Raw genomic sequence first — 93,403 nt, forward strand, 5'->3', positions numbered from 1 at the left:
CGGAACACATCCAGCATGCTCATGCCGTGGTCCGTGTGGGCCGCACAACCCGATGCCACCATGCGCGCGAAGTTCCGCGCCGCGATGGTGTCGATGGTGGCCCCGCACACCCCCACCTTGGCGTAGGGATCCTTGGCGTTCAAACGGCACGGGCCCATGGCGCAGTGCTTACAGCAGGCCGAATCCGCCCCGATGGGGCACGCCTTCATCTCGGCCGCGCGCTGAAAGGCCGTCTCCACCCCGTCCGCCGCCGCCTTCTGCAGCATCTGGACGGTGGCGTCGCAAATGGAAAAATCTTTGAAATTGTACTCTTTTTTCTTCTTCTCGTCGGCCATGACTCTCCTCCCTTGTGCGCTCGTAGTAGGACGGGTTCTCAATAGGGCAATAAGTGTGCCGGAGTGGGCATCCACCGCGGCCTACGGGATTTGGGATTGGGGGTGCGGGGCCGGGACGAGGTGAAAAGGGCTTAATATCCAGGACTTAAGAAGGCGCTCGGCGCGTTGCCCCCTGCCCCTGGACCTTTCACCTTTGGCCTTGCCCCTGGTTCCATGCCCCTTTCACGACTCCCTTTTGGAAGGGTTCAGGGTCGGAGGATTCCATTTTGGAAGGGTTCGTCCGGAAGGAGGATTCGGAAGGTGGTTTGAACTTGGGGAAGACTGGAGACGGAGATCCTCCCGCCATGGGCCTCCACGATGTCCTTGCAGACGGCCAGGCCCAGGCCCGTGCCTTCCGGTCGCGTGGAAAAGAAGGGCTTGAAAAGATCGCCCAGGTGCTGGGAGGCGATGCCGGGCCCGTCGTCTCGCACCAGGATTTCCAGATGGTGCGCCGTACGCCGGGCTTCCAGCTCCAGGGTTCCCGAGCCTTTGAGGGCCTGGAGCGCGTTCTGTCCCAGGTTCAGCAGAACCTGCTTGAACTGGTCCCGGTCCAGCGGGAATTCACCCACATCGTCGGCCACCCGGACCTGGATCCGGGCCGCTCCCACCCGGTCCGCGTCGGCTTCCAACACGGCGCGCACCTCCTCCAGCAGGGCTCCCACGGGCGTAGGGCGACGTTCCGGCAGCCGTCCCCGGGCGTATTCCAAAAATTCCGAAAGCTTCCTTTCCAGCCGCGTTGTTTCCTTTTTCATCAGTTCAAAGAGCATGACCTTGCGGTCCGGATCGGTCGGTTCCCTTTCCAACAGCTTGATCCCCGTCAGGATCGCCCCCAGGGGCGTTCGGAGCTCGTGGGCCAGACCAGCGGCGATCTCTCCCAGCAGTGAAAGCCTTTCTTTGCGGAAAAGTTCCTGGGCCTGACGGCGCACCGTGTCGGCCAAGGACCGGGACTGCTCCTGGAGCTTTCGTTCCAGGGCCTTGCGTTCCGTGATGTCGCGCATGATGTGGAGCCGGGAGATGCTGCCGTCCGGGCCGTGAAGGGGCGAAACGGACACCTCATAGACCCGACCGTTGGCCGGCGAGGTCCATTCCCGGCGCCGCTCCGGCTCGAAGGAGCTCATGCCGTGCTGGCACTCTTGGCACTGGGCCGGGTCGTGGCCGAAGAATTCATAGCACAGCACTCCCCGCCCATCGCCCATCTCCCTTCGAAGCGAGGCATTCAGAAACCGGATTCGGTAATCGCGTCCCACCACATAGATCCGGTCCTCCATGCTGTCCAGGATGTTCATCAAGCTTTCCGCATCCATCCCACCTTCCCCGCTCACGACTCTCGCTGATACTTCTTGAGCTTCCGCCACAAGGTGTTGGTGCCGATCCCCAGCACGGCGGCGGCCCGCGTCTTGTTGTGGCCGCACCGGGCCAAGACCCGCAGGATGTGGCGCCTTTCCACTTCCTTCAGCGGTACGTTCCAGTCGTCTTCCTCGCAGCCAGGAGCCGTCCCGGAAGTCTGCAGGTGCAGATCCTCGGCGTCGATCCGATCCTTCTTGGTGAAGATGAGGACCCGCTCCAAAGTGTTTTCCAGCTCCCGCACATTGCCCGGCCACGGATAATGCGATAGGCGCCGGCGCGCCGCTTCCGTGAGTCGAGGGGCCTTCCGGCCCATGCGGCGGCTCAACCTTTCCAAAATGGAATCCGCCAGGGGCTCCACATCTTCCGGACGCTCCCGCAGCGGCGGCAGGTGGATGGGCACCACGTTGATGCGATAGTAGAGATCTTTTCGGAAGCGGCCTTCCCGGACCAGGGCTTCGATATCCTGGTTGCTGGCGGCGATGATGCGAACGTCCACCTGGATTTCCTTGACCGATCCAACCCGCCGCAGCGTGCCTTCCTGGAGGGTGCGAAGGAGCTTCACCTGGAAGGCCGGCGGGATTTCTCCCACCTCATCCAGAAAGAGGGTGCCGCCGTCGGCGGCCTCCCACAGCCCTCTTTTGTTCTGATGCGCCCCGGTGAAGGCGCCGCGCACATGGCCGAAGAGCTCCGTTTCCAGCAGGTTTTCCGGCACGGCCCCGCAGTTGAGGGCCACGAAGGGACCGGCGGCGCGCCTGCTGCGTTCGTGGATCCATTTGGCCATGAGTTCCTTGCCCGTGCCGCTCTCCCCTTGGATCAGCACCGGGGCCTCGCTTGCCGCCACATCTTCCATGCGTTCCATGAGGCGGCGCATGACCGGGCTTTGGGCCACGATCCGGTTGAGTCCCGCTTCTTCGGCAAATCGCCGGGCCAGATGATCCACCTGGCGGCGCAACCGGCGGCGCTCCAACGCCTTTCGCAGCACCCGCACCAGATCCTCCGGATCCACGGGCTTGGTGAGATAATCGTAGGCACCGCGCTTCATGGCCTCCACGGCGCTTTCCACCGATCCGTAACCCGTGATCACGATGGTTTCCGCCTCCGGCCGCACTTCCCGCACGTCCGCAAGGACCTCCAGTCCATCGCCGTCGCCCAGACGCAGATCGGTCACCACCGCATCGAAGGCGGCGTCTTCCAGCATCCGACGCGCCTCCCGGCGGCCGGCGGCGGGCACCACTCCAAAGCCTTCCTGCTCCAGGTACAGGCTCTGAGTCAGTCGCAGGGAAGCATCGTCTTCCACAAAAAGTATTCGGGCAGCCCGCATGGCCAGGGGTCCTCTCGCAAAGGCACAAAAGGTAAGGTTGGTAGGAGTCCTTTCCGTCTTTCGTATCTTTTCTCTTGGCGGCTTGGCGGCTTGGCGTGAGATTTTTTCGCTCACGCGAAGGGGCACAATATCCGGGTTGGGGTACGTTCCCGGGTCGGGCGATTTGGAATCTTTCCTGACCCAACCCTTGGCTTGGCGTGAGATTTCTTTTTCTCACGCAAAGACGCTAAGACGCTAAGATTTGAAAATTTTCCTCCTTCCTTTTCACTTGGAGCCGTGGCGTGAGCTCCTTTTCCCTTTGCGACTTGGCGGCTTGGCGTGAGATTTTTTCGCTCACGCAAAGGGCCACAATATCCGGGTTGCGGTACGCTCCCGGGTCGGGCGCTTTGGAATCTTTTCTGACCCGTCCCTTGGCTTGGCGTGAGGTTTCTTTTTCTCACGCAAAGACGCTAAGACGCTAAGACTTGAAAATTCTCCTCCTTGTTTTTCACTTGGAGCCGTGGCGTGAGCTCCTTTTCCCTTTGCGGCTTGGCGGCTTGGCGTGAGATTTTTTCCCCTCACGCAAAGGGGCACAATATCCGGGTTGGGGTATGTTCCCGGGTCGGGCGCTTTGGAATCTTTTCTGACCCAACCCTTGGCTTGGCGTGAGACTTCTTTTTCTCACGCAAAGACGCAAAGACGCTAAGATTTGAAAATTTTCCTCCTTGCTTTTCACTTGGAGCCGCGGCGTGAGGTCTTTTCCCCTCACGCGATTGTTCCTGTGGCATAGAGGAAGGGTGCGGGCCTGTCAAGGTGGGATGGAAACGGCGGGAGGGACCGAGGAAGCGGGCGCATGGCCCGCTCCCCCAACCCATTATTGTTCGTCTTTTTCCTTGCTCTGCTGGATGGCCGAAATCTCCTGGCGGATCTCTTCAAGAGCCCGTTCCAGGTTGGCGGCATAGCCCTGGAGGTATTCCACTTCCTCCTGCGGGCTGAGGGGCTGCCATCCCGGTCGTCCCCAACCGGGTCCGAACCCTCTCCGCCCCAAACCTCTTGGAGCGCCCCACCAACACCGGGCTCCACGCCCGCGGCCCGGCCATCCCCAGCCGCCAGAGCCCCAAGCCTGCGCGCGGGGCGCGGCGCCACGCGGCGTCCCACAAAGTCCCAAACCTCTTCCCGTCCGGGGTCCAGCACCCCAGGGTCCGGTTCGATCTAGTCCTGGCATGGCGAATCCTCCTTTTTTCTCTCGTACTCATGTGGTCTCTTGCCTGCATAGTAAAGAGGCAAAAAAGGTGCCGAACCCCGGAGACGATTTCTTTCGCAGCTCCAGTGGGCGTCGCTCCTTAAACAATGCCAGCTTCGAGCGGCTTTCAAAGGATGGTGCCTGCACGTTTTCCCCGATCCCCTTGAACCATGGGTGCAAAACACACCTTCAGAGGACCGGCGCGGGTGCCAAATCCCCCCTTTCGTCGAGACGCCCCGCCACGGACGATTCACGCTCGCACCAGGCCTTTGTTGAGATCCCGGTGGGAGACCACGGCCCAGGCCTGACCACCGTAGTGGCGGGCCAAAAACGCCTTGGCCCGCTCCCGACTGCGTGCCGCCACGAGCCGCACGGTCACCTTCGTGTCGCTTCGTCCACCCTCGGCGCGAAAATCATCCAGATTGAACGCATAGAAAATCTTTTCCTTCATGACGCTTCCTCCCCATGCCCTTAGAGGCGGTTCCGGTAATGGCGCAAAAGCCCCACCACCACGCCCACGATCTCCACCCGGCCCGCCGGAATCACCATGGGTTCCATGGCGCTGTTGGCCGGCCGAAGCTCCACGTCCGCACCCCGCAGGTAGAATTTTTTCACCGTGGCCTCCCCGTCCACCAAAGCCACCACCGTCTGGCCGTTTTCCGCCCGGGGCTGTTTTTTCACGATCAGGATATCCCCCTCCCGAATGCCCTCTTCGATCATGGAGTCGCCGCGAACCCGCAGGGCAAAATGTTCGCCTCCGGCCAGAAAGCTTTCGGGAACCTCCACCGTTTCCGGCACCTCCACCGCCTCGATGGGGGTGCCGGCGGCCACCACACCCAGAAAGGGGATGGACGCCGCACCGGGGCTCACGTCCACAAGCTCCAGCGCCCGCTTTTTGTTCTTGCCCAGACTCCGCACATAGCCCCGCTCTTCCAACTGGCGGATGTGCTTGTAGACGGCGTTCAGGGAACGAAACCCCAGGTGCCTTCGGATTTCGTCGTAGGACGGGGCATGACCATGGAGGGTTATGTAGGTTTGCAAAAAGTCATAGACCCGCTTTTGGGCCGGCGTCAGGTGCATGGCGCGCCTCCTTGGGAGCCGGTGCTGTTCCATTGAAAGGAGTTCAAGGACACCCTAAGGTGAATATCAGGTGAAAGTCAAGGTCTTTTTGCGGCCATGTCCTAAAAAAGGCACCGGGGGCGTCAATCCCCTTGATCTTGCCGCAAACCCTGGCATCCTAGGCGCTGCCGAGAACGAAACGCTTGCCAAGGGAAAGGATACGAAAGATGCCCGTGATTCATCCTTCCAGCTATCGACCGCCCCGACTGCTGGCCAATCCCCATGTGCAGATGATCCTGGCCAACCAGCTCCGCTTCCTGCCGCCCGCGGTCCTGCAAAGAGAGCGGATCCACACGCCCGACGGCGATTTTTTGGATCTGGACTGGTCCTGTACGGGTGCCCGACGGGCGGCGGTGATCTGCCACGGTCTGGAAGGACATTCCCGAAGGCCCTACGTGCGGGGGATGACCCGGGCTCTCAACCGAGCCGGCTGGGATGTGTGCGCCATGAATTATCGGGGATGCAGTGGGGAACCCAACCGCAAGCCGCAACTCTACCACAGCGGCGCCACGGAAGACCTGGACACCGTGGTACGCCACGTGCGGGCCGCGGGGACCTACGAGACGTTGGCTCTGGTGGGCTTCAGCCTGGGGGGCAACCTGGTGCTCAAGTACCTGGGAGAGCAGGGATCCCACGCCCGGGGCTGGATCCGGGGCGCCGTGGCCTTTTCGGCGCCGTGCGACCTCACGGCCTCCGCCCGGGCCATCTCCCGGCCGGAAAACCGCCTTTACCTCCAACGCTTTCTGAAGATGCTCCGCCGAAAGATCGAGGCCAAGGAGCGGCTCTACCCGGGACTCATCAGCTCCGACGGCTACGACACCATCCGATCCTTCCAGGACTTCGACAACCGCTACACGGCACCGCTCCACGGATTTCGGGACGCCTGGGACTACTACCGCCGGGCCAGCTCCAAGCCCCTCCTGGAGCGGATCGCCGTTCCCACGCTCATCGTCAACGCGCAAGACGATCCATTCCTGGCCCCAGACTGCTTTCCCTTCCGGGAAGCCGGCCGCAATCCCCACCTCTTCCTGGAAGCCCCGGAACGGGGAAGCCACGTGGGCTTTTTCGACGCCAACGGCGGCGGCATCATCTGGTCGGAACGGCGGGCCGTGGCCTTTTTGAGCGAGCCGTGAGGAGTCCGGACTCCCGACGACCGCCCCCTCACGCACCCCGTCCATAGATGGCGCAGGCCGTGGCCACCCGGGCGGCTTCCTGCAGCGCCTCGGAAAAGGTGGGGTGCCCGTGCATGATCCGGCCCAGATCCTGCGCCGTGGCGCCGCATTCCACGGCCAACACCGCCTCGGCGATCATGTCCGAGGCCCGCGGCCCGATGATGTGCACTCCCAGCACTCGGCCCGATCCGGCATGGGAAAGAACCTTCACGAACCCGTCCGTTTCCCCCATGCAGCGGGCGCGGCCGGCCCCCGCGAAGGGATAGGTCCCGATGCAATAGGGCACCTGGAGCTCTTTCAGTTCCTCTTCGGTCTTTCCCACGGACGCCACTTCCGGCCAGGTGTAGATGATGGACGGCACGGCATCGTAGTTCACTTCGCTTTCCAGCCCCGCGATCCCTTCCACGCAGGCGATGGCCTCGGCCGACGCCTTGTGGGCCAGCATGGGCCCGGCCACCAGATCCCCGATGGCGTAGACGCCCGGAACCGTCGTTTGGTAGCGGACATCCACCCGGATGTGTCCCGACTTGGGATCCGTCTCCACCCCCAGTGCCTCCAGGCCCAGTCCACGGGTGAGGGGACGGCGGCCCACGGCCACCAACAGCCGGTCGAAGCCCCGTTCCTCTTCCCCGTTGGGGGTCTTGATGCACACTCGGACCGCATCGCCTTCCACCACCGCTTCTTCCACCCGGCTTTCCAGCAGGAACTGGAAGCCTTGGCGCCGAAGCAACCGTTCCAGGGTTCGGGAGACCTGGGCATCCAGGAGGCTCGCAACGCGCGGCAGCATCTCGATCACGGTCACTTGGGAACCCACCCGGTTCCACACCGATCCCAGTTCCAGGCCGATGTAGCCGCCGCCCACGATGCCCAGGCGTTCCGGCACACGCTCGAAGCCCAAGGCCTGGGTGGATGAGACGATGAAACGGCCGTCAAAGGGCATGGAGGGCACCTGGACAGGTTCGCTTCCGGTGGCGAGAATCACAGCCCGCGCCTGAAGTTCCACGGGAGGTGCGTCCGCCGATTCCACCCGGACCTTTCCCGGACCCGCCATCCGAGCCGTTCCGGCCAGGATCTGCACCTTGTGGCGCTCCAGGAGCTTTCGGACGTTTTCGGTCAGTTCCCCCACCACCCGGTCCTTCCGGGCCATCATGGCCGCCAGGTCCAGCTCCACCGCATCCACCCGCACGCCGTGTTCGGCCAGCCGGTGGCGCGCCGTGGCGTAATGTTCGCTGGAATCCAGCAACGCCTTGCTGGGAATGCAGCCCACATTGAGGCACACACCGCCCAGCCGGGCGTATCTTTCCACGCACGCCACCCGAAGGCCCAATTGGGCGGCGCGCACACAGGCCACATATCCTCCGGGTCCGGAACCGATGACCACCAGATCGTAGCGGTTTTCTTCCGTCATGGTCTGCTCCATCCAAGCTCAGGCCACCCTCATGACGGCCTATGACAACCAAGAAAGCAACCTTCCGACAGCCCGAAACCCCAAAGCCAATCACCCGCAACCCTTCCGGGCGGCCTTTTCTCAGCCGCGCTCTACACACCCACCAGCAGGCGCTCGGGATCCTCCACGCACTCCTTCACGTGCTTAAGAAAGGTCACGGCTTCCCGGCCGTCGATGATGCGATGGTCGTAGCTCAAGGCCACGTACATCATGGGACGGATCGTCACCTGCCCGTCCAGTGCCACCGGACGGTCTTCGATCTTGTGCAGGCCCAGGATGGCGCTTTGCGGCGGATTGACAATGGGGGTACTCAGAAGCGACCCGTACACCCCGCCGTTGCTGATGGTAAAGGTCCCACCCTCCAGATCGCTCAACTGCAGGCGATTTTCCCGGACCTTTTTCACATAGTCCACGATGGCCTGTTCGATCCCGGCAAAATCCAACCGATCCGCATAGCGGATCACCGGGACCACCAGGCCCCGTTCCGCTCCGATGGCCACCCCCATGTGCACATGGTTGTTGTAGACGATGTGGTCCCCGTCGATGCGGGCGTTCACTTCCGGGATTTCCTGGAGCGCCGCCACGCAGGCCTTGACGAAGAAGCTCATGATCCCCAAGGACACTTCGTACCGTTCCCGGAACAAGTCCTTGAACCGACGCCGAAAATCCATCACCCGGCCCATGTCCACCTCATTGAAGGTGGTGAGCATGGCCATGCTCTGCTTGGCGTGGACCAGTCTTTCGGCGATCCGCTTGCGGATGCGGCTCATGGGCTTTCGGATCGTTTCAGGCGCCTGCTCGCTGGAAGCCTCCTCCCGGGGCGCCTGGGCAGGGGCCCCAAGGGGCGTGGACACGGCCCCGGAAGCCGCGGCCTCCTTCGCAGCGGCTTCCTCCCCTTGGGATTCCAGAAAGAGGAGAAGATCGCCCCGGGTCACGCGGCCGTAGGGACCTGTTCCCACCACCCGATGGAGATCCACCCCCTTTTCGGCGGCCAGGCGGGCCACGGACGGAAACGCCTCCGGCGTCGGCTCCGCTGCAGCGGGGCTCGGGAGGCCCTCGGTTTCCAATGGCGGCGACGGCGCCCCCTCCCGGGGGACTTCGGGTATGTGCGCCGGGGCCGGTCTTTCAGAGGACGGGACCGGTCCTTCTTCTTCGGGCTCCTTTTCGCCCCGACGATCGGCTGGGGAAACCTCGGTCGCTTCTTCCCTTTCCGGTCCGGGAGCGGCCTGGGTATCGATTCGCCCCACCACGGTTCCCACGGTGACCGTCTCGCCTGCTTCCACCAGGACCTCCACCACTCCGTCCGCCTCCGCGGCCACCTCCAAGGTCACCTTGTCCGTTTCCAACACAAAAAGAACCGTCCCCTTGGTCACCCGCTCTCCCGGTTGGACGAACCATTCCGCCAACAGGGCTTCCTGGACCGATTCGCCCACATCGGGAATGACGATGTCTTGTTTCATGCGCTGCCCCCTGTCCCATCGGCTTTCGCCAAGCCGTGTTCCGTGGAAGGTGATGCGTCTGGAGTGCGAAAGGATCGGAATCCCACAAACCGGTCCCCCAAGGGGTTCCGGGATGGAAAAGCACCTGCGAACACCATCTGATAGGGACGGTCTGCCGGGTCATGCCACCGAGCGGAAAGCCTGTTCACTTTCAGGCCGGCAGGACGCGTCGTCATGGCAGTCCCTAACCACCCGTCCGCACAGGCAGAAAACAACTTGTTCATTTTCGGACAGGATCTTAGTCAGTTAGCACTTGGCACTCACACCTCAAGACGGTCGCCCTACGGCCAAAACTTGAGGATTCCCATGAGGACGGTGAGAAAGGAGAAACCAAGGCCTATGGTCCACTGCAGACTGGTGAAACGCTTATCCACAGCCTGGAAGCGAGCATCCATCGCCCGCAGAAGGGCTTCAAAGCGTTGGTCCGCGGCGTCGAACCGCGCGCTCACCTCTTGATGCAGTGCTTCCAGATGCTTTTCCGTAGCTTGCGAACGAACATCAATCTCCCGGTGAAGGGCTTCAAAGCGTTGGTCCGCAGCGTCGAACCGCGCGCTCACCTCTTGATGCAGTGCTTCCAGATGCTTTTCCGTGGCTTGAGAACGAACATCAATCTCCCGGTGAAGGGCTTCCAGCAGCTTTTCAGTGGCTTGCGATCGGTCACCCACTTCGTGCTGGAGGGCTTCGAAGCGCCTTTCCATGGCTTCGAACCGGGCGCTTTCCATCTCCCGAAGTGCCTTGAGTTCTCCTTCGACGCGGACGACCCGTTCCATCAAGGACAACTCTTTGGCGCGCAGTTCATTTTGATGCACGAATTCGGCAACCTTCTCCACCACCCATTTTTCCAGATCCGGCTGTAGGGCGGCCCGCAACGCGGCGAGGACCTTTTCGTCCAGTTCTGGGTTGCCGGAAACGCCTGTCATGACCATGTTGCCCTCAAGTCCATGGGTTACATCGACCTTAACTGAGCGATTGCGGGAGGCAATCAAGGGGTGGGGAGGGCCTGCCGGACTCTTACCCCCTCACCCTAACCCTCTTCTATCCAAAGAGGATAACGAAAGTATAAATCGCCCCACTGAGGATCGAAACTAGGATCATCCTATCACCGGCCGAAATTCGCAGCAAGGAGACCGCCCCCTTGGTCACCCATCACGACCCATCACCGCCTGGGCCACGATCCGTTCCTGTTCCGCCTTGTGGCGATGGTGGAACCCGGTGGCGGGGCTGGCCGATTCGGGCCGGCCCACATAGGCGGGATCCTGGCCCAACAGATCCCGAAGGCGCGGCCGCAGGTAAGTCCAAGCCCCCATGTTGGCGGGCTCCTCCTGGACCCAGGTCCAGCGGGAGACGGAACCGTACCGGGCCAACGCACGGTCCAGATCGGATCGGGGAAAGGGATAGAGCTCTTCCAGACGAACGATCACCAAATCGTCTCTTCCCGTCTTGTCCCGTTGGGCCTTCAGATCGTAGTAGATCTTTCCCGTACACAAGATCCCCCGGACCGCCGTCTCCGCAAGCCCGTCCTCATCCAGGACCGGGCGAAAGGCCCCTCGGCTGAATTCTTCCAGTGGGGAAACGGCCTCGGGATGCCGCAAGAGGCTCTTGGGGGCCATGACCACCAGGGGCTTCTTTTCCGGAGCCAGGGCCTGGCGGCGCAGCAGGTGAAAGAGTTGGGACGGCGTGGTGGGATAGCAGACCCGCAGGTTTTCTTGGGCGCACAGTTGCAGGAACCTTTCCAGACGGGCGCTGGAATGTTCCGGCCCCATGCCTTCATAGCCGTGGGGGAGCAGCAGAACCAAGCCGCTCGCCACTTCCCATTTGGCCTGGGCCGAACTGACGTACTGGTCGATGATGACCTGGGCGTTGTTGGCGAAATCACCGAACTGGGCTTCCCAGATGACCAGAGCCCGGGGATTGGGCAGGGAATAGCCGTACTCAAAGCCCAATACGGCGTATTCGGAAAGGCTGCTGTTGTAAACCGCCAGGTGGGCCTGGTCCGGGGCCAGGTGATTGAGGGGAACGAAGGTTGCCTCCGTCTTCACATCGTAGAGGATGGCATGGCGGTGGCTGAAGGTTCCCCGTCCGCAGTCCTGGCCGCTGAGGCGTACCGGGTGCCCGTCCAGTAAGAGGGATCCCAAAGCCAGCAGTTCCCCCGTGGACCAGTCCAGCCCTTCCCCCTTTTCCACGCGGTCCTGGCGCCGTTTCAAGATCTTTTCCAATTTGGGATTGACGTGAAACCCTTCCGGATAGGTGTGGGCCGAACGGACGATGGCTCGAAGACGATCTTCGGAAACCGCCGTTCGCACCCCTTCCCCGTTCGCCTCGGGCGGAGGCGGGGCCGGGCCCAGCGAAAAGCCCTCCGGGAAGACGCATCCTTCGCTTCTCGCCGCCGCCAGGGCCTTTTCCAGTTCGTCTTGGATCTCCTTTTCCAGCCGCTCCACGTCCTCTGGGGACGTCACGCCCTGTTGCTGCAGTCGCGCGCCGTAGACCTCGTTCACAGGAGGCCGTTCCCGGATGCGTTCCACCATCCTGGGCTGGGTGTAGTAGGGCTCGTCGCCCTCGTTGTGTCCGTAGCGCCGGTAGCAGATGAGATCGATCACCACGTCCTTGCCGGTATGATAGCGGTATTCACAGGCCAGTTGGATCACGTGCAGGGCCGCGTCCGGGTCTTCCCCGTGCACGTGGAAGATGGGAGCCGGAAGCATCTTGGCCACATCCGTGGCGTAACGAGTGGAGCGGGCCTCTGCGGCCACCGTGGTGAAACCGATCTGGTTGTTGATGACCAGGTGGAGGGTACCTCCCGTTCCATAGCCGGGAAGCTGGGACAAGTTGAGGGTCTCATACACCACGCCCTGCCCCGCAAAGGCGGAATCCCCGTGAATAAGGACCGGAAGAACTTTTTCCGATCCACCGTCTCCGCTTGTGTCTTGCAGCGCTCGGGCCAATCCTTCCACCACGGGATCCACGGATTCCAGATGGCTGGGGTTGGGCACCAGGATCGTGCGCACCCGTCGCCCGTCGCCCGCGTCCACGCTGCCCTGGAAGCCCTTGTGGTACTTCACATCCCCACTTCCGGCTTGTGCTTCCGTGTCGCAGCTTTCCTCGAACTCGGCAAAGACGGCCTCAAAAGGCTTTCCCAGCACGTTCACCTGCACGTTGAGTCGTCCCCGGTGAGCCATACCCAACACCAGGGTTTCACAGCCCAGGGCGGCGGCCCTGCGGATGAGCCCATCCAACATGGGCACCACCGTCTCGGCTCCTTCCAGGCTGAAGCGCTTCTGGCCCAGATAGGTCCGGTGCAGGAACTGCTCGAACCGGTTGGCGCGCCAGAGCTTTTCCAGCATGTGTCGGCGGGTCTGGGGAGGAAGGTCCGGGAGGTTTCGCACCGCTTCCATACGGTCCCGGAGCCACTGGCGTTCCTGGGGATCGGCCAGGTGCATGAATTCCGCGCCCACGGATCGGCAGTAGGTTTCCTTGAGCAGAGTCACCACGTCGCCAAGGGGCGCCTCCTCCCACAACGCGATACTGGGCGTGGGAACGACTCGATCCAGATCCTCACTGGAAAGGCCGCATGACTCCAGGCTCAACAGAGGATGCTCCCACGGGCAGGGCTCCAGTGGATCGAGACACGACAGCAGGTGCCCCCACTCCCGATAGCGGCGGATCAGCTCTTCCACCCGTGCTTGTCGCAACGCGTCTTCCCGGGATGGAACACCAATAGCAGGTTCCCCGGCTTCCGTTGCCAGGTCAAAACCCTGAAAGAACCAACGCCAGTCGTCCGGGACGCTTTCCGGATCCGCCTTCCAGCGTTGGTACTGTTCTTCCAGGTAGTCGGGATTGATCGTCACGGGAAAGTTTTTCATAAGCCTTATCCGTCATAAACATCATTCAATCTCGGCCTTCGATGCACGCTTCAACGCCGCAAGCAGAAGTTCTTCCGGCGGCACCTTGGAAAACCGACCGTTTTCCGTGCGGTAGGTGCGTCATCCCAGACCGTAGTGAAAGGCGTGTTCTCCTTCCGGTTCGATGTCCCGCCCATTGACCCGGACGGTGGGTGATCCCGGAAAGCGCAAGGCCACCGCCTGATTGCCATCGTCCACCACAACCACGCGAATCTCAGCGGACAGTTTCAGGCGTTGGAGGATTGAACCCACCAGCTCTTCCGTGGGTTCCTTGGCCGAACATCCCGGAGCGAACAGCAGATCGATCTTCAGTGGTGCCATCTGGATCTCCCCTGGAGTGGTTGGACACCAGGCGTCCGTTATGGGGCGTAACTGCCTGGGATCGGTCTTATGTTCACCCCTCACCTTTCCCGCATGGAGCTGAACGGCGAAAGCCGGCCATGTGAAATTTTTTCCTAATGCGAACCGCTCTTTGTGCCGATAGAGTTCCTGGGAAATTTTTTGTCGTTTGTGCTTCATTATGATCCCAAACCAACCGGCAGACAAGGAGGGGTTCATGCATCTGCTGCTTCAGTGTGTCCTGGTCATCGTCTTCGCTCTCGCCTCAGTCTACACCAACGCTCTCGTCTTCTATCTCCTTTACGGAAAAACGCGGCCCACCAGGCTCCTCATTCCCTTCACCCCCATGCTCCTTACCTTCATGGTGTCCATGTACCTCATCGGAACGCGGGGCTTTTCCGACCTGCCTTTCGTGGGGCTGGTCTTTGCGGCCAATGTGGTGCTGGGCTTTTTCAACTGCCTGCTGGTCGCCAAAAAACTCACCCTGCCCATGGGAACATTGACCCAGCAGCTCACCGACGGCGGCCATCGCCTCCTCCAGTCGGCCCATCAGGTCCAGGAAGCCAGCCAGGAAATGGCCGAAGGATCCGCGAGGCAGGCGGCCGGGCTGGAAGAGTCGTCGGCATCCCTGGAAGAGATATCTTCCATGACCCGACAGAACACGGAACGGGCCGCCCAGGGCCAGGACATCCTCCGGGAGGCCACGCGCCTCTTTTCCGACGCCTCGTCGGACATGGAATCCCTGGCCCAGGCCATGGCATCCATCCAGCAATCGACGCAAAAAACGGTGAACATCGTCAAGACCATCGAAGAGATCGCCTTTCAGACGAATCTGCTGGCTCTGAACGCGGCCGTGGAAGCCGCCCGGGCGGGGGAGGCGGGCGCCGGATTCGCCGTTGTGGCCGATGAAGTGCGAAATCTGGCCATAAAGGCATCCGAAGCGGCCCGCATGACGGGAACGCTCATCGGCGAGACGCGTGATTCCGTGGAGATGGGCACGGAACTGGCCCAGAAGTCCCAGCAGGGCTTCGCCGGAAGCATGAAAATCGTCGATAAGATCAACCACATCATGCAGGAGATCGTGGAAGCCAGTCGGGAACAAACGGACGGAATCCAGCAAATCAGCGCCGCCGTCTCAGAAATCGATCAGGTGACTCAGCAGGCGGCCATGAAGGCGGACGCTCTCGCTCGAACGGCCCAGGAAGCGGACGATCTGGCCACGATGGTGGAAGAGACCGTTCAGCGGCTGGTCCATCTTTTCGGGCTGGCCGACCAGAATGGCAACGGCCACGGAAAGGAGCTTGATGACGCCAAAGGGCACCCTGTGGGCCCAGGAGAAGCATCGTTTCCGGCCATGGACCCACCCCATGCGGTGTCCCAGCTCCCTGCGGCCGCAAAGGATCCGGTTCGCCGACTCACCGCCGATGCCGGCGCGGATTTCTGAGGAGAAAAGAAGCCTCACGCCAAGCCGCCAAGCCGCTAAGGGAAATGACACAAAATATGCAGACAGTCCCAAGCCCTTCTTTGCGCCTTTGCGTCTTTGCGTGAGAAAAAGAAACCTTACCCCCACCCCATGGGCTGGTTAGGAGGAATTCAAAAGAACCCGGCCCAGAAATGTGTCCCAAACCGAAAATTGTGTCCCTTGGCGTGAGGAGAAAAAAAACTCACGCCAAGCCGCCAAGCCGCTAAGGAAAAAGACACAAAATATGCAGACAATCCCAAGCCCTTCTTTGCCCCTTTGCGTCTTTGCGTGAGAAAAAGAAACCTTACGCACACCCCATGGGCTGGTCAGGAAGGATTCCAAAGAACCCGGCACAGAAACCTGTCCCAAACCGAAATTTGTGTCCCTTGGCGTGAGGAGAAAAAAAACTCACGCCAAGCCGCCAAGCCGCTAAGGAAAAAGACACAAAATATGCAGACAGTCCCAGGCTCTTCTTTGTCCCTTGGCGTGAGGAGAAAAAACCTCACGCCAAGGGGCCAACTAGCTACGCCGCTTCGCGATCTTCCGGGTTGGTATGGGTCACCACCAGTTGCCCGTCTTGTACGTCCACGTGGATGACCGCCCCTTCCAGGATGTCCCCGGCGATGAGAGTGCGCCCGATCCGGGTTTCCAGCTCCCGCTGCAGGAACCTCTTGAGGGGCCGGGCCCCATAGACCGGGTCGTAGCCGGTTCGGGCGATGAATTCTCGAGCCGTATCGGTCATCTCCAGCGTGATGCGACGATCCTTGAGGCGTCGTTCCAGATCCCGGGTGAGCAGCACCACGATCTCCTTCACTTCCTCCAGAGTGAGCGGCTTGAAGAGCACGATGTCGTCCACTCGGTTCAGGAATTCGGGGCGGAAGTGTCGGCGCAGCTCCGCCATGACCTGATCCCGAGCGCTTTCTTGGATCACCCCTCGGTCCGTCACCCCCTCCAGCAGGAAGTGGGACCCGATGTTGCTCGTCATGATGATGACCGTATTCTTGAAGTCCACCGTCCGGCCCTGGGCATCGGTCACGCGCCCGTCGTCCAGGATCTGGAGTAGCACGTTGAACACATCGTGATGGGCCTTTTCGATCTCATCGAAAAGGATCACGCTGTAGGGCTTGCGCCGGACGGCCTCCGTCAGCTGGCCACCTTCCTCATAGCCCACGTATCCCGGCGGCGCTCCGATAAGCCGGGAGACGGTGTGCTTTTCCATGTATTCGCTCATGTCGATCCGGACCATGTTGTCTTCCGAATCGAAAAGGGCCTCGGCCAGCGTCTTGGCCAGCTCCGTTTTGCCCACGCCCGTGGGCCCCAGGAAGATGAAGGATCCGATGGGGCGGCGCGGGTCCTTGATTCCGGACCGGGCCCGGATGACCGCATCGGCCACCAGTTGCACGGCCTCGTCCTGGCCCACCACCCGCTGGTGGAGCACCTGGTCCAGCTTGAGGAGCTTTTCCCGTTCGCCTTCCACCAGCCGGCTGACGGGAATGCCGGTCCAGCGGGACACGATCTCGGCGATCTCCTCTTCGGTCACCTCCTCGCGCAGCAGGCGATCGCCGCCCTGCTCGGCGCCCAGCCGCTCTTCCTCCTGGCGAAGCTGACGCTCCAGTTCCGGAAGGCGGCCGTGTTTCAGTTCCGCGGCCCGGTTGAGATCGTACTGGCGTTCGGCGATGTCGATCTCGTGGCGCACTTTTTCGATCTCTTCGCGAAGGGCCTGCACCTTCTTGATGGCTTCCTTTTCCGCCTCCCACTGGGCCCTCATGGCGTCCGCCTTGGCGCGCAGATCCGCCAGTTCCTTTCGCAGATTCTCCAGCCTGTCCTGACTGGCCTTGTCCCGCTCTTTCTTGAGGGCCGCTTCCTCGATTTCCAGCTGCATCACCCGCCGGGTCACTTCATCCAGCTCCGCCGGCATGGAATCGATCTCGGTGCGGATCATGGCACACGCCTCGTCCACCAGGTCGATGGCCTTGTCCGGCAGGAAGCGGTCGGTGATGTAGCGGTTGGAAAGCACGGCCGCCGCCACCAAAGCGCTGTCCTGGATCTTCACGCCGTGGTGCACTTCGAACCGTTCCTTGAGGCCGCGAAGGATCGAGATGGTATCCTCCGCCGACGGCTGATCCACCAGAACCGGTTGGAACCGGCGTTCCAGGGCCGCGTCCTTTTCGATGTACTTGCGGTACTCGTCCAGCGTGGTGGCCCCGATACAGTGGAGCTCTCCGCGGGCCAGCATGGGTTTGAGCATGTTGCCGGCGTCCATAGACCCTTCGGCCTTGCCGGCTCCCACGATGTTGTGGAGCTCATCGATGAAGAGCAGAATGCGGCCTTCCGATTCCTTAATTTCCTGCAAAACCGCCTTCAGACGCTCCTCGAATTCCCCCCGATACTTGGCCCCGGCCACCAGAGCGCCCATGTCCAGGGCGAAGAGGGTCTTGTCCTTGAGTCCCTCGGGCACGTCGCCGCGCACGATGCGATGGGCCAGCCCCTCCACGATGGCGGTCTTTCCCACGCCGGGCTCGCCGATGAGAACCGGGTTGTTCTTGGTCTTGCGGCTGAGGATGCGGATGACCCGCCGGATTTCACTGTCCCGTCCGATCACCGGGTCCAGCTTGCCGCTTCGGGCTTCCTGCACCAGATCCCGACCGTATTTTTGCAACGCCTCATAGGTGGATTCCGGGGATGCGGACGTGACCCGCTGGTGGCCCCGCACGGCGGTGAGCGCCTTCAGGACACCGTCCCGGGTGACGCCCTGTTCCTGAAGGATTCTTCCCGCAGGCGTGGCGGGCCCCTCCTCCACGAAGGCGATCAGCAGATGCTCCACGGACACGTACTCATCCTTGAGACGGCCGGCCTCTTCCTGGGCCTTCACGAGAAGCTTGTTGAGACGCTGGGTGATGTAGACCTTGCCGGGTTCGGCCCCCGGTCCGCTCACCCGCGGCTTCCTTTCCAGTTCCCGCACGACCGCCTCCGTCACCGCGTCCACGGAAACGTCCATGCGCTTGAGGATCCTGGGAACCAGCCCGTCGGATTGTTCCAGCAGGGCCAGAAGCAGATGCTCTCCGTCCACTTCCACATGCCCGTATTTGACGGCCTTGGTCTGGGCCGCCTGCAGGGCCTCCTGCGATTTGATGGTGAATTTATTGAGATCCATAGGAATGTCCTCCTTTTATATGTGTCCTATCGGTATTCTTCTTCCGTAATCTGTGATGCGGGGTTCGGGGTCCGTGCGTCAGGGACCGGGGTGCCTTCCGTTCAGCCCCAAAGCTGCCGTTCCAGCTGCCGCACGCGGGCCTCCAGCTGCTCCACCCGATGCATGAGTTCCAGCACCACACCGATCCCCGCGTAGTTGATCCCCAGGTCCCGGCGGAGCCGGAGGATCTTGCGCACCACATGGACGGCGGAGGGCTCGAAAAAGAGCTCTTCTCGGTGCGCCTCGTCCAGAGGATCCACCAGTCCCAGGTGCACGAATCGGCGAATGAGTTCCGGATGCACTCCCGTTTCACCGGCCAGATCCATTAGGCTCAAGGCACCACCGTATCGCGGCACGTCCGTTATCCGGATCATGTAAAAACGGCTCTCCTGCATGGCGTCCTCCTCCTTGGGCTGCTGGAGCCTGTCCGAGAGGGGGTCTACGGCCCTTCATGGCTTTCTGACCAGTTGAAATCTCACCGGCCCCGTGGTGCTTTCTGAATTCTCAGACAGCCTTCTCGGGAAGGGTTCAGAGCCCGTCCCCACTGGCAAAACGCCAGGCCGGCGGCACGGCCCCGGCCGGCAGCCCCAAGCTTCCGTCCGGCTGCATCCGCACACCCGGGCCGATCTAACCGCGCGGATCGAACCGCGACACCTGGGCGAGTCGGCGGAAGAGATCCTTTTCTTCCTTGGTCAGACGCTTGGGCACCACGATTTTCAACACGGCGTAGAGATCTCCCGGGGCGCCCTTGGGGTTGGGCATGCCTTTTCCCCGAAGCCTCAGCTTCTGCCCCGACTGGCTGCCAGCGGGCACCTTGAGCGAGTAGGTCCCGGTCGGGGCCTTGACCGGCACTTCGGCCCCCAGGGCCGCTTCCCACGGCGTGATGGGAAGATCCATGTACAGGTCCCTCCCCTCCAGCCGATAGACCGGATGCGGCTCCAGTTCCACCTTCAGGTAGAGATCCCCCGGACGTGCGCCTCCCATGCCTTCCTGCCCTTGTCCGGCCAGGCGGATCTTTTGACCGGGAAGGATTCCCTTGGGGATTTTCACTTCCAGCGTCTTTCCGGAACGCGTTGGAGCGCCCGGCCCGGAAAACTCAGGTGGCAGCGTCACGGTCTTCACGGCGCCGTGATAGGCATCTTCCAGGGAGATCCTCAGAACCGCTTCCCGGTCCGCCCCCGGCTGGCGCCACATGCCGCCGGGCTGGGCTCCGGCACCGCCCCGCGGACAGCCGAACCCGGAACGGCCGAAAAGCATCTCGAAAAAGTCGCTGAAGTCTCCACTGCCGGACCAGAAGAAATTTTCCTGACCGGTTCCGCCGCCGAAATCGAAGTGCACGTCCCAGCCCGGTGGCGGCCTGAAATCCTGGCCCGCCTGCCAATGGCTGCCCAGCTGATCGTACTTGGCGCGCTTTTCCGGGTCCTTGAGCACCTCGTAGGCTTCGTTGACTTCCTTGAACTTTTCTTCGGCGCCCGGGTCTTTGTTCACGTCCGGGTGGTACTTTCGAGCCAGCTTCCGATAGGCCCGCTGGATCTCATCCTGGGTGGCCTTCCTGGAGACACCTAGAATGTCGTAGTAATCCTTAAATTTTACCGCCATTCGCTTCCACCTCTAGCTCCGTATTCCGCGATCCGATGGGCATCTTTTGCGGGCGATGCCCCCAGCCCTTCACAAGACGGGGCGCACGTGGGTGCGCCCCGTGGAAGTCGGACGGCCCCCCGGCCGAGAGCACCTTGTGGAGGTCGCAGGGTCGTCGGCCTTACTTTTCAGTATACTCGGCGTCGATCACGTCGTCACCGCCGCCGGCCGCCCCCGACGCGCTCTGCTCCTCCCCGCCGGTCGTGCCTGCCTGCTGCTGGTAAGCGGCGGCGGCCACTCCGTGCAGTGCCTGCTGCAGGTCGCCGGCCAATTGCTGGTAGCGCTCCTTAGTGGCCGTTTCGTCCGCCACGGCCTTTCGGGCCTCCTCGACCAGCTGTTCGCAACGGGCCTTTTCATGGATCGGCACCTTGTCGCCCAGATCCTTCAGGGTCCGCTCCAGCTGGTACGCCAGCGAATCCACCTGGTTGCGGGCATCCACCGTTTCGCGCCGCCGCTTGTCCTCTTCGGCGTGTTGCTGAGCGTCGCGAACCATCCGTTCCACTTCCGTCTGATCCAGGTTGGTGGAATCGGAAATGGTCACCTTCTGTTCCTTGCCCGTCTCTTCGTCGCGGGCCGTCACGTTCAGGATGCCGTTGGCGTCGATGTCGAAGGTCACCTTGATCTGGGGCACGCCCCGAGGCGCCGGCCGGATGCCTTCCAGCCGGAAACGGCCGAGCACCCGGTTGTCCTTGGCCATCTCGCGCTCACCCTGGAGCACCACGATGTCCACGGCCGTCTGGTTGTCTTCCGCGGTGGAAAAGATCTCCTCCCGGCGGCACGGGATGGTGGTGTTGCGTTCGATGAGCTTGGTCATGACGCCGCCCAGGGTTTCCACGCCCAGGGAAAGAGGCGTCACATCCAAAAGCAGCACGTCGTCCACATCCCCCTTGATGATTCCGGCCTGGATGGCGGCTCCCACCGCCACCACCTCATCGGGATTGACACTCATGTTGGGTTGCTTTCCGCCGGTGAGCCTCTTGACCAACGCCTGGACAGCCGGAATGCGCGTCGAACCGCCCACCAGGATGACCTCATCGATATCGTCGGCCGTGAGCTTGGCATCCGCCAGGGCTTGCTTCACCGGCCCCATGCACCGCTCCACCAGATCCTGGGTCAGGGCTTCGAACTTGGCCCGGGTGAGCTTCATGACCAGGTGCTTGGGACCCGTGGCGTCCGCCGTGATGAACGGCAGGTTGATTTCCGTTTCCGAGGTGCTCGAAAGCTCGCACTTGGCCTTTTCGGCCGCCTCGTAAAGGCGCTGCAGGGCCTGGCGGTCTTTTCTCAGGTCGATTCCCGTATCCTTTTGGAACTCCTGGGCCAGCCAATCCACGATCCGCTTATCGAAGTCATCGCCTCCCAGATGGGTGTCGCCCGCCGTGGCGCGCACCTCGCAAACCCCGTCGCCCACGTCCAGGATGGACACGTCGAAGGTGCCCCCACCCAGATCGAAGACCAAGATGGTTTCGTTCTTCTTCTTTTCCAGTCCGTAGGCCAACGCGGCCGCCGTGGGCTCATTGATGATACGGAGCACCTTGAGGCCGGCGATCTCGCCTGCTTGCTTGGTGGCCTGTCGCTGCGCGTCGTTGAAGTAGGCCGGCACCGTGATCACGGCCTCCGTCACCTTTTCTCCCAGGTACTTGGAAGCGTCTTCGGCCAGCTTGCGTAGCACCTGGGCCGACACTTCTTCCGGAGCGATGAGTTTTCCGCGGATGTCGAAGCGCACCGCGTCGCTGGGTCCCTTCACCACCTTGTAGGAGACGATCTTGGATTCCTCTTCCACCTCATTCCAGCGCCGCCCGATGAAGCGCTTGGCCGACGCCACCGTGGCCTGGGGATTCAAGATGGCCTGGCGCCGGGCCACCTGGCCCACCAGCCTCTGGCCGTCTTCCATGTAGGCCACCACCGAAGGGGTGGTGCGGGATCCTTCCGCATTGGCGATGACGGTCGCCTTGCCGTTTTCATACACAGCCACCACCGAGTTGGTGGTACCCAAATCGATACCCACTGCCTTGGCCATGGTTTTCACCTCCATATATGATTTACTCAAACGATTTCATCGTGTTGCGTTCAGCCAAAAGTTAATCACCTTTCCCGTTCGGTCCAGACCCGTGAGACATTTTTGTATCTTTTGGCCGATGCGCCCCTCCGGCGTGGGGCACCAGCAGCCGGGTGGATGCAAGGTGGAAGCCTTTTCCGGGCTTTCCAGCAGCCTTCCACGGCTTTTCCTTGCCCGACTCGATCCTCGCCCTTATAATCCGGCTCCAAATGGAGTCGAATCCGCTGCGCCTTCATGGGGCGGAATCGAAGATTTCAACCTCAGCCTCGGGCAGACTTGGGAAGGGGGACCGGGTGATACGGCATTGGACCTGGGTGTTTGCGATTTTGTTGCTCGCCATGGCGGAAGTCGCCCTGGTGCCGCGGTCGGCCATGGGCGCTTATGTGACCGATTCTTTTAAGATCACTCTACGCAGCGGCCCCAGCACATCCCACAAGATCCTGGCCATGCTGGAATCGGGGCAGGCCGTGCGGGTGCTGCAGACCCAGGAAGGCTGGAGTGAAGTGCAGGTGCAAGACGGTCCCGGCGCCGGCAAGACGGGCTGGGTCCTGAGCCGTTTTCTCATCAACCGGCTCCCGTGGGAAAAACAGGTCCAAAAGCTGCAAGAAGAAAACAGCACGCTCAAAGCCAACCTGGCCGGAAGCGCATCGGAATGGGACCGTCTGCAGTCCAGGGAAAAGGAGCTGACAGAAGCCTTGGAGAAGACGACCCAGGAACTGGAAGCGCTCCAAAAAAAGTATGCGGAACTCAAGGAAGGGGCGGCCGATTACCTGAGACTCAAGGAAGAACACGAAAAGCTCCAGCAGGCTCTGGCCGAAAGCCAGGCCACGCTCAAAAAACTGGCCAACGAAAACGAGACCCTGCGTTTTTCCCACAACATCAAATGGTTCGCCACCGGGGCCCTGGTCCTTCTTTGCGGCTGGATCATCGGTCTGCTGATGGGCCGCGCCAGGAAAAAGAGGCGCCCCACCTACTTCGGCTAGGAGTTTGTCCGACCCCAGCCCCTTGGCCTTTCTGACAAATGCAATTCAACTGTGCCATGTGATGTTTTTTGGCCCATCGCCCCCATTGCCTTTCCGCACAGCTCCTCCTCTTGAAAGGTGTCCTCCATCGTTGGCATAATAACCAAGGGAGATTCGACTCCCCCAATCCTCTTCAGGTGCCCTCAGGGCCCCATGAACCGCCAGGCGTTCCTTGAACACCCCGAAATCCAATCATGACGCGGTGCCGGTGTGCGGCGTGAGATACGGCCCGCCTCTCAAGCCCACACCGCCCGGATCCGATGAAATAACTAAAAGGGGTTTACCGCCTCCGTCCTGGAGGCCGGCGGAAGATGGAGAGCGCAAGAGGAGGTCCCTTATGACACGGCTGGAAACGCGGAGTTTACCGGAATATTTCAAGGAGGCCGTGGAAGAGACGGCCGCTCAGCTGGAAGTGGACATTTCGGAGCTGGCCCGGTTCTATCTGGTGGATCTCCTTTCCCGCTACACCCAGGCCAAGGCTCTTCTGGAGCCCGAATGGGGTGATCGGGACAAGGGCTTCGGGCAGGTGCTGCTGGAAAGCCAAGGCACAAGCAGTGAAAAACGCGCTCGCATTCTTCGAGGCATCGGCGACACGACCCTCTTTCTTTCCGGATTCTTTTCCGACAGTTTCCAGAGAAGCCTGGTGGACATCGACTACTACGCGACCATCGGCAGGACCGCCTACAAGAACCTGGAATCGCTTCTGGCTCTTCGCATCGTGGACTGGGGCCTGGAGGGAGTCTTTGAAGAGCTGAGCGAGCGTTTCCTGCAGGTGGTGGATATGTTCGCCGAGATCAGCGAGGCAGCGGGAACGCAGCGTTCCGGGGACATTCTGCGCATCTACGAGCGCTGGCTGAGAACCCGGAGCCCCCGGGATCGCAGGCTTCTCCGGGAAGCGGGCATTCTGCCCATCGAAGATTCCACCCCGGAAATACGGCACTAGGAGCATGATGGGTGTCTAAAAGTTCCCCATCCCTGGTGGAGGAGTTCGGGGAGGGGGGCATTGAGGGGGAGAAATTGGTGGGCTGGAACGTGGCCCCACCCGGTGGGCGGGATTTCTGGGGGCCCCAAAGTTTCCCGCCCTCAGTGGGGAAGTGATGGGCGCCTAGCCCGCTTGGTGCCGGAACACGTGGATGGATTGGGGTGGGGGCTCAGCGCGAAGGGGCCTTGAGGGCCTGCTCGATACGCTTCAACCCCCGTTGCAGCTCTTCGAACTGGTTCTGGAGGGTCCTGAGGAGCAGAAGCGTGTCCGCATTGTGCAGCGGCAATCGGGCCAGCAGTTGATCGTAGAGGAGCCCATCCAGGCGCGTGAGGTGATAGTTTTCCAAACGGGAAAGCAGCCCGGCACCCAGCCCGAAAACGATGGCCGCCGCCGCGGCCTGGACGAAGGGCAGCAGGCTGAGAGCACCCACCACGACCACATCCCCCAGCTCCCCCGTTCCCTGAATCACCGGTTGCAGATGGAGAAAGAAGATCCAACCGGATTGGACCAGACCGACCAGGGGAAGAAAGCGGGCGATCCATCGAAAAGGCTCCCAGGACGAGACCGTAAGATGCCAGTCCACGCCCTCCAGCCGCTGCTCCCGGTGCATCATTTCATCGGAGGATGGAACCCCTTGAGACCCGGAAAGGAGCAGCCTTAGCCGCTTATGGGCCAGGGAGAAGAAGGAAAAGGGCAGACGACATGCCGCCCGTTCCAGCCGATCCACCGGAAGGATTCGATCAGGGCTTTCCAGGATCCAGCCGCTGTCCGGTTTGGGATGCCGAGGTAGCTCCCCCAGGTGTTCGGCCAGGGACCGGGCCGCCGCGAAGGTGCCCATGGCCTGCAACATCAGCCACAGGGCGCGAAGCACGAGAAACGACAGCAGGACACCGAAGAGAAAGAGCAGGATGGGGCCGGCAAAGCCCTTTTCCACCCACGGCAGCTGGAACCAGAAGCCCGCCTGCTTGACGCTCTCGGCATTGACCGTGGCAGCGGAAAAACCCACCCCGCCCATCCAGGCTCGGATGAGTCCGCGCGCCGGTATACCGCCCGCCAAGGCCACCAGGAAAAACAGGAACCACCCCAACCGCTGCGACGATTCATAACGCCGGATACCGTATTCCATGGTCCCCCCTGTCGCACACCCCGTCTTCGATTCAGCCTTGCTTGGAGCACTATATAATGGGCCCGGGCCGGACAGCAAGCGGCGTGAGTCGTTATAGGAACACTGGAGGTGCCCGTCCAGGGGTGCAGGGGGACGAACGGCAGCACGAAGCGACGCATCCGCTCCATCCATTGGGAACATGTCCCGGAACGGCCAGGTTCCTCCCTTTTTCTGTGGAGGGAAGGTTTGGGGCGACCAGGCGGGGGGGAGCCGTGTGCCGGCCAGGCGAGCAGATAGGGGCGGGTTCCGAACCCGCCCCCACAAGGATGCCTGAGAACTCAACAAAACCTCATGGCACAATGGGATTTCAACTAGTTAGAAATCCGATGGCCCATGCCATGTCCGGGGTTCATGGCGCAGCCCCCAAGGGCTGCGCTCCCAGTAGTGGACTCATCCCCCGCGATTTTTCGGACAAGACGGCAAAAAGAGCGCCGCGGGCGACGGTTGGGCCTTTCCCAATCAACAGATCGGGGATGCGAGCCTACCCGCGGCCGGTCATGGACTTGGGAATTCGCCCCGTGCGCACACACTCGGAACGGAGCCGGCGGCCGACGATCCTTTCCACCCAGCGGCCGATATCCAGCACCTTGTCCACGTCCACCCCGGTGTCGATGCCCATCTCGTCCATCATGACCACCATGTCTTCCATGCACACCAGGCCCACGATGGAAGGGTCCGCATAGTAGTACGACCCGGTTCCTGCCACGGGGACCCCATCCACGAAGTTGGCCGGCTGCCCGCCGATGCCGCCCAGGGTGCCTTCGTAGTGGGTGATGCCGGCTTGCAGGGCGGCCAGCACGTTGGCCAGGCCCCAGCCCCGGGTCACATGGAAGTGGGCGATGTGTTTGGTGGGATCCGGTATTTCGTCCAGAATCATGGAAAAGTAATCGTAGACCCGGTTGGGTGGGGCCGAACCGTCATGGTCCGCATGTTCGATGTCGTCGGCGCCGATGTCGAGCCATCGCTTGGTGAATTCCACCGCCTTTTTGAGCTCCGTGGGCCCTTCGATGGGGCATCCCCAGATGGTGCTCACCGTGCCGCACACCTTGATGCCCACCTCATGGGCCTTGGGGATGTATTCTTCACACATCTTCCAGTACTCGGCCAGGGAAAGGCCCGAATTCTTCCTGTGGTGCGATTCGCTGGTGGAAACCATGAAAAGGATCCGGTCGGGTCCATAGCCCTCCTTGCGAGCCTGGATGGCCCTATCGGCCGCCTTTTCGCGGATGGTGATGGCCGTCACCTCCACGTCCTTGACCAGGTGGGCGATCTTCTTGCTGCTTCGGAATCTTTGGAGCAGCTCATCGGCGTCCTTGAACTGGGGCATGCCCCTGGGATTGCCGAAGTTGGTCAATTCCACCCGTTTGAAGCCGGCCAACACCAGCTGTTCCGCAAGCCAGAGCTTGGCGTCCGTGGGGATGAACTTTTCTTCATGCTGGAAGCCGTCTCGAACCGTGATGTCGCCCAGCACGACCTTCTTGGGATACTGGAGACCTGACATGATCTGTCCTCCTTGAGTGTTGGGATTGGCGCTTGTGCTGCTTCCGTTGGGCGGCATGTGAGGCGGTTTCACACGCTGTAAGCCTCAGGGAAAGACCTCAAGGGTGATCAGGTGGGGATCTGCCGGACACCATGGGCTGGAAGCTTTGGTCCGTCACCCGCCGTCCGTCCATGTCCGGCAACGACGGTGCCCGCTCTGCACCCATGCGTCACCCCTCGGGTCGGATCCCGCTTAGAATCGCAGGTTGCCGAAGGCCGGTCCCTCGATGGGTTTGAGCAGGCTCACCTCGAAGGCCATGGCCAGCCAGTCCCGGATCTCCCGGAATTTGAGCACGCGATCGTTGAGAAGCCGAGCCCCGCAAAAGAACGGGTGGGCCTCCCCGTCGTACTTTTCGATCATCTGCTGGCGAAAGGCCTGCTTTTCCCCTTCGCTCATGGGATTGCCCTTGGCCTCCCGCTTGCGCTCTTCAATGCTCAAAAGCACCTCAGCCGCCGACCGGCCGCTCATGACCGAGGTGCGCGCCCGCATGGTGGAAAAGAGGAAGTGGGGCCGGTAGGCGCGCCCGCACATGCCGTAGTTGGCCGCGCCGTTATCGGGGCCGATCACCAGCTGGATCCGCGGCACCTGGGCACAGGAGACCGCCCGCACCATGTCGGCGCCGTATTTGCCGATCCCCATGTGCTCCGATTCCGAACCCACCATGTAACCGGGCGAGCTCTGGATGAAGAGAAGCGGCGTCTTTTCCTGGCAACACCGCACGATCCACTCCGTGGCCTTGCGGGCCGCCTCCACGAAGATGATCCCCAGCCCGTTGGAGGCGATGATGCCCACGGGAATGCCCTTGAGGCGGATTTTCCCCGTGACGATGTTGTCCCCGCGGCCCGGCGCGTAATTTTTCTTGTACTCAATGAAATGGCTGTCGTCGGCGATGGCGCGGATGACATTTCGCACATGGATGCCCTGGTGGATCTTGGCCGGCAGCTCTTCGTAGAGGGTCTCCACCGGGATCTGGGGCGGCGATTCGGCGTAACGATGGGTCTGCAGCTCCTGGGGCCGCTCCAGGGACAGGATTTCGCGCACCTTTTCCACGGCCTCATCCTGGCTCCGGCAGAAATGATCGGCACCGCCCGAGATCTGGGTATGCACCCGAGCCCCGCCCAGGTCTTCGGCCGAGATCACCTCCCCGGTGGCCGCCTTCACCAACGGGGGGCCGCCTAGAAAGGAATAGGCCATGCGCTCGATCATCACCGCCTGACAGGCCATGAAGACGATGTAGGCCCCCCCGGCGGTGTTCCCGCCCGTGCTCAAGGTGATCTGCTTGAGGCCCTTGGCCGACATGCGGGCCATGTTGTAGAACATGGACCCGAAATGGCCGTCGTCGGGGAAGACGTCCGCCTGCATGGGAAGAAAGGCGCCTCCCGAGTCCGCGATGTAGACGCAGTTGAGCCCGCATCGTTCGGCGATGGCCTGGGCCCGCATGTGTTTTTTCAAGGTGATGGGGAAGTAGGTCCCGGCCTTGACCCGGCTGTCGTTGGCGATGATCATGGTCCAGTTGCCATAGATTTTGCCCAGACCCGTCACGATCCCGCCGCAGGGCACATCCTCCACGCCGGGATAATGCATCCCGAATCCCGCCAGTCGGCTCAATTCGTAGAATTCCGTCCCCGGATCGATCAGTTTCTGGATCAGCTGGCGCACGGGCTGTTTGCCCTGTTTGGCCAGCCGCTGCACGGCCGCCTCCCCCCCGGGCCACATGGCATGGTAGACCCGCTCATCCAGTTTCAGCTCTTCGTTTTCCCAAAAAGCCCTGTTCTGCGCTCGTGCATCACTCATGGCATCACCCTTTCCCTGGTATCCCCGATGGGGCCGGAGCGTCTATTTGCCCTTGTAGACGGGCTTTCTCTTCTCCCGGAAAGCCGCCAGCCCCTCCAGACGATCCTCCGTGGGGATGGTGATCCAGTAGGCGTTGGACTCGATGGCAAGACCCGTGTGGAGATCGGTCTCCAGACCGTAATTGATGGCGTACTTGGCCTGCTGGATGGCGATGGGGCCCGTCTCACAGATCATGGCCGCCATCTCCAGGCAGGCGTCCAGAAGCTTCTCCGGCTCCGCCACCTGGTTGACCAGCCCGATGTTCAAGGCCTCTTCCGCACCCACGCGCCGGCCCGTGAAGATCAACTCCTTGGCCTTGCCCCGTCCCACCAGGCGCGGCAGCCGCTGGGTGCCGCCCGCTCCCGGGATGATGGCAAGTCGCGTTTCGGTGAGTCCCATGCTGGCCGTGGCGGAGGCGATGCGGATGTCGCAGGCCAGGGCCAGCTCCGTACCGCCCCCCAGGGCGATCCCGTTCACCGCCGCGATCACCGGCTTGGGAAGCTCTTCGATGTGGGTAAAGAGGTTGCGGATGGTGAAGATGAATTCCTTCACCTGCGTTTCACTCAACGTGGCCCGCTCTTTCAGGTCCGCCCCGGCGCAGAACGCCTTTTGCCCCGCTCCCGTGATGATGACCACCCGCACGTCGTTGTCGAAGCGCAGGGATTCCACCTTTTCGTGCAGGCCGCGCAACATGGCAAAATTGAAGGAATTCATCACTTCCGGGCGATTCAAGGTGAGAATCGCCACCTGCCCTTTTCGTTCTTCCAAGACCACCTGCTGTTCCATGAGCGCCTCCGTGGTCCGTCAACCGTTGTGCTGATCCGCCATGCGCCTTGGCGCATGGGATCACGCTGTTTTCCGGTTTTGAGTCCCCCCCTTTCGAAGGGAGCCCGCAAGGGGGGGAGATGGGCCGTGATCCGAAAGCCGTTGTCTTGGCATCGTCACTTTCCGGCGCGGGCGAAGGCTTCCCGGAGAAGCTCGCGGGCCACGATGATGCGCCGGATCTCGCTGGTACCGGCGCCGATCTCATAGAGCTTGGCGTCCCGCCACAGCTTCTGCACGGGAAATTCCAGGCAGTAGCCGTAGCCGCCGTGGATCTGGACGGCCTGATTGCACACCCAGGTGGCCGCTTCCGAGGCAAAGAGGATCGCCGCCGCCGCCTGCTTGGTCAGTTCCGTTCCCTTGCCGCCCCGGGGCGCGTGCTGAGCCATCTCAGCGGCCCGGTAGACCAGGAGGCGGGCCGCTTCCGTGCGGGCGAACATGTCCGCCAGCTTCTGTTGGATCATCTGGAAGTTGCCGATGGCTTGACCGAACTGTTCCCGCTCGGCGGCATAGCGCACTGAATAATCCAGGGCCTGCTGGGCCATGCCCACGGATCCCCCCGCCAAGACGATCCGTTCGATATCCAGGCCGCTGGTCATCACGTGGACGCCCATGTTTTCCTGGCCCACCAGGTTTTCGGCCGGCACTTCACAGTCCTCAAAGACCAGCTCGCCCGTGGGGGAGCCGCGCATGCCACATTTTTTGAGCTTTCTCGACACGGAGAATCCGGGAAAATCCTTTTCCACGATGAAGGCGCTGATGCCCTTGGCCCCTTTTTCCGGGGCCGTCTTGGCATAGACCAACAGCACGTCCGCAATGGGTCCGTTGGTGATGAACATCTTGGTGCCGTTCAGGATGTACTTGTCGCCCTTCTTTTCCGCCCGGGTGCGCAGGCTCATGGCGTCGGACCCGGCGTTGGGCTCCGTCAGGCCCAGGGCCCCGATCTTCTCCCCGGCCACCATGGGCGGCAGGTACTTTTCCTTCAGGAACTCACTGGCGTTCTTGTGGATGTTGTTCATGCACAGGTTGGAATGGGCCGCGTAGGTCATGGCCAGCCCCGGGCAGATCCGGCTCATTTCCTCCACGGCCAGGGTCTGCATGAGCACATCGCCTCCCAGGCCGCCGTACTTTTCGTCGATGGTGATGCCCAGGATGCCGATTTCCGCGCACTTTTTGAAAAAGTCAGGAGGAAACCAGTCCTCGTCGTCGATCTTTTCCTGGATCGGCCCCAGCTCGTTGACCGACCACTTGTGGACCATCTCCTTCATCATGCGTTGTTCTTCACTCAGCTGGAAATCCATCGCTTCCTCCTTCGCTTTTCGGGCGGCCGGTCGGCCCACGTGCCTCCCCGACCCCTCCCGGGAACCTTGAAGTGCGGATCGAACCGTGATGCAGAAGCAGAAAAGGCCGCTCCCGTTTGCCACAAACAGGACGCGGCCTCTTTCACCTAAGGACGACGTCAAATAAACACAGGTACGGGCACGTCTTGGCGTCAGTCAACCGGAGCATGTGCGTGAGCCTTTAAGGGAAGATTCCCGCCGCCACGAGGAGATCGCGCTTTCGGTCGCAGAGCACGAGATGTGAATCAGCATGGAGCAGATCGGATGCGGGATCGTTTGCGATATGGGAAACCCTGTCCCGATTTTTGTAGGAGATTGCAAAATGTTTGTCAACAACGAACCTGCTTCTGTTTTGAAACGTTGTTTCATGGACCGGTACGACACGCCGCCACGGCCTCCCAGCCGTCCACCGCCAGGCGATCCCGAACCCGAAAGCCGGCGGGAAGCCGTTCCAAGAACTCCCGGTATTGGCTGGAAAGAAATCCGGCGGCCAGGACGAGAGAAAAGCGCCGCCAGGCGCCCTGGGCCAGCACCCCCTTGAGGCTCGGCCATTCCAGGTTCATGAGGAGCAGATCCCCGAAGGCACCCACGGCCTCCAGATCCCGACCCGCCACGGGAAAGACCGTCCCTTGGAGATCGTTCCGGGCCGCGTTGACCGCCGCCTCTCGAACCGCCATGGGGTTGGCGTCCAGAGCCACGATCCGGCGCGCTCCCAGCCGGGCGGCCGCCACCGCCAGCACGCCCGTGCCGGTACCCAAGTCCACCACGTCTTCAAAAACCCGCTCCCCATAGATCCTTTCCAGCAAGAGCAGGCAGGCTCGGGTGGTGGGATGCACCCCGGTTCCGAAGACCAAACCCGGGGTGAGCACGATGGGATGGTGGTCTTCGTCCCAGGGGGTGCCCGGCGGTTCGGCCGTGATGAGAAAGGAGCCGACCCGCAAGGAAGCAGGCCGGACCTGCTGCCATTGATGGAAATCCAGGTCGTATTCGCCGGTCATCTTCCCGCAAAAAGCGTCTTCCACCGCCCGGCGTGTTTCATCCGTGGGGCTTTCTTCGAAAAAGAGATAGGTGTAGGGAGGCTCCGGCCAGGCCCCCAGATAGCCGGGCAGGCGACGAAGGTTTTTCGCCGAGCCCTTTCCGCGCCATTCCAGGACATACAACCGCCTGGGGCGCCGCCCGGACAAGGCGGTCGAAACGGGCTTGGATCTTTTGACATTGTGCTTTTCTTGGGCCATTTTGGTGTATCCTGTGGCTTCGGAATGTTTCAGGAAGGATCCATTTTCTGGGATGCCCGGTCACCGGGCGAGCCGATAGGTGCGGAGGAACCCACCATGAAGATCATTCAGAAACCGGTCGGCCTCATGGAAGTCTTTTGCTATCTGGTCCTTGACGAGGACACGGGCGATGCCATTCTCATCGACCCCGCCGGGAACGAAGACGAACTGGCGGCCCTCGTTCAGGCCAATAAAGCCGCTTGCCGCTACATTGTCAACACGCACGGCCACGCAGACCACACCTGCGGAAACGCGCGTATGAAGGAACTTTTGGGAGCGCCCATCGTCTTGCACGCTCTGGATGACGATTTTTTTCAGCGTCCGGAAAACCAGGCGTTTGCACGGGCCATGGGCTTTCCCATCTCGCCTCCGGCGGATATCCGCATTCAGGACGGGGACGCACTCACCTTCGGCAATCTCACGCTGCGCTTCATCCACACCCCGGGCCACACACCGGGGGCCTGCTGCCTTCTGATCGACGGCAACCTCTTTACGGGCGACACCCTCTTTGTGGGGGCCGTGGGGCGAACCGATCTGCCGGGCGCCTCCTTCGATCAGCTGCTCCAATCGCTTCGAAAAATCATCCAACTGCCGCCGGAAACCATCGTCTGGCCGGGGCACGATTACGGGGACGCGCCCACCTCCACGGTGGCCCACGAGATGCAACACAACCCCTACATCACCGATTTTATTCTGGACGAGGAATAGGCCATGGGCGGCGTTTGGGCGCAGTCACTGTCAACGCCTCTGGGGATCATCCTTGCCGTGGCCACCCCAAGGGGTGTTTGCCGCCTTCAGTTCGTTCGGCCCCCGCTCGCCACAGCGGAACTGTTGGAACGGTTCCGGTCGGAGATCGAGCCTTTCCTGGAAGGCCGCACCCTGTGGGAAGGTCCCAACGAACACCTCCAGGCCCTGAGCACGCAGCTTCAAGACTACTTCGAGGGCAAAAGAGGCCATCCCACCGTGCCGGTGGATTTCCCGGGCGGCACGGCCTTCCAACGAGAGGTGTGGCGCCAATTGCGCCGCATTCCCTACGGGGCCACCCGCACCTACCAAGAGGTGGCCCAGGCCATGGGCCGGCCCAAGGCGGTGCGGGCCGTGGGGCAGGCCTGCGGGCGCAACCCCATCCCCATCCTGGTGCCCTGCCATCGGGTGGTGGCCCGAAGCGGCCTGGGCGGGTTTTCCAGCGGCTTGGACATCAAGAAGCGGCTGCTTCGCCTGGAGGGGGCTTTTGCTTGACACCCTTTGTGACCGGCTCGTATAGGGATGGAGGCGTTTCTTCCAACATGGAAAAAGCAGATGGCTAGAGGAATCGGACGGATTTTCACATCGCCAAGATACGGAGGACAACCTTGGAAGAAAGACAGCTGAAAAGAAAGGAACAGATCCCATCTCCCAAAGGCAAATTGGGGGTCCTCATTCCCGGTGTGGGGGGAGCCGTCAGCACCACCTTCATGGCAGGCGTGGAAGCCATCCGGCGCGGACTGGCGGAACCCATCGGCTCTCTCACCCAAATGGGCACCATCCGACTGGGCAAACGCGACGAATACCGAATCCCGCGCATCAAGGACTTCGTCCCCCTGGCCTCGCTGGAAGACCTGGTCTTCGGAGGTTGGGACATCTACGAGGCCAACGCTTACGAAGCCGCCTCGTTTGCCAAGGTGCTCCAACGGGATCACCTGGATCCCATCAAGGACTTTTTGGAAACCATCCGGCCCATGCCGGCCGTCTTCGACCGGCGGTTCGTGAAGAATCTGGACGGCAACCACGTGAAACCCGGCACCGATCTGCGGGCGCACGTGGAGGCGGTCAAGGAAGACATCGCCCGTTTCAAGGAAGAAAACGGCCTGGATCGCTGTGTCATGATCTGGTGCGGCAGCACGGAAGTCCACCTCAAGCCGGAAGAACCGCACTTGAGCCTGGAAGCGTTCCAGAAGGCGGTGGACGCCAACGATCCGCGCATCGCTCCGAGCATGCTCTATGCCCTGGCGGCCCTGGAAAGCGGGATCCCCTACATCAACGGGGCGCCGAACCTGACCGTGGACATCCCGGCCCTCGTAGAACTGGCCAGGGAAAAGCACATGCCCATCGCGGGCAAGGACTTCAAGACGGGCCAGACCCTCATGAAAACCATCCTGGCCCCCGGCCTCAAGGCCCGCATGCTGGGTCTGGAGGGCTGGTACTCCACCAACATCCTGGGAAACCGGGACGGCCTGGTTCTGGACGACAAGGACTCCTTCAAGACCAAAGAAGAGAGCAAGCTGTCGGTGCTGGAATACATCCTGCAACCCCAACTCTACCCCAACCTCTACAAGAATTACTACCACAAGGTGACCATCAACTATTACCCGCCCCGGGGAGACAACAAGGAAGGCTGGGACTGCATCGACATCTTCGGCTGGCTGGGCTACCCCATGCAGATCAAGGTGGATTTCCAGTGCCGGGACAGCATCCTGGCAGCTCCCATCTGCCTGGACCTGGTGCTCTTCACCGATCTGGCCCAGCGCATCGGCCTGCACGGCATCCAGGAATGGCTCTCCTTCTACTTCAAAAGCCCCATGCACAAGGAAGGTCTCTACCCGGAACACGACCTTTTCATCCAGCTCATGAAGCTCAAAAACACCCTGCGCTACCTCATGGGTGAAGAGCAGATCACCCACTTCGGGCTGGACTACTATCTGGGTGAAAAGTAACGGTTCATGCGGCTTGAGTGCGCTGTGTCGGGCGGCGGGCGTCGCTTCGGGCGCCCGCCGACGCTTTTTCCGCCTGCAAGCTGGGCGCCCTTAGAGGAGGGATCGATGCCACCCAAACATTCCCATCGGTTCGTGGAAGATTACGACGGCATGGTAGCCTTCGGCTTTTCCCGCGACGTGGACGAAAAGACCCTGATGGTCTACCTGCAAAAATTCTCCGACGACGACCTGTTGAAGATGCTCCTGCCCCGGCTCTCCCATTCGGAGATGGAAAGCCTCTTTGATCTGCTTTCGGAACTCATGCGAAAGCATCTGTCCGACAACGAATACCACGCCTATTTCCTCAAAGAAGAGAAGGAACACCCTTAGCCTGCCCGACAAGGGTCTTCCGGCCTTTTGGGGCTTTCTGACCCGTTGCCCTTCCTCTGTGCCATGTGGTCTTTTTTTGAGCTCTCAGACAGCCTTGATAGGGGCGGGTTCGGAGCCCGCCCCTATTGCGGCAGGGCCAGGCCGGTAAGGCGGGCGCCTATTTCGTCACCATCGTTACCCAGGACCGGGCGTGTTTGTTCGGCCACATCGTGGACGGCGAAATGCGGCTGAACGCCTATGGGAAAATCGTCCGCGCGGAATGGTTCAAAACCGCTCAGGTACGGCCGTATGTGGTGTTGCATGAAGACGAATTCGTGGTGATGCCCAACCACATCCATGGCATCATTTGGATTGTGGATGATGTAGGGGCACGGCGGCGCCGTGCCCCTACCGTGGAACAATTCGGCAAACCGGTGCCCGGTTCCATCCCCACAATCATCCGTGCCTTCAAATCCGCCGTTACCCAGCGGATCAACGGCCTGCAGGGCACATCGGGGGGTGTTGTGTGGCAACGCAACTATTACGAGCACATTATCCGTGATGAGGAATCCCTGAACAGTAGGGGCACGGCGGCGCCGTGCCCCTACTAGCCAATATATCCTCAACAACCCTGTACGCTGGCCCTTCGACCGAGAGAATCCTTGCGCCCTGCCAACGGAAACGAGGGGACCATGGCAAATGCGACCGAATTCGATCGATTCTTAATCGGTGAAATTGCGCCTATCCATAAGACTATATCACGGCAGATGTGTCGCTGCATACTTTTAACCCAAAAGAACGATTAGTAAAGCGACAATCGATGGCGTGGAAGTGACCAAGGAGACGATCACCGGGCGGGGTGGTTTGAGTCTGTTTTTCCGCTATCTTCGCAACATCCAGATCTTCCCGCAGATTGATACTTTTTTCGGCTCCATGCGTCGCAGCCGCAAGGGACAACCGGTCACAGAGATTTTCAAACAGGTGTTGTGTTTTTTCTTGGATGGTACCAGTCGACATCTGGTCTTCTTTGACACGTTGGCCAAGGATGCGGGCTATGCCGCCGTCATAGAGAGCGAGGCCGCCAGCATGCTTTCTTCCCACAGTGTGAAGCGTTTCTTTCGCTCTTTCTGGTGGCCGCGCATCTACCTGTTCCGACACCTTTTACAACGGTTGTTTTTGTGGCGCCTCAAGCTAGAAGCGCCCGATGTAGTCATTTTGGGCATCGACACCATGGTCATGGACAATGACGAGGCCAAGGTGCGCCACGGCGTCAGACCCACCTACAAACGCGTCAAGGAATTTCAGCCCTTGCAGATGACCTGGCGCCAATTCGTGATCGATGCGGCGTTTCGCCGTGGAGATGCACATAGCAACAACGGCGATACGGTCGAGAAGATGGTTCACCACGCGGTAGCCAGAATTCGCAAGCGCTATCGACCGGACGCGCCCATCATCGTTCGAATGGACACTGGACCGCCCCAATAGGCTCTCTTGGAATGGTGCCCAGTTCATTAGACCGTGCGTGCATTGGAATCGCTCAATTTAGGTACAGGGAAAGACCCGAGCGTTTTTCGCCTTTTGACTCCGCCTGGACCCAGCGGGCCAGAGCGTCCAGGAGCCGATCGTTTTGACCGGGAAGGCGCACGGCGATCCGAAAGTCGCGGGAAGTCAACCCGTCGAAGGAAGCACATTCGCGGATGAGGAGTCGGTCCCGGCGAAGCAGGGCGTCTTGGAGGGCCAAGGAATCGGGCAATGTCTCGTGCAAGCGAACCAGAAGGTAGTTGGCCCGGCCGGGAAGCACCGAAAAACCACCCCTGTGTTCCAGCTCCCCTTTCAGGCGGTCCCGCTCCCCGTTGACCAGCTCCAGGGTTTCCCTTCGGTAGTCTTCCTGGCCCAAGCAGTAGGCGCCCGCCACCTGGGCCAGCGTGTTGACGGACCACGGGGGCAGGTGCCGGGCGGTTGCCGCCGAGATCTCCGGGGAAGCCAGCAGGTATCCCAGCCGAAGTCCCGGAATGCCGTAAAATTTCGTCATGGACCGAATGAGAACCATCCGCGGATGGTCTTCCAGGTGTGGGAGGAAGGAGGCCTCTTCACAAAAGTCGATGAAGACCTCATCCACCACCAGGGCCATGCCCCGCCGCCGGGTCTCGTCCACCAGCCATGCCCGCATGGACCGGGAAAGGAGGGTCCCCGACGGGCTTCCCGGGTGGGTCACCAGCAACGCCTGGGGCCGGTCCCGATCCAGGCACTCCAAGAGCTGGTCGGCCGTGGGCTGCAGCCCGTTATCCCAGTGTGCCTGGCATCTTGCCACGGCCACCCCGCTCACGGTAAAGGCCCGCACGTACTCGGTGAAGGTGGGAAGCGCCGTGAGGACCCGGGAAACGTGAAGAACCCTGGGAAGGGCGTAGATGAGCTCCGTGGATCCGTTGCCCACCACCACCTGTTGGGGAGCCACACCGTGGCGCCGTGCCAGAGCGTCCACCAGGATGCGGTTATGGATGTCCGGATAGTGCTGAAGACGCCCGTAGGCGGCCACCAGCGCGTCCAGCAAGCCCGGAGGCGGGCCCAGGGGATTGATGCTGGCACTGAAATCCAACACGTCCTCCGGAGCGCATCCCAGGCGCCGAGCCGTTTCGTAGACGTTTCCGCCGTGAATCCTTTCCATCTTCCATCCGCTCCTCGCCCCATGGCGGCCCGGGTTCCGGGGCCGCCCCATCGGCCATCACCCCCACAACGCCCGCGCCAGGGCGGCCAGAAAGGCCGCCGCGGCCGAAACAGTAAAAAGAAGGCGCGTCGTGTGGCGGAAAGCCCTTTCGTCCGGCACCGTAAGGGGGTCTCCCAGCGAGGGCTTCTCAACCGCCCGGCCGAAATAGACCCCCGGGCCTCCCAGTTGCACGCCCAGCAGGCCCGCCACCGCCGCTTCCGGAAAACCCGCGTTGGGACTCTTGTGCTTTCGGGCGTCCCGCTTCAAAACCGCCCACCCGCGGCGCAGATCCAATCCCCACAGGGTTCCCGCCGCCAGGAGGAGCACGGCGGTAAGTCTTGCTGGAACATAGTTGAAGAGATCGTCCATACGGGCGGAAAACCACCCGAAGTCCCGATAACGTTCGTTGTTGTATCCCACCATGGAATCCAGGGTGTTGACCGTCTTGTAGACAACCGCCCCCACGGGCCCGGCCAGGGCCAGGTAGAAAAGGGGCGCCACCACCCCGTCGGAAAGGTTCTCGGAAACCGTTTCCACCAGGGCCCGCCAGATGCCTTCTTCGTCCAGATGGCCCGTGTCCCGGCTGACGATGCGCGACAGGAGCCGCCGGGCCTCCTGTAGCCTGCCGGCGCTCAGGGCCCGGGCCACCGCAGCGGATTCATCGTAGAGGCTCCGTGTGGCCAGACACGTGTAGGCGATCCAAACTCCCAGCAAGGCGGCGGGAAAAGGGTGGATCAGGTGGCACACCAGAAGGGCCCCCGTCACCACGGCGCCCACGGCCCCGAGGACGGCCATCCAGAAGGCGATCCCCAGGACGCGGAGCCTCCCATCCGAGGCCCCATCCGGCTCCAGGACCGTGGAAAAACCGCTCTTGCGCTCGCTATCCAGGTAGAAGACACCTTCGGCCTTTTCGATGAGCCGTCCGATCCAGCGTACCGGGTGCGGCCAGCTCGGAGGATCGCCCAGCAGGAGATCCGCCACGTAGGCGGTCAGCACATGAGATACCGAAAAGGTCATGGCCCCTCCACTCCACCGTCCAGCTCAACTTGCATCCCGAAAGCACGTCCTGACAACCGATGAAAGCCTGAACCCGTGACAGGCATCCGCCAAGCAGAGTTCTACGGGTTGCCGGCCAACATTCTTCCTTGCGCCTTTTGCTCAGATTCCCACGATCCGATAGATGCGCTCCATATCGCAGTGGCTTCGCACATGGTCGGCCAGAAGATCGTACTGCGCCTCCTTCCAGCGGCCGTAGTTGACAATTTCCGGCCGGGCCCGCTTGTGGCTTCTTTCCTCCAGGAAGGAAAGGAAGGCCCGGCGGAAAGCGTCGTTGTCAAAAATCCCGTGGATGTAGGTCCCCCAAACCCGGCCGTCGGTCGAAGACAGGCCGTCATCGGCATCGGCGGTGGAAACGTCCCGTCCGTTTCGGGAAAGGATTCGAAAGCACGCGCGTACCCCTTCCGCCAGGGGACGACTGCGCCCCATGTGGATTTCGTAGCCATGCAAGAGCTTCGATGGGGAAAGATCCCGCCCTCCCAACCGGTTGTCCGGGTGGAGGCGGGCCATGACCTGGGTCGTCACCTTTTCCCAGGCCATCTCCGTGGCCATGGGAAGGAGGCCCAGACCGGGCGTTTCCCGAACACGGCTTTCCACTCCGTGCGGATCGGTGATCCGTTCCCCCAGCATCTGGTAGCCGCCGCAAATCCCCACCACCACGCCGCCGGCCTTGAAGTAGGCTCGAACGGCATCGGCCATGCCGCTGCGTTCCAGAGCCAGCATATCCTCCAGGGTGTTCTTGCTCCCGGGAAGCACCACCGCGTCGAAGCGGAACACATCCCCGGGCTGGTCGAAGTAGGCCAGTTCCACTCCCGGATCGTGTTCAAAGCAGTCGAAATCGGTATAGTTGGAAAGGAAGGGTAGGCGCACCACGCCGAGAGCGAGCTTGCCGTCGGAATCTGCCGGCGACCTCCGGCCCATGCGCCGGCCCAGCGCCACACTGTCCTCTTCGGGAAGGGCGATGTGGTCGAAATGGGGCACCACCCCCAGCACGGGCTTTCCGGAGCGCGCCTCCAAGATATCCACCCCCGATGTGAACAGATCCGGATCCCCCCGAAGCTTGTTCACCATGAAGCCGGCGAGGAGGTCCTGCTCGTCCGGGTCCATGAGCATATAGGAGCCCAGCAGGGCGGCGAAGATCCCGCCCCGGTCGATGTCTCCCACCAGGATGGAAGGCGCCCGGGCCATCCTGGCCATGGCCAGGTTGACCAGGTCGTGCTCTTTCAGGTTGAGCTCCACGGCGCTTCCCGCCCCTTCCAACACCACGATGTCGTAGCGTTTCGAAAGCCGCTCGAAGGCCTCCCGCACCACGGGAACCAATCGTTTTTTGGTGGCGTAGTAGTCCTTGGCCGAAAGGTTTCCCACGGCCTTTCCCAGCACGATCACCTGAGATCCCATGGTGGAGGTGGGCTTGAGTAGGATGGGGTTCATGTCCACGTGGGGCTCGATCCCGGCCGCTTCCGCCTGCACCACCTGGGCGCGGCCCATTTCGCCCCCCTCCGGCGTGATGTAGGAATTGAGGGCCATGTTCTGGGCCTTGAAGGGAGCCACCCGCAAGCCGTCCTGCTTGAAGATGCGGCAGAAGGCCGCGGCCAGGACGCTTTTGCCCACATCGGATCCGGTGCCCAGGAACATGAGGGTCCTGGCGCGTCTTTTGACCATCATCGTCACCTTTTCTCTGGATCTCCCATAAGGCGGGGAGAGTAGCACAGGCCATCCCGTGGATCCAGCCACTACTTGAGGTCATGAGATTTCCAACACGTTGTCTTCTGTTGCACCGGGTTGTATCCTTAAATCGGAAGCTCACCCTGACATCCCACAACAATCAAAGGAGGGGGAACGCCCCCATGGCCGGCATCATTCCCTGGATTCGCAACCGACTGAGTCATTTTCGGCCTAATAGGCCGCGCAATTTACGTCATGACTACGACAATTTCGTAAAACTCATGGCGGAACATGATTTCGCCCTGGAAATATTGAATGAACTTGCAGACTACGATCGTGGAAAGGGAATCGCCACCATTCCTTATCTACAAAATACAGCCAAAAAGCTCACCCTCAGCGCCCAGACCGTGGTTCACCTGCTCAATGAGCTCTCGGACAATCAATTTGCTGATCTGGCATGCGTGTGCGACCGGCTCGTTCAGCAGATTCGAGACGTGGTCACCGGAACGGAAGAACCCATCTTTACACCCACGGCCGTCTTCTTGACACAGATCACCCAGGAGATGGCCGACAAAGTCGGCAACAAGATGGCAAGCCTGGGAGAGGTCCGCAACCGTATCGGACTTCCGGTTCCCGACGGGTTTGCCACCACGGTATGTGCCTACAGCCAATTCATGGAATACTCTCATTTGGACCTGGCCATCAGCAAACTGCTGGAAGCCGAGGAAAGTGACGAACCCGATCGACTGCTTCTGCTGGAAAAGAATATCAAATCACTCATCCGCCAAGCCCCCCTGCCTTACGATTTGGCTTCCTCGCTGAAGACGGGCTACGAAAAGATCCTGTCCGGGAGCTCGGGCCGCTTTGCAAGCTTCCGCAGCAGCGCTTTGGGGGAAGACTCGGAATCGTCTTTTGCGGGTCAATACACATCCGTCCTGAATGTGCCCCCCCACGGCATTGAAGAGGCCTACAAAGAGGTGGTGGCGAGTAAGTACAATGCCCGTGCCATCTACTATCGCCGCAAAAGAGGGTATCGCAACGAAGACATCGGGATGCCGGTCGGAATCATCCAGATGGTGCCCGCCACGGTATCTGGAGTTATCTATACCGAAGATCCCAACCACCCCGGCAGCAACCGGGTGACCATCAGCGCTCTTTGGGGCCTGGGCCCCTTGCTGGTGGACGGTGAGGTGACACCTGATACGTTCGTTGTTGAAAAGCAAGAAAAGCTCGTCATCGTGGAAAAACAGACGGCCACGAAGCGGGTCATGCTGGTCCCGGCACCCGAAGGAGGAATCCAGAAAACCCGCGTTCCCGAAGACAAGCGGGATGTGCCGTGTTTGACCGATGAGCAGCTTCAGCAGCTGCTCCTCTGGGCGCTTCAAATCGAGAACCATTTTCGGTGGCCCCAGGATATTGAGTGGGCCATTGATCCGGACGGCCGCATCTTTATCCTTCAGACGCGCCCGCTGAGCCTGGTGGAATCCGTCATTCCATCCCTACCGGACCTGACGGATCACGATCTTCTGCTGGAAGGGGGCCAGACGGCCTGCGGCGGTGCGGGGGCCGGCCCGGTTTATCGGGTGCGGACGGAAGAGGATCTGGCAGGTTGCCCCAAAGGAGCGGTGCTGGTGACCCATAGGACGTCGGCCCGATTGGTAAAGGTCATGGATCGCGTCAACGCCATTGTTACCAATGTGGGAAGCTTGACCGATCATATGGCTTCTTTATCCCGGGAATTTCATGTCCCCACGTTGGTGAACACGAAAACGGCAACCAAGAAGCTCCACGAAGGGCACTGGGCCATCGTGGATGCCAGTAATAAGAAGGTTTACAAAGCTGCGTGGGGCGAGATGGCGGGTTGGTGCCCGCTGGAAAAACAACCCCTACTGAACATCAAGTCGACGCAATCCCATCGTATCCTCCGTCGTCTGGTCTCCCTGGTCGTTCCACTGAAGCTATGTGACCCCGAGTCGCCCGATTTTAGGGCCAATCGTTGCCAAACGCTCCACGACGTGATCCGGTTTGCCCACGAAATGGCCATCCGAGCTATGCATGACAAGGCAATGAACTTGGGAAGATTCGGCCGACACCATCAGGCCTTTCTTATGGAAAGCCCATTGCCCTTGCGCGTTTACATCATCGACTTGGATCACGTCGTGCGTCGCGGGAAAGATTCCAAGACAACCATCGCTCCGCAAGACGTGGAATCGCCTCTTTTCAAGGCCTTTTGGGAAGGCCTTGCCGATGAACGGTTGCAATGGAACCGCCTCGAATCCAGCTCTTTGGACCTAAAGGGGTTCTTTTCCGCCATGTCCCAAGCCATGGCGGAAATGTCTCTCACCCAGCAAGACATGGGAGCCAACTACATCATTTTGGCCGAAGACTACCTCAACGCGAACTTTCGTTTCGGCTACCATTTCACAACGGTTGATGCCTATGTCTCTCACCACGCCGAAGACAACCATATCTCATTCACATTCAAAGGAGGCGCGGCCCCTCTGGAGCGAAGGACGAGAAGAGTTGAGCTCATCCGTACCATCCTCAGCCGCTTGGGCTTTAACGTGAAGACAACCCGCGATTTCTTGAAGGCGCAAACGAAACACGCTCCCGCACGGGAGTGTCTCGAAAAGCTGAGCCAACTGGGATCCCTCATTGGATCAACCCGCTTGTTGGATATGGCTCTCGTCAATGATGAACTTGTGGAAAAATGCGCTCAACGGTTCCTGAGCGGCGACTATTGTCTGGGAGTGATCTGTGGACAAGACTCAGCCCCGTCCACGTCTCGCTGACTCCACAAAGGCCCGGGCGACCTCGGGACAGCTTCCCCAGTGGAGGTGCACGTAGCTGGCCAGCACCGATCCCACCCGATAGCCTTCCGGCCGTTCCGAGCGGAATTTCCGTCCGGTGAGTCGATAGACGAGCCGGCAGGGAAACCGCCCGTCCTCATCCACGATCTCCGAATAGTGGAATTCGTGGCCTCGTAGGCGCGTGCCCCGAGGCCCCAGCAGCGTGTTCTCCGCCAGAACCACTTCCACATAGCCCAGGGCCTTGCGGCGCCGCAGCATGCGGGTTCGGAACGGCAGAAGGCCGGCCATGGGAAAGACGTCACCGGAGACCAGTTGGACGGAGCGGCTGAGGGCCATCAGCCCACCGCATTCGGCATAGATGGGGCGCCCTTGGGACGCCAAACGCCCAAGGTCTTGGAAGAAGGCCCTGTTTTCCGAAAGCCGGGCCGCATGGACTTCCGGGTACCCACCGCCCAGGTAGACGGCCTGGGCATCCTCGGGGACCGATTCCCCGGCAAGCGGGGAAAAGAAGCGAAGGCGCGCGCCCGCCGCCTCCAGAAGATCGAGGTTGTCCTGGTAATAGAAGCAAAAGGCCGCATCGCGGGCCACGGCCACGACCACCGGATCCGAGTCGGCGCGGCGCGCCGGCTCATGGGACGCTTGGCCCTTTTCCCTTCCCGCCACAAGGACTCCCCGGTCCTGGGCCAAGGCGGGCCCAAGAGGCCTTGTGCCCGCTTCCAGCAGCCTATCCAGATCCAGGTGATCCTCGGCCAGACGCGCCAAGCGATCCAGGAAACCCTGCTCCAAGAGCAATTCCTCCACCGTCACCAGTCCCAGGTGCCGTTCGGGAAGGTTCAGCGAGGCGTCCTTGGGGATCCCCCCGAAAACGGGGACCTGGGGGCAGGAGGATTCCAAGGCTTCCTTAAGAAAACCCAGATGGGCGGGACTGCCCACCCGGTTGAAGACCACGCCGGCGAGCCGCAGGTCCGCGTCGAAGGAAGCAAACCCGTGGACCAGCGCCGCGGCGCTCCGGGCCATACTGCGCGCATCCACCACCAAAAGGACCGGGAGCTGGAGCCACTTGGCCATCTGGGCCGTGCTGCCCGCTTCCGACGCCCCGTCGTAGCCGTCGAAAAGGCCCATGACCCCTTCCACCACGGCGCCGTCGGCCTCGGCCGTCAGCCGATCAAAGAGCGACACATTGTAGTCCCGGCTGAGCATCCACCCGTCCAGGTTCCGGCTTACCCGCCCGGTGACCGCGGTATGAAAGCCCGGATCGATGAAATCGGGGCCGACTTTGAAGGGCTGCACCCGAAGTCCGCGGCGCCGCAAGGCCGCCAGCAAGGCCAGGGTGACCGTGGTCTTGCCCGATCCGCTCTGGGGCGCCGCCACCGCAAAGGCCCATTGATTCATGCTTCTTTCTCCCAGTTTCCGCGCGCCAAACGCCGGCACATGCGGGATCGGCCGATAAACAAAGGGATCAGCTGCTCCGCAAGCCCTTCCGGTCCGGGACGTCCATCCCTGGGCCCGGCCGGGGATGGCGCCCATCCTTTGAGCCAAGTCGTCAGGGGAACTCCATGGGATTTTCCACGCACGGAAGCCCGTCGGAGACCTTGTAGCGTTTCAGCCGACCCGCTGCAAGGTCAAGGCTCCGGAGCCCATTGGGCATCGGGGAGACCACGGCACGCAAAAGCTCGGCGGATACGGCCGGGGGCGGCATAACCCGGGTTGCGCCCGAGATGGATGATTCCTTCTCTCTGTGCGGCCCAAACGGTCAGGGCAAGGCCCGTCAACCCCCATGGATAAAAGACTTCCCAGGCCAGGGCCTTTTCTGCCGGAGCCGGCTTGCCAGCAATCCGAATCACGATCAAGGACCCTTCGTTCCCATGAACGGAGGCCAGGGAAATGAGCCGGCAGAATAATGACGCCGGTTGTTGGACACCTTGCGGGATTCCTCAAACGACAAAAGGGGCAAGGCCCCACGGGGCCTGCCCCCAAACTTCCTCAATGCGCTTTGCCGATTGGCCTCAGGCCGCCTTGGTAAACGATGCAGGGGACTTGTTCTGCAGGGCCTTGAATCCGAAGGCGACGCACGCGCGGTTGCACGAACCGCACCCGATGCACTTTTCCGCGTCCACCACGATGGTTCCGTCCGCCTCGGAAATGGCCTGAATGGCGCACACATGCAGGGCAAAGCAGGACTTGCAAAGATGAGCACAAATGGTTTTGGACATGAGCTTCTTCTCCTTCCTTGAAAGGGGCGGGGCCTCCCCCCTGGTCGTCAAGAGGGTCTGTCCGCCGCCCGGTAAAGGCTTTCAGCCCAGAATCTTTTCGATCTCTTCCCGGTCGCAATCCATGACGTAGGGGATCCCCGAGATGTCGGCCGCTTCCCGGGTGAGGGCCACGATGTCGTTGCGATCGATATACTTCAGGGCGAACTTGCGCGCTCCGGCCATGAGCTGCTGCAGGCCCTGGCGCAACCGGTCGATGTAAGAATACATGCCCATGGCACCGGGGGGAATCTGGGCAAAATCGTCCCCGTAACGATCCTTCAACTGGGCTGCCACGGCAAAAAGATTCATATAGCCTTCTTCCACGGGGCGGCCTTGCTGCTTCATCTTTTCGGCCATGAGCTTCCCATGGGTCTTTCCCACCATGGCGGCCGTCATCATGGCGCGCCCCAGACAGATGGCCTTGACGTAAGGCGCTCCCAGGGCAATGGCCTTGAACAAATGGTCTTCCAGGCTGAGCCCGCCGGCAATGGCGATGGGCGGGACGTAGGCGCCTTTGGCCCGAAGCTTTTCGCACATTTCGTAGGCCAAGCACTCCAGATAGACCGTGGGAATGCCCCACTCGTTCATCATGCGCCAGGGACTCATACCCGTGCCACCACCGGCGCCATCGATGGTCAGCAGGTCGATCTTGGCTTCCGACGAATACTTGATGGCCCGAGCCAGATCCACGGGGCGGTAAGCGCCTGTCTTGAGGGTCACGCACTTAGCACCGATGGAGCGCAAGCGTTCCACTTCCTTGTAAAAGCCTTCCTCGTCCACCATCCCCAAGCGGGAATGGCGTTCGAACTCCGTGATTCCCCCCATCTGAAACGCCTGTTGGACAGCCGGCTTGGTGGGATCGGGCAAAACGATGTAACCGCGTTCCTTGAGCTGCAACGCACGCTCAATGCTGGGCAGCTTCACTTCGCCGCCGATGTCCTTGGCGCCTTGGCCCCACTTGAGCTCGAAGATCTCCACACCCAGCTTTTCGATGACGTATTCGGGAACCCCCAGCTTGGTGTCCTCCACATTGGCCTGCACAATGATCCCGCCTTTACCGTTGTACCAACGCTTGAAGGCGGACACCCGGCGCTCCATCTCCGGCGATTTCACCACACGCCCGTTCTTGATCTCCGCCTGGGGATCCATGCCGCAGATGTTCTCCCCGGCCACCACCAGGACGCCCGAGATGGCGGCCCCCACCGCCATGTCCTCCCAGTTCATCCGCGCGATGTCCGTGGATCCCACGGCGCCGGTGAAGACAGGGAAGTCCATCTGGATGGATCCGTCGGAGCCCACCGCCGTCGTACAATCCACCGCCGGAAACGTGGCCACGTCCGAGTCCGCTTCCACCCCCACGGCTCCCACACAGGTGCCCTGGATGTTGAAGTGGGAAAAATCCACCGGGTAGTCCTTGTCCGCTCCCGCCGTGATCTTCCCAAAGGGCTGGGGGTAAATCATTTCCCGACCCTTGAGCGCCGAACGGCCGATTTCACATGGACCCTCGCAACCGTCCAGGCACGTGACACAGATGCCCGACGAGGGGGCCGTTTCCACGCGGGTGGTGGTGATAGTGGCAGCACTGCGGTTGGGTTTGCTGTACGACATGGAATGTCCCTCCTTCACGAATCGATTTTCACCGCACAAAAAAAAGGCGAACCTCTCTCCCCTTCCAGGAGAATTCGGACGCCTTTGTCCCTTCCCACTCCGGACGGCACGCCGCTGTGCCCCGGACCTTCAGGATTTTCCACAAGTGAGCATTTTTGTAGCGCCACCAACAGATCGGGTCAAGAAGAAAGTGAAAAAGCCCGCAAAGTGCCCTCCCAAAATCTCTAACGTGCCCCACCGACCTCCATCTGGGTCAAACCAAGTTTGACAAAGCATAACCACCCCCGAGAACCCAAGGAGGGTAGGACCAAAGAGGGGATAACCACGGTTCTCGGGAAAGTGGGCCTTGGCCGTGAAGCGGGCCATCGGCATGGTCGAGCCATGGGGCCGCCCCCAGATGCGGGATGGTCCGGCACCGTGCGGCGGGCCGTGCCAGGTGGAAAAAGAGGGGGTGAAAACAGACTCAGCCCCTTGGGGCCAGGAGCCAGCCCGCTCCCTCATCCACGGCCCGGAAGAGATCGTCTCGACCTTCCAGATCCCCCGGATGGCGCACCGCCAGAGCGTGGACCAGCCGGGTTTCGGTGAATCCCAACCAGCGCAACACCTCCTGATAGCGCGGAAAGACCGGGTAGGGCTCCGGGCCGCCCTGGACCAGGATGAAGAGAGCTTTCCGGCCCCGCCCCAGCCGACTGGGGTTGGGATTGGTCAGGTAGTCCGGAACCAGCAAGGAATAGGTGCGGTCGATGAAGGTTTTGAGCTGGGCGGTCACATCCATCCAATAGACCGGTGTGGCGATGACCAGGGCGTCCGCCCCACGTACCGACTCCAGCACCGGGGTGAGGTCGTCTTCCAGTACGCACCGGTCCCGCTTGGTCTTGCACATGAGACATCCCTGGCATCCGCGGAAGTTCCGTTCATTGAGGGAAAAGACATCCACCGCCGCTCCGCCTTGGCGAAGTCGTTCCACCGCCCTGTGGGCCAGTGCGGCGCTGTTTCCTTTGGGGCGTGGGCTCGCCAGCAGCGTCACCACCTGCATGAAAAGCTCCTCCTCGTTTTCGCCGGCCGTCACGGCCGTCTGGATCAAGGGCTCGACGCTTCCTCCAAGGGTTTCGACCCGGGCCCGCTCAGCCGGCACGGCAAGGCGATCCAGTAACGGTTGAGCGGTACGCGCTCCACACTCAGGCCTGATTTTTCCAGATAGTGCGCCACCCGGTCCACGTTGTCCCGCCGCATCAGGACCAAGGCGGTCCGCCCGGAGGAGACGCTTTCCCGACACGCCGCCGCCAGGTCCGAAAACCGGAAGAACCCGGGTTCGGTCACCTTGTCCGTAGGATAAAACCGTTTGAGAGTGTCTGCAAAATAGAACTGGAGGCCGTAATGCGGACGATGGGACACGAGCAAGACGTCACGTCCCTCACCGGCCGGGCCCAGTTCTCGAACGGACCGAGCCACGACGCCCATGTTCCTTTTGGACGGCCATCGGCTGTAGACGCCTTTTCCCACCACCAGGATGAGGGCGCTCACCAGGGCCGTTGTCACAAGGGCGCGAACGCTCAGGCTCCCGTCACGCACCCTGGACAGAAGGCCCCGAGCCAGCGCACACCCCACGGGGGCGAAAAGGAAGAGAACATACAGGGGAAGGCGGGAACGGCTGAGAGAAAAGACCACAAGCGGCACGGCGATCCCCACGACCACGAAGCGCCACGGCTCGGGAAGGCGTCGAAAGGATCCGGCCACAGATCCACGAAGGCCGCGGGGCTCCTGCGGCCGTGACCTTTTCAAGCCATATAGAAACCGGCGGGCATTCCAGCCCAGGAGCACAAGCCACGGACACGATCCACCCAGCAGGAAAGGCCAGTAGACGGTGAAGGCTTCGTACCAGTGGGGATGACGGCCGAACTTGCTGGTAAAGATCCGGCCCACCACCTCGTCGCCCAACCAGTAGCCGAGAAGACCCGGGTAGCGCCACACGCAGTAGAGATACCAGGACAGCGCCGTCGTCAGGAAGAGCCCCAGGCCCAGGGGCTGGAAAAGATGGGGCCAAGAACGTGCCTTGTCCCTTCCAAGGGCCCAAAAGACGAGGACCGCGACCAACGGCACCAGGGCCGGCGGGCCCTTGGTGAGAAACGCCAGGCCGAAAAAGAGCCACATGGCTGTCCACGGGATGGCCTTTTCCGTCCGATAGCCCCACCAAAAGGCGGCCACGGCCAGGATTTCCCACATGGCCAGCAGGGAATCGGTGTTGACCGTGTGGGCGGCTGCGGCGGGTCCCCACAGGGTGGCGTAGACGAGGGCGGCCAGAGCCCCGGTGGCCCGGTCCCACAGGCCTCGGCCCAGCCAAAAGACCCCGAACACCGTCAAAAGGAAGGTGGGTATGAGATAGACTCGGGCTCCCCATTCGTTCATACCGAAAAGGCGAAGGCCCGCCGCAATGGCCCAATAGGTGAGCGGCGGCTTGGTCCAATGGGGGGCAAAATCCAGGGTCGGGCGCAGATAATCTCCCGTTACGACCATCTCCCGCGCACATTCGGCGTAGCGGCCTTCGGTGGAATCAAAAAGCCCCCGGCTTCCCTGGAAGGCGGTCACCACGAGCAGGGCCAGGCACAGCGCCAGCCAAAGCAACCGGCGTTCGTCCACAACGCGAGGATTCTCAGGCACGTTCGTCACCCTTGTTCATGACGGAACCGGAAGCCTCCGCCGCCGGGCTCCGCTTCCCGTTCTCGTGGGTTCGCCCTCTTTCTCGATAGATCAGGTAGAGATTCCGGGAATAGATGATGAGCCCCGCGCCCTGGCCCAGGATGAAGACCGGATCGCGCCGCCACAGAGCATAGGCGAAAAGCAGCGCACCGCCGAAGAGGCTCAGGAACCAAAAGGCCACCGGCACCACGCTTTTGTGGGCCCGCTCACTGGCGATCCATTGGACGAGAAAGCGCGCGGAGAAGAGCGCCTGAGCGCCGAATCCCACGCCGAGCCAGATTTTTTCCGACGTCACGAACGCTCCTCCGGAAAGACTTGAACAATTCGATAGTGGAACGCCCGCCTTCGGAGCCACCACACCCCGAAGCAATCGAGCAGTCCGACCCAGAGTCGGTTGTGAACCCCGTACTTGGTGACCCCTTTTCGCCGAGGCCGGTGGGCCACCGGGGTTTCGGTGATGCGATAGCCCTGAAGAGCCACCAGGGTAGGCAGGAACCGGTGCAGGCCCTTGAAGGGAGGGAGATCGGCCACGCATTCCCGGCGAAAGACCCGGGTGGAACAGCCCACATCGCGAACCGTCTTGCCGGTCACCCAGTTGCGGAAGGCATTGGCAATGCGCGAGGAGATCTTGCGCACCATGGAATCATGCCTTTTCGCCCGGTACCCGTTGACCATGTCGTAGTCTTTCCGGTGCAGCATGTCCACCAGGCGCGGGATGTCGCGTGGATCATTTTGACCGTCGCCGTCCAATGTGGCGATGAGACGCCCACGCGCATGGCGAAATCCCGCCCAAAGGGCCGCCGACTGGCCGGCATTCTTTTCAAATCGCAAATACCTGTGGCGGTTGTGGGGATCTTTGGCGGACACGATGTGCAGTCTGTCGGCCGTTGCGTCCGTGGATCCGTCGTCCACCCAGACGCATTCCCACGCAAGGTCGCTGCCTTCCATGGCCCGGTCCACTTCGGCGGCCAATTCCAGGATGTTGTCTGCTTCATTGAAAACCGGAATCACCAGGCTCAGATCCACCGCTCTTTTCCTTCCATTCCCCGAGAGGCTCCTGTCTCCATTTGTTCCATCTCCCAATAACACCCTTTCTCTAGGCACTCAAGCGGCGCGGACAGGACCGACGTCATGGGCCCGATTTTCCCACCCGGCGTCTTTTCATAAAATCCTCAGCCTTCCATACGGAAACCCATCGACTGCGGTAGCGCTGCTCGTACAAAGCTCCCTCTTGCATCGAACACGCCTCCTGTCGGCGACACATCACGATCAGGGCTCCTTGGGGGTGGGCCCAAGCCCACCGCGCCACAGCGTCCGTGCGGTTCAAGACGGTTACCGGCCTGCGGAGCCGTCCCAGAAAATGGTATTCCCCCTTGTAGTCACCCACACTGGCGATGGGAATTCCCTGCGCTTCCATTCGGGAAAGCATCGCGGCCGTACCGCTCAAATCGTAAGCCGGGCTCAATTCCCGCATGGGTCCCAAATGAACAAGCAGGAAAAGAAACGTCATGACCGTCGCCGTCACACGCACAGCCGCCACCGTGCCCATTCGGCGAAACTTCCACACATATACCGACACCGCCACCAATGCCACACCCCAGCCGTGACTCATCAGATGCAGACTCGGCAGGTCGCCGCCGGATACGGGAAGCTCCGGCGCAACGAGGAGCAGGACGGCACAGAGCATCAACAGGGCGCCGACAGCCCCCATCATGCGAGGATCGCTTCGCCCGTCTGCTGCATGGACAAGACGTGCTATGCCGAGTACCGCTCCAGGCACGACGGGTAGAAGATAGTGGATCTGCTTGCCGCTCACGAAGGAAAGAACAATGATCGGCACCGCGACCCAACACAACACCAGTCGAAGGCCGTCGTCGCCTTTGAGTCGGTCGCGTCGGGCGAGCCAGGGGGTCCACAGGCTCCAGGGAAGAAAGACCAGGGGCAACAGGGGCAGATACCACCAGAAAGGTTTTCGATGGGCAAAGGAATGGATCACGCGGCCCGCCGTCTGTCCCCACAGGATGGCGTGCCCGTAGACGGGCCCGCCCCTGTGCGCTGCCGGGATGGCCCAACACAGGGCCAGGAGCGCGGCCACCACAAACGCCGCCGCGGCCCCGGCGTACCAGCCCCCCCAGGACCTTACGGGCATTTCCTTGGCCCAAAGTGGAGCCAAAAGGACAATCGGCGCCACGAAGACGAAGACGACCGGCCCCTTGGTGAGCAATCCCGCAGCCATTGCCAGCGCCGCCACGGCCCACCCACGCCAAGGATGCCCGTACCGCACGTCCAGGATTCCGCTTACAGCGGCCAGGATCCAGAACGTGAGTACCACGTCGAAAAGGGTCAGTGTTCCCATGAAGGCCCAGAAGGGCAGGCCCAGCAAGAAAAACGGCACTGAGTGCTGCACAAGGGGCTCCTGGGGCCATAATCTGCTGGCAAGGCGACGCAACAGCAGGAGGCTCGCCAGTGCGAAGACCGGCACCACAAGCCGAGCGCTCCACTCATGCACGCCTCCGATGGACCACACCAGGTGGATCAGCCAAAAAAGCAGGGGCGGTTTATGGCTGTAAGGAAGGCCGTTTAAGGTGGGAACCAGGAATTGGTGATCGCGCCACATCTCCCAGGCCACAGACAGGTACCGGGTTTCATCCACGGGAAGGAGCGGTCGCAGCCACAAAGCCGCTGCAAGATCCAACAGGAAAAGCGCCGCCCACCAGAGCGTTTCCATAGCGAAAGGGGAATCAACGGACATGAGGCGCCGGTCCGACGTTGTTGTCTGAACAGGCAAACACCTCGCCTTTGGGGCTTTTTTCATCAGCAAACTCCTCGGGATACCCTGTGGATTCAGGAAAAATCCGCAGATGCGGCCCGTGCAGACGATCCCATCGTGATGCGGACGCCGTGCGCCTCCACGCAGGCCTTGCCCCGGGAAAGTCCCACCCCGCGGCCTTCGGCCCAGATGGGTCCCGCACCTCAGTTGAACCGTTCAAAGATCTTCCCGCGTTCCTCGGGTGGGATGCTCGGGGCTGAATCTTCCACAAAAAGCGTAGCACCGTCGTTACCCCGGTTCACACCAACCAGCAGATCAGCACGGGGCGGACTAAACCTGACGGCGTTATCCACCCTATTGACAACAGCATGAAGAAACCATGAACGATCGCCCCAAACCACGGTGTGGCAGTCTGCAGGCAAGCGAACTTACCCCTCCACCGCCTTCTCGCGGCAGGCGCCCTCGAGACAGGCCCGCCCAAGCCCCACACGGTCCTTGTGCAGCCGCAGGATCCCTGTACGTGCTGCGGAAATACTGAGTACGGCTTTGATGAGCGACAGGAAACGGTCCGTTTCTTCCACGACCTGGACCAGATTGCCCTGGATGTTCTCCGGGTCCGTATCCATAAGCGCTTTCTCGGCCAGGGACCGAATCCGCCCCAAAGGCGTCTTGAAATCGTGGGCCGTGTTGCCCATCATGTGAGAAAGCTCCCGAACGTAGCCTTGGATCCGCTTCAACATCAGGTTCAAGGTTCCGGCCAGTTCGTCCAATTCATCGCACAGGCACACGGCGCATCAGGTCGGATCCGGTCGCAATGGACCGGGCCGCCCGATCGATCTTCTTGACGTGCACCAGCCCTCGCCGGGCCAGAAGCCATCCGCAGGGAACGGCCGCCAAGATCGTGAGAAAACCAGCCACGTAAAAGCCTTTCCTAAGGCGCGCCATCAACCGGAGATCCCATCCCACGGGAAGGAGCCCTTCTACCATATCATCTCCTGCGGAAAAACCACGAAACAAGCTGGCTTCTTGTCGCGCTTCGGCATGGACACCTGTCGAATGAATGGATAGGCCCAACGCCCCATCCGAGGCGATTTCCACGACGAAGCCCGACTTGCCCAAGCCCTTGGTCACAAAGGAACTCAACACTTCGTCATCTTTCGATCATCAGAACCCGCACGCATCTCTCGGCTTCCATTTCTTAGAACGCTCCTGTCTCCATGAAATCCTGCGCATCCCAAGAGATGAGGTATTTCAAGGGAGATGGGATAAAGTCCTCCGTACTGAGCACATGTTGGGTAAATACCCCCTACGGGGCGCTCGCCTCATCCACGGATAGGGGGCGGCTCATCATTGGATTCCACGGCCCGGACAGGCCATCGCCCCCCCGCGCCGAGGCGGTCCTGGAGCTCTCGTTCCACGACGGGAGGCCCCCTTCCTCATCGTCGCCATCTCTCGCCACGGCAATGATCCCCTTTACCCACACCCGCCGTTGTCCTTCGGCGGTGCCCGCAAGAAGGCAGGGCACATTGGGGCCGATTGGATCAACCCCCTCGGAGCTTGCCCGAAAGCGGGGCCTCTGCAATAGGGACGACCGGCCAGATCGCCCCTACGAGCGGAAACGTTGCTCACTCTGCGGTCGACAGGATGCGTTGTCATGGCCGCCCCAAACCGCGCGATCCCCATGAAAAGGGGCCGACCTGGTCGTTTCCAGGCAACCTCCTGGTTCCCTCTTCCGGTGGGCAAAAGGATTTTCTTCTGCTAAACAGGGTTTGTCGAGACGGTCGCCCCCATGCCGGGCGACGGATCCCGTGGGTTAGGAACCGTGCAAGAGGTGAGGCACCGATCCAGGTCAAGCGATGAAGGATTCCCCGGCACATGGCAATCCGCGGTGGCGTTCGGAGGTGGGGATTTTCTCCAGCCTTCGGGTTCGCTTGCTGTTGGTGGTTTTTGTGGCCTTCCTTCCCATGTGGATCACCCTGATCCGCGAAGTGGACCAGCGGCGTCAGGAAGCTTTGCAACGGATCCTGTCTGACAGCCTGAACGCGGCGGAATTGGCGGCCGTGCGGGAAGAGCAGGCCATCGAGGTCACGGCACAAACGCTTCGGGCCATGGCCCGGGCCGTGTCCTCAAGCACGGCCAGATGTGAGGTGCTGGCGGATCTGGCCTGGGACGCCATGGCCTCGTCGGACCGGTACCTACATTTCGGTTTGGCCTCCTCCACGGGGCGCATCCTGTGCCGCGTCCAGAAGGTGGCCACCCCCGAGGCCGTTTCCCATAAGATGTGGATCCATCGGAATGGGGCTGGAGGCAAACTGTCCATCTTTTATTACCGCATCCCGGCGATCCACAGACCCGCCCTGCTGGTCGCCACCCCTCTGGAGCCGGTGCCGGACGTACCCCGTGCCTTTCTCTTCGCTTCCATCGACATCTCCCGGCTCGCCCGCTCCAGCCTCCCCGGCAAGTGGGCCGGAGACCCCACCATCCTTTTCGCCCTGGTGGACGAATCCGGAACCTTGGCCGCCCGAAGACCGGACCAGAGGGATCTGGCCGACGCCCTCAATCGCACCCTCACCGATCTCGGGGCGGGCAGCAAGGCCGTGGTGCGGGTGATCCGGGACCCTTCGGGAGCATTCTGGGTCTGTTCCCGGGCTCCGATCCACGGCCGTTCACAGAATGCCGCCCTGGGGGTCCTTCTGGCCGTCCCCAAGGATCACGTGTTCCAGGACGTGAACACCACCCGAATCCGAGGTCTTCTGGCCATCCTGACGGTGACGGCCCTGGCGCTCATCATCGCGTGGATCATGGGAGGACGGGTCCTGTGGACCCCGCTCACACACCTGGTGGACGCCACGGACCAGATCGCTTCAGGCGATTTGACCGTTCGCAGCCGATTGTCCGAAAGACGGGATGAACTCGGGCTGTTGGCCCGGGCCTTCAACACCATGGCGGCGGCCCTGGAAAAGCGCGAACAGGACCACCTGCACGCCCAAGAGACCATCCGGCAAAACGAACAGCGCCTGCGACGGCTGGGGATCCACCTGCAGCAGATCCGCGAAGAAGAACAGAAAAGACTGGCCATGGAGATCCATGACGACATCGGACAGATCCTCACGGCCCTGCGCTTCGATCTTTCCTGGATCCGCAACCACACAGCCACGGAAAACCCTGAAAAATTTCAGGGGCGGATCGCCAGGATGTTCTCTTTACTGGACAACGGCATGGAAAGCGTCCACCGGCTCTGCGGGCAGCTCCGACCCCGCATTCTGGACGACCTGGGGCTCGCGGAAGCCATCCGCTGGCAAGCGGAAGAATTTGCCAAGCGGACGGGAATCGACTGCGACACGCAGGGAGTGGACCCCGTCGACCTTCCCACGGAACACGCCTTGGCCCTCTTTCGGATTTTGCAGGAATCCTTGACCAACGTGGCGCGGCACGCGGGGGCACGCCGAGTGGAAGTCCGTATGAGCGCCGAGATCGGTGAGATACGGCTGGTGGTTCGAGACGACGGGCGGGGGATCGATCCGGAGGCCTGCGCAGATCCCGGGGCTTACGGCCTCATGAGTATGCGCGAGCGGGCGGCGGCGCTGGGAGGCTCCTTTCACGCGGTCCGCCATCCAGACGGGGGAACCGTGGCGGAGGCCCGCCTGCCGCTTCCCTCCACAGCAAGCCGGGAAAACCGCACGAGCAAGGAGAGCAGCACGTGATCAGGATCATTTTGGCGGACGATCACCCGGTGGTCCGGCGGGGTCTCAGGGAAATCATCTCGGAAGGCCTGCCTTCGGCTCAGGTAACGGAGGTCTCGAACGGACTGGAACTGATGCGCCGGGTTCGGGAGGTCGACTATGACATCGTCATCTTAGATCTTAGCATGCCCGGAGGCGATGGGCTGGACACTCTGGGAAAGCTCAAGAAGGAAAAGCCACGTCTGCGCGTGCTCGTCCTGACCATCCACCCGGAACGGCGCTACGCGGTCCAGTGTCTTAAGCTGGGGGCCGACGGGTACCTGACCAAGGACACCGCTCCCGACGAATTGGTGCTGGCCATCAAACGCATCGTGGCTGGCCGGCGCTACATCAGCACCACGCTGGCGGAACAACTCACGGAAGAACTGGTGGGCCCGACCGGTCCGGCCCCGCACTCGGCTCTCACCGACCGGGAATACCAAGTCTTCATCCTGATCGCCTCCGGAGAACGGATCAAGGATATCGCTGACAAGCTGCATCTGAGCGCCAAGACGGTGAGCACCTACCGGAGCCGCATCCTGGAAAAGCTCCGCTGCAGGAACACGGTGGACATCATCCGATACGCCATGGAAAACAAGCTGGTGGAATAGTTCCGACCGGCCCACCTATCCCCCCACTCGGGTAGGAAAATTCCTACACCTTTATCAGAACAATCCCACATCAAAATCAGGCGAAGATCCATTTCAGAGCGTTCCGGCATTGCTTAGGGTAGGCACGGAGGCGGTCATGCGATGGATCTATGTGGTGGATGATTCCCCGCTCTTTGTGAATCGCGTCCGGGAAGTGGTGGACGAGTTCCCCGACGCGGCCCTCTTGGGCATGTCGAACAACCTGAAGGACGCCTGGATGGAAATCAGGGAGTGGAAACCTGATATCGTCGTGGTGGATCTGCAGCTGGGGGAAGAAAGCGGGCTGGTGCTCTTGCATCGCATCAAGAAAGAACTGCCCGATATGCGAGTGATCATGACCACCGGATCTCTCTTTCCCCAATACCGGAAACAGTGCCTGCAAGCGGGTGCGGACGGATTCGTATCCAAAGGTGGCGATCCAGCTCAGGAACTGGTCCAAGCCCTCCGCGCCTGCATGAAGGGATGAAAGGGAACCGTCTGGAAAACGGAATGCACATGTCTAGGGAACTGATGAACAAAGGAGGTAGAACGATGAAACGACGAGTCGGAAACCAGCGATACACCCCATTCACCGGATGGGCCCTGGCCCTGCTGTGCGCCATGATCCTTACGGCGGGTCCGTGCGCGCGATCCTACGCAGCCGCGACTCCCACCGACCGGCTGCCGGATCTTGCCGAACAGGTCAAACACAGCGTGGTCAACATCTTCACCACCCAGGTGGTCAAGGCCCCCATGAACCCCCTCATGGACCCGAATTCCCCTTTCCGGAACTTCTTCGGCGATGACTTCTTCAGGCACTTTTTCGGCAACATGCCGCAACAGAAGATGAAGACCCACGCACTGGGTTCCGGTTTCATCATTGATGCCAACAAGGGGCTCATTCTCACCAACAACCACGTGGTGGCCAAGGCCACCGAGGTCAAGGTCAAGCTCGACAGTGGCCGGGAATACAAGGCCAAGATCCTGGGACAAGATCCCAAGACGGATCTGGCGCTGATCCAGGTCAAGCCGGACAAGGGCTTTCCCAAGGCCCTGTCCCTGGGGGATTCGGATGCCGTGCGGGTGGGCGACTGGGTTCTGGCGGTCGGCAACCCCTTCGGACTGGGCCAAACGGTCACGGTGGGCATCATCAGTGCCAAGGGGCGCATTATCGGTGCCGGCCCCTATGACGATTTCCTGCAAACAGACGCCGCCATCAACCCGGGAAACAGCGGCGGTCCGCTTCTGGACATGAACGGACGGGTCATCGGGATCAACACGGCCATCGTGGCCCACGGGCAGGGCATTGGTTTCGCCATTCCCATCAACATGGCCAAAGAGCTCCTGCCCCAGCTGGAATCGGGCAAGGTCGTGCGCGGCTGGCTCGGTGTCACCATCCAAGATCTGACCCCGGAACTGGCCAAGCATTTCGGCATCCGGGATCAGAAGGGAGTGCTCATTTCCGGCTTGCTGCCCGGAAGCCCGGCGCAAAAGGCAGGTCTGCAACAGGGGGATGTGATCGTCTCCTTTAACGGCCAGAAGGTGGACAACGCCCGAAGCCTGTCTCGCATGGTGGCCGCCGTCCAGCCCGGCACCCGGGTGGCCGTCGACATCATTCGGGACGGACACAACAGACAAATCCTTGTCACCCTGGCACAGATGCCTCAGGAAGGAGTGGAGACGGTCGGCACAGAGAGTGAAGACTGGGGTATCCACGTGCAGGACCTCACGCCGGAAATCGCAGGACGCCTGGGACTGGACACGATTACCCAAGGGGTGGTCATCAGTGACATCCAGCCGGGAAGTCCGGCGGCCATGGCGGGCTTAAGGCCCGGAGATCTCATCGTGGAGGTGAACCGGCACAAGATCAAGAATGTCCAGGACTATACCGAAGCGCTTCGACGCTCGTCTGACCATAAGAGCCTGCTCCTCCTGGTCCGACGGGGCGAAAGCAGCCTCTACGTGGTCCTGCAAAAAGACTAGGGGAGCGTCTGACAATGGCCTCTGGCCCTTCTGGGGCTCTTTCCAGCCAGTTGAAATCCACCGGTCCCGTGGTGCTTTTGAATTCCCAGACAGCTTTGTAGGGGCGGGTTCAGAACCCGCCCCTACGGCTGAAACGCCAGAACGGCCTTGTATCCCGGAGCCTTTTTCCTTTTCGGACAAGTCCTTAGGACGCGATGACCTTTTTCAGGTCGATATTGTAGCGCTTCATGCGGTTCCAGATGGTGACGCGGCTCACCCCCAGGATGCGGGCCGCTTCGCTCTGGTTGCCGCCCGTTTGCCGCAGCACGTCGATCAATTCCTGGCGCTTGTCACGCGGTCCCGGCAGCGATGGGCCGCGTTTTCCGTACAGGGATTCCCGTGGAAGATTCGGTTCCGTGAAGGACGCTGACGGCCGAAGGATATGGGGCGGCAGGTGTTCGGGTTGAATCACCCCTTCCCCTGCCAGCACGCACGCATACTCCAGAGCGCTTTTCAGCTCGCGCACGTTTCCAGGCCACGCGTACGCCATGAGATGGGCCATGGCCTTCGGGCTCAGCCCCTGGATCCTTCTTCCCTTCTTTCGGTGCCTGGAAAGAAAGGCATCCGCCAGAAGCGGCAGATCCTCCATCCTTTCCCGCAGCGGAGGCAGATGGATGGGAATCACGTTGATCCGAAAGAAAAAGTCCTCCCGGAAGGCCCCCTCCCGCACCATGCGGGGAAGATCCCGGTTGGTGGCCGTGATGATGCGCACGTCCACCGGGATGGGCCGGTGGTCCCCCACCCGTTCCACCTGCTTGTTTTCCAGCACCCGCAGCAGCTTGACCTGGATCGACAGAGGCACATCGCCGATTTCGTCCAGAAAGATGTCCCCGCCGTTGGCGGCCTCGAAACGTCCCTCCCGGTGGCTGGTGGCCCCGGTAAAGGCGCCTTTCACGTGGCCGAAAAGCTCGCTTTCCAACAGGGATTCATTGAGCGCTGCACAGTTGACCTGAATGTAAGGCCCGTCCCGGTGGGGACCCAAATCATGGATGGCCCGGGCGAAGAGCTCTTTGCCGGTACCGCTTTCTCCGTAAATGATCGCGGGGGCATCGCTTTGGGCCGCCTTCTCCGTGATGTCGTAGGCCTTTTGCATAGCGGGCGAGGTGCCGATGATACCGTGAAATCCCTTTTCGCTTTCCAGGAGCCGGGAGAGCTGGACGATCTGCTCTTCCTTCCGGTCCAGCTCGGAAATGTCCGTTATGGTTTCCACCGCCCCGATCACCCGCCCCCCTTTATCCCGAAGGACCGAGGCGTTCTTCACGGCATGGAGATACCCGCCGTCCTTTCGCATGATGAAACAGCGCTTGTTTCGCAAGCTACCGGATACAAAAAGGGAACACCATTTGCCGCCGCTTCCGATGCGCTCCCCCTCGCAGGTGTCGCAATGAAAGAGGGTGCACGATCGGCCCAGGAGCTCCTGTCGGCCGTAGCCCGTCATGCGCAACAAGGCTTCGTTCACCATGAGGACCGTTCCATCCGAGGCCACCACCATGAGCCCGTCGTTCATGGTGTTGAGGATTTCTTCCAGATAGTCATGGATATCCGGCATCGTGAAGACCTGCCCCATCGCTTTTTCACTCATGGTTCATAACACCTGTTAAGAAGTATAGGGGCGATGCACAGCAAACTCAAGGCACGTGCCGAAGAAAGCCGAGAGGGCCTCCTTATCCCGCGTGGGGGGGGCCTCGGGGTGGGACGGCTTGCCACTTTTTGCCCCGCGGGGCTCAAGCCCCGCGGTGACCAGTGAAAGCCTCGGAAAGCCGCACAGGCTCTTTTCTCAATAGACCAGCGTGGCGTTGGCCTCCAGGATGTGCTGGGTGAGGGCGCCGGCCGCGGTGACGGTTGCGCCGGGAATGAGTTCGTGTTCTTCGATCTTCCGTTCCTTGATGCAGGGACCGCACACCAGGATCTTGCCGCCCGCCTCCACGTAGCTCTCCACCAGGTCCTTCAAGGGCGGCAGTCCCGCTGCGAAGACATGTTGGAGACACCCCTGGGTGGCCAAAAAGACCGCCGGGCCCTGCAGCACCACCACGGCCTCCACATCCATGGCCTGGGCCGCATTGGCCATCACAAACGGAAGACTGGCCCGCTCCGGGTCGTCCCCGGCGTGGGTCACGATGTAGACGATCTTTTCCGTATCCGCCATTTCCTTTCTCCTTTCACGTTTGATCTTTTCGGTTTTGCCCATTGCCACTGGAAGACACCCGACGAGCCAAAAACGACGCCAGGTCTTGGACGTCCGCGCCCGCCTTCTTCAGGTTGCCCATGCAGATGGGGCACATGGACAGGATCGGCGCCCCTGTTTGCTTCAGCTGGTCCACCCGCCGTTCCACAATCTCCCGGGAAAGCTTGGGAGAAACCGATTCCGCCGGCCCGCCGCAGCAGTGGGTCAAGGGCCCCGACTGCTGCACATCGGCCACGGCCACCCCCACGTCCCTCAGCACACGGCGGGGCACGTGGGAAAGTTTGAGATAGCGGCCGAAGAAACAGGGATCGTGCAACGTCACTCGCGTCCCGTTGGGTTCCCCCTGGAGGCGGAGCAGTTCGAAATAGGTGCGCACCTCGAACTCAGCTCCCACGTACTTGGGATACAGGACCTTGAAAGCATAGGTGGTGTGGGGATCCACGGTGATGAGGGTGCGCACGCCGGCCTCCTGCAGCCGCTTGGCCACGAAACGGGCGTGTGCTTCAAAGGCTTCCTGATCCCCCAGGTCATAGAGCAAAATACCGCTATAGAGGTCCAAGTCCGGCCGGTAGGCGAATCGAACTCCCGACCGGCGCAGCAACGCCACCATGTCCTTGAGGATCTGCTCGTAAGGGGCCCGTTCTTTGGGCGTGGTCATGAAGAGGGAGCCCACCTGGACCAGGCGTTTGGGAATCCAGGATCCGTACCCCACCAAGGGGGCCCAGCTCGTGTCCTCCAAGGCCTCCAGCTGCCGGGTGATCCTCTCGATGAAGGGAACCGACTGGACCATGAGCCCCGTATAGAAGAGAGTGCTCCCGTCTCGAGGGAGGTCGAGGTTTTTCCACCACCGATTCATGACAAAATGGAAGGCTCCGAAAGGATTCCGGGTCTTCCGCACGTTGCCCGCAATGAGGTCCACAATCGCCTTAGGATGGTACATGGCCGTCTCTCCTCCAATGGTGGAGCACATAGCGGCGAAGCCCCAGGATCAGCTCGCCGGGATTCGCCTCACGGGGACATGTCTGGGTGCACAGTCCGCAATGGAGGCACCGCCAGAGCTCCACACCGTTTTCCAGGATGCGATCCCGGGCTCCTATCTGGGCATATCGAATCATCTGCCTGGGAAAATGTTCGTAGATAAGGGGGCAGATGGCGGCACACGTGCCGCAGTTGAAACAGTCCAAGGTGGTGGACACCCCGAACCGCTCCAGCTCATCTGGAAAGGAAAGGTCCACAAAAGCCATGCCGAATCTCCTCTTTAGCCGTTCCATGCAGCCTGCACGCAGGCGCCGAGCCGATTTAGTCCTTCGCCCGATAGGTGAAGTAGGCCCCTTGTTTCTCGCCTTCCAGGACCGCACCGTATTTTTTGAGGGATGCGATCCACCAGAGAACCTCGCCGGCGGGAAGCCCCACAGCCTCCGCGATTTCAGGAACCGTTCTCGGTCCTTTCTTCAGTTCCCCGGTGATGGAAGCGATGATCTTCTTCTGTTCCTTCACCTGCGCCGATACTCGACGAATGGTTTCCTTGCGGGCCGCCCGCAGCGCCTTCATCACTTCTTTGTCCGCACCTTTTTTTGTTGCTCCCTGTTCCTTGCCCATGGAACCTTCTCCCGATCTGTGGAATTCTTGGGGGACCGTGCACTTCACGCCGCCTCGTGGGAGGCGATGGCATCCACCATGGCTTCAAACTGGGCCAGCGTGGACCCCTTCACCTGGATAGCCCCGGAGGGACACGCGGCCACACAGGCCCCACAACCCAGGCACAGGGCCTGGACCACGCGGGCACGGCGCACCGTTTCTCCATTGACCACCACGTCCACCAGCTCAATGGCCCCGTCCGCCAGACAGGCCTCCACGCAGGAGCCCGTCCCTTGGCACTTTTCCATATCCACTTCCGCCACGAAGGGATCCAACTGCACGTATCCCTTGGCCAGCAACGAGGCCGCCTTGGACGCCGCCGCCGAAGCGGCGTTGCACGCCTCGCTCACATCCATGGGGGCCTGACAGGTCCCGGCCAGAAGAAGCCCCGTGGTGGCCAGCTCCACGGGACGCAACTTGGGATGCACTTCCAGCAGGAATCGATCCGCTCCCACGGGCAGCTTCATCAAGTCCACCAAATCCTGAATCCCCGTAGGCTCCATACCAACGGCCAACACCACCAGGTCGGCCGGGACCTGCACCTCTTCTCCGAACGTCAGGGCGTCTTTAACGCGCACCACCAGGGGCGTGCCGGAGGAACCGTCGGAACGTTCCACCCGGGGCGGATCTTCCGGTTCGAAGCGCAGAAAGAGCACCTTGTTGCGGGCCGCTTCCTGGTAGAGCTCTTCCTGGCCCCGGCCGTAGGCCCGGATATCGCGATAGAACTCAAAAACACGCGTTTCAGGGTAGCGGGTGCGCACCTGGTTGGCGGCAAAAAGGGTGGCCGAACAGCAGGTTCTGGAACAATATTCGTTGAGATACCCCGATGCGTCCTCTTCGTGGATGCCCGGGATCTGACGGCTGCCCACACAATGGATCATGGCGATGCTTCGGATGGGACGCCCGGAAAGCATCAGCACGGACCCGTCCGCTTGGGCGTCCCGCAAGGCTTCGATGAACTGGGGAAGGGTCATCACCTCCGGCAGCTCACCGTAGCCGTATTCGCCCTTTCGGGGTGTGTAGGGTTTGAATCCCGTGGCCAGCACCACCACGCCCGTCTCCACCTGGATGCGCCCTTTTTCGGTGGGAAGCGGGCCGAGAAGAACACCCCGGGACGGGACGAAGACGGGCTCCCCGTCGCCGGCGGGAGGAAGATTGGACGGCGGGACTGCGTCCTCCGCTGCGGGCGGTTCCACCTGAAGTTCCAGGGAAAAATTCCCCACGTACCCGTCGAATCCCACCACTTGGGCACAGGGATAGAACGTGATGGCCGGATGTTCCATGACCCGGCGGGCCAGGGAAAGGATCGCCTCGGAGGCCGCCTCTCCCGTGGGTGCCAACCGATCCAAACGCGCCACCCGACCGCCCGCAAAGGGCGTCTTTTCCAAAAGGGCCACCTGGAAGCCTCGATCGGCCAGGTCCACGGCCGCCCTGAGCCCCGCGATCCCCGCACCGATCACCGTGGCATGCCGGCGGGCTTCCACCCGCAACGGCTCCAGCGGCTCCAGAAGCCGTGCCTTGGCCGCCGCCGCCGAAATCAGTTGGAAGGCCTTTTCGGTGGCCGGCTCTCCATGGTGCACCCAACTCACCTGTTCCCGAATGTTGGCGTGCTCATACACATAGGGGTTGGCACCGGCGCGCTCCAAGGCACTTCGGAAGGTCATCTCGTGAAGGCTGGGCGAACAGGAAGCCACCACGATCCGGTTGACCTTGCCGCTGCGGATATCCTCCATGATCAGTTCCTGACCGGGATCGGAACACATGAACATGTTGCGGCGCGCCACCGCCACGCCGGGGATCTTCTCCGCCTTTTCACACAGCACCTCCACGTCCACATGGTCGGAGATGTTCCCACCGCAGTGGCAGATATAGATACCGACCCGAGGCGCGTCGCTGCCGTCGGACGCAAGGTTGCGTTTTTCTTCCATGGATACTCTCCGCTCTGAAAAACCACCCTGGCGATAGGTCATGACAACACAGGACGAAAGCCGTCCTGACCGTGATCCGCCCTGGGGAACGTGTCCAGGTTCCCCACGAGCCGCCACCGGGGGATTTTCCTTTTCGAAAGCCTTAAGCCACAGCCCCCAGGCCCTTCTTCCGCGATTCCAGGTAGTTGGCCGCATGCATGGCCGCAGCGCTCGCTTCCGCAATGCTGTCCACAATGTCCTTCAACCCCACGGCGGCACCTGCTGCAAAAATTCCCTCTTCCACCGTGCGGGTGGGAGCCAGCTTGGGCTCGGGACCGCTGATGAAGCCGTCCGGCCCCACCGTCAGGGGACAGCGTCCCTGCGGGTTCCAGCCCGGCACCTTTCCCGAGGACAAAACCACCAGATCGTGGGACACCTGGGTCGTTCCGCCGCTCATCTGGTCTTCATAACGGACTGTCACGGACCCGTCTTCCCCCGGTTCGATCAGGGCCACCTTGGCCTTCACGAACTGGATACCCATGGCCTGGGCGTTTTGGAAAAACTGCTCGTAGCCTTTCCCGAAAGCGCGTATGTCCATGTAGTAGATCGTGATATCCGCAAGCGGCAGGGCCCCGGAAAGCAACATGGCCTGCTTGATGGCATACATGCAGCAAATGCGCGAGCAATAGGGGATCCCCATGCTCTTGTCCCGGGATCCAGCGCACTGGACGAAGGCGATGGAATCGGGTTCCATGCCGTCGGAAGGCCGCAAGACCCGGTTGTAAGGACCATGGGGCGCCAGGAGCCGCTCCATCTGCAGCCCGGTGATCACATTGGGGATGGTGCCCGATCCGTATTGCGCCTTGTCTTCAAGAGGCGTCACGGAAAAGCCCGTGGCCACCACCGCCGTGAGGGCCTCGATGATCAAGGTTTCCGGCTTTTGGTCGTAAACCACGGCCCCCGTAGGGCAGACCTTGGCGCAGGTGCCGCACAACATGCAATGGTCCGGATCCATCACCGCAATTTGCGGAACGGCGTTGGAAAAAGGGACGCAAATGGCCTTCCGGGCGGCGAAGTTTCCCTGGTCGGGATCGGGCACGTACACAGGACAATGGTATTCGCACTGGCGGCAGCCAATGCACTTGTCCTCGTCCACGTACCGGGGTTTCTTGCGGACCACGGCCCGCACACGCCCCTGCCCGTCCTTTTCCATGCTTTCCAGCTCACAGTAGGTGAGGATCGTGATCTTGGGGTGATGGGCCGCCGCCGCCATCTTGGGCGTGGTGATACAACTGGCGCAGTCCAGCGTGGGAAACACCTTGGAAAGCCGGATCATGGTCCCGCCGATGGACGCATCCCTTTCCACCACCGCGACGGAGTAATCCTGGTCGGCCAGGTCCAACGCAGCCTGTAGTCCCGCAATGCCCCCCCCCACCACCAGCGCGTCGTAGGAAAGGGTTTGATTGATTCCCATGAACTTCCTCCATTCCCGCGTGTCCACGTGCATTGGCCGATTCGGTGCCTGGGCGCTTGTCCGCAAACGTCCAGGTTTGCTCCCTGCGGACCCGTGCTGCCAGCCTGGGCTTTAAGCGGTAGGGGCGGGTTCCGAACACGCCCCTACAAGGCTCAAAAAGAGCCGCAGGGCACAGCGGAATTTCCACTAGTTAGAAACTTCCCGAAAGACTGAAAGGACATTGTCAGGCGCCCTCCTAGGCGCTTTCGGCCGCGGCCGCCGCTTCCTCGGAGGTCTTTGTTTCACTGCCCGGAGGCCCCAGCTCCCGGATGACTTCCTGCATCTGCTTGACCTCATTGACAAACGCCCGCGTGCACACGGTACAGATGGAGGTGAGGCGGAGCCTGCGGATGTCGAGCCCCCGCTGTTTCATGAGCTGGTAGACACGATCGATCCGCTTGGCCAACGCCTCGTAGGCGCCCTCGTAGGGACATTCCACACCGCAACTCATGACGATGATCCCGGAAATACCCTTGTCGAAACAGCGCAAATAGAATTCTTCCGGGAAGAGCACCGGCGCCTTGACCTTCAGGATGTACGTATTGGCCGGATAGGTGATGTGTGCCTGCCCGACGGCATCAGCCCCCGGGTAGGCACAGCTTTCGGTCGCCAAAATAAGGATCTTGCCTTCGCCTGCGGGTGCTCCCATGGCGTTTGTCCCCTTATTTTTTGCGCATGACGAAAATCCGTTCATATCCATCGGCCTCCAGGTGGCCCAGGTACTCGTGGCCCACCTTTTTGGCCCACACCGGGATGTCGTTCTTGGTGCCGGGATCGTTGGAAAGGATCTCCAACACTTCGCCCACCTTCACCTTGCCGATGGCCTTTTTGGCTTCCAAAAGGGGACCCGGACACGCGCTCCCGCGTGCATCCACTACACTGGCTGCCTGAAGGGAATTGAGATCCATAGCGGTCATGATGCGACTCCTTTCTTGTCTTCCTTGCTTTCGTCTGAGAACCGACCCACGCAGCAGGTGGATCTTTCGAACACCGCCCCCGGGGGAGGCAAAGCTCATGCCACGTTTTTGCATGAAACGCTTAACACCTGGGAGTTACAGGAATTTTAACAGAATACCCCCAGGCCTCTTTTTTACCCGCGAGCCGGCCGAGCGCAGGGGCCCGCGGGGCTCCGCGCCTCTTGGAAAGGTGCTTTTTCCTTGCATTGTTGCGACCGTACGTGATGGACCCTCACGGGAAAGAGCAAGCGCCAAGACCTGTCTCGGGGCCCAAGAACACCTGTCCACTTAATAACAGCTGTTAATTGCTTTAACGCATTTTGAACACTTTCTGGAAACAGGGGCCGCCCCCCGACGGGGCGCCGTTTCCTCCCTGGAGCGCAAAAAAGCGGGAGACGGTATCCGGGTATGGTTGGCAGGGATTTTGCTCTTGTTCGTTGGGTGTGCCCGTCTGGAAAGTCGGGACATCACGGGCCGGAAAGGATCCGGGAATCAAGTCCAGTGAACCGTTAGGATGAAGAAAGGAGCCCCATCATGAAGCTTTGTTTTGTTATTTCCATTGGATTCGAGCGTTCGGGCAGTGCCACCCGTGCCATGCAGTTCGCCAGCATCGCGGCGGAAGAAGGACACCACGTGGAGATCTTCTTGATCGACGACGCCATCCATTGGGCTCAGATCGGCATGGCGGAAGGGATTCGCTCTTCCACGGGTGAACACATGAAGGACCTTCTGGACACCCTGATCCGGCAAAAGACGCCCATTCACGTGTGCAAGGCCTGCGCGGACAAGCGCCTGGTGTCACCGGACGACCTGGTGGATGGCGCGATCATCTCCCCCGCCCCGGTGCTGGTCAAGATGATGGGGGATCCGGAATACAAGGTGCTCACCTTCTAAAAGGTTTGGGGGCATGTTTCAGCGAATCCTTGTGGCCTTCAAGTTTTCCCCGGCGGGCGCCCGGGCCCTCACGCAGGCGGCCGAGCTGGCCAAGATTCACGGGGCCCGCCTGCACATCTTTCACGCCCTCGACTACAGGCTCCTGCACCCGGCGACGCCCGATGAGCGCATCGCGGCCATGACCCGGGAAGCGGAGGAGCGCTTCAACCAGGAATACAAGAAATTCCTGGGGGGCTATCCACGGTACGCGTTCAATTGTTGGGAAGCCGACCCGTCGGTGGAGATCTGCAAGCTGGCGCTGGACATGGAGGCGGACCTGGTGGTGATCGGCTGCCACCAGGTGAGTAACCGCCCCGGCATCTCCAGGCTTGGCATGGTGGGAATGACCATCGTGCAGATGGCGCCCTGCATGGTGCTGCTGATACCCTGCCCCCGCCCCTGAGGGGGCGTTGGACGAAGCGAGGGAGAGCGGAATGGACCTCCGCCAATCGTGGAACCATCCTCAAAACGGCTATCGCCGGAACCGGGATCGTCTTGAGCGCCTTTCCCGCCTCTTGTGCGCCGGAGGTTAAGATCCCGGGTGATCCGTTTGGACGTCTTGTGCTCCTGATCTTGGGCCCGGGCGGGCGCAGGTTCGAGGAAGCGCCCCACGCGGCGAACCACCTGCCCGGACCCGACAGCCCCTTTGACCACCCCTCGGTTTTCCACACCTTCCGCCGTCCCAAACCGCCACGCATGCCGCTTAAGAGCCTGTCCGAGAACGCCCTTCCTTTCCATAAAAGACCTGCGCGGCCAAAAGAATGCGCACCCCCCGGTGTTTTCGGATGGCCTTTTCGGATAGCCTCCTTGTGAACCGCCCACGCCGGTGGCGTGGACAAGGGGGTGCCGCCTGGGCCATCTTCCCTGGCAGCCGTAGCGACACGCTGGTTTCGTTTTATGGCAACGTGCTCCACACGCCGGGGTTGGCTTTCGGGGACAAGGTTCTTTCAGTGCAGTTTGGTCCCCCCTTTCCGTCAGGGATCCTGCCCACTGAATGGGCCGGTGCTCGGTGGGCGGGACAATCCGCCAGGGCTTCGTTCCTGCGCTGTTTCGGCCGCCATGCCGCGGATGCCGGCCAGGGAAAAGCGGGTGATGTGGTCCACCAGGCGCCGCACCATGTGGGGTGAAAGCGGGGATCGCAACAAATACTCCAGATCGGCGGTCTGCATCAGATAGGGGGCTCGGCACTGGCCGATGACACTCAGATCGCACAACAGGACCCGAGGATCGTCCGGGTCGGTGTGCAGCAGGTCCGCCAGGATCCGCAAAAGCACCCGGCGGCGCGGTTCGATGAGCTCACGCCAGAGGTGGGTCACAAGCCCCGTGGGGTGAATGAGCTCCATGAGATAAAGGCGGGAAAAGGGACGATTGGCCTCGGTATCCAGTAGATTCCTGAGCAGGTCTTCCACAAAGGCCCGCAGTCTCTTTTCGGGCGGCCAATCCTCGGGGATCTGGGCCACCGAGGGCTTGGCCAGCGAAAAGGCGTGCCTCCAGGCCTCCACGTAGAGAGCGGCCTTGCCGCCGAAGTGGTAATTGACCGCCGCCACGTTGGTCCGGGCCCGGCGGCAGATGTCCGCCACCCGGGCTGCGTGGAAACCCTTTTCGGCAAAGACCCGGCAGGCGGCCTCCAGCAGTCGCCGGCGGGTCTGCATCCCATCGCGCCTTGGTTTCACAGAGGGTTCCTCCCGGGAACGGCCGCGCCGGCCCCACATTTCATTTGACAATCTAAATAAAGTGCCGTAGAGACCAAACCCAATGAGAATTTGAAACAGGCATTTAAGGTTGTCAAGGCGCATCTGCCAATGGACACGCCCAGCCGCAAAGGGAGATTTTCCATGAAGAAACGCATGGGTTCTTTCCTTCAGCCCACCGGCAACACGGAAGGGCGCCGGGGTGGCGCCTTTCAACCATGGGTCGCCTTTCTGGCCATGGGGCTTTGGGTTCTCCTGGGCCAGGCCCTTTCGGTCCCGGCCGCTCCCCCCGCCCACGGCGGAGGCCAACCGCTCCCGGTGGGGGTGGTTCCAGTGGTGGAACGGGACGTGAATCCGCCCGCGGAATACGTGGGGCACGTGGAAGCCATCCAGACGGTGGATCTGAAGGCCCGGGTGGAAGGGTTTTTACAGGAAGTGCGCTTTCAAGAAGGCGCTGCGATCCAGGAGGGAGACGTTCTCTATGTGATCGAGCAGGACCTGTACCAAGCGCGGGTTGCGGCCAGCAAGGCCCAGGTGGCCCAGGCTCGTGCGGTGCTGGAACGGGCCCAGCGCTATCTCAAGCGGCTTCAGGCGGCCCGACCGGCAAGTGTGCCGGCCACGGACATGGACACCGCGCTCACACAGGTCATGGAAGCACGCGCCAATCTGGAAGCGGCCAAGGCGCAACTGGCCATCGACCGGATCAACCTGGCCTACACGGTGATTCGAGCGCCCATCGGGGGACGCATCGGGCGCACCGCCTTCACCCGCGGCAACCTGGTGGGGCCCTCTTCAGGGACTCTGGCCACCGTGGTGCAGATGGATCCCATTCGGGTGGTCTATTCGGTCAGTGAAAACGATGCATCGGCCATCCAGGCGGCCTTGCGGGACGCCGCGTCCGAACCGGAAGGACGGCTTCTGACCCCCAGGCTGCGCCTCGGCGATGGGAGCACCTACCCCCACACCGGTCGCGTGGACTTCGTGGACAACCAGGTGGATGCGACCACGGCCACCCTCGCCGTCCGCGCCCGCTTCCCCAACCCGGAAGGCCGACTGATCCCCGGCCAGTACGTGACGGTGCTGGTCAAAAACCGTTCCTCCCGCCTCATGCCGGTGGTGCCTCAGGCGGCGGTGCTCGTCAACTCGCAGGGCCGTTACGTGCTGGTGGTGGATGACAAGAACCAGGTGGCGGCCCGCCCTGTCAGGCTGGGGCCTGCGCTGGAAACGCAATGGGCCGTGGAATCCGGGCTGAAACCGGGCGAAAGAGTGATTGTTCAGGGCATCCAGAAGGTGCGTCCGGGAATGACCGTTGTGCCCCGAGTCGTGCAGGGCAAAGGGAGGTAACGGCCATGTTTTCGCGCATCTTCATCGAGCGCCCACGCCTGGCGGCGGTGGTTTCCATCGTCATCACCCTGGGCGGGCTCATCGCCCTTTTCAACATCCCGGTGGCCCAGTATCCCCAAATCACCCCGCCCCAAATCTTTGTCCAAGCCGTCTACCCGGGAGCCAGCGCCCAGGTGCTGGCAGACACCGTGGCCGCGCCCATCGAAAAGGAAGTGAACGGGGTGGAAAACATGCTCTACATGTCCTCCACCTGTTCCGACAGCGGCGTCTATCAGCTTTCGGTGACCTTCGCCGTGGGCACCGACCCGGATATCGACCAGGTGAATTTGCAAAACCGGGTGCAGCTGGCCACCGCCAAACTGCCGCAGGAAGTGGTGGACCAGGGCATCACCGTGCGGCGCCGGTCCTCGGACATCATGGCCGTGGTGAGCTTTTACTCCCCCAAGGGATCCCGGGACATGCTCTATCTCAGCAACTACGTGAGCCGGTATGTGCAGGATGCCCTGGTGCGCCTTCCCGGCGTGAGCGATGTGTTCATCTTCGGGGAAAAGGAATACAGCCTGCGCATCTGGCTCAACCCGGACCGCATGACCGCCCTGGGGATCACGGCCGACGACGTGATCGGTGCCGTGCGACGCCAGAACATCCAGGCGGCCGTGGGATCCATCGGGCGGGAGCCCGTTCGGGCCGACCAGCAGCTCCAGTTCACCGTCCGAGCCCGGGGGCGCCTGCAATCCCCTGACGAGTTTGGAAACATTGTGATCCGAAGCAACGATCAGGGCGGCCTGGTGCGCCTGCGGGACGTGGCCCGGGTGGAACTGGCGGCCCGGGACTACTCCACCCAGTCCATCCTGAACGGTCGCCCCGCCGCCAGCATAGCGGTCTATCGCGCCACGGGGGCCAATTCCCTGGACACCATGAAAGCCGTGCGGGCCGAGCTGGAAAAGATCGCCCGGGAGATGCCCGAAGATCTGGACTACCAGATCATCCTGGACACCACCCGTTATGTGTCCGCCGCCATTCGGGAAATCCGCTTCACCCTGGTGCTCACCTTCTGCCTCGTCCTGCTGGTCAACTACATCTTTCTGCAGGACTGGCGGGCCACGCTGGTTCCCACGGCCACCATCCCGGTTTCGCTCATCGGCACCTTCGCCGTTCTCCTGGCCCTGGGCTACAGCGCCAACACCATCTCGCTCTTCGCCCTCATCATGGCCATCGGGCTGGTGGTGGACGACTCCATCGTGGTGGTGGAAAACGTCTACCGCGTCATGGCGGAGGAGGGCCTGGTCCCCAAGGAGGCCACTATCCGGAGCATGGAACAGGTGACGGGCCCCATCATCGCCACCACCCTGGTGCTTCTCGCCATCTTCGTGCCGGTGGCCTTCATGCCGGGCATTTCGGGCCAGCTCTACAAGCAATTCGCCGTGACCATCTGCACCTCGGTGCTCATTTCCACCCTGTGCGCCCTCACCCTGAGCCCGGCCCTGTGCGCCACCCTGCTTCGGCCCTACCGGGCCCCGCGCCGGGGCCCCTTCGCCTGGTTCAACCGGGCCTTGGCCGTGGCCCGCCGGGGCTACGTGGCCGGATCCGGCCTGCTCATCCGCAAGGCCTTACTGGGGCTTGTGCTCCTGGCCGCCGTTCTGGCGGGCACCGGATTGCTTTTCAAGACCCGCCCCACCAGCTTCCTGCCCAACGAAGATCAGGGCTATTTCTTCGTCAACACCCAGCTTCCGGAAGGCGCCTCCCTGGCGCGCACCAGCGCCGTCATGGAACGGATCACGGCGGAAATAAAATCCCTCGCCGGGGTCAAGGACGTGATCGGGGTGAGCGGGTTCAGTCTGCTGAGCGGTCAAGCGGCCAATGTGGGACTCGGCGTCGCCATCCTCAAGCCCTGGGACGAGAGGCAGGGCGCCGGTCTGCATGTGGACGCCATCGTAAGGCGCACCCAGGGGATCCTGGCCGCGATTCCCGAAGCCAATTCCTTTGCCTTCGCCCCACCGCCCATCTTCGGCCTGGGCCGTAGCGGGGGCTTCGATTTCCGCCTTCTGGCCAGGGAGGGCCAAAGCCCTCAGGAGCTCTTCGGCGTGGCCATGTCGCTCATGATGGCCGCCAACCAGAACCCTGTGCTCTCCCGGGTCTTCACCACCTACACGGCCAACACGCCCCAGATTTTCCTCAACGTGGACCGGACCCGCGCCGAGTACCTGAAGGTGCCCGTGAGCCGCATCTTCTCCACGCTCCAGGCCCAACTGGGGTCCAGCTACGTCAACGACTTCAACCTGTTCGACCGAACCTACCAGGTGAAGGTCCAGGCGGAATCGTCCTTCCGGGACGACATTTCGGATATCCAGCGTCTCTATGTGCGAAGCGACACGGGCCGGATGATCCCCTTGAGCAGCCTGGCGACCCTGTCCACGACCCTCAGCCCCCAGCTGGTCACGCGATACAACCTGTTTCCCAGCGCGGACTTCAACGGTCAGGCGGCTCCAGGCTACTCCTCCGGGCAGGCCATGGACGCCATGGAGCAGGTGGCGGCCAAGGTGCTTCCGCCCGGCTACGGTTTTCAATGGTCGTCCGCTTCCTACCAGGAAAAGCAGGCCTCCGGGCAGGTGGTCTGGCTCTTTGCCCTGGCCGTTGTCTTCGGCTATCTCTTCCTGGTGGGCCAGTATGAAAGCTGGAACATCCCGCTGGCCATCATCTTCTACATCCCCGTGGCGGCCTTGGGCGCCCTGGCCGGCCTGGCTCTTCTGGGCATGTCGCTGAGCATCTACGCCCAGATCGGCTTGGTGCTCCTGGTGGGCCTGGCCGCCAAAAACGCCATCCTGATCGTGGAATTCGCCCGGGACAGCCGCCAGCAAGGCCAATCCGTCCAGGAAGCCGCCTTGACGGCGGCCGCCCTGCGGTTCCGGCCCGTGCTCATGACCGCCTTCACCTTCATCCTGGGTGTGGCGCCCATGGTGATCGCCACGGGCGCCGGGGCGGGAAGCCGCCGGGCCATCGGCACCACGGTCTTTTCCGGCATGCTGGTCTGCACGGTACTCGGCATCTTCCTCATTCCTTTCCTCTTTTACGCCTTCCAGACGGTACGGGAGAAAGGCCATGCGTGGCGGCGGAGCAAGGAGCAAGGAAGCAAAGGTTAAAGGATCCATGACGATGCAAAGGCCCTGGAAACACGATGGGAACCGACGCCCAATGGCCCACACGGCGGCCCTGCTGCTCGTGGCGGTCGTCCTGGTGGGTTGTGCCACGGTGGGCCCCGACTACAGTCCTCCCGCCATGAAGGCGCCTCCCACCTGGCAGGCCGACGGCGGGGATCGCTGGAACGAGAGCCCCCCGCCCCCCCAAAGCCTGGCCCGGTGGTGGGACACCCTGGGCGATCCGGTGCTGACCCGCCTGGTGCAGGAGGCCCTGAGCGGCAACCTGGATCTCAAGAGCGCTGAGGCGAGGATTCGGGAAGCCAGAGCCCTTCGCGGGATCCAGCGGGCGTCCCTCTTTCCTTCCGTGGATGGGTCCGCAACGGCCCTTCGACAGCGCACCAGCCAAAACGGCACCGCCGGAAGCGGGGTGGAAACGGACTTTTATCAGGCGGGATTCGACGCCGGCTGGGAACTGGATCTTTTCGGAGGCAACCGACGAGCCCTGGAAGCGGCCCAGGCGGATTGGGAGGCGGCACAGGCCTTTCGCAACGAGGTGCAGGCGAGCCTGGCCGCCGAGGTGGCCCGAAACTACGTGGAGCTGCGAACCTACCAGGAACGATTGGCCCTGGCGCGGACCAACATTGGGATTCAAAAAGCCACCTATGAGCTGAATCTTTCCCGGTTCCAGGCCGGTCTGATCGATGAGCTGCCTCTCCAGCAGTCGCTCTACAACCTGGAACACACCCGCTCTCAGGTGCCCACGTTGCAAGCGGGCCTCCAAGCCTCCAAGAACCGACTGGCCGTGCTCCTGGGAAAAGCCCCGGGCAAACTGGATTCCCTTCTGTCACAACGCGCGCCCATCCCGGCGGCGCCTCCCTCGCTGGCCGTGGGAATCCCCGCCGAAGCCCTCCGACGCCGCCCCGACGTGCGCCGCGCAGAACGGGAACTGGCTGCGGCCACGGCCCGGGTCGGGGAAGCGACCGCGGATCTTTATCCCAAGCTTCGGCTGGTGGGAACCATCGGCCTGGAATCTCTTTTGAGCGGGAACCTGCTGGAATGGGCCAGCCGATTCTGGAGCGTGGGGCCGGCCGCGGCCTGGAAGATCTTCGACGCGGGAGCCATCCGAAAGACCATCCAGGTTCGCAACGCGCAGCAGGAACAGGCCCTTTTGAACTACGAGGCCACGGTGCTGAAGGCCCTGGAGGAGGTGGAAAACGCCCTGACCACCTACGCCAAGGAAGAGCAACGGCTGGAACGCCTGGAAAAAGCGGTGGAAGCGGCCCGAAAAGCGGAAGCGGCCGCCCGGGACCGCTACCAGGCGGGACTCGTGGATTTTACCGATGTGCTGGACACCCAGCGCACGCTCCAGTCCTTTCAGGACGAGATGGCCCAGAGTCGCGGGGCGGCGATCACCAACCTCATCCGGCTCTACAAGGCCCTGGGCGGAGGATGGACGCCGGAACCGGCCCCGAGCGGCGAAGAGGCTGTCCGAAAATAACACACCGGCTCCACAGGCCGGGAAATCTCCCTTGCCTTCGTTCCCGCGGGGCCCCGCCGGGCGGTTTTCCAAACGTTTCCGACCATCCTCCCCACCTAGATGGATCCAGGCTTCGCGCTTGATCGTCAGGCGCGGCCCGGCTCACGAGCCTTCGTTGACCTGGGCAAGGACTTCCCAGACCCTTTGCACCTCGGGTGCCAGGTGCCATTCTTCCGGGCGGGTGACGTAATCTTCCGCCCCCCGGGCGAAGCGATAGAAGTGGACCGTGCAGCCCCGGTATTCTTCGTTGTCGCCGTTCCAGCGCACAAAGTTTCCGGGAAAGATCCCTGCGATCTTCCAGCCTCCCTTGAGGCACCACCGCTGGGTGATGTCATGCCAGGTTTCGCAGAAGGTGGTGAAATATTCCGCCCCGGTGCCCGCGGCAATCTTTCGCGCGAATCGGCGGACCTCGTCCGTGAGCCTCCTTTGACGAAAGCCGGGGAGCGTGGCCACAAAGGAAAACTCCACCTGAAGATTTCGTTCGAACTTGGTGAGCACCGAGCTGGACAAAACCTGGCCGGTTTCCACCTCTTCCAGCACCACCATGCAATAGACCTTGGAACGCCCATCCTCTTCCCACCGGTCCCACAGGGCCACCCACCGTTCGTACTGGTCCGGATCCAGTAAGAATTCATGGGGGGATCCGTAGAGCTCCGGGTATCCCAGACGCCAGAGCCGTGCGGCGGCTTCGATGAGGTCCCGGCGCAGAAGCCCAACGCGGTATTTCCCCTCTTCCAACAAAACGGGGTCCTGCCTGGGCCAGATGATCTTTTTTTCGGTCACGGGACGCATCCGGCAGGTGGTCCCCATCTTTCGGTAAGGACGACTCTCTTCCATGGAAATGCCCATGAGCCCTCCTTTCTTTGGCTTGGGATCCTCGATCGGTGGCCCCGTCACCAGCTCATGCGGGCGTCCACCACCGTGTAGGTGTCGTCGTGGCAGATGACCGGGTTGCAGTCCAGCTCCCCGATGGAAAAACGGTCCATGAGATGAGAGACGGTGACGATGAGGCGCGCGAGCGCATCTTTATTCACCGGGGGTGAGCCCCGGAGGCCGTCCAAGACGGCCGCCCCCTGGATCTGCTCCATCATCTCCCGAGCGTCCGCTTCGGTGGCGGGAGCCAAGCGAAACGCCACATCCTTGAGGGCTTCCACCCAGATACCGCCCAGGCCGAACATGACCACCGGGCCGGCCTGGGGATCCCGGATCCCGCCCACGATGACCTCCGTTCCCGCCGGCACCATGGGCTGCACGCACACCCCTTCCACCCGGGCATGGGGCGCCTGGCGGGCCACGGTTTCCATCATGCGCCGGTAGGCCCGGCGAAGCGCCTCCTCATCCGGAATGTGAAGCGCCACGCCACCCACGTCGCTTTTGTGGACAATGTCTTCCGAAGCGATTTTCAGCGCCACCGGATAACCAATCTCACGGGCGGCAAAAACCGCCGCGTCCTCGCCGGTAGCCAAAACGGTGGGGGCGGTTCGGATGCCGGCCCCTTCCAGGATGCGCTTCGCCTGGTGCTCCAAAAGGTGTGCCTGGCCCGAGGCTCGAAGGTTCTCCACCAGATCCGAAAGCTCCTGCGGAAAGTGGGGCGGAGGCGCGGGATCTTTCGGGCGCTCTTGGAGCCGAGACACCCGATAGAGGTTGGCCAGAGCCACGGCGGCCCGTTCCGCCGTGGGATAGGCCGCTACCCCGGCCCGCATCCAGGCGCCGAATTCCTCATGGGCATCGGCGGGCGCTCCCCAGGCCACCACGGCGGGCTTTCCGGACCGCGCCGCCACCTGGCCGAATCTCTCCGTTGGAAAGGCATCCACGTTGGGGTCTCCCAGGCCCGACATGCACACGGCCAGCGCCGCATCCACCCCGGGATCCTCTGCCAGAAGATCCAACACATCCACATAAAGGCAGCGATCCAGGTACCCGAAGGTGGTGAGGTCCACCGGATTGTTCGGCGGCATGAAGGACGCCAGAACCCCCTTGGAAACCAACGCCTCCTTGGTGGCCTCACTGAGATCCGCCAGGACCAGGCCGCTTCGGGCCAGGATGTCCGAGGCCAGGACGGCGGGCCCGGCCGTGTGGGTGATCACGCCCACCCGGTTGCCCCGAGGTGGAGGGCTGAGGGACAGGACCCTGGCCGTATCCACCAGTTCTTCAATGGTACGCACCTGCACCAGGCCCGCCTGGCGGAAGGCGGCTTCATAAACCGCCTGGGCCCCGGCCATGCTCCCCGTGTGGGAGCGGGCCACCTTGCGACCTGCCTCCGTGTACCCCGCTCCCAGAACCACCACCGGTTTGACGGCCGCACACCGTCTGGCGGCATCAAAGAAACACCGCACATCGTCCAGCCCCTCGATGAAAAGGGCCACCACGGCCGTGTGGGGATCCTGGGCGCAGAAATTGAGGATGTCGGCAAATTCCACGTTGGCCCGGTTGCCCAGACACACCAGGGTGCCCAGGGGGAGATCATCTTGAACAAACCGGATGGCACCGAAGCCCGCCACCCCTCCGCTTTGGCTGACCAGCGTGATGGCCCCGGGTTCCGTGAATAGATCCGACAAGACGGGCATGAATGTGGCGTTCATGCGGCTCTGGGCCCTGAAAAACCCCAGGGTGTTGGGCCCGATGATTTTCACCCCCGCCTCGTCGGCCATGGCCCTGAGCCTCTGCTGATCGCGGCGTCCCTCCTCCCCCGCTTCCCGGAATCCGGCCGTAAAGATGACGACTCCCCGGCATCCCTTGGCCACGGCCGCTTGAAAGGTCTTCAGGACGTGCTGCTGGGGAACGGCGAAAAGAAAGAGATCCACGGCATCGTCCGGGATGGCCTCGATGGACGGATAGGCCGTCCGGCCCAGAATCTCCTGCGCTCCTCCCGCATGGACCGGGTAGACCTTGTCCACGCGGGAAGCCAAGGCCGAACGGAGCACAAAGTTTCCCACCTTGCCGCCGTGGGTGGAAGCCCCCACCACCGCCACCGATCTCGGGGAAAACATGGCAAAAAAAGCATCAAGACCTTCGCCGTTGTTCTTTTGCATCCTGTCCCTCCTGGTCTCGGAGCATGCACCCAATAGGATCTTGGGGCAAAACCCGCCTGGATGACGACCCAACGAACGCCCTTTGCACCGCACCGCGATGTCCGGAACCACCCGGCGGATGTGAAAACGACGGCCGCATGCGGCGTTACCGGAAGATCCGCAGCCGACGGGCCAATCGGCGATCCTTCCACCTGGTGGCTTGAAGGCCCCACGGCATGGGATTTCCCCTCTATCGGTCATTCACACGGTTTTTGACGATGTGTGGGCCCAGATGGTCCTGGAGATGTGGCCACGCCCCCAACAACAAGCGCCTTGGGATGGAACAGGGAATCCACGGCAGAGTTCACACTCCCTGCCCGAGAAGCCATACCTTGACGGAAGGACGCGGCTCATGGGAAGGTCCAGCCCGGCACATCACGCCTTGGGGCGCAGCAATCGAAAGGTGGCCATACCGGCGGCCGCCAAGGTGTGGTCTTCCAAGTGCACTTCGATGTAGCTTGTGGCCACACTGGCGCCGGAACGGAGCACCGTGCCCGTGGCCAGCACCGTTTCGCGTATGGGTTCCAGAAAATTGATCTTGAGCTCGATGGTGGGCGCCACCCAGCCGGGGGGCACCGTGGTGAGCACCGCCAGCCCTCCTGCGGCATCGGCCACCGCGGTGACGAATCCTCCTTGAAGCATGCCGAGAGAGTTACAAAACTCGGGACGAAACGGAAGCTCCAGGCACGCACGCCCTTGGCTTAGATCCACCAACCGAGCCCCGATGGATTGCAAAGCCGGAACCTTTTCCACCCGTTGCCAGATATGTTCCAGATCCAATGCCGCCACCTCCATGTTCGCCCATCCAGTCGCTCACAAGTCACGTCCTCCAGCGCGGAGCAGGTTGCGCCCCAAGGCCCGGCACATGGCCACGGTCAGTGCGTCTTCCAGGACACCCTTTCGCCAGCGAAAGCGCTCCCCGTCCAATCCCTCAAAGAGGGTTCCCAGGATCGCCGAATTGTAGATGGGACGGCCGGGCTCCCGGGGTTCCACGATCCGAAAACCGTGGGAAAGAAGAAAGCGCTCCAGGATCATCTGGGTCAGCTCCTGGCCTCCGTTTCTCAGGCCCGCGTGGGTGAGGGCCGCCCCCAGCTTCCCCTCCAGAAGGTTTTTCCGCATGTGGAGCCAGCGGGTTCTGTCCATGAAAACCTTCAGCCGGCCCGTGACATTACCGAAATAGACCGGGGATCCGATGATCACCGCATCGGCCCCTTGCATCTTTTCCGCCAAAACCTGCATGTCGTCATCCTGGATGGAGCATCGGGGTTCCCGCAGGCACCTATGGCAGGAAAGGCAGTATTCGATGCGCCAGTCCACAAGTTCCACCAGCTCCGTTTGGGCCCCGCCCGCGGCCGCCTCTTCCAGGACGAGCCCAAGCAAGACGGCTGTGTTCTTCCCCTTGCGATGGCTTCCATTGATGGCCAAGATCTTCATGCGCCCCTCCGTTGTTCCGTGCACACGAATAGGAAACGTGATGAAAAGCGCGCTTCGTCGCCCGTTGTGGCGCCCGCCTCTCGGGAATCGGGATCGGCCCGGTTTCAATGGTCGTCCCGGAGGCGATCCAGAAAGGCCCGGAAAGCTTGCCATTCCTCAGGGCTGAACTTCTCCATGAAAAGGCCGTTCACCTCTTCGTAGACGGCGCAAAGAGACTCTTGGTGCCGCCATGCCTTGGCCGTGAGAAAGACCCTCAATGATCGTCGGTCCGCCGGATCCGAGCGCCGTTCCACCCAGCCGTCTCGTTCCAATCGGTCCAGAAGGCCCGTCACGGTGGGCCGGTCCAGTCGGGTCTTTTGGGAAAGGCGGCTGGGAGGCGCCCCGTCTTCTTCATAGAGGGCGATCAGCATGAAAAATTGGGCCTGGGTGAGGCCGTGGGGAGCGATGCGATCCCGGTAGGTCCGGGAAAGGGAACGGGATAGGCAAGCAAGCTGAAAGCAAAGGCAGTCTTCAAACCGCATGGCCCGATCCTTGGCTTGGGGCACCGCTTCCCCTTTTGCTAGCACAACATCTATTAGCATGCACACTATTTTTGTGCTTGACCCGCATGTCCTGGCGGGATAGGGTGCCTTCAAGTAAGAATCGTTTTCCATAAAGAATGCCTTTAACCCAAGGACGCCTCCCGTGGACCCCAAGGCCCAGGCACGGCTCCAGCAGATGGTCGAAAAGCTCAAGGCCCAAAGATTCCGCATCACCCCCCAGCGCCTGGCGGTCCTGGAAATCCTCGTGGAATCCGACTCCCATCCCAGCGTGGAAACCGTTTACGCTCAGGTTCGAAAGCGCTTCCCCACCACGAGCCTTGCCACGGTCTACAAGACGGTGACCCTGCTCAAGGAGATGAACGAAGTCCTGGAACTGGGATTCCACAACACCGCCAACCGCTACGACGCGCTCAAGCCCTACCCGCATCCCCACGTGATCTGTACCCAGTGCGGAAAGATCCTGGACCCACCGCTGGAGGGAGCCCACGGACTGGCCCAAGAGATGAGCCGCAAAACGGGTTTCTTGATTTCTTCGCATCGCCTCGATTTCTACGGAATCTGTCCGGACTGCCAGCGCCGGGGGTGAAAGGCGGCGGGGGCCAAAAATTTTTGGCCTGATAAGGAAAATGATTCTTTTTTAGGAGCACATGTCTAACCGAACCAGGAGGAATTCCATGAGTGCCCAACCCAAACCCACCGGCAAAGGACCCAAGTCCCTCAAGGATTGGTGGCCCCACCAACTGAATCTCAAGATCCTGCACCAGAATGCGCCCGAAGCCAACCCCATGGGAAAGGACTTCAACTATGCCCGAGAGTTTCTATCCCTGGACCTGGAGGCCGTAAAAAAGGATCTGCGCGATCTCATGAGCAGCTCCCAGGACTGGTGGCCCGCCGATTTCGGCCATTACGGCGGCCTCTTCATCCGCATGGCCTGGCACAGCGCGGGGACCTACCGGATCGGAGACGGTCGCGGCGGGGCCGGGTCCGCCCAGCAGCGCTTCGCTCCTCTCAACAGCTGGCCGGACAACGTGAACCTGGACAAGGCCCGGCGCCTCCTTTGGCCCATCAAGAAAAAATACGGCCGCAAGATCTCCTGGGCCGATCTCATGATTTTGGCCGGCAATGTGGCCCTGGAATCCATGGGCTTCAAGGCCCTGGGCTTCGCCGGGGGACGCGAAGACTGGTTTGAGCCCGATGAGAGCGTCTATTGGGGCACGGAAGGCCAGTGGCTGGAAGACCAGCGCCACGACGCCCAGGACGGCCTGGAAAACCCCCTGGCGGCCGTCCAGATGGGACTCATCTACGTGAACCCCGAAGGCCCGGGCGGCAACCCGGACCCGGTGGCGGCGGCCAAGGACATCCGGGAGACCTTCGCCCGCATGGGGATGAACGACGAGGAGACGGTGGCCCTGATCGCAGGCGGTCACTCCTTCGGCAAATGCCATGGAGCGGGGCCGGCGTCCCACCTGGGCCCGGAACCGGAAGCGGCCCCCATCGAGCAACAGGGGCTGGGCTGGAAGAGCAACTTCCGGTCCGGCAAAGGACCGGACACCATCACCAGTGGCCTGGAGGTGACCTGGACCGTCACGCCCACCCAATGGAGCAACAATTTCTTTTACAATCTGTTTCACTACGAGTGGGAATTGACCGAAAGCCCGGCGGGAGCCAAGCAATGGGTGGCCAAGGACGCCCCGGAGGTGGTCCCCGATGCCCACGATCCCAACCGAAAGCATCGGCCCACCATGTTGACCACGGATCTTTCTCTGCGCTTCGACCCTGTCTACGAAAAGATCTCGAGACGCTTCCTGGAGCACCCGGATGCATTCGCCGACGCCTTCGCCCGCGCCTGGTTCAAGCTGGTCCATCGGGACATGGGGCCCCGCTCCCGCTATCTGGGACCGGACGTTCCCGCCCAAGAGTTCATCTGGCAGGACCCCCTCCCGGCGGTGGATCATGCGCTCGTGGACGAGGCGGACATAGCCGCCCTCAAGGCGAAGATCCTGGCCTCGGGCCTATCCATTTCCCAGCTTGTCTACACCGCCTGGTCGTCGGCGGCCACCTTCCGCGGGTCCGACAAGAGAGGCGGTGCCAACGGCGCCCGCATCCGCCTGGCCCCGCAAAGAGACTGGGATGTGAACATGCCCGAGCAGCTTTCCAAGGTGTTGGGGATCCTGGAAGGCATTCAAAAGGAGTTCCATGCCGGCGTAAGCGGAGGTAAGAAGGTGTCGCTGGCCGATCTCATCGTCCTGGGTGGCTGCGCCGCAGTGGAACAGGCGGCTCGAAACGCGGGCTTCGAGGTGACCGTTCCCTTCGCCCCCGGGCGCACAGACGCCCTCCAGGAACAGACCGATGTGGACTCTTTCGCGGTGCTGGAACCGATCTACGACGGGTTCCGAAACTACCTGAAGGAGCCCTACAGCGTCCCGGCCGAACACCTGCTGGTGGACAAGGCCCAACTGCTCACCCTGACCGCACCGGAGATGACGGTTCTGGTGGGCGGCATGCGGGTCTTGAACGCCAATTACAAGCAGTCGCCCCACGGCGTCTTCACCCATCGCCCCCAGGTTCTCACCAACGATTTCTTCGTGAACCTTTTGGACATGGGAACCGAATGGCATCCCACCTCCGAAGACGCCCACCTGTTCGAAGGCCGCAGCCGGAAGACGGGCGCGCTCCAGTGGACGGCCACCCGGGTGGACCTCATCTTCGGCCACAACGCCCAGCTCCGGGCCATCGCAGAGGTCTACGGCAGCGACGACGGTCAGGAAAAGTTCATCCACGACTTCATCGCCGCCTGGAACAAGGTGATGGAACTGGACCGATTCGACTTGCGCCTGGGCGTTTGAAAAGCCTGTGAGGCGCCGAAACGCCACTGGGAATCCGGGGCGAAGGTTCCTTCGCACCGGATTCCCGGGATCCTTGATGCCGGAGCGGCCCTGCACCGGCCCCATCCTCCCTTTTCGCGTCCCCACCCAAATGCCTCGAGCGGCCACGATCCGGATGGCCAACGGTCTTCACCGACCGACAAGGAAACACCCGACGCGGATCCCCCCGTCCCGTGGGATCACCAGAGCGCGACGGACGCCGCCCATTTTGGCCGCAGACCTCGCCCTTGACTCCAATGACATCTTGCTGTACGAATCATTTCTTGTCGCACTTTTGCTGTTGCGTTGAGCCATTGGAAACCCCGATCGAAACCCACAACTCGAGGAGCAAGACCATGCGGCTGCGTCATCATCGGCTGATTTCGTGCTTGTTCGCCATCTTCATCCTCTTCTTTTCCCTTCCTCCCTCTTCCCGCGCCGGAGACGCGATCGACTTTGGTTACGTCAATTGGCCGGGTGTGACGGTCAAAACCCAGGTGGCCGCCCAGATACTGGACGCCATGGGATACCCCACCAAGCTCAAGATGGTCGCCTTGCCGGTTCTGTTGCGCAGCATGGCCAATGAGGACCTGGACGTCTTCGTGGGAGCCTGGGTCCCCACCATGAGCGGCCTGATCGGTCCGTATCGGAAACAGGGAAAGATCGTGGAAGTGGCCACCAACCTGGACGAGACCATCTACACTCTGGCCGTTCCCAAATATGTCTGGGACGCTGGGGTGAAGTCCCACGCGGACCTGGAAAAGTTCGGGGATAAATTCGGTCGCAAGATCATCGGCATCGAGCCGGGCAACGACGGCAATCAGATTGTGCTGGATGCCATCGCTTCCAACACCTACAACCTGGGAAAATGGAAACTCGTGGAAGGCAGCGCCGAGGCCATGATGATCGCTGTCAACGCGGCCATCAAGAAGGGCGAATGGATCGTTTGGCTCGGCTGGATGCCCCACTGGATGAACCTGGTCTACGACATGAAGTATCTGGAGGACCCGGAGGGGATCTGGGGGACGGACGAAGAGGTCGTCAAGACCCTGGTGCGATCCGGCCTGCCCCAGGAAAGCCCCGAGGTCGTTCAATTTCTCCGACAATTCAAGGTCACGCCGGACATTCAAAACGAGTGGATCCTCAAGTACAGCTATGAGAAGGGAAAACCCGAAAAGGTGGCCCATGACTGGATTGCGAGTCACCTGGGGATCGTGGACCAGTGGGTTTACGGTGTGAAGGCCGCCGACGGGCGCCGTGGCCGCAGCGCCGTGCGAGAAGCCTTTAGCCAGGCCCGCTGAGAATCCGTCTCGACCACGGGACGGCCCTGCTGGCGCCTTATCGATGAGAGGATGACCCGATGAACGGCATCATGGAGGTGCTCACCACCAAGATCCCCCTGGGCGAGGGGGTCGCCTGGTTGGTGGACACCCTCACCACCCGGTTCAGTGCCCAGTTTCGTTTCGTTTCCGACATGCTGGAAGGCGGGATCCAGGCCCTGACCTGGTGCCTTTCGGCCCTTCATCCTCTTGTATTCATCGCATTGTGCACCGCTTTGGCCTGGTTCATCCGAAAGTCGAAGGGGGTCGCCCTGGCCTGCGCCCTGGGGTTTCTTTTGCTTCTCAACCTGGGGCTGTGGGAGTCGATGGTTCAGACGCTGGCGCTCATTATCGCCGCCACGTTGCTTTCTTTGACGCTGGGGATCCCCATGGGCATCCTCAACGCGCACAGCCGGACCGCCTACTTTGTCACGCGCCCCTTATTGGACTTGATGCAAACCATTCCGGCCTTCGTCTACCTGATCCCGGCTCTCATGTTCTTCGGCCTGGGGGAGGTTCCGGGGGTCTTTGCAACGGTCGTCTTTGCCATGCCCCCCGTTATTCGCCTCACCTGTCTGGGCATCCAGCAGGTTCCCACCGAGAGGCTGGAGGCCGGGAGAGCCTTTGGGGCCAACTGGTGGCAGATGCTGCTCAAGATCGAGATTCCCAGCGCCATGCCCTCCATCCTCATGGGGGTGAATCAGACGATCATGATGGCCTTGTCCATGGTGGTGATCGCGGCCCTCATTGGAGCGGAGGGCCTGGGGGCATCCGTGATGCGGGCCCTGGCCGTGGTGGACGTGGGCATGGGCTTCGAGTCGGGCCTGGGCATTGTGGTCCTGGCCATGCTGCTCGACCGCATCGTGCGCCCCGAAAAGACCCCGGACGGTAGCTCCTGATCCCCGCTCATTTTCAAATATGAAACCGCAAAACGGAGAAGATGTTTATGCCTCATCCCATGATCGCCCTATGGGCCGTTCCCCGGTCCGTTTCCACCGCCTTTGAGAGGATGATGATGGAACGGGGGGACTTCACCGTGTTCCACGAGCCCTTTTCCATGACCTACTACTACAGCCGCGAACGCGTGAGCCATCGCTTTTCCCATGAGCCCGGCGATCCGAAGAACGATTTCGATTCGGTGATGGGTTCCCTCATCCAGGCGGCCGACCGAAGCCCCGTCTTCTTTAAGGACATGGCGTATCACCTGGGACCTCGGCTGGATCGATCCGTTTTGGAGCGATTCATCAACGTCTTCCTGATCCGCGACCCCGCGCAGGCCCTTCCGTCCCTTCACCATGTTTGGCCCGATTTTACGTGGGAGGAAGCGGGATACCAGGCGCTTCACCGGGCCTTTCAACTGGCCCGGGAGATCACGGCTAAAACGCCGTTTGTGATGGACTCCACCGACCTGCTGGAACACCCCCAGGCCGTCGTGAAGGCCTTTTGCGAGAACGTGGGCATCCCATTTCTGCCGGAAGCCTTGGAATGGGACGCCGGACATCGTCCCGAATGGGGGGTGTGGGGATCCCAGGGCTGGCATGACGACGCGGCCTCCAGGCGGGGTTTTGAGAAGAAGCCGAAAAAATATCTCTCCGTGGATGAAAACGAGCACCTGGCTTCCGCCTACGCCAAGGCTCGGCCCCTTTATGAGGAACTGTACGCCCATCGCTTCCAGGTGGAATCATGAACCAAGGAACCGACGCCACGGCCGAAAAGCTCTGCTGCCGCGACGTATGGAAGATCTTCGGAAAGCTTCCCGGCGGCGCCCTGGGCCAGCTGCGCAACGCCCCCCAGAGGCAGCACGAGATTCAGACCCTGCCCGGTTGCACGGTGGCCGTCCGGGAAGCGGACTTTTCGGTGCGGGAAGGTGAATTGTTCGTGATCATGGGACTTTCCGGCAGCGGAAAGTCCACCCTGATGCGCTGCCTCAACGGGCTGATCCGGCCCACCTGGGGAGAGGTGTTTGTGGACGGGCGCAGCCTCCAGGCCATCTCCGCCAAGCAGCTGCGGCGGCTGCGCCAGGAAAAGATGGCCATGGTCTTTCAGCACTTCGCCTTGCTGCCCCACCGCACCATCCTGGACAATGTGGCCCTGGGCCTGGAGTTGCAAGGGGTTTCCAAGAAAAGGAGACGCGCGAAGGCCTTGGAGGCGTTGGAGCTGGTGGGATTGCAGGGGTGGGAACGGAACCACCCCGTGGAACTGAGCGGCGGCATGCAGCAGCGGGTGGGCCTGGCCCGCGCCCTGGCGGTCGATCCGCAAATTCTGCTCATGGACGAGCCGTTCAGCGCCCTGGATCCCCTCATCCGCCGCCAGATGCAGGATGAATTTCTCAAGTTGGCGGCCAAGGTCAAGAAAACCATCGTCTTCATCACCCACGATCTGGACGAGGCCATCCGTCTGGCCGACCGTATCGCCATGATGAAAGACGGTCGAATCGTGCAAATGGGCACTCCCGAACAGATCGTCCTGGAGCCCGAAAACGATTACGTGGAGGAATTTGTGGCTTCCGTCTCCCGCGCCAAGGTGATCACGGCCCGCCACGTCATGGCGGATCCCCGCCCTTGGACCTCACGGCGCGAAGAAGACCCCTTGGCCGTGTTGGATCGCATGAAAAAAGAGGATTTGCAGTGTGTTTTCATCACCGACACGGACCGGCGCCTGCTGGGTGTGCTCACCCGTGAAGAGGCTGCCAGGAAAATTCGCGGAGGCTCTGCCCCAGCGGGTTGCAACGGGGTGCCCGCGATTGGGCCCGACGCGCCGCTCAGTGAGGTAGTGGAACAGGCGGCATCCAGCATCCACCCAACCCCGGTGCTGGACGGAAGAGGCCGCATCTTGGGGGTGGTCACCCGCAAACGCCTGCTCCAGGAATGGAAACAGGATCTGGAGGGCTAGGAGCCTGTCTGAGAACGCCAAACCATCCATTGGGGCCAACGCAATTTCGAACACTTAGCATACTCAAAAGTTCTAAAATCGGCATTGTCGGACAAGCTCCCAGGGGCGGGTGAAAAGTGCTTGATTTTTGGATCTCTCCGTATTCTAAATGTGGCAAGCAGTCTTGTACCTCGGTTCCGTTGCCCGTCTTTCCGTCCCCCCAACAGACAGGAGGCCCCCATGAAACGGACGAGATCGGTCTTTTTCTTGATCGTCTGTGTGCTTCTTCTCCCCGCCCTGGCTGCAGCGCAGGTGGACTATCCGGAAAAGATGGCCCTGGTGGTGGCACAATACCCCGGCTCCACCGTTGAGATGGCCATGCAGATGCAACAACGCATCCAGGTCATGCTCCGCACCCAGGACGAACCCGAAAAGGTCTTCCAATTCTACAAAGAAGCTCTCAGCAACGGCGGCTGGGAATCCCAGATGGAACTGATCCAAAAGGAAGGCATGCAAAGCCACTGGACCAAAGGGGATCAGGCGGTCCACGTGGTCGTGAGTCCCGACGAAGGGAAAACCGGCGTGATGCTCATGCTGGGCTCTGATTAGGCAACATCCCGCCTTTGCCGCCATCCCACCCCGCGGGGCACACCCACCCGATCCCGTGCTGTCGACCCGGCCTTGTGGAAGATGGGGGCGGGTTGCGAACCCGCCCCCACGAGACCCTTCGAGAACTCCCGAAGAGCTGCGGGGCCCATTGGCATTTCCGTTCGTTGGAAAGCGCCCAAGAGGCCCAAAGGCCCTTGGCGGACAGCCCTAGGGATGGGAACGCCCTATGGAGCGTTTTCAATCATCCTGGAGGTCAAAGCGATCGGCCAGCCGGGCCGCCTCGACGGAGTCGGGGGCGAGGGAGCGCGCCTTTTCCCAGCATTGGCGGGCCTCGTGGGGCTGGCCCGCATCCAAAAGGTCGCCGGCCATGAGAAGCCAGGCCTTTTCGGGCGGTTCCGGATACAGGGCCTGATACAAGGTGACCAGAGCGATCTTCACCTGCTGGTCCCCTTTGTGGAGCACCGGTTCCCCATGGCCCGGGAACAAATGGCGAACAGGAAGGGAGAGAAGGCGCTTCAGGGAATCCACCTTGTCCTGCATGCGGCCGCCCAAAACCTCGTCGGGCTTGGAAAGAATCGCCGCGAAACGCACCTTGTGGGGCAACACCGCGTCCCCGCAAAAGAGCGCCCCGGCGTCCCGCCAGTAAAAGGCCAGATCCCCCGCCGTGTGCCCGGGAAGGTGGCAGACCTCCAGCGGTGGATCGCTGTCCACCACATCCCCGTCCTCCACACAGTGCACCTTTCCTGCTTCTTCCAGGCTCTGGAAAAATTCCGGAAAAGGGGGCCGAAGCAGCCTCAGGTACTCCCGGGTGAGCTTGTGGACGATCAGATCGGGCGCCGTCACTTGGTAGATCTCCGCCATGCCGCCCACGTGGTCGAAGTGGGCGTGTGTGAGCAGAATCCGCTCCAGCTTTTCCACCGGCCCCATATCCCGGAGCTCATCCACCAGACCCAGCATGTTTCCCGTGTCGATGAGCGTCCGGCCTCCATGCAGCACATACGCCCCGGAACACGGCCCGGAATCCGGTATCCAGCCCACCCCTTCCAGACTCGGATCTTCCCGCTCGAACGTCTTCAACGCCTGACCTCCCCTGCTGCAACAGGCACTGCCGCTTTCTGCCGTCGGCTCCCCCCTGCCATGTCCTTCGATTCCTAGGACAATCCCCTCTGGAAGTCAATCCGCCGCCCTGCTTGACAGGTTTTCAGGGTGTACTTAATTTTTGACCGAACGAAACAGAGAGACAAATGCTCAACGATATCAACAAGAAAGGAGGGATTTGCCATGGCACTGCTTCGTTGGTCCGCACCCGGTGATCTGTTTCGCCCCTTTGAAGAAATGGAGCGGGAGATGGAAAGGCTTCGGGCCGAGATGGATCGGCTTCTTCCAGGGTTCCGCAGCCTTCGAACCGCGCGCGTGGGGGTGTTTCCTCCGCTCAATGTGAGTGAAGACAAGGACAATCTCTATGTACGGGCCGAACTGCCCGGCATGCATCCCGACCAGATCGAGATTTCCGTTGAGGGCGACACGCTCACCCTGCGCGGCGAACGCAAACCCGCCCCGTTGGGTGACAACGTGAGCTACCATCGCCGGGAGAGGGAGTTTGGTCGTTTTCGTCGAAGCCTGACGCTTCCCACCCGGATCGACGTGGACGCCGTGGAGGCCACCTTCAACAACGGTGTCTTGACCATCGTGCTTCCCAAGGCTCAAGAAGTGCGTCCCAAGCAGATTCCGGTAAAGGCCCAGTAATGGGATCCCTGCAGACGGCAAAGGGGGTGACAACCATGGCGGAAAAGGACATTGAATTGAGGGAAAAGCAGGAAGTGCAGACCCAGGCGGAAAGCACCCGCAACATTCCGGTCTTCATTCCGGCCGTGGACATCTACGAATCCGAAGAAGCGCTCACCCTGGTGGCGGACATGCCGGGGGTGGCGCCGGAAAATGTGGATATCGACCTGCGCGATGACCAGCTCACCATCCGCGGCACGGTGAGCCTGGAAGGGGAAGGCGAAACGGTCCTTCTTCGAGAATATGGCGTGGGCGATTATTACCGTCAGTTCAACTTGGGCCGGATCATCGACCAATCCAAGATCGAAGCGGCCATGAAGGACGGAGTCCTCACCCTCACCTTACCCAAGGTGGACAAGGCCAAACCCAAGAAGATCACGGTCAAGACCGGCTAGGCGGGTTACCAACCGGGTGAAATTCCAGTGTTGCCTGTGGTTTTTGGGGAGCCTTGTGGGGGCGGGTTTGGAACCCGCCCCTAGTGCTGAAAGGCCAAGTCGGCAGCACGGGCCCGCCGGGGCGCCCCTAAAGATTTCAAAGCCCTTTCACTTCCAGGGGGGCAGGGCTCGGTGTTCTGGTCGTCCCGAACCGCCCGGAGCGGACACAATCGTTTTCACCATTTGCAAAGGGACCTTCATGGGGTGTCTTGGGACGCGGGTCTGCGTGCTGAGATCGGAAGAGGAGCGGGGCCGGTCGGTCCCGCTCCTCTTTTCAGTTCACCGTCAGAACGGGAATCCCCGCCGAGCGGAGATCGAAAAGGATGCCCTCCAATTCTTCCTTGGTGGCGGCCAACCGGTCCAGATCGTGGACGACCAGACGTTTGATCCTCTGGCGGTCCACGTCCATAAAGAGTTGGCGACGACTGGTGTAGATCTCCACGGGAGTGTCGGCTTCTTCCGGCGCAAGGGCCGCCTGGAGATGCTTGAGGCAGGCTTCCTTCTGGGCCGCCAGGGAACGCTCGTAAGACCCCCCGTCTTCCGGGGTCAGTTCATCTTGGCGCACCATGAGATAAATGGCATTGAATTTGTCTTCCATGATCCTCCATCTTCCTCCCTTTATGTGGAACGGGCCCTCTATCGAGTCGATCCCATGCGGGCACGGGGCCCGTCGTCTTTCGTTTCCAAGAGACTATAGTGGACGACCTGGAAGAAAGCAACCGGTCCGGAGGCATTGGCTTTCCGGGAAAAAGTCCTTAAAGTTTTGAGAAGTAAGGTCCAAGGTGGCCCGAGCATCAACCTGTGCGGAAAATTCCAGGAAAGGAGAGTTTTTCCATGCCGTTCACGTTCGAGCAGGGTCCCATTCGCCCCCCCAGTGAAGCGAAAAGTCTGCTCCTTCGGTTCACCCGCAACTGTCCGTGGAACCGCTGCCGTTTTTGCCCCGTTTACAAAGGGCGGTCCTTCAGCCGGCGCCCCCTTTCCGAAATCAAGGCGGACATCGACGCGGTCAGCCACATCCTGGAAGACCTGAAAGCCCTTTCTTGGTCCCTGGGAGAAGGGGGCCGCATCAGCCCGGTGGTCATCAACCGCGTGCTCACCGACCCCGCCCAGGGGACGTGCACCCGGCACGTGGCCGTGTGGGCCTACCACGGCGAGGGCACCGTCTTTTTGCAAGACGCCAACAATCTGATCATGCGCACTTCCGATCTGGTGGAGGCCTTGCGCTACCTGAGAGAGCGTGTGCCGGGCATCACCCGGGTGACCTCCTACGGACGAAGCAACACCATCGCCCGAAAGAGCCTGGATGAGATGAAAGAGATCCGCCACGCGGGACTGGATCGGATTCATATCGGCCTGGAAAGCGGATCCGATACGGTCCTTCGGTTCATGGAAAAGGGCGCCACGGCGGACCAACACATGGAAGCCGGCCGGAAGGTGATCGAGGCGGGCATGACCCTTTCCGAATACATCATGCCCGGGCTGGGCGGTGTCCGCTGGAGTCGGGAACACGCCCTGGAGACGGCCCGTGTGCTCAACGCCATCGATCCCCACTTCATTCGACTGCGGAGCCTGCGGATTCCCCCGGGCACTCCGCTGCATGAGGATCTCCAGGAAGGTGCCTTCGAGCCCCTTGGCGATGACGACGTGGTGCGCGAGATCCGACTTCTGGTGGAAAACCTGGAAGGCATCCACAGCACCCTCACCTCCGACCACATCATGAATCTGCTGGAAAACGTGGAAGGCACCTTCCCTCACGACAAGCCGCGCATGCTGGCGGCCATCGACCGCTATCTGGAACTGCCCGACCAGGACCGTCTGCTTTACCGGCTCGGCCGAAGAGGGGCGGCGCTGCGCTCCGTGGACGATCTGATGGATCCGGCCATGCGCGCCCGCCTGGAGCGGGCCCGCCGGGAATTGGAAGCCGAAACCGGCAAGGACCTGGAAACGCTCATCAAAGAACTGGGGGATCAGTACATCTGAGTCAAGTCCGGCCATTTGGCGTTCCTTCGCGGTTCGGCTTGAGAGAAAAAAATCGACTGGATTTGACCTAGGTCAAGGAGTTGAAGACACCCGCGGCTTAAGGTGACACCGTCGACAGCAACAGGGAGGCTTCAACCAAGCCGCGTTTTCCGTGTCCCCCAACATTCAAGGAGATGCAATAAGGGATGTCAACCCTGAAGCGACATCACCCATGTCGGCTGACTCCTACGCTGGCGAATGCCCGCGCCTGCGAGCCGCCGGCCCATCGCGGTACGGATCGTCTCGTCGTGCTCGCCCGCGTCAAGGGTGCGCTCGCTGCGCTCGCCGGCTTTACCGCCCTTGACGCGATCTGCGCGCGACGAGGCGCCATTAGCGCGGGCGATGGGCATACGGGTGCCTCCGGCGGGGGCTCCGGGCTCCAGGTTGCCTCGCCGCTGGTAGGGTGCTACCATAGAAAAGCGGGCGGTCCGGGACCTCGAGTATGCCTGCGGGCCTTCACGGCGCGTCAGGATTTCTCCAATGGGGCATGGAGCGCCCGCAACCTGTTTCTACGCGGCCTTGGCCATGGCGGCGGCTTTGCGCATGCCGCGCATCGCCTTGTCGGCCGACCA

The 93,403-nt window shown here is 61.6% G+C and carries 81 protein-coding genes and 2 pseudogenes; 30 read left to right on the top strand and 53 right to left on the bottom strand.

Annotated elements, in window-relative coordinates; all coding sequences use genetic code 11:
• From B9A12_RS11400 to lexA, 6 genes and pseudogenes are all read right to left on the bottom strand, one after another.
• Positions 1-335, bottom strand: a pseudogene (locus tag B9A12_RS11400) (anaerobic carbon-monoxide dehydrogenase catalytic subunit); the annotation flags it as partial.
• 245 nt (positions 336-580) lie between these two features.
• On the bottom strand, positions 581-1,678 hold the full coding sequence (locus tag B9A12_RS11405; protein ID WP_084058028.1) for a two-component system sensor histidine kinase NtrB: 1,098 nt from the start codon (positions 1,676-1,678) through the stop codon (positions 581-583).
• A 14-nt stretch (positions 1,679-1,692) separates the two neighbouring features.
• Positions 1,693-3,042, bottom strand: a complete 1,350-nt coding sequence (locus tag B9A12_RS11410; protein ID WP_084058029.1) for a sigma-54-dependent transcriptional regulator — start codon at positions 3,040-3,042, stop codon at positions 1,693-1,695.
• A gap of 853 nt (positions 3,043-3,895) precedes the next feature.
• Complete coding sequence (locus tag B9A12_RS11415; protein ID WP_084058030.1) at positions 3,896-4,246, bottom strand: DUF5320 domain-containing protein; 351 nt, start codon at positions 4,244-4,246, stop codon at positions 3,896-3,898.
• Positions 4,247-4,514: 268 nt separating this feature from the next.
• Positions 4,515-4,715 (bottom strand): hypothetical protein, encoded by a 201-nt coding sequence (locus B9A12_RS11420; RefSeq protein WP_084058031.1) that lies wholly within the window; start codon positions 4,713-4,715, stop codon positions 4,515-4,517.
• A gap of 20 nt (positions 4,716-4,735) precedes the next feature.
• Positions 4,736-5,344, bottom strand: coding sequence for a transcriptional repressor LexA (gene lexA / locus B9A12_RS11425; RefSeq protein ID WP_170920554.1), 609 nt, complete (start codon positions 5,342-5,344; stop codon positions 4,736-4,738).
• A 206-nt stretch (positions 5,345-5,550) separates the two neighbouring features.
• Between lexA and B9A12_RS11430 the strand changes: the two genes are divergently transcribed.
• Positions 5,551-6,516 (top strand): YheT family hydrolase, encoded by a 966-nt coding sequence (locus B9A12_RS11430; protein ID WP_084058033.1) that lies wholly within the window; start codon positions 5,551-5,553, stop codon positions 6,514-6,516.
• A 28-nt stretch (positions 6,517-6,544) separates the two neighbouring features.
• Here the strand turns inward: B9A12_RS11430 and lpdA are convergent, their stop codons facing one another.
• The 5 genes from lpdA to B9A12_RS11455 form a co-directional block, all read right to left on the bottom strand.
• Positions 6,545-7,963, bottom strand: a complete 1,419-nt coding sequence (gene lpdA / locus B9A12_RS11435) for a dihydrolipoyl dehydrogenase (RefSeq protein WP_084058034.1) — start codon at positions 7,961-7,963, stop codon at positions 6,545-6,547.
• Positions 7,964-8,094: 131 nt separating this feature from the next.
• Positions 8,095-9,462, bottom strand: coding sequence for a 2-oxoglutarate dehydrogenase complex dihydrolipoyllysine-residue succinyltransferase (gene odhB, locus B9A12_RS11440; protein WP_084058035.1), 1,368 nt, complete (start codon positions 9,460-9,462; stop codon positions 8,095-8,097).
• A gap of 320 nt (positions 9,463-9,782) precedes the next feature.
• Positions 9,783-10,487: a hypothetical protein gene (locus B9A12_RS11445; RefSeq protein ID WP_139796602.1), complete on the bottom strand. Its 705-nt coding sequence runs from the start codon at positions 10,485-10,487 to the stop codon at positions 9,783-9,785.
• A gap of 153 nt (positions 10,488-10,640) precedes the next feature.
• A complete protein-coding gene (locus B9A12_RS11450; RefSeq protein ID WP_084058037.1) occupies positions 10,641-13,361 on the bottom strand; it encodes a 2-oxoglutarate dehydrogenase E1 component in 2,721 nt (906 codons plus the stop codon).
• 21 nt (positions 13,362-13,382) lie between these two features.
• Positions 13,383-13,721: a DF family (seleno)protein gene (locus B9A12_RS11455; RefSeq protein WP_419720680.1), complete on the bottom strand. Its 339-nt coding sequence runs from the start codon at positions 13,719-13,721 to the stop codon at positions 13,383-13,385.
• Positions 13,722-13,956: 235 nt separating this feature from the next.
• Here B9A12_RS11455 and B9A12_RS11460 point away from each other — a divergent pair, with 235 nt between their 5' ends.
• Entirely contained in the window at positions 13,957-15,183 is a 1,227-nt protein-coding gene (locus tag B9A12_RS11460; RefSeq protein ID WP_170920555.1) for a methyl-accepting chemotaxis protein, read from the top strand.
• 541 nt (positions 15,184-15,724) lie between these two features.
• Here the strand turns inward: B9A12_RS11460 and clpB are convergent.
• The 4 genes from clpB to dnaK all read right to left on the bottom strand — a co-directional run bounded on the left by clpB (position 15,725) and on the right by dnaK (position 22,049).
• Positions 15,725-18,355, bottom strand: a complete 2,631-nt coding sequence (gene clpB / locus B9A12_RS11465; protein WP_084058040.1) for an ATP-dependent chaperone ClpB — start codon at positions 18,353-18,355, stop codon at positions 15,725-15,727.
• 101 nt (positions 18,356-18,456) lie between these two features.
• Positions 18,457-18,789 (bottom strand): chaperone modulator CbpM, encoded by a 333-nt coding sequence (locus tag B9A12_RS11470; RefSeq protein WP_212636916.1) that lies wholly within the window; start codon positions 18,787-18,789, stop codon positions 18,457-18,459.
• Positions 18,790-19,021: 232 nt separating this feature from the next.
• Positions 19,022-19,993: a DnaJ C-terminal domain-containing protein gene (locus B9A12_RS11475; protein WP_084058041.1), complete on the bottom strand. Its 972-nt coding sequence runs from the start codon at positions 19,991-19,993 to the stop codon at positions 19,022-19,024.
• A 160-nt stretch (positions 19,994-20,153) separates the two neighbouring features.
• Positions 20,154-22,049, bottom strand: coding sequence for a molecular chaperone DnaK (gene dnaK, locus B9A12_RS11480; RefSeq protein WP_084058042.1), 1,896 nt, complete (start codon positions 22,047-22,049; stop codon positions 20,154-20,156).
• Positions 22,050-22,381: 332 nt separating this feature from the next.
• Between dnaK and B9A12_RS11485 the strand changes: the two genes are divergently transcribed.
• Positions 22,382-23,071 (top strand): TIGR04211 family SH3 domain-containing protein, encoded by a 690-nt coding sequence (locus B9A12_RS11485; protein ID WP_170920556.1) that lies wholly within the window; start codon positions 22,382-22,384, stop codon positions 23,069-23,071.
• A 376-nt stretch (positions 23,072-23,447) separates the two neighbouring features.
• Positions 23,448-24,053 carry a hypothetical protein gene (locus B9A12_RS11490; RefSeq protein WP_084058044.1) on the top strand — a complete coding sequence of 202 codons (606 nt, stop codon included), beginning with the start codon at positions 23,448-23,450 and terminating at the stop codon, positions 24,051-24,053.
• A 208-nt stretch (positions 24,054-24,261) separates the two neighbouring features.
• On the opposite strand, the gene B9A12_RS11495 is transcribed toward B9A12_RS11490, so the two are convergent.
• The 6 genes from B9A12_RS11495 to B9A12_RS11520 all read right to left on the bottom strand — a co-directional run bounded on the left by B9A12_RS11495 (position 24,262) and on the right by B9A12_RS11520 (position 32,027).
• Positions 24,262-25,218: a hypothetical protein gene (locus B9A12_RS11495; RefSeq protein ID WP_084058045.1), complete on the bottom strand. Its 957-nt coding sequence runs from the start codon at positions 25,216-25,218 to the stop codon at positions 24,262-24,264.
• 520 nt (positions 25,219-25,738) lie between these two features.
• A complete protein-coding gene (locus B9A12_RS11500; RefSeq protein ID WP_084058046.1) occupies positions 25,739-26,758 on the bottom strand; it encodes a beta/alpha barrel domain-containing protein in 1,020 nt (339 codons plus the stop codon).
• A gap of 231 nt (positions 26,759-26,989) precedes the next feature.
• Complete coding sequence (locus B9A12_RS11505; RefSeq protein WP_084058047.1) at positions 26,990-28,591, bottom strand: carboxyl transferase domain-containing protein; 1,602 nt, start codon at positions 28,589-28,591, stop codon at positions 26,990-26,992.
• 42 nt (positions 28,592-28,633) lie between these two features.
• Positions 28,634-29,416: an enoyl-CoA hydratase gene (locus B9A12_RS11510; protein ID WP_084058048.1), complete on the bottom strand. Its 783-nt coding sequence runs from the start codon at positions 29,414-29,416 to the stop codon at positions 28,634-28,636.
• 155 nt (positions 29,417-29,571) lie between these two features.
• Entirely contained in the window at positions 29,572-30,753 is a 1,182-nt protein-coding gene (locus B9A12_RS11515) for an acyl-CoA dehydrogenase family protein (protein WP_084058049.1), read from the bottom strand.
• A 404-nt stretch (positions 30,754-31,157) separates the two neighbouring features.
• Complete coding sequence (locus tag B9A12_RS11520; RefSeq protein WP_084058050.1) at positions 31,158-32,027, bottom strand: 50S ribosomal protein L11 methyltransferase; 870 nt, start codon at positions 32,025-32,027, stop codon at positions 31,158-31,160.
• A gap of 96 nt (positions 32,028-32,123) precedes the next feature.
• On the opposite strand from B9A12_RS11520, the gene B9A12_RS11525 reads away from it, so the two are divergent.
• The 6 genes and pseudogenes from B9A12_RS11525 to B9A12_RS11550 all read left to right on the top strand — a co-directional run bounded on the left by B9A12_RS11525 (position 32,124) and on the right by B9A12_RS11550 (position 36,592).
• Positions 32,124-32,774 carry an MBL fold metallo-hydrolase gene (locus B9A12_RS11525; protein WP_084058051.1) on the top strand — a complete coding sequence of 217 codons (651 nt, stop codon included), beginning with the start codon at positions 32,124-32,126 and terminating at the stop codon, positions 32,772-32,774.
• A gap of 3 nt (positions 32,775-32,777) precedes the next feature.
• On the top strand, positions 32,778-33,305 hold the full coding sequence (locus B9A12_RS11530) for a methylated-DNA--[protein]-cysteine S-methyltransferase (RefSeq protein WP_084058052.1): 528 nt from the start codon (positions 32,778-32,780) through the stop codon (positions 33,303-33,305).
• A 113-nt stretch (positions 33,306-33,418) separates the two neighbouring features.
• A complete protein-coding gene (locus tag B9A12_RS11535) occupies positions 33,419-34,759 on the top strand; it encodes an inositol-3-phosphate synthase (RefSeq protein WP_084058053.1) in 1,341 nt (446 codons plus the stop codon).
• Positions 34,760-34,864: 105 nt separating this feature from the next.
• Complete coding sequence (locus tag B9A12_RS11540) at positions 34,865-35,128, top strand: cytoplasmic protein (protein WP_084058054.1); 264 nt, start codon at positions 34,865-34,867, stop codon at positions 35,126-35,128.
• Between the two features lie 125 nt (positions 35,129-35,253).
• Positions 35,254-35,833 (top strand): annotated as a pseudogene (locus tag B9A12_RS11545) (transposase).
• Between the two features lie 99 nt (positions 35,834-35,932).
• Complete coding sequence (locus B9A12_RS11550; RefSeq protein WP_084058055.1) at positions 35,933-36,592, top strand: hypothetical protein; 660 nt, start codon at positions 35,933-35,935, stop codon at positions 36,590-36,592.
• A 52-nt stretch (positions 36,593-36,644) separates the two neighbouring features.
• On the opposite strand, the gene cobD is transcribed toward B9A12_RS11550, so the two are convergent.
• From cobD to B9A12_RS11565, 3 genes are all read right to left on the bottom strand, one after another.
• On the bottom strand, positions 36,645-37,772 hold the full coding sequence (gene cobD / locus B9A12_RS11555; RefSeq protein ID WP_170920557.1) for a threonine-phosphate decarboxylase CobD: 1,128 nt from the start codon (positions 37,770-37,772) through the stop codon (positions 36,645-36,647).
• Between the two features lie 57 nt (positions 37,773-37,829).
• Positions 37,830-38,828, bottom strand: a complete 999-nt coding sequence (gene cbiB / locus B9A12_RS11560; protein ID WP_084058057.1) for an adenosylcobinamide-phosphate synthase CbiB — start codon at positions 38,826-38,828, stop codon at positions 37,830-37,832.
• A gap of 141 nt (positions 38,829-38,969) precedes the next feature.
• Positions 38,970-40,532 carry a cobyric acid synthase gene (locus B9A12_RS11565; protein ID WP_245802433.1) on the bottom strand — a complete coding sequence of 521 codons (1,563 nt, stop codon included), beginning with the start codon at positions 40,530-40,532 and terminating at the stop codon, positions 38,970-38,972.
• A 182-nt stretch (positions 40,533-40,714) separates the two neighbouring features.
• Here B9A12_RS11565 and B9A12_RS11570 point away from each other — a divergent pair, with 182 nt between their 5' ends.
• Positions 40,715-43,324, top strand: coding sequence for a PEP/pyruvate-binding domain-containing protein (locus tag B9A12_RS11570; protein WP_170920558.1), 2,610 nt, complete (start codon positions 40,715-40,717; stop codon positions 43,322-43,324).
• Here B9A12_RS11570 and B9A12_RS11575 read toward each other — a convergent pair.
• The 11 genes from B9A12_RS11575 to B9A12_RS16720 all read right to left on the bottom strand — a co-directional run bounded on the left by B9A12_RS11575 (position 43,301) and on the right by B9A12_RS16720 (position 53,656).
• Positions 43,301-44,734: a cobyrinic acid a,c-diamide synthase CobB gene (locus B9A12_RS11575; protein WP_084058102.1), complete on the bottom strand. Its 1,434-nt coding sequence runs from the start codon at positions 44,732-44,734 to the stop codon at positions 43,301-43,303. The two genes, B9A12_RS11570 and B9A12_RS11575, sit on opposite strands and share 24 nt — an antisense overlap.
• Before the next feature lie 614 nt (positions 44,735-45,348).
• Positions 45,349-45,555, bottom strand: coding sequence for a 4Fe-4S binding protein (locus B9A12_RS11580; protein WP_084058060.1), 207 nt, complete (start codon positions 45,553-45,555; stop codon positions 45,349-45,351).
• A gap of 81 nt (positions 45,556-45,636) precedes the next feature.
• Positions 45,637-47,202: an FMN-binding glutamate synthase family protein gene (locus B9A12_RS11585; RefSeq protein WP_084058061.1), complete on the bottom strand. Its 1,566-nt coding sequence runs from the start codon at positions 47,200-47,202 to the stop codon at positions 45,637-45,639.
• A 463-nt stretch (positions 47,203-47,665) separates the two neighbouring features.
• Complete coding sequence (locus B9A12_RS11590) at positions 47,666-48,286, bottom strand: flavodoxin family protein (protein WP_084058062.1); 621 nt, start codon at positions 48,284-48,286, stop codon at positions 47,666-47,668.
• Positions 48,283-49,860, bottom strand: coding sequence for an ArnT family glycosyltransferase (locus B9A12_RS11595; protein ID WP_084058063.1), 1,578 nt, complete (start codon positions 49,858-49,860; stop codon positions 48,283-48,285). Before B9A12_RS11595 ends, B9A12_RS11590 begins: the two co-directional genes overlap by 4 nt.
• Entirely contained in the window at positions 49,853-50,194 is a 342-nt protein-coding gene (locus B9A12_RS17630; RefSeq protein ID WP_084058064.1) for a lipid-A-disaccharide synthase N-terminal domain-containing protein, read from the bottom strand. The genes B9A12_RS11595 and B9A12_RS17630 overlap by 8 nt, the downstream gene beginning before the upstream one ends.
• On the bottom strand, positions 50,191-50,925 hold the full coding sequence (locus B9A12_RS17635; RefSeq protein ID WP_084058065.1) for a glycosyltransferase family 2 protein: 735 nt from the start codon (positions 50,923-50,925) through the stop codon (positions 50,191-50,193). The genes B9A12_RS17630 and B9A12_RS17635 overlap by 4 nt, the downstream gene beginning before the upstream one ends.
• A gap of 103 nt (positions 50,926-51,028) precedes the next feature.
• Positions 51,029-52,651: an ArnT family glycosyltransferase gene (locus B9A12_RS11610; RefSeq protein ID WP_170920559.1), complete on the bottom strand. Its 1,623-nt coding sequence runs from the start codon at positions 52,649-52,651 to the stop codon at positions 51,029-51,031.
• A 221-nt stretch (positions 52,652-52,872) separates the two neighbouring features.
• The gene (locus B9A12_RS17960) at positions 52,873-53,070 is read right to left on the bottom strand and encodes an ATP-binding protein (RefSeq protein WP_425430182.1); all 198 of its coding nucleotides are present in this window, start codon (positions 53,068-53,070) and stop codon (positions 52,873-52,875) included.
• A 27-nt stretch (positions 53,071-53,097) separates the two neighbouring features.
• The gene (locus B9A12_RS11620; protein ID WP_084058068.1) at positions 53,098-53,457 is read right to left on the bottom strand and encodes a sensor histidine kinase; all 360 of its coding nucleotides are present in this window, start codon (positions 53,455-53,457) and stop codon (positions 53,098-53,100) included.
• On the bottom strand, positions 53,441-53,656 hold the full coding sequence (locus B9A12_RS16720; RefSeq protein ID WP_139796604.1) for a hypothetical protein: 216 nt from the start codon (positions 53,654-53,656) through the stop codon (positions 53,441-53,443). Before B9A12_RS16720 ends, B9A12_RS11620 begins: the two co-directional genes overlap by 17 nt.
• Before the next feature lie 914 nt (positions 53,657-54,570).
• Here B9A12_RS16720 and B9A12_RS11630 point away from each other — a divergent pair.
• The 4 genes from B9A12_RS11630 (at position 54,571) to B9A12_RS11645 (ending at position 59,003) form a co-directional block, all read left to right on the top strand.
• Positions 54,571-56,373, top strand: a complete 1,803-nt coding sequence (locus B9A12_RS11630) for a sensor histidine kinase (protein WP_170920560.1) — start codon at positions 54,571-54,573, stop codon at positions 56,371-56,373.
• Entirely contained in the window at positions 56,370-57,002 is a 633-nt protein-coding gene (locus B9A12_RS11635) for a response regulator (protein ID WP_084058071.1), read from the top strand. The genes B9A12_RS11630 and B9A12_RS11635 overlap by 4 nt, the downstream gene beginning before the upstream one ends.
• Positions 57,003-57,138: 136 nt before the next feature.
• Entirely contained in the window at positions 57,139-57,507 is a 369-nt protein-coding gene (locus B9A12_RS11640; protein WP_084058072.1) for a response regulator, read from the top strand.
• Between the two features lie 65 nt (positions 57,508-57,572).
• The gene (locus B9A12_RS11645) at positions 57,573-59,003 is read left to right on the top strand and encodes a DegQ family serine endoprotease (RefSeq protein ID WP_084058073.1); all 1,431 of its coding nucleotides are present in this window, start codon (positions 57,573-57,575) and stop codon (positions 59,001-59,003) included.
• Positions 59,004-59,187: 184 nt separating this feature from the next.
• Here B9A12_RS11645 and B9A12_RS11650 read toward each other — a convergent pair whose 3' ends face one another.
• The 9 genes from B9A12_RS11650 to B9A12_RS11690 all read right to left on the bottom strand — a co-directional run bounded on the left by B9A12_RS11650 (position 59,188) and on the right by B9A12_RS11690 (position 67,202).
• Positions 59,188-60,624 carry a sigma-54 interaction domain-containing protein gene (locus B9A12_RS11650; protein ID WP_245802434.1) on the bottom strand — a complete coding sequence of 479 codons (1,437 nt, stop codon included), beginning with the start codon at positions 60,622-60,624 and terminating at the stop codon, positions 59,188-59,190.
• Between the two features lie 195 nt (positions 60,625-60,819).
• Positions 60,820-61,188, bottom strand: coding sequence for a DsrE family protein (locus B9A12_RS11655; protein ID WP_084058074.1), 369 nt, complete (start codon positions 61,186-61,188; stop codon positions 60,820-60,822).
• 13 nt (positions 61,189-61,201) lie between these two features.
• Entirely contained in the window at positions 61,202-62,167 is a 966-nt protein-coding gene (locus tag B9A12_RS11660) for a (Fe-S)-binding protein (RefSeq protein ID WP_084058075.1), read from the bottom strand.
• Entirely contained in the window at positions 62,154-62,471 is a 318-nt protein-coding gene (locus B9A12_RS11665; protein ID WP_084058076.1) for a 4Fe-4S dicluster domain-containing protein, read from the bottom strand. The genes B9A12_RS11660 and B9A12_RS11665 overlap by 14 nt, the downstream gene beginning before the upstream one ends.
• 55 nt (positions 62,472-62,526) lie before the next feature.
• A complete protein-coding gene (locus B9A12_RS11670) occupies positions 62,527-62,826 on the bottom strand; it encodes a helix-turn-helix domain-containing protein (RefSeq protein WP_084058077.1) in 300 nt (99 codons plus the stop codon).
• Positions 62,827-62,870: 44 nt separating this feature from the next.
• Entirely contained in the window at positions 62,871-64,793 is a 1,923-nt protein-coding gene (locus tag B9A12_RS11675) for a CoB--CoM heterodisulfide reductase iron-sulfur subunit A family protein (RefSeq protein WP_084058078.1), read from the bottom strand.
• Between the two features lie 142 nt (positions 64,794-64,935).
• Positions 64,936-66,246 (bottom strand): CoB--CoM heterodisulfide reductase iron-sulfur subunit A family protein, encoded by a 1,311-nt coding sequence (locus B9A12_RS11680; RefSeq protein ID WP_084058079.1) that lies wholly within the window; start codon positions 66,244-66,246, stop codon positions 64,936-64,938.
• Between the two features lie 235 nt (positions 66,247-66,481).
• Positions 66,482-66,934, bottom strand: coding sequence for a hydrogenase iron-sulfur subunit (locus B9A12_RS11685; protein ID WP_084058080.1), 453 nt, complete (start codon positions 66,932-66,934; stop codon positions 66,482-66,484).
• A gap of 13 nt (positions 66,935-66,947) precedes the next feature.
• On the bottom strand, positions 66,948-67,202 hold the full coding sequence (locus tag B9A12_RS11690) for a sulfurtransferase TusA family protein (protein WP_084058081.1): 255 nt from the start codon (positions 67,200-67,202) through the stop codon (positions 66,948-66,950).
• A gap of 573 nt (positions 67,203-67,775) precedes the next feature.
• Between B9A12_RS11690 and B9A12_RS11695 the strand changes: the two genes are divergently transcribed.
• Positions 67,776-68,135, top strand: a complete 360-nt coding sequence (locus B9A12_RS11695; RefSeq protein ID WP_084058082.1) for a DsrE family protein — start codon at positions 67,776-67,778, stop codon at positions 68,133-68,135.
• A gap of 13 nt (positions 68,136-68,148) precedes the next feature.
• Positions 68,149-68,577, top strand: coding sequence for a universal stress protein (locus B9A12_RS11700; protein WP_084058083.1), 429 nt, complete (start codon positions 68,149-68,151; stop codon positions 68,575-68,577).
• Positions 68,578-69,148: 571 nt separating this feature from the next.
• On the opposite strand, the gene B9A12_RS11705 is transcribed toward B9A12_RS11700, so the two are convergent.
• Positions 69,149-69,847, bottom strand: coding sequence for a TetR/AcrR family transcriptional regulator (locus B9A12_RS11705; RefSeq protein WP_170920561.1), 699 nt, complete (start codon positions 69,845-69,847; stop codon positions 69,149-69,151).
• A gap of 162 nt (positions 69,848-70,009) precedes the next feature.
• Here B9A12_RS11705 and B9A12_RS11710 point away from each other — a divergent pair, with 162 nt between their 5' ends.
• The 3 genes from B9A12_RS11710 to B9A12_RS11720 are packed head-to-tail and all read left to right on the top strand — an operon-like array spanning position 70,010 to position 75,844.
• Positions 70,010-71,209 (top strand): efflux RND transporter periplasmic adaptor subunit, encoded by a 1,200-nt coding sequence (locus tag B9A12_RS11710; protein ID WP_170920562.1) that lies wholly within the window; start codon positions 70,010-70,012, stop codon positions 71,207-71,209.
• Positions 71,210-71,214: 5 nt separating this feature from the next.
• Positions 71,215-74,349 carry an efflux RND transporter permease subunit gene (locus tag B9A12_RS11715; RefSeq protein WP_084058086.1) on the top strand — a complete coding sequence of 1,045 codons (3,135 nt, stop codon included), beginning with the start codon at positions 71,215-71,217 and terminating at the stop codon, positions 74,347-74,349.
• A gap of 7 nt (positions 74,350-74,356) precedes the next feature.
• Positions 74,357-75,844 (top strand): efflux transporter outer membrane subunit, encoded by a 1,488-nt coding sequence (locus B9A12_RS11720; RefSeq protein WP_212636919.1) that lies wholly within the window; start codon positions 74,357-74,359, stop codon positions 75,842-75,844.
• A gap of 141 nt (positions 75,845-75,985) precedes the next feature.
• Here the strand turns inward: B9A12_RS11720 and B9A12_RS11725 are convergent, their stop codons facing one another.
• From B9A12_RS11725 to B9A12_RS17015, 5 genes are all read right to left on the bottom strand, one after another.
• Positions 75,986-76,732, bottom strand: coding sequence for a hypothetical protein (locus B9A12_RS11725; protein WP_084058088.1), 747 nt, complete (start codon positions 76,730-76,732; stop codon positions 75,986-75,988).
• A 44-nt stretch (positions 76,733-76,776) separates the two neighbouring features.
• Entirely contained in the window at positions 76,777-78,915 is a 2,139-nt protein-coding gene (locus B9A12_RS11730) for an acetate--CoA ligase family protein (RefSeq protein WP_170920563.1), read from the bottom strand.
• Positions 78,916-79,329: 414 nt separating this feature from the next.
• Positions 79,330-79,749, bottom strand: coding sequence for a PaaI family thioesterase (locus B9A12_RS11735; protein ID WP_084058090.1), 420 nt, complete (start codon positions 79,747-79,749; stop codon positions 79,330-79,332).
• Between the two features lie 18 nt (positions 79,750-79,767).
• The gene (locus B9A12_RS11740) at positions 79,768-80,388 is read right to left on the bottom strand and encodes a flavodoxin family protein (RefSeq protein ID WP_084058091.1); all 621 of its coding nucleotides are present in this window, start codon (positions 80,386-80,388) and stop codon (positions 79,768-79,770) included.
• Between the two features lie 104 nt (positions 80,389-80,492).
• Entirely contained in the window at positions 80,493-80,909 is a 417-nt protein-coding gene (locus tag B9A12_RS17015) for a MarR family winged helix-turn-helix transcriptional regulator (RefSeq protein WP_170920564.1), read from the bottom strand.
• 163 nt (positions 80,910-81,072) lie between these two features.
• Here B9A12_RS17015 and B9A12_RS11750 point away from each other — a divergent pair, with 163 nt between their 5' ends.
• The 7 genes from B9A12_RS11750 to B9A12_RS11780 all read left to right on the top strand — a co-directional run bounded on the left by B9A12_RS11750 (position 81,073) and on the right by B9A12_RS11780 (position 88,593).
• Positions 81,073-81,516 carry a Fur family transcriptional regulator gene (locus tag B9A12_RS11750; RefSeq protein ID WP_245802435.1) on the top strand — a complete coding sequence of 148 codons (444 nt, stop codon included), beginning with the start codon at positions 81,073-81,075 and terminating at the stop codon, positions 81,514-81,516.
• Between the two features lie 88 nt (positions 81,517-81,604).
• Positions 81,605-83,776, top strand: coding sequence for a catalase/peroxidase HPI (gene katG / locus B9A12_RS11755; RefSeq protein ID WP_084058092.1), 2,172 nt, complete (start codon positions 81,605-81,607; stop codon positions 83,774-83,776).
• A gap of 374 nt (positions 83,777-84,150) precedes the next feature.
• On the top strand, positions 84,151-85,095 hold the full coding sequence (locus tag B9A12_RS11760) for an ABC transporter substrate-binding protein (protein ID WP_170920565.1): 945 nt from the start codon (positions 84,151-84,153) through the stop codon (positions 85,093-85,095).
• Positions 85,096-85,166: 71 nt separating this feature from the next.
• On the top strand, positions 85,167-86,012 hold the full coding sequence (locus B9A12_RS11765) for an ABC transporter permease subunit (protein WP_084058106.1): 846 nt from the start codon (positions 85,167-85,169) through the stop codon (positions 86,010-86,012).
• Between the two features lie 41 nt (positions 86,013-86,053).
• Positions 86,054-86,800, top strand: coding sequence for a sulfotransferase-like domain-containing protein (locus B9A12_RS11770; RefSeq protein WP_139796606.1), 747 nt, complete (start codon positions 86,054-86,056; stop codon positions 86,798-86,800).
• On the top strand, positions 86,797-88,005 hold the full coding sequence (locus B9A12_RS11775) for a quaternary amine ABC transporter ATP-binding protein (protein WP_084058095.1): 1,209 nt from the start codon (positions 86,797-86,799) through the stop codon (positions 88,003-88,005). Before B9A12_RS11770 ends, B9A12_RS11775 begins: the two co-directional genes overlap by 4 nt.
• Before the next feature lie 219 nt (positions 88,006-88,224).
• Positions 88,225-88,593: a hypothetical protein gene (locus B9A12_RS11780; protein WP_084058096.1), complete on the top strand. Its 369-nt coding sequence runs from the start codon at positions 88,225-88,227 to the stop codon at positions 88,591-88,593.
• A gap of 237 nt (positions 88,594-88,830) precedes the next feature.
• On the opposite strand, the gene B9A12_RS11785 is transcribed toward B9A12_RS11780, so the two are convergent.
• Entirely contained in the window at positions 88,831-89,670 is an 840-nt protein-coding gene (locus B9A12_RS11785; RefSeq protein ID WP_084058097.1) for an MBL fold metallo-hydrolase, read from the bottom strand.
• A gap of 204 nt (positions 89,671-89,874) precedes the next feature.
• Between B9A12_RS11785 and B9A12_RS11790 the strand changes: the two genes are divergently transcribed.
• Positions 89,875-90,339: an Hsp20/alpha crystallin family protein gene (locus B9A12_RS11790; RefSeq protein WP_084058098.1), complete on the top strand. Its 465-nt coding sequence runs from the start codon at positions 89,875-89,877 to the stop codon at positions 90,337-90,339.
• A gap of 35 nt (positions 90,340-90,374) precedes the next feature.
• Positions 90,375-90,773, top strand: a complete 399-nt coding sequence (locus tag B9A12_RS11795; RefSeq protein ID WP_084058107.1) for an Hsp20/alpha crystallin family protein — start codon at positions 90,375-90,377, stop codon at positions 90,771-90,773.
• A gap of 313 nt (positions 90,774-91,086) precedes the next feature.
• Here the strand turns inward: B9A12_RS11795 and B9A12_RS11800 are convergent, their stop codons facing one another.
• Positions 91,087-91,410, bottom strand: a complete 324-nt coding sequence (locus tag B9A12_RS11800) for a recombinase family protein (RefSeq protein ID WP_084058099.1) — start codon at positions 91,408-91,410, stop codon at positions 91,087-91,089.
• A gap of 236 nt (positions 91,411-91,646) precedes the next feature.
• On the opposite strand from B9A12_RS11800, the gene B9A12_RS11805 reads away from it, so the two are divergent.
• Entirely contained in the window at positions 91,647-92,792 is a 1,146-nt protein-coding gene (locus B9A12_RS11805) for a radical SAM protein (protein WP_084058100.1), read from the top strand.
• 188 nt (positions 92,793-92,980) lie between these two features.
• On the opposite strand, the gene B9A12_RS11810 is transcribed toward B9A12_RS11805, so the two are convergent.
• The gene (locus tag B9A12_RS11810; protein ID WP_084057939.1) at positions 92,981-93,181 is read right to left on the bottom strand and encodes a hypothetical protein; all 201 of its coding nucleotides are present in this window, start codon (positions 93,179-93,181) and stop codon (positions 92,981-92,983) included.
• Between the last annotated feature and the right edge of the window lie 222 nt (positions 93,182-93,403).

Origin of the sequence: Desulfacinum hydrothermale DSM 13146, from assembly GCF_900176285.1 — a bacterium.
Classification (GTDB): domain Bacteria; phylum Desulfobacterota; class Syntrophobacteria; order Syntrophobacterales; family DSM-9756; genus Desulfacinum; species Desulfacinum hydrothermale.

Excerpts from the sequence above, each read along its gene's own strand:
- B9A12_RS11725 (WP_084058088.1), bottom strand. The coding sequence starts at position 76,732 with ATGGGCATTTCCATGGAAGAGAGTCGTCCTTACCGAAAGATGGGGACC.
- B9A12_RS11665 (WP_084058076.1), bottom strand. The coding sequence starts at position 62,471 with ATGGCTTTTGTGGACCTTTCCTTTCCAGATGAGCTGGAGCGGTTCGGG.
- B9A12_RS11660 (WP_084058075.1), bottom strand. The coding sequence starts at position 62,167 with ATGTACCATCCTAAGGCGATTGTGGACCTCATTGCGGGCAACGTGCGG.
- B9A12_RS11790 (WP_084058098.1), top strand. The coding sequence starts at position 89,875 with ATGGCACTGCTTCGTTGGTCCGCACCCGGTGATCTGTTTCGCCCCTTT.
- B9A12_RS11680 (WP_084058079.1), bottom strand. The coding sequence starts at position 66,246 with ATGGGAATCAATCAAACCCTTTCCTACGACGCGCTGGTGGTGGGGGGG.
- B9A12_RS11410 (WP_084058029.1), bottom strand. The coding sequence starts at position 3,042 with ATGCGGGCTGCCCGAATACTTTTTGTGGAAGACGATGCTTCCCTGCGA.
- B9A12_RS11530 (WP_084058052.1), top strand. The coding sequence starts at position 32,778 with ATGGGCGGCGTTTGGGCGCAGTCACTGTCAACGCCTCTGGGGATCATC.
- B9A12_RS11710 (WP_170920562.1), top strand. The coding sequence starts at position 70,010 with ATGAAGAAACGCATGGGTTCTTTCCTTCAGCCCACCGGCAACACGGAA.
- B9A12_RS11695 (WP_084058082.1), top strand. The coding sequence starts at position 67,776 with ATGAAGCTTTGTTTTGTTATTTCCATTGGATTCGAGCGTTCGGGCAGT.
- katG (WP_084058092.1), top strand. The coding sequence starts at position 81,605 with ATGAGTGCCCAACCCAAACCCACCGGCAAAGGACCCAAGTCCCTCAAG.
- cbiB (WP_084058057.1), bottom strand. The coding sequence starts at position 38,828 with ATGACCTTTTCGGTATCTCATGTGCTGACCGCCTACGTGGCGGATCTC.
- B9A12_RS11685 (WP_084058080.1), bottom strand. The coding sequence starts at position 66,934 with ATGGGAGCACCCGCAGGCGAAGGCAAGATCCTTATTTTGGCGACCGAA.
- B9A12_RS17015 (WP_170920564.1), bottom strand. The coding sequence starts at position 80,909 with ATGCGGTTTGAAGACTGCCTTTGCTTTCAGCTTGCTTGCCTATCCCGT.
- B9A12_RS11580 (WP_084058060.1), bottom strand. The coding sequence starts at position 45,555 with ATGTCCAAAACCATTTGTGCTCATCTTTGCAAGTCCTGCTTTGCCCTG.
- B9A12_RS11770 (WP_139796606.1), top strand. The coding sequence starts at position 86,054 with ATGTTTATGCCTCATCCCATGATCGCCCTATGGGCCGTTCCCCGGTCC.
- B9A12_RS11540 (WP_084058054.1), top strand. The coding sequence starts at position 34,865 with ATGCCACCCAAACATTCCCATCGGTTCGTGGAAGATTACGACGGCATG.
- B9A12_RS11800 (WP_084058099.1), bottom strand. The coding sequence starts at position 91,410 with ATGGAAGACAAATTCAATGCCATTTATCTCATGGTGCGCCAAGATGAA.
- B9A12_RS11805 (WP_084058100.1), top strand. The coding sequence starts at position 91,647 with ATGCCGTTCACGTTCGAGCAGGGTCCCATTCGCCCCCCCAGTGAAGCG.
- B9A12_RS11520 (WP_084058050.1), bottom strand. The coding sequence starts at position 32,027 with ATGGCCCAAGAAAAGCACAATGTCAAAAGATCCAAGCCCGTTTCGACC.
- B9A12_RS11795 (WP_084058107.1), top strand. The coding sequence starts at position 90,375 with ATGGCGGAAAAGGACATTGAATTGAGGGAAAAGCAGGAAGTGCAGACC.
- B9A12_RS11570 (WP_170920558.1), top strand. The coding sequence starts at position 40,715 with ATGGCCGGCATCATTCCCTGGATTCGCAACCGACTGAGTCATTTTCGG.
- B9A12_RS11670 (WP_084058077.1), bottom strand. The coding sequence starts at position 62,826 with ATGGGCAAGGAACAGGGAGCAACAAAAAAAGGTGCGGACAAAGAAGTG.
- lexA (WP_170920554.1), bottom strand. The coding sequence starts at position 5,344 with ATGCACCTGACGCCGGCCCAAAAGCGGGTCTATGACTTTTTGCAAACC.
- B9A12_RS11675 (WP_084058078.1), bottom strand. The coding sequence starts at position 64,793 with ATGGAAGAAAAACGCAACCTTGCGTCCGACGGCAGCGACGCGCCTCGG.
- B9A12_RS11730 (WP_170920563.1), bottom strand. The coding sequence starts at position 78,915 with ATGCAAAAGAACAACGGCGAAGGTCTTGATGCTTTTTTTGCCATGTTT.
- B9A12_RS11650 (WP_245802434.1), bottom strand. The coding sequence starts at position 60,624 with ATGAGTGAAAAAGCGATGGGGCAGGTCTTCACGATGCCGGATATCCAT.
- B9A12_RS11720 (WP_212636919.1), top strand. The coding sequence starts at position 74,357 with ATGACGATGCAAAGGCCCTGGAAACACGATGGGAACCGACGCCCAATG.
- cobD (WP_170920557.1), bottom strand. The coding sequence starts at position 37,772 with ATGGAAAGGATTCACGGCGGAAACGTCTACGAAACGGCTCGGCGCCTG.
- B9A12_RS11510 (WP_084058048.1), bottom strand. The coding sequence starts at position 29,416 with ATGGAACAGCAGGTGGTCTTGGAAGAACGAAAAGGGCAGGTGGCGATT.
- dnaK (WP_084058042.1), bottom strand. The coding sequence starts at position 22,049 with ATGGCCAAGGCAGTGGGTATCGATTTGGGTACCACCAACTCGGTGGTG.
- lpdA (WP_084058034.1), bottom strand. The coding sequence starts at position 7,963 with ATGACGGAAGAAAACCGCTACGATCTGGTGGTCATCGGTTCCGGACCC.
- B9A12_RS11415 (WP_084058030.1), bottom strand. The coding sequence starts at position 4,246 with ATGCCAGGACTAGATCGAACCGGACCCTGGGGTGCTGGACCCCGGACG.
- B9A12_RS11610 (WP_170920559.1), bottom strand. The coding sequence starts at position 52,651 with ATGTCCGTTGATTCCCCTTTCGCTATGGAAACGCTCTGGTGGGCGGCG.
- B9A12_RS11565 (WP_245802433.1), bottom strand. The coding sequence starts at position 40,532 with ATGATGGTCAAAAGACGCGCCAGGACCCTCATGTTCCTGGGCACCGGA.
- B9A12_RS11715 (WP_084058086.1), top strand. The coding sequence starts at position 71,215 with ATGTTTTCGCGCATCTTCATCGAGCGCCCACGCCTGGCGGCGGTGGTT.
- B9A12_RS11460 (WP_170920555.1), top strand. The coding sequence starts at position 13,957 with ATGCATCTGCTGCTTCAGTGTGTCCTGGTCATCGTCTTCGCTCTCGCC.
- B9A12_RS11575 (WP_084058102.1), bottom strand. The coding sequence starts at position 44,734 with ATGAATCAATGGGCCTTTGCGGTGGCGGCGCCCCAGAGCGGATCGGGC.
- B9A12_RS11765 (WP_084058106.1), top strand. The coding sequence starts at position 85,167 with ATGGAGGTGCTCACCACCAAGATCCCCCTGGGCGAGGGGGTCGCCTGG.
- B9A12_RS11780 (WP_084058096.1), top strand. The coding sequence starts at position 88,225 with ATGAAACGGACGAGATCGGTCTTTTTCTTGATCGTCTGTGTGCTTCTT.
- B9A12_RS11735 (WP_084058090.1), bottom strand. The coding sequence starts at position 79,749 with ATGGAGGTGGCGGCATTGGATCTGGAACATATCTGGCAACGGGTGGAA.
- B9A12_RS11495 (WP_084058045.1), bottom strand. The coding sequence starts at position 25,218 with ATGGAATACGGTATCCGGCGTTATGAATCGTCGCAGCGGTTGGGGTGG.
- B9A12_RS11525 (WP_084058051.1), top strand. The coding sequence starts at position 32,124 with ATGAAGATCATTCAGAAACCGGTCGGCCTCATGGAAGTCTTTTGCTAT.
- B9A12_RS11775 (WP_084058095.1), top strand. The coding sequence starts at position 86,797 with ATGAACCAAGGAACCGACGCCACGGCCGAAAAGCTCTGCTGCCGCGAC.
- odhB (WP_084058035.1), bottom strand. The coding sequence starts at position 9,462 with ATGAAACAAGACATCGTCATTCCCGATGTGGGCGAATCGGTCCAGGAA.
- B9A12_RS11470 (WP_212636916.1), bottom strand. The coding sequence starts at position 18,789 with ATGCAGGAGAGCCGTTTTTACATGATCCGGATAACGGACGTGCCGCGA.
- B9A12_RS11700 (WP_084058083.1), top strand. The coding sequence starts at position 68,149 with ATGTTTCAGCGAATCCTTGTGGCCTTCAAGTTTTCCCCGGCGGGCGCC.
- B9A12_RS11505 (WP_084058047.1), bottom strand. The coding sequence starts at position 28,591 with ATGAGTGATGCACGAGCGCAGAACAGGGCTTTTTGGGAAAACGAAGAG.
- B9A12_RS11490 (WP_084058044.1), top strand. The coding sequence starts at position 23,448 with ATGACACGGCTGGAAACGCGGAGTTTACCGGAATATTTCAAGGAGGCC.
- B9A12_RS16720 (WP_139796604.1), bottom strand. The coding sequence starts at position 53,656 with ATGGTAGAAGGGCTCCTTCCCGTGGGATGGGATCTCCGGTTGATGGCG.
- B9A12_RS11690 (WP_084058081.1), bottom strand. The coding sequence starts at position 67,202 with ATGACCGCTATGGATCTCAATTCCCTTCAGGCAGCCAGTGTAGTGGAT.
- B9A12_RS11450 (WP_084058037.1), bottom strand. The coding sequence starts at position 13,361 with ATGAAAAACTTTCCCGTGACGATCAATCCCGACTACCTGGAAGAACAG.
- B9A12_RS11475 (WP_084058041.1), bottom strand. The coding sequence starts at position 19,993 with ATGGCGGTAAAATTTAAGGATTACTACGACATTCTAGGTGTCTCCAGG.
- B9A12_RS11810 (WP_084057939.1), bottom strand. The coding sequence starts at position 93,181 with ATGCCCATCGCCCGCGCTAATGGCGCCTCGTCGCGCGCAGATCGCGTC.
- B9A12_RS11515 (WP_084058049.1), bottom strand. The coding sequence starts at position 30,753 with ATGGATTTCCAGCTGAGTGAAGAACAACGCATGATGAAGGAGATGGTC.
- B9A12_RS11585 (WP_084058061.1), bottom strand. The coding sequence starts at position 47,202 with ATGTCGTACAGCAAACCCAACCGCAGTGCTGCCACTATCACCACCACC.
- B9A12_RS11500 (WP_084058046.1), bottom strand. The coding sequence starts at position 26,758 with ATGTCAGGTCTCCAGTATCCCAAGAAGGTCGTGCTGGGCGACATCACG.
- B9A12_RS11420 (WP_084058031.1), bottom strand. The coding sequence starts at position 4,715 with ATGAAGGAAAAGATTTTCTATGCGTTCAATCTGGATGATTTTCGCGCC.
- B9A12_RS11430 (WP_084058033.1), top strand. The coding sequence starts at position 5,551 with ATGCCCGTGATTCATCCTTCCAGCTATCGACCGCCCCGACTGCTGGCC.
- B9A12_RS11645 (WP_084058073.1), top strand. The coding sequence starts at position 57,573 with ATGAAACGACGAGTCGGAAACCAGCGATACACCCCATTCACCGGATGG.
- clpB (WP_084058040.1), bottom strand. The coding sequence starts at position 18,355 with ATGGATCTCAATAAATTCACCATCAAATCGCAGGAGGCCCTGCAGGCG.
- B9A12_RS11640 (WP_084058072.1), top strand. The coding sequence starts at position 57,139 with ATGCGATGGATCTATGTGGTGGATGATTCCCCGCTCTTTGTGAATCGC.
- B9A12_RS11760 (WP_170920565.1), top strand. The coding sequence starts at position 84,151 with ATGCGGCTGCGTCATCATCGGCTGATTTCGTGCTTGTTCGCCATCTTC.
- B9A12_RS11740 (WP_084058091.1), bottom strand. The coding sequence starts at position 80,388 with ATGAAGATCTTGGCCATCAATGGAAGCCATCGCAAGGGGAAGAACACA.
- B9A12_RS11655 (WP_084058074.1), bottom strand. The coding sequence starts at position 61,188 with ATGGCGGATACGGAAAAGATCGTCTACATCGTGACCCACGCCGGGGAC.
- B9A12_RS11405 (WP_084058028.1), bottom strand. The coding sequence starts at position 1,678 with ATGGATGCGGAAAGCTTGATGAACATCCTGGACAGCATGGAGGACCGG.